The following is a 115343-nucleotide window of genomic DNA, read 5'->3' on the forward strand; positions in this document are numbered from 1 at the left end:
ACCCTAACCCAATTAATAATACGGAAAGGAATGCTAATGCTTTTGATGCCTTTGGCTCTGGTTTTGGCTTTTCCTCTGATTTCATCAAATCAATTAACTTGTTTGCTTTTACCATTTTAGAAGTAAACAACGAAATGACTAGAAACAGAATCAAAAATGCGCCACTTGTCGTAAAGACAGCTTTTATAGGAACGTAAAAAGGAAGACCCTTATCAATCGCTAATATATTTTCACTTGCCAATAAATTGAGCTTTGAAAATATCAAACCAATTAAGATACCAAATGTAATTGAAGCGACTCCAATTAACATATTTTCTAAAAAAATTAATTTATTTAACTGCGCCGGTGTCATACCATGCATGATTAAAATTCCAAATTCTTTTTTTCTTGTTTTTAAAAAAGAACTCACCGAATATAAAAGAAAGAAGAATGAAAATACAAAAATGAGATATTGAGAGATTTGCATCCCCATTGTTCCTAAAAGGCTCATTGTTTTACTTGTGGAGGCTAGTTCTCCTTGTAAATCAGGATGAAAAAGTAAGAGTGAATATGTGAAAAAAACCATAACTGAAAATGAGCTACTTAGAAAGTGTGCAGCATAAGTCCGCTTACTTCGAATGATATTATTAAAAGCGAATCTTTGAAAAGTCATGCTTACGACCTCCTAGTAATGCAAGTACATCTATAATTTTTTGATAAAACATTTGTTGGTTTTCTCCGTTATAAATTTCGTTATATAATTTTCCATCTTTAATAAATACAACGCGATCACAAAAACTTGCAGCCACTGGATCGTGCGTAACAAGCATCATTGTTGCATCTTGTTCTTTATTTAATCGTTTTAATAACTCCATTACATCATTAGCCGCTTTTGAATCTAAGTTTCCCGTCGGTTCATCTGCTAGTAATAATTTAGGTTTATGAATTAGAGCACGTGCAATTGCTGTTCTTTGTGCTTGTCCGCCTGATATTTCATATGTTCGTTTATTTAATATATCTTGAATGCCTAATTTTTCTGCAATACCTTCTACACGCTGATTCATATCCTCAACTTTAGTACCATCTAACGTCAGAGGAAGAACAATATTTTCTTTTACAGTTAATGTTGTAAGAAGATTGAATGCTTGAAACACAAAACCTAATTCACGTCTTCGAAATAATGCCAGTTCATTTTGAGATAATTGATATGGATTTTCTCCATTAATCAATATTTCTCCTGATGTGGGAGAATCAATAGTAGAAACCATGTTCAACAAAGTAGTTTTTCCACTTCCTGATGGTCCCATTATTCCTACAAACTCCCCTTTTTTCACACTCAAATTAATGTCGGCGAGCGCTTCATAAGATACCTTTCCTGTATAGATTTTACTCAGTTCACAGACCTTTAATATTTCCATATCGTTTTGCTCCTTTTTATCTTTTAATAACCTAAGTTTATCTAAGCGTCCCTTCTTCTCATATCGATTAACCTTTCATATATCTAACAGGTCTGTAATATTTCTGAAAAATCAAACTAAACACCGTTCTAACGATTTGCATAAGGGAAAATAATACAGATTGTTGTTCCTTTTCCTACTTCCGACTTTATTTCAATATCATGTTCCAATCTTTTTATAATATTTTTCACAAGATATAATCCCATCCCAGTAGATTCCTTAAATTTCCGACCGTTTATTCCCGTATAAAATGGGCGGAATACTCTCGGGAGGTCTTCTTTTGGAATTCCCACACCATGATCGTGTATTTCAAGGATTACTGAGCGCTCTTCTTCTAATGTAGTAATAGTAACGTTTTTTCTACTTCCTGCTGAATACTTAATGGCATTGGATATCACTTGATGAATAACAAACCGAAGCCACTTTCTATCGGTTTCTACCATAATAGTTTGCTTTACTTTTACTTCTGGATAAACATAGCTACGGATAAACAGACGTTTATTTTCACGGATTACTTCTTGAACGATTTCCTGTAACGAAACTCTTTCCACATAAAAATCTTGCTCAAACGTTTGTAATCGCGCCATATATAAGACCATTTCTAATCCATACTGCATTTGATCTACTTCTTCCACAATACTTTCAAAAACCTCCCCATTCTCTTCTTGTGTGATCAGTTCAATAACTGATAGGGGCGTTTTCATCTGATGCACCCATTGATTAATAAATGTAAGGTGCTCTTTTTGTTTATATTCCCAAGTCTTTAACTGTTGATGATATTGACTGTATTGTGTCTTTAACACACGCTGAAGTGCTACTGATAATGGAGTGGAATCGAGTTCTTCTAAGGAGTCCTCTAATGTTTCAGAAGGGTTGGATAATTTGTTATAAAATCTACGATGGCTAAAGTAGCGATAAAGTAAAAACGCAATTAAAAAGCATCCTCCTAAAAACACACTATATAACGCAGTAGATAAGTGGTTATATCCATCCAGCCAATAAACAGTTAGAACGACAAATAGCTGAATGATTGAGAAACAGATGAAAGGGATATGTTCACGTAAAAATAAATTCATTATTATACCTCATCATTCTTCCAAGTTATTTTCAAACGATATCCAGCACCACGAACTGTTTCTAATGCATTTTTTATTCCGATTTCCTCTAATTTTTTTCGGACACGTGTAACATTTACACTTAACGTATTATCATCTACATACGTATAGTCATCCCAAAGTTTTTCTAAAATTTTCTCTCGACTAACAATACTAGGAGATTGTCGTAAGAGAGTTTCTAGTAAAACAGTTTCTTTTTTTGACAGTATACACATGCTATCATTTAGCTTTAATTCCATTTTTTCTGGATAAAGTATTAAACCGGATTGCTGAACAACTCTTTCTTCCGCTTTCGGTGCGTATTCTCCGTAAATTCTTCGAAGATGACTTCGGATTTTTGCCATTACAACTTCATAATGAAACGGTTTAGTGATATAATCGTCTGCACCATGTTCAAGTGCCATAACTTGCTCCATCTCTCCACTACGTGCTGATATAAATATAATGGGACAAGTAGAGACCGTTCTAATTTGTCGGCACCAGTAGAAACCATCAAAACTCGGTAAATTTACATCTAATAAAACTAAATCAGGTTGAATTTTTTCAAAGTTAGCCAAAATATTTTCAAAATCCTCTGTAATATTCCCTGCATACCCGTACTTATTAATATGGGATTGAAGTAGTCTAGAAATTTTTTGGTCATCTTCTACAATCATGATTTTATACATATATTTAGCTCCTTTTATTTATGTATCTATTTATTATCTAGAAATATCTAATTAATACTTTTATCTTTTAGTATAAAGAAATTCCCCTCTTACTTATATTGAATAACCTTACTTCAAACTAACAGCTTTGTAATATTTCTGAAAATAAAGTTAAGTATAATAGCTCTTATTTTTTAAATTTCAATTATCTAATTTAACATTTTAAAATTTGTTGTTTTATAATTTTAAAATAAAAAATAATCGTATTTAATTGTGTAAAAAACACGTAATTAAATACGATTATTAAAATCATAAAATCTGCGTTTAGACATAAATTAACCGATTTCTAATATAATCTTGAATCGGTAAGGTTTGTATATTTACTAAAGGAGTAAATTTCACCTTCTAATTAAGTATTATTTCTGAAAAACATGTTTTATTTTTTCACCTGGAACGTTGCTCCCGCCTCTTCCTTTTACATCTTCAATCATCATGGTAACAATCATGTTTGGCGCGCTTGCATCGAAAGCTGCAAACCAACCAAGTTCTTTACCCTCTGCTTCTTTCGATTCTTTCAGTTCTGCTGTACCTGTCTTACCAGCGAGAGTTACACCATCAACTTTAGCAGTTCTCCCAGCACCATCAGGATCATTAATAACCTTTATTAACGCACTTTTTAATATCTCTTGATTCTTGGTAGAAATCACATTTTCTTTCCAATTTCCCGCTGCTTTTGTTTTTTTTATAAGATGCGGTGACGGAATGTTACCCTCATTGACAATCGGTGCATAAGTCAATGCTAAATGAAGAGGTGTCATTAATACTTGTCCTTGTCCGTACCCCGTGTCTGCTAGTTGAATATCATTTTTTATCCCATCTTTTGCAATTGTTGAAATAGGAAATTCGTATTCAATTGGTAATTTTTCATGAAATCCGTATTTCTTAAATTCATTTACATACTGATCTTTTCCTATTTTCAAAGCTTGTTGAGCAAAATAAATATTATCAGAGTACTTCATTGCCTTATCAAAATCAACTGGACTAGCATCCTTCACACGTGTTACATAATAACTTCCCCAAGATGAATCTTTTGTCCACTTTAATCCTTGAATTTTAAATTCTTCCTTAGGATTTATTGTGTTTGTTTCCAAACCAATTGCACCTGTTATCGTTTTAAATACGGAACCTGGTACAAATGCTTGTGTGAAGCGATTCATCATTGGCAGTTTCGAGTCATTATTCCATGCTTCCCGTTGAGCTTTTGATGCTCCTCTAACTATCGTATTTGGATTATAAGCAGGGCTACTTACAAGTGCAATTGTTTCACCCGTTTTAGGATTGATCGCTGCACTAGATCCTGCTTCATTTTTCATCTCATTAAAGATTTTTTCTTGAATTGCAGCATCAATTGTTAACGTAACATTTTTCCCTTCTTTTGCTTCTTTTTTTGCTACGTTTTTAATCTCTTTCCCGTTCTCATCTTCCATAAATACGCGTCCACCCTTTTCACCACGCAATTTATTCTCTAATACTTTCTCTAAACCTGTCTTACCCACTAAATCATCTGCTTGATAACCTTTTTTTTGAAGCGATTTTAACTCCTCTGCATTCACCTTTCCTATATATCCTGTTAAGTGTGCCGCTGCTTCTCCTAATGGATACGTACGAATATTTACTGGGCGAGATGAAACTCCTTCTAATTCAATATAATCATTCTGTCTGGTTCCCTCTTTTAAAATACCAATTGGTACAAAGGAATCTGGTTTTATCCATTTTGCTGCGAGCTTCTGATCGACCTCTTCTATAGACATATCAAGTAATTGTGCTACTATTTCTTTCGTTTGCGCTGCCGTTTCACCTAGTTTCTCTGGAATAATTCCAACTTCAGACGCTTTACCATTCGTTGCAAGCCCTTTTCCATTTCGATCATATATTTCCCCGCGTTTTCCTTGCTCTATTTGCATACGTACTTTGTAATCTTTTTTCATACCTGGGAAAATGAAGTCTGGTGTCCAATCTATTTTCCAAGATTCCTTATCTTTATCTTTCACGAGTTTTGCTTCATGGATGAATGAAACTGTTCCTCCATCCGTATCCATATTAACTTCAAAAAGAAAAAGTTCTTTATCTTTAGTATTCTCTCCTTTCGTTTTAATTTTTAAATTCTTAACTCCAATACCCTCATAAATTTTTTGATATTTCTCTGTGAACTCCTTTTTAGAAATCGTTTTTTTTGCATGTTCTGATAAATAATCATACATATTTGTAAATTTTTTATCATTCCATAAATTGATATATTCTTCAAATGCTTGTTTTGGCGGCTCATCTTTATTGCATCCTACCAACATAACTCCAAAACAAAAGAAAAGCAGCATCCATATTTTTTTCAATTCAATCTTCTCCCTTAATTAAAAATGATTATTCCTTTCTAAATATGTTAAATAAAAAATGTTTTAACGCTTAATAGACAGTGTAAGTAATGAAATAGTTCCACATTTACAAAAAAATTAAATTTATGGTTAAGCTGCATTCAAAAAGGGAAGATTTTAAGATTCTTACAAACGACGAATATATTTAGCGAACGTTATCATTATTAGTGTTGTTTTAACAATTCATTTAAAATACCTTTTAGTTCATTTTCGCCAATTTCATCTTTTTTCTTTATAGATTATTGATACAAAAAAAGAATCCTTATACTAAGGATTCTGCAACAGAAAATAACAAAAATATAAACAATAAAAAGAATTACTTAAAGTATAATTTATAGGCACTCTATATCCTTCTTTTTCGCACCAAAAACCCCTGTACAGCATGCGACAGGAGTTTAGGTCATTCTACAGCTTATTTAAAAGAGTCATGTACAGGCAAACTACTAAAAATCAATTCAGCAACTTTTACATATCCTTTTGAGTTTGGATGAATTAAATCCGTAGACCAAAGCGTATTGTCATTAACTAAATGATGATTCCAAAAGTCAACATGATGAAGCTTATACTCTCTACTCAGTGAAAGTATAACTTCATTTGCCTCTAATAATTGTTCTTTTAATACTTGTTTTTTTTCAGAAGGAAATGGAAGCCTAACAGTAAAATCTGGAAGGTTTGCTATAATAATATCAGCACTTGCTTTACTTAATGTATCTATCATAAATTCCATATCGTTCTTATATGCTTGATGATTCCAACGTCCTTTTAAAACATCGTTTGCACCTGCAATTAGACTAACCAAATCTGGATTAAAAGTTAATGCCTGTTCCAATTGCTGTGAGCGAATTTCTTTAGTTACTAACCCACGTTTTGCAAAATTAGCATATTTTAAATCATCTACACACAGTTGAACAAAATGATCTACCCAGCTTTTTAATGCTATTCCCTCAACTTCATCCCCTATCCCCTCTGTAAAACTATCACCAATCGCTACAAATCGCTTCCACATATATAGTCCCCCTTTTTTGTTATTCATATCTACACTATACAATAGCCCACAGCGTAATTGTTCTTCTTAAATGTTTTTCAATTTCAATTAAATTCCATAGGAGATTTTTCAAATGAGCAAGACAACTCGATTAAACTATTTCACATGAACAAAAATATGAAAATATACGTTATCTTCTCGCAGAAATAGGTTGAGACCAACTATCTTTCCCATTATCATTTAAGCGTACTTGAAAAACATATATAGGTTGAGAAAAGCCTTTTGTATCAGCGTAGTAATCTATATTATAATCTGTAATGACTAATGTATCACCTGCTTTGAAAGATATTATAGGATCAAAGTCTCCTTGTTTTAGTTTTTGAAATACTTCTTTTGGAGACAGAATTTCGACATCTCGAATATGTGATTTTTTTGTAACTGGCTCATTGTCATTAGGCATTTTTGTAATTTCCTCTTTGTAAACAGGCATTTTATTACCTTCGTCTTTTAACTCTATTGATGTTTTTATAGTGACATCAGTCATGTCTGTTTTTGTAATGGGATCTAAAGGCATATTCCCAAATTCCTTCATTTGATACGAAATCATTATTCCAAGTGCAACAAAACTTACTGTAATCGGAAGAAATAAATATTTGGTCATTTGTGTATCTGTTTCTTTTTTCTTCAACAATATAAGAACTATATTTAACATAGAATATCCTAGCATCATTCCTAAAGTATTATGAAGTAAATCAGCTAGTTCCATACTTCCACGTTGCATTATAAATTCAAGGATTTCAATCAATAAACTTGCTATAATTGAGCTGATTAACATCCATTTTGTTTTTTGAAAAACATTACTAAATAAAGGTAATAAAATTCCTAACGGAAAAAGCATACCTATATTCACAATGATATGGAAAAAAGAAGAAAATGAAAAGGTATTCCATGCTTTTTTATAAACACTAAGTACATCAAAGTCAATTGTTCTTGCAAAAGTTATATCATCTGGACGACCAAATGAAGTAGCTGATAATACAAGGGAATAATATCCTATTATCAATATAAACAATATAACTTGTTGTACGGTAAATTCCCCCCTCCTTTACATACCTTTTTGTATACTACAAAGTAGCTAAAAACAAAAATGAGTAGTAACAAGAATGTGAGTTGTATTGTAGGAATTGCAAAGGTAACAAGTAGTTCGGAAATAAAATTCATTTTACACCTCTGTTTTTACGAATAAAATATTCAATAGTTTTATATAACATTTTAGATATAGATAGCGATGTCTTGTTACCCCTAATAATTATTAATACAGAATTAAACCTGTATACATTGAGCATTTCTTCCTCCTGAAACCAGCTTTATTTGACCAAGCAGCTACAAGGAAACTAGCGTTTTACTAATTGTACTTTCGGCTATGTCTGGAAAAACGTTACGAAGATTCTCTTTAGTAAGAGGATTTTTGGAGTTAAGTATAAAATTAAAAATTTGTTCAATTTTAGTATATTTATATAGAATCCGTAATTGACCGATTCCTAATATACTTAAGAATCGGTAATATTCGTATATTTACTAAAGAAATAAAATCCCTTCAAGCATTACACTTTTTCCCGAAAATTTGTTGTTCTTTGTTTTGCCCAGTTGATACATTTCTTTTCAATTAAATGATACGAAACTATAGAAAGAAGTATTGTCATTGAAATACATAAAACAAGAAGGAAAAAGATAGGTATCTTTGTATACAAAAGTTTAAATAGTACCATCATGATTGGAAAATGACACAAATAGATACTGTATGAAATTTCTCCTAAGTATACAAATACACTCTTATTTAAAAATGCTTTCACTTTTAGGTTACTCATGGCCATTATTATAAATATACTAACACCGATTACGACACCCCAATCTTTTAATAAGAAAGTAGTATCATTACGGGAAAAACCATAAATTAAAATGGAATATAAATATAGAATAACCCCTAATGCAATAAGAAATCCTTTATTAAATTTTTTCATATTCCTATATAAGTAGATAAGCTTTTCCTGATGCTTAAAAATTAACATTCCAACCATAAACATCGATGTGAAATGCAGTGTATCGGCATAACCATTATAAAATCCCTCTGCTTTCCCTATATGCAACATATTAAGGAAAACACTAATTAAAGAAAAGCTCAAAGCAAATAGTATCGTTTTCTTCCAACTCAGTTTATAAAAAAGAAGGAATAACAAAGGAAACACAATAGATATACGCATTTCTTGAGCCAATGACCAGATAACTGGATTATAATTTTCCGTAAAAAAGTTATTAAGAAGCACAAAGTGGTTTATAATATCTATTTTTGTTATAGACCCTTGCCACCTATCATAGAACCAATCCCGTAGTCCAGCCACTTCATACGGCGAGAACAAAATAAATAAAGCAAAGGTAATGATTATCCAAAAATAATAAGGGATATAGATTCGTACAAATCGCTTAATTAAATATCCCCAATAATTTGTTTTTGAATGATAAAGTGCCATAGATAACACAAAACCACTTAGTACATAAAAAACGATTACAGCTTCCCCACCCGCCCATAAAAACCTAAGCGGGGAAAATTTAATAGAATTAGGCAACGATGGTAGCATTAAACAAAAATGTCCAAATACCACTGTAAGTGCTGCTAACCCTCGCATGGAATCTAATTCTTTTATTCTCTTACTCATAAAATGTTCTCCTTGTAAATTGTAGATTTTGCTGTTAATAAAGGCCACTATACTATTGTAGTGGGAGAATTATACATACTGTTTCTTTAAATTCCTAATATAAGCAGTACAAAGTCAATCTATGTGTCTGTATAAGGGAACTTTCTTATTTAGGCATAAGTTATATAATAATAGAAAGAAAAAAGAAATTTCATTCTATAAAATCGTATTGTCGTTTAGAAAACATTTTAAAACTGTTTTCTAACCCCTCGTTATAGTCTGTCTGTTTATCTGTCCATTGAACACCCTTATTTCCAGGCCACCCTGAGGTATTAGCAACATGTTTTAATAGTTCTTGTCCTTTTAAATTTTGCTGTAAACCACGGTTATATGCATTTTTCATATTAGATATTGCAATTCGGGTATTCGTTTCTATATTTTTCAAATCTTCGTTCGTTAAATCTTTAGGTGCTAGTCCACCTCGATGGAGCTGAAACAGTCCAAATGATGTGCCCTGATCTCCGACTGCATTTTGATCAAACTTACTTTCATGGAATGCAATAGATAAAGGAATCCATGGTGGTATACCATGCTCTATTGCTATTTGTTGAATCGTGTCTCTTACTTTAACTCGGTTAGTATGATGGTCATATGCGTATTTTGTAAGATATAGCCCTCCTGTTAAAACTAAAATAAATACTCCACTTTTTATTAATGTCCCTCCCATCGACGTCACCTCACTTGTCAGTATCAAAGATTATCATATCTTTTTGGTATATTAACTGATAATCTTGTATCATTTGATTATTCTTTGTTTCATTAATTACCGATTTTCAGGTGAAATTATTAGGGGGTTCCCTCCATATAACATTCGCTTTTATCACTTTCGGTACAATTTACTTTTGTATGGGAGAGCGTTTTCTCTGTATGGTACCGTACTTTTTTCTCGAATACCTTGCTTTTTTATTCGATTGAAATTAAAGAATAACTATATACATAGGGATACACGCTATAAAGAGATACTTAAATTTCTTTAAAAAATTCATTTTCTGGCCTCCATTTCTTTATATAAATAATTTAAAACAAAATATTTAATAGAAAGAAAAGATTTTATTAAATTTTTATAAAAGTTAATAACAGAAATAAGTACCAGGTATCGATTTTAATTGTCACTTGATGGAATAATGAATGTTTTTTTCATCATGTAACTTTATTAAACTAACCTTGCACCAGAACCCTTTGAATCGAACAATTCATAATAAACGCCATCCTTTCTGTATATTTCTACAAAAAGAATAGCGTTTTTTGATTATATGGATACAAATTTATCTTAGCTTGATTGCAATACCGAAAGTTCCGAAGAACCAGATTTGAGAATTAATGCAATCTTCCATTCCAAGCCATCCACATAAGAATCTATAATACTTTGAAACCTTTTATTTCAGGCTAATATTTAGTTTTATCCTACAAAGTTAGCCTTTTACTATATCAAGCGCACTATTCCACATACCGCTAAAGAAAGATCCTATTTCGCGCATTAAACGTGTAAACCAATTTGCTTGTTCTACTTCAGATTTTGTTACAAGGTCTACTTGTAATGATTTACCTGATAAAAATCCAGGATCTGTACTATCTTTAGGTGATATAGTCATTTTACTAATTGTTACATCTTTTTTAATAGGCGCTTCTTGTTCTTTATTCGATACTTTAAATTCTTTTTTATAAACGTCTTTGTTGCCCTTTGGCATTGGAAGTGAAACAGCTTGCTTCGCTTGAACAACCACATCTTTGTCCTTTGCATTTGCTACTCGCACTGTTTCATGACCTTTTACTACTGAATCTTTTTCATAGACCTTCTTCACTTCAAAATTCGCAAATCCATAATCATATAATTTCTTTGTTTCATCAAAACGTGCTGTATGAGAGCTTGCTTTTATAACTACAGAGATTAGACGCATACCGTTTCTTTCTACTGTACCAGTAAAACAATCTCCGGCTTCTGGAGTAGTTCCTGTTTTTAACCCATCTACACCTTCGTATTGCTTAATTAAGCCTTTTAACATCCAGTTAAAGTTCGTCATATCAATCGGATACTTGCCACCCTTTTGGAATGTTTTTTTAGGGATTTTTGCTGTATCTAATATTTTCGGGAAATCTTGAATAAGACGTTGTGCTAAAATCGCACAATCTCTTGCGGACATTTTATTTTTCTCGTCTGGAGTTGTCCCTTCTGGGTGATGTCCTTTTAAATCATGGTTTGTTAAACCTGTAGAGTTTACAAATTTATAATTTTTCATTCCAAACTCTTTTGATTTATCGTTCATCATTTTCACGAAATTGACTTCTTTTCCAGCAATCTCTTCAGCTAAAGCAATTGTTGCACCGTTTGCAGAGTAAATTACCATTGCCTCATATAACTCTTTGACCGTATAAGAGCCACCATTTTCTAATGGAACATTTGATAATGAGCGATCTTGCGAAATCTTATATGCATATTCAGAAATTTTAACTTTTTGATCCCATTTAAGTTTTCCTTTATCCACCGCTTCATGAACTAAGTATTCACTCATCATTTTTGTCATACTAGCAATTGCTAATAATTCATCTGCATTTTTTTGATATAAAATTTTTCCGGAATTTGCTTCTACTAAAATTGCTGATCCTGCTTCTACGTCTAAAGCAGGGACTGTTTCCGCTGATGCACTCCCAGATGTAACAACCATGCTACAAAATAGTGTAAGCACTGTTCCTATTGCAATAAATCTCTTGTAAAACATACCTTTCACTTCTGTTACCTCCAATATCTTTGTGCTCAAAAAAACGTTATTTTAACATAATCCTCCAAAAAATAGACAGTGTTATCAAATTCTATATACATATAAGACATTAGGACCACTTTCATATAGACCATCTCATCCCACACATATCCCTCTTTTTAATACCTTTGTATTTTTCAAATTGATTCGTACTTTCATATCTTTTAGGATTACACTTAATAGACAATCTAAGTAATACATTTGTTCCACATTTATATAAAATAAAACCAGTGTGTCCCGATGAAATATCGAAACACACTGGTTGCTAAATTTACTATCGTCTTTTCCATTGTTCATATCAATGAACTTCCCCTCTATTCTGTTAATTACTTTATAATAATAAATAAATTAATTTGTCAGTATCATGTCTACTATGAATGGCCTACTTGAATTATTAACTTAAGAAGTTTCTTAAGTTTTAAAAAAGCTTATGGAAGCTTTCATTCCATAAGCCATTCTATATGATCGGATGTTCAACAATAAAGGATATCCAACCTTCTTTATATTCTGCATGTATATTACCATTGTGAAGTTCAACAATTCTTTTTGAGATAGCAAGTCCCAGTCCATTTCCTTGATCATCTTTTCTGGCCTTATCACCCCTGAAAAATCTCTCAAACAATTTATTTGGATCGCTAACAGGTGGTTTCTCAGCTTTATTTGATACTTTCAAAATTGCTTTATTATCTATTACTTCAAGACATATTGATAATTCGGATGGCTTCATGCTGTACTTTATCGCATTTATAAACAGATTTTCATAAACACGTACCATTTTTTCTACATCCATAAGAATAGGTATTGTTTCTTCCGTTATTGATTTTTGAACAATTAAACTTTCCTTTTCAAATATAGGAGTGTATTCTCCAACTATTTGCTCCAACAAACCTGATAAATCAACTTCATTAAGGTTTAACTTGGCATCGATGTCTGATAAACGGGTGTACTCAAATAGTTCATCAATTAGATATTTCAATCTCTGTGATTTTAAATAAGTGGTTTCGAGATACTCCTGTAATTGTGCTTTACTGTCGTATTGCCCTCTTTTTAATAAATCTACATAGCCGATAATAGATGTCAATGGTGTGCGTAAGTCATGAGATACATTGGTTATGAGTTCATTTTTTGTACGTTCCAATCGTCTTTCCTGTTCAAATGTATTCTCCAATTCCTTGGACATATAATTAATATTTTGAGCAAGTTGGGTCAATTCGTCTTTTCCCTCAATCTCAATTGTCAAACCCAGTTTTCCATTGGCAATATCATTCACATTATCAGAAATGAGCTTCAAATATACTATTTTCTTTCGAACCAATATTAAAAAAATGATTATAAAAGTAAAGATCGCTAACGCAAATATAAGAAATGTAAGTATATTATTTTCAAATGTACTAAGATCATCAAGATAGTGATTTAGATTTAATGGTATTATAATATATATATAAGTGAGGATTGTTAAACCAAACGAAACAAAAAAACTAACTGCAACAGCACCAAGAAGTTTTATTATTATCTTATTTCTAAAACTAACACTCTTCATATTTTATATCCAATTCCCCAAACAGTTTTAATATAAATGGGATGTTTAGAATCCTCTTCAATTTTGTCTCTTATTTTTGTAATATGCACCATGACGGTATTATCCGATTTATAAAAAGCATCTTTCCAAACTGCTTCATATATTTTTGCAACACTCAGAACAATCCCTTTGTTACGAGCAAGTAGTTCGAGTATATCAAACTCTTTTGGAGTTAGCCTTACTTCCGTGCCTCTTATCCATACTTGACGTGTATCTGTATTTACGGTCAAATCACCAATTTCTAGGACACTTTTATCATTATCTGTATTTGTATTATATTTTTTAAACCTTCTTAATTGGGATTTTACTCTAGCGATTAACTCCAACGGATTAAACGGTTTTGATAAATAATCATCGGCACCAGAGGCTAAACCCTGAATTTTGTCTATATCCTCTGATTTTGCAGAAAGCATGATAATAGGCATATTTCGTTCTTCCCTAATCTTCATACACGCTTCAATGCCATCCATATTAGGCATCATAACATCCAAAATAATAAGATCGAATCGCTTTTCTTCTAACAGTTCTAACGCTTCAATAGCATCTTCTGCCTTTTGAGTTTTCAGACCTTCATTTTCCAAATATACAGAGATAAGATTTCTAATCTCTTTATCATCATCAACAATAAGAATTTTTGACTCCATATGATTCCTCCACATTTTTCTCATATTGAACAACTAAAAGCATAAGCAGACGGTACATTTCTATCCTCTTTTTTGTAAACCTGCAATTGAATGACCAAAAGTAACATAATCGATATAAAAGATAACGTCTTAAATATTGTTCAAAATTTTCTTTAGATCCATTTACAATTAATAATTTTTCTTCTTCATTAAATTTAGCTTTTAATAAAAAAAATTATTTTGAGATTCCTTCTTTTAATTAATTTTTTTTGATTACACCGGTAGTGTATATAACTTATAAAATGAAAAAAGAATCCTCTTCAATACGCTCTTTAAAGAAAATTCTTTTTCAAATCGTATTTTCTTTACTCGTTACTTATTTTCACCAGTTTTTCTCCTTGTTCTAAAAGTGTTGCATAGTCATTGTTCTCTTTAATTTCTTTGATTTTATTTTCAATTGTGGGCGTATTATTTATATTAAAGTACGTATTTAATACTTCATATGGTGTCTTTCCTTGTTTGATTGCACTATCTTCAATAGCTTCTTTCCATGGAATATTTACTTTGTCCATGCTTAATTCAAGGGCTGAACCAGTCTCATATCTCATATTCCGCTCTAAAAACCTTGGAGATTCTGCCTGTCCATTAGCAATGAAGTTGAACGCCTCCATAAAAGTAACATGATATGGCTTCTGTTTCTTTGCAAGTACCATAAGATTTCCACCAGTTAATTTACTATAACGATACTCTAAGTATCGTGCTGAACCTTCTATTGCTTCAGTTTTTGTTTCTCCAATTAATTGAGGCCATTTTTTATAGCGATAGTTACGTACAATTGTCCAATCATATAATGCCTGATTAATACTTTCTGGGTTCGTATCAATCATTGCTTTATCTAATAGCTTAAATTCTAATCCCATTAGCGTGTAATTTTCTTTATTAATCGGATATTCGTGAATAGACTCTCCACCATTTGCATCATATGTCCAATCTTTTTGTTTATAAGCATGAAAACCTTCATGTAATAAGAAAGATGAAAAATCAAAATATAAATCTGGATTACTAAACATTTTAGGATGATATTTTAAATAAAATACATCCATATCATTAATATTTATTGTCCCAAAGTTCCAAGGAATCCAGGTAGAAATAGTTCTAAAATCAAAACGAGTTAAGCGATAGACTTTAGGTAGATGCAGAGAATTTGAGACTTTTATTTCCTTTGCAAAAATACTATTTTCTAATCCCGTTACATTAACTGCATAAGCTTCTTGTCTAAAGAATCCCCCGTCTTTATTACTACGTATCAGAACCAATGGCATTTTTTCGAAGCGATAATCTTCATTCCAAAGTTTATCACTCGATTCTTCAAAGCTCTTATAAATAGTAGCTAATTCTTTTAACATCTTTTGATCCGTGTTATCTAAAGACTTAAACTCTGTATGATATGTTTTATTTAAAATTATGCTTCCCAACATAATTCCTATAAATATTACTAATAAGATTAAAATTACCTTTAAAAATTTTTTCAACACACACTCCTTTTCTAAAACGATAATCCTTATGATGAATAAGGTTTACAAGTTTTATGTTTATTTACACTCTTTTGGTGCAGACCCAATTTTAAATAATAGCTATAATAGACACAATTTATACAAGATATTATTTTGATAGTTGTTCCATCCTGTCAAAATTCCGGTTATAGTTAACAATTAATATTGGATGATTATTCAATTTTATTGTAATGGGATAGTGCAAGAGTTCCTACAAATGAGGTTAAAGTAGTACTCAATGTAGGAACGATGCTATCTTGCCTCTTCATTTCCCTTCATTATTAAGATATAGAAAGAATAGTATTTTTCTCTTTTAATTGCTCATACATAACTTCTTGTAAGTTATACATGAAATGCGACCCCTACTTGTATTTACTTTTCTTCTAACACTTTCTGCCGCTCATTGCTGCATATTTGTATCTCAAATTCACTTTCTATTTTGCTTACATAGTATTTTTTCACTTCATCATACGGGGGCCAATTATGTTGATACTTAGTATACATAACATTATTACATTAATTTTCTTTCGGAAGTACAATTCCTTTATACAATTGAACTGTAATCCAGTAGTAAATCGAGTAAATCACTACAAAAATAACAATTGGTAACCAAATACGAAAGTACGGATCAATTAAAAGAGGACCAAACATGTTCATACCAACTAATATGTGAGCAATACCCACAATTGCTGGGACTAAAAATACAAAGAATAACTCCTTATAAATCGATTGTATTAATAACTCCCGGCGAACACCGATTTTACGAAGCATTTGATAACGTGTATTATCTTTGGATGCACCAGATAGAATTTTAAACATTAAGCAACTCGCCATCATTGCTAAGAACGCAATTCCAACGAAGAAACCCATAAACATTAGTCCGCTGGCAAAACCATGATTCATATTATATGTTTGATACTTACTATCCAGTTCTTCCGCTTTCACATTTTTATATTTCGCTACCTGTAATTCATCAAGTTTTTTCCATTCTTTTATGTATGATCCAAAATCATCTGTCTTCCCAATAAACACCGTATTTTTTGTACCTTTCATACTATCGTATATGTTTTGATCGACAATTTTCACTTTGTGATCAGGATACATATACATTGGCTGGATTGTTTGGAAAGCGTCGCTCCATTGTTTTGGTTTCCCATCATCTTTACCCCATTGTCTTGACAATGCAAATGCATCCATGGGAATTTTCTCTGAAACTTTCAGCGTCTTCCCATTTTTTCTATCTTTTACTAAAGGACGATTTTTCTCTAAATCTTCTTTTATATAATAAACATACTTATCATCTACTTTGTAGCGATATTCAAGATTCTCTTGGAATAAGATACCACTCAAAATGTCCTTTTCTTCCGCTGTTGGATTATGAACTACCGAATCGTAAATTGTTCCTTTATCAGTCTGCTTTAGAACGTCGTTTTTAAATGCCAGACCACACGCAATTCCACCAGCGCCAAGAGCCACTAGAATTGCTACCGTTGCAAGCACATTTGTTAGGCCATTAATACGGAAGTTTAATTGAGCAAAAGTAAAAGCATTAAGCCCTTTTTCACTACGTTTTTTATTACTCTTTAACTTTCTAATCATAACTGGGAGAAGTGATCCAAATAACATGTAAGTACTAACTGTTGCTGTGATTAATCCAAGAGCCATTAATTTAGGAACGGTTCCTAGATCTTTTTCATGTGGTATATAGATCAGTGATGCATAACCAATACCTAGCAAAATCAGACCAAGGAATGCAACTACAGCTGCCATTTTTCCTTTTACCGCGACATGCTCTGTTTGTGCATCTGCATGTACAAGTTGTAATACAGAAATACGTGATAATTTAATACTATTCATACTTGCTGATAGTACAAATAATGCAAAGAAGAAGATGCAAGTAACAACCATAGATGGAATGTACAAAGCTTTGTAACCTTCTCCAGTTAACTCCAATTGTTTCATTAATAACCGACCGATACCCTCTGCAAGTCCTACACCAACTGCAATTCCGATTACAAGAGATGCGGCACCTAATACGATTGTTTCGATAAACATAAGTAAGGTAACTTTATGCTTTTTTGCTCCTAACATCATGTACATGCCAAACTCTTTTTGACGAAGAGATAATAAGAAAGAGTTTGCATATAAAATATAAAAAAATGTTACAATTGCTAATAAAAAGGAACCAATGTGGAATATATATACAATAGGACCCACATGTGCATTAGATTCAAGGAACCCTTTATTTAGTGCTAGCGTTTGAAACATATAGAAAATTGAAATAGATACAATAAGACCAACAAGTAAGACAATATAATCTTGTAACTTACTTTTTAACCCTGACATGGAAAGTTTAAATAACATGCCCAAACCCCTTTTCTTACGCTTTTTGTGTGCCTAAATCTGCAAGTACGTCTAAAATTTCTTTATAGAACTCTTCACGTATACCACCGCGATGAATTTCTTTATATAGCTCACCATCTTGAATGAATAAAATACGCTGACAGTAACTTGCACTGTATGGATCATGCGTAACCATCATAATCGATACGCCTTGTTCTTTATTTAAATTTGTCATTGCATTAAGTAAACTAGTTGCATTTTTAGAATCAAGAGCTCCTGTTGGCTCGTCCCCTAAAATAATTGCAGGCTCATGCACTAACGCACGTGCTGCTGCTGAACGCTGTTTCTGTCCACCAGATACTTCAGATGGGTACTTTTGAAGTATTGCTACAATCCCTAACATATCAGCTACCTTTTCTACTTTCGGCCCAATTTTTCGTGATGGGACACCTTGAAGAGATAATGGAAGTGCAATGTTTTCGTAAATAGATAAATTCTCTAATAAATTAAAGTCTTGGAAAATGAATCCTAACTTTTGCGAACGGAAATCAGAAAGCTCACCTTGCTTCATTTTCGTAATATCCGTTCCTGCAATTTCAATAACGCCACCTGTCGCTTTATCAAGAGTCGAAATTACATTTAATAATGTTGTTTTGCCAGAACCAGATGGCCCCATAATCCCAACAAACTCCCCATCTTGAATCGAGAATGAAACACCTTTTAATGCGTGTGATTGATTCTCACCTTTTTTACCGTACACTTTTTGAATGCTTTTTACGTCTACGACTGGTTTTATCATATATATCCTCCTACGTCTCTATGATTGATAAGCTACCGTTTGGGTTGTTTCTTTTTCGTTTCTACTTGCAATGCTTCATCTGTAAAAGTATTAAACTTGTCCACCACCAATACACATCCTTTTATTTTTCAAAATAATAAGTCCTTTCATACTTTTGTAATACATAAAAATAGGTATCAAACGGGATTTATTGTATTTAATTTGAATATCCATTTTTAGTAATACATGTAATAGACAATCTAAGTAATAAATATGTTCCCCTTTAAGATAAGAAAGCACTAGGTGTTTTGTTAAGAAAACACAATGAATTGCACATAAAAAATCCCTTTTCGCCATCTCACAAAAAAAGAATCATTGCTGCAGCCTTTATAAACTTTATAATGGCTGGCTCATGCACAAGTGCACATGTTGCTGTCCACCAAATACTTCAAGTGAATACTTTTGGAATATCGCTGAAACTTCTAATATATGAGCTACCTTTTTTCTACTTTCTGGCGAATACTTCGTGATGGAAAACCTTGCAGGGAAAATGAAGAAACAATTTTGTTCAATCATTTGAATTATAAATAAAACATATTAAGAACTACTGGTTATATTTCTTAATTTTTCTTAAGATAATTTATAAAAACTAAACCATAATGGGGAGATTATTTCATAATTGTTTCTATTACAAATAATAAAAAACTACACCCTATTTAGGATGTAGTTTCTCTAACTGATTTATTTCTTTTTTACTTCATTTTTATAAAAAGCAAATAATGGTTCAATGGCAGGACTAGATAAAAGAGGAATTGCCTTCTCAATCAATTCTCTATCCCAATCAAACCAACGCATCTCCATTAGCATATTCAATTCTGTATCAGTGAACCGCTTCTTTATTTCCTTAGCAGGATTTCCACCAACTATTGTATACGGCGGAACATCTTTACTTACAACAGATCCTGCTGCAACAATTGCACCTTCACCGATTGTAACGCCAGGCATTATAATAGCATTCATTCCAATCCAAGCATCACTTTTAATGACTGTATCACCCTTCGGTTCATATGATTGTTCAATTTGCTCAGCGAATGGATATACTGTAATCCATTCTGAGTGATGATTATGATTACCACCCATTAATATGACTACTCCACTGGCAATACAAACATAATTCCCAATTATGAGTTTATCAAGATGCCATCCCATCTGTTCAATTGGATTGAAAAGTACTCGGGACTTAGCATCCCCCCACAAATACCTTACACAGCCATCTTCAAAATTTTGATGACCATAATACCCTGAATAATAGGAGTACTCTCCTACCTCAATGAGTGGATTTGTTACTATATCTTTTAAATACTTCGTTTCTGACCAATGATTATATAATGGATGCTTCATAACTTTATTCCTCGCTTCTAAGTATTGTAGATCTTTGTAATTCACTTAGAAGCTTAATACGACTGCTACATTTTTTAGCTTTCTCAAACGACGAATCATTATATTCAAGCCCTTCTTTTATAATAAAAAAATCATAACGTGATAAATTACATAAGTCAAATTGTAAAATTATGTGTTCAAACTTAACGCGTGCATTGAAATTTCAGTTTTAAAATAATCATGTTTTCAAATAATAAATCGCAATTACATATAATAAAGATTTATTAGCTATATCTCTAACTTCTTTCTTATATTAGCCTTCACTCCCTCGATATAATTTTATTATTTATTAATTTGTCTGATAAATCAATAAATGTTAATATGATTATAGAAGATATTATCATCCATTAGATTTCACAGCTAGTTTTTCACAAAAACGATTTCTGAATCCTTAAGTAAATAGGAGGTTTAGAACATGAAACTTTTAAGGCAATCAACAATTATTGGCGCATTGACTGTTGGAGGATTTTTATTTTCGAATACAATTGGTACACTCCCACCCGTGTCTGCTGAATCGCAACTTACACAAAAAGAATCACGATTTTTAGATAATTGGCGGTGGCAAAACTATTTTTTATTACATCATAATGCAGATTTTTTAGAAGAGTTAGCAGTTGGTGACTTAAAGCATGGAGATACATTCGATGTTAATATATATACTGGTGGTAAGGATACTGGTATTGTAAAAATATATCAATTGAGTGGAAATGAAAATGATGAAATAAACTTGCATAGATATAAAACCATTTACGACTCAGGTATAACACATAATTATGGTAGATTTGCAACACCTATTACTAAGGTTTATAATCCAGGAACATATGTAGCTGTTATGAAACTTGGAGAAAATTATTATTATGGGGGCAGCTTTAAAATCTCAAAATAATTAACGTAAATTCGCCATTAATTAAATGTTAAATACTATTGTTATTAGACAAAGACCATTTTAAAAGCCCCCTTATATAAGGGGGGGATTTTTTGATTGTTTCCCCTTTTTAGGGCTAGAAGAAATCCTTACTTTCTTTATAAATTAGCATTTTTATTCACTAACCGTTTTCACTTCTTTATGTTTTACAATCCGATATGCAATATTGCATATTCTATATGTTCACTCTTTAAATATGCGATAATTTATTTATATAAAAGTTTAAAATTAATATTGAAAGGAGAATATTAAATGTCTTTCTTTTCTTGGTCTCCTCTTATTTTCTTAATAGGTGTTGCAATTATCATTTCTATTCAAAGGGCTAAGAAACAATAATTTATTATTTGGAGGTGTAATAATGTCATTTGCAGCATGGAGTGCAATTTTTATGACTTTAATTGGAGCAATCTTTGGTACAATTCCCTCTAGAAATAAGAGAAAAAATACTAACTAAAAAAACTAATAATAAAAATTAATATCTATTTTAGTGACAGCTAATACGACCCAAACATTTCAGCTGTCACTTTCTATTCAAATATCTTCCTCTTCAAAACTCCATCCACTATCAATATAATTTGCTGACCATTCTTTTCACTCTTGCTCGAAGAAAGCTCCCAACTCTTTCTGGATTTTTGGGTCGTATTCTAATTGTTATAAAGTAAATTCATCTTTATGATTAGACCGTGATATCCAATTCCTAATATAAAATGCCCTTTTATATTTTGATCCATCTTCATTCTCCTTTTCTTTCAAATAACGCTTTTATGAAAATTCCATTGTCTAATTCTTCACTTGTCCATTTCGCTTTTCTCTACTTCTGCAATTATTATTAGTAATACTAATTTTTCAGAGGTGAAATTATTATGGACGAGTTTTTATCTTTTTCTTCAGTAAATCCTAATTTAGTCGGACCTACTTTACCACCTATTCCACCATTCACACCTCCTACTGGGCCTACTGGTAACACTGGACCTACTGGGCCACCTGATGGACCTACCGGGAGCACTGGACCTACTGGGGACACTGGACCTACCGGACCCACTGGATCTACTGGGCCCACTGGACCTGGATGTATAGAGCCACTACCAATATTCACTCAAATAGTCTATGCAAACAAAGCTGGTAATGACGTTACCGCTGATGGTTCTGAATGTGCACCGTTTTTAACAGTTACTGCAGCAATGGCATCAATAACGGATGCAATAGCGCCATTTCCGGATCCTTTAAATATAACTAAACGTTATGCTATCAAAATTGGACCCGGTACCTATATTGAACCATTAATTCATTTAAAAGCTAACCTTCAATTAATAGGGACTAGTACTTTATTAACTAGATTACAAATTCCTTTTGATATAAATGATCCGACTTGGTTTGATTTGAATTTTTCACAAGATCCTAGATCTGGGTTTGTCAATCTGTCATTAATAAGTGGGCCACTTGATTTTAACTTTCAAACAGCGCAAAGTGTTTCAGGTAAATTATTCTTTGTTAGCATTAATATAACCCCTACTCCTATATTCACAGCTTTATCTACTTCTGTGAATCAAGTTAATATCCGTGACTCAATGTTATCCGCTGGTTATACTCAAAATGGCATTATCATGGTGATGTTTGCTTCATTCGTTTCTAATGGTAATATTACTATTAATTCACAAGCGACCACAGATACTCAAGTCAATTTAGTTGGTGGAGGAATAAATGGTAATGTCATTATTAATGTACAGTCTGGTCATATTCCAATTGACCCTTTAAATTTAACCAGTTTTGCTATTACAGAAAACATTTTTAATCCCAGTCCTAATTCAGGTAATTTAAATGTCAATGGCGTTAATAACGTTATTACAAGAGTCAGAGCGACAGTTGATTCATTACCTATTCGTTCCCGAATAACTCTTATAGGAACAAATACTTCTTTAATTAGAGTTGATGACGCTTTCGATTTAGCTTATGCACCTATCAATCCAATAAATTGGGCTGCTCCTCCTCCTACAACAGTACAGGAAGCTTTAGATAGAATTGCTTCATTGCTCGCAGGAACTATCGGTACTCCATAAATACCTTAGAAAGAACTTAAACCCTGTTTCTATACAAGCTAAGTTGTTATGGTATATGAGAGAAAAGTCTCTTCAAATCTTATTGGAGAGACTTTTTTCGTTTCTAAGTAAATCCAATATTCAAAAATGAATCTATATGATAAACAAAGTAATTATTTCTTAACAAAATTCAAATTCCATTGAACTTCCTTCCCATTATTCTTTATCTCCGTCAGTGGCTCCATTTCCTTTTTTACAAATACATCTATCATTTTTCTTTGTATATCTTCTTTTTGTTCTTCCTCGGATCTAAAACCAAAATAAAGTAATGCACTTGTAATAACCAGTCCTACAATGTATCCTAAAATACATCCTAACCAAAATATAATGTACCATCTCCCTATGCATTAATTCGGATATATATTAATACATTAAAATGTAACATATGACGATTTTGCTATAACACAAATAAAATATAAAATAAACAGAAGTATATATACAATAAAGTATATTTTCCCCTTCATAAGTACTAAAAAAACAGCAATTAATCATTATTAACTGTAAAACTTAATATTACATACTGATGAAAAATGAATTTCTAATAAAATTCTATACAAAAAAAGTAGCCTATAAAGTTTTATAGGCTACTTTTCATTTCATCATTATTACTTAACTAATTCTTTCGTTCCCTTCATTACATCAACGAAGAATCCCCAGTTATTCACAACAGAAGAAATACTAATATGCTCATCTGGAGTGTGAACGTTGAATATATCTGGACCGAATGAAATTGCATCTAATTCAGGCATCTTTTGAATGAATACACTACATTCGATCCCTGCATGCACAGCAAAGATTTCAACATCTTTATTGTATTTTTCTTGATGCACTTTTTCAAACAAATTACGAATCTGTGAATTCGGATTGTATGGCCATTCTGGATACTCTGACTCTATTTCAAATGTTGCACCAACTAATTCGGCAATACATTTAATTTCATCTGCAACATGTTGTTTTAAACTACTTACAGAACTTCTCACTTCGTTACGTAATTTAATTTCATCTTGCAATGTTTCAATAACGCCTAAATTTGTTGAGCTTTCTACTAGACCTTTAATATCCATGCTCATACTTTGAATGCCGTTCGGAATTAAGAATAATGATGAAATAAGTTGCTTTTGTGTCTCTTTAGCAAATACTTTTTCTACTGCTTTATCCAATTTTGTAAGTGTAACATGAACATCAGGATCAATAGCACGCATTTCTTCTTGTAATACTCTTGTCCATGATACTAGTTTTCCTTCTACTTTCTCTACATCTTCTGTACGTAATACGAGTGTAGCTACACTTTCACGCGGAATTGCATTCGTTTTTAATCCGCCGTGAACCTCACTTATATCAAATTGAATATTTGCTGATAAATCACGTAATACTCGCCCTAATACTTTGTTCGCATTACCGCGTTGTTTATCAATTTCCATACCAGAATGTCCACCTTTTAAACCACCAACATATAGACGGTATGCATCCATATTCGCTGGCGCTTCATCCCAAATTACTGGAATTGTTTCAACAGCTTTCGCACCACCTGCGCTACTTACAAGTAATTTATGATCTTCTTCAGAATCAATATTAATAAAAATCTTTCCTTCAAAATGATTTGAATCAACAGCGAAAGCTCCGCCCATTGTCGTTTCTTCTTCAGTAGTAATAACTACTTCAAGTGCTGGATGCGGGATGTCTGTGGAATCTAATAATGCTAATGCATATGCAACCGCGATGCCGTTATCAGCGCCTAAAGTCGTTTGATTTGCATATAACATGTCCCCAATAATTCGTAATTCAATTGGATCTTTTTCAAAATCATGTACGGTTGCTTGATTTTTTTCACATACCATATCCATATGACCTTGAATGATAATAGCTGGTACATTTTCATAACCAGTAGTTGCTTCTTTTTTAATAATGACATTTAGTGCTTCATCTTGAATGACTTCCAAGTTACGCTCTTTCGCAAAATTTACTAAGTAATCACTAATTTCTTTTTCATTACCAGATCCTCTAGGAATCTTTGAAATTTCTGCAAAATGATAAAATACAGGGTGCTTTGTTAATTGTTCTAAAGTAGAAAACATTTTTAAGCTCCTCTCAAAATGACAAAATAATATGTACGTCCTTTATTATTATACCATGATTCATTATTTTACTTTTATTTTAAGATTTCAAAAATTCATTATAACCTATTCATTCCATCCTCATATTTTTTAATTTAGTGTAAATAAGCTATACTCTTACAAGATTGTAAGAGTGCTGTAATCAAAATCGATTTTTCTATTTAAAAAATAACCGTATACTTTACATACATAATTTAAAGGAGATAATGAAAATGAAAAAATTTTATCTGTTATTACACTAAGTTTATTTTTTTGCAACTTAACTATCGGGTGTGAAAGAGCTTCTCTAAATAGAATCGGTAAGGATGTATATTACGTACAGATAAAAGGTGAAGGGTTTATTGAAAAGATAGAAGGTAGAAACTTACGGAACTACACATTGCCGGCATATGATGAAGATGGAGTAAGAAAACAAATTACATTTAGAAGTAAAAAACAATCAAACGATCAAAAATTAAATAAAAAGGCATTTTTGTGCATTTATGTAGACCAAGAAAATAAAGATAAAAATGAAATATCATCGATTGAAGTAAAATCCTATGAAGAAATTCAAAAAGCGGATTTACCTTTAAAAATAAAAGAAAAGTTTAATGCAAAATAAAAAATAAAGGAAAATGCTCTTATGCATTTTCCTTTATTTTTTTCACTCGAGCATATTTCGAACTATTACTATCCATAAGTTTTTCTAAACGATTTATATTTTCTGTTAATGCACCTTTCACAAGAGAGAAATCTGTATTTGATTCTTCTTTTTTAGTTTTAAAAAACGAAGATTTTTGAGCATTTACTTCTGCCATCTCTTCTCCCCCTTTTCAAAAAGATACAACCTTTTATTTATATTATATAGCAAATGCAGACAGAGTGTACACGTATCATTTTCTTTTTAATTCTTCTTCTAACTCTTCTACTTGCTGCAAAGTATCTCCTTTTATTAAAGAGAAATCTGTTGTATCTTCATTATCTTCTTTAAAAAAATCATTGTCATAATCTTTTATCACTACAATCACCTCTACGTGCTAGTGTAGGAATGATTGTCCAATTTTATACAAGCTTGTCTGAATTTGTTCTCCCTTTATGTATAGGTGAAAAGGACAGAAAAAGATTCTGTCCTTATTTACTAAAATAACTATGATGAATTGTTAAATTATATACATTTTCAAAATCTCGATCTTGAAGGTTATTTTTCTTCCCATCAATAACAATGAAAACATCACTAACTATTTTTGCTGGTATAATTCCGACATTTTCTACTTGCACCGCTTTCTGCTCATTCAATTGCTCGATGTGTTCTAATGGAACAATAATACTAAATTGAGAGCGGATACCACGAAAGTTTGTATTTAATTCCTTCACCGCTTCAAATACAACAATTTTCGCACCAATCTTTTCCCCATATGAATCTAAAAATGTGTTTAAGCTTTTTGTATATTCCTCTTCCGTATGCCATTCCATTGTCCCAAAGGCTGTTGGATTCACATTTTGAATAATTGTCGTATATATTTCTCCTCTTGCTTTTGAAGCAATTAATGACCTTTTAATTGATTGGACTGTCTTTCCAATATCGCTGAATTTTGCGCCCCATATTTCTGAAATATTTGGTGTCAAAATGAATGCAATATCAACGAAAATTACCATCGCAGTAAACATTAAAAGATTTTTCCAGAGGGTTAAATCTATTCCTTTTATCATGAAATAAACTGTGACTGATGTTATGAACAAACCGTACCACGTTTTTCGAATTCGTTGTTTCTTCTCCTCGTACAACTCTTCATTTCTCCAATAAAAGAAAACAAGAACAATAAAGACGATTGCTAAAATAAATAAGCCAATTCGAATGTTAGAGATCGTCAATCACATCACCCTCCATTCCAAAACTACTCACGATACCATTACATGCACAAACAGCTCTCTTTATGACAAAAGACGTGGACAACCTTCTAAAGTTAGCAACATCGCATATACATTAGAAGCAGGCCACGTCTTTTATCCCGCATTAACGGGCAGTAAGACCCCCCACCTCAAAATTCAGCGAAAGCAAAGACGTTAGGTGAGGGATCAACTGCCCATAAAAGCCCGATTGGTGAAGGCTAATAATCAGTGCGGGATGAACACCCTCCACTGATTAAAGTTTCACTTTATCATGAATCTACATTGTATATGTAGACAAGCATGCGTTTCAAATTTTCATGTTAAAAAGAAATATGTTTCGGAATTTCCCCTTCAGGTACTTCTCCATCCATACTTAAGTAATAATGACGAATCGGACGTAATTTTTCATCTAACTCATAAACAAGCGGAATGCTAGTTGGAATATTTAATGAAACCACACCATCACTTGAAAGATTGTCTAAGTATTTCACTAGCGAACGAATTGTATTACCGTGCGATGAAATAATTACTTTCTCACCACTTTTTAATGACGGTGCAATTTCTGAATGCCAATAATCAACTACTCTTTTCTCCGTATCCTCTAAACATTCAGTCAATGGGAATTCATCTTTTTTTAACGTTTTATATCTTGGATTGTTCGCCTCATATCGAGGATCATCTTCAGTAAGTGCAGGCGGTCTCACATCTATACTTCTTCTCCAAATATGAACTTGTTCATCTCCATATTTTTTTGCAGTTTCGTCTTTATTCAATCCTTGTAGTGCACCATAATGGCGTTCATTCAACTTCCATGAGTTATGTATAGGGACCCAAGTGAGATCCATTTCATGCAGTACAATCCATAATGTACGAATTGCTCGTTTTAGTACCGAGGTATACGCAACATCAAATGTATATCCATTCTTTTTTAATATTGTTCCTGCTTCTCTCGCTTCACTTAATCCATTCTTTGATAAATCCACATCTGTCCATCCTGTAAATCGATTTTCAAGATTCCACAAACTTTGTCCGTGACGAATGAGTACAAGTTTTATCATTATAATTCCCCTCTCGGAAATATGAATTTTAAAATTTCAATACGTACACATATAAAGTTTTTGGCAATGTGAATTTTTTATCCATAGTTGCCAAATATACAGATAAAAATTTATGATTTTTCAAACTACAAAACAAGATACTGTTTCTATCTTTTATTCTACTGGTATTTCACGCTTAGACGTCCATGCATCAAATCCTGAACGGCTATTTGCCATTTCATTCATAACTTGATGCCAATTTTCTTCACATGATTCGCCAAACTGTGAGAAAATAGCTCCCATTTGTTCTCTTTGAACATCGCTCAGTTTTTTCTCTAAGTCTGTTCCTTCTTCTGTTAAAGACAGCTGTTTCACACGACGATCATGTGCAGCTTCATTACTCTCAATAAGTCCTTTATCTAACAGTTGGCGCAACGGTCCGTGAAGAGCTTGTTTACTTATTTCTAAAAGTGATAGCAGCTCATTTACACTAAGCCCTGGAAAACGAGCGATAAAAAACAGAATTCTATGATGTACACGCTGTATACTATACTCTTTTATTATTTCATCTGGTTTTTCTGTAAAAGTTTTATATGCAAAGTAAAATAATGCTAATGCCTCATTCATTTGCTCTTCTTTATGTTGTGTCATCTACTTTCCCCCTGTATGTAAATTATACCACAACTCAATTATGAATAATTAAGTTGGTATATTGAGCCTAATTTCTTCATTCTAAAACCAACAAATTTCAACTATTATATTTTTTGAAGGTTGTTTAATTCGTAAACCATACCTTCAAATAAAGTATCCAAATTATTCTTTAAAGAATTCTTAAGGAAATAGGTTAAATTCAAATGATAAATATTGTAAAATTTATTTATTAATATTTTTTTGAAAAACTCAATTGTGATTGGAGTGTTATTGTATGCAAACAAAAAAAGTTTATCTTTATGTATTTAATACGATGTCAGACTGGGAATATGGACATTTAATTGCAGAACTAAACTCAGGAAGATATTTCAAAAAAGAGTTAGCCCCTTTAAAGGTAGTTACAGTAGGAGCTAATAATGAAATTATTACTACGATGGGAGGACTGAGCATAAAGCCAGATATTTCCCTGGATGAATGTACTCTTGAGAGTAACGATCTTTTAGTTTTACCTGGAGGGACTACTTGGGGGGAAAGCATTCATCACCCTATCTTAAAAAAAATTGGTGAAGCGTTAAAACTCGGCACTATTGTTGCTGCCATTTGTGGTGCAACTGAGGGGTTAGCGAATTTTGGATACCTAGATTCTAGAAAACATACAAGCAATGATTTAGAATATATTAAAATGGTTTGTCCTAATTATAAAGGAGAACAACTTTATAAGATGGAACCTGCAGTATGTGATGAAAATTTGATTACTGCATCAGGAGTAGCTCCTCTGGAATTTGCAATGGAAGTATTGAAAAAAATTGATGTATTTGCACCAGATACGTTACATTCATGGTATAACCTAAATAAGACTTATAAGCCTGAATACTTCTTCCAGTTAATGAATTCAATTACTAGATAAGCTGAAAAATTAAATTAGCAGTTTTATATTATATAAAAAACTTAAAAAGCACCCCTAAAGTCGTTATAAATACAACCGATGACGGTTGTAAAACAAAAAATAAAAGGGATGATACATATTTATCTTGTATCATCCCTTTTATTTTTTATAACATTAATATCACCATATTATTTTAATTATTCATCTCCAGCAAGAGTTAACTGCCAAGACACACCATACTTATCATTTAACCAGCCAAACTTTTTACTAAACGGATATGAACCTAAAGGCATAAGAACTTTTCCATCTTGTGCTAGTTTATTAAAAACGGTTTCGATTTCCTCTTCCGTATCACAAGTTACATAAAGAGACATAGCTGGAGTGAATGTAAAATCATGCTTTACATAACTATCAATACACATGAACTCTTGTCCATTTAGCGTAAAAGTTGCATGAATTACAGTTCCCTCTTTACCTGGTCCATTCTCATCATAACGAGAGATACTTACAATTTCTGATTGATTAAATAGCGATGTGTAAAAATTCATCGCTTCCTCAGCTTTGCCCTCAAACATTAAAAACGTAGTGATTTTTTGATTTGTGTTACCCATTTAGAGACATCCCCTTGTTATGTATTTATGCAAAACATACATCGGACAATAAAACCGAACATATATTCTTATAAGTGTATTGTCTATAAAAACGATGAGTTTGTCAATTATCTATGTTTTATTTCTTCTTAAATAATGCTGTCCAAAGAAATGATTCTCCAAACATATTATTTGGTTATTCAATTTGTTTCATCTTCCTAATTTCAATCACTTCAAACTCTTTAAATATTCCCCTTAATTTTTCTTCCGAATAGGCAAGACCACCTTGTAAACTCCAACCTCTATATACGTCCCAATCCGTTATTTCTGATCCATTCCTCTCATCTAAATCGCCAGCTGCAAAACATGTTAATCCGAAATAACCACCCGATTTTAATGAGTTTTTAACTAGATCAACATAATTCATTCTTCTATGTGGTGGAATGTGATGCAAGCAACCGGAATCATATACAAAATCATATTCATCTTGAAAATCCAAATTAAAAATCGATTCACAAACAAATTGTATTTCTATTCCGTTTTCTAACGCCCTCTCTTTGGCCCAATTAATTCCTTCTATAGACAAATCTACGGCTGTTACATCAAACCCTTGTTTCGCTAAATAAATTGCATTTCTTCCTGGACCACATCCAAGCTCTAACACTTTCTCTTTTGAAATCCATTCTGTTTGTATATATGAAACTAAATTCTCATCTGGAACATTTGCAAAAAAAGGAACATCCTTTTCTCTATTCGTGTAAAATTCATTCCAAAATGGTACTGCGGGTCTTAATAATGAATCAAGCATTTTTAATATATCTTCTTGAGTGTGTAACGTTTCACTTTTCATTTATACCCCTCCATAATCAATAGTCAGAAAATTATTATATCTCTTTTTAAACTTTCAAACAAAGAAAAAACTCCTATATTCAATAGGAGTCAAAAATATTATCTCTTTAAAATCCAAGTACAGTTAACCATTTTAACAACTGCTCTTCTCGCACCTTCAAATCATCGTTTCTATACTTACCCATCTGTATTTCGCTAACAATTTCTCCGTCCACCATAAAAAGAACTCTTTCTGTTTTAGCTGCTACCTTTACGTCATGAGTAACTAGCAAAATTGTAGTTCCCATACGGTTTATATTTGCTAAAATACCCATTACTTCTTCTGTCGCTTTTAAATTCAAAGCACCCGTTGGTTCGTCAGCAAAAATAATATTAGGTTTATTTATGAGTGCTCTACAAATAGATACCCTTTGTAATTCTCCTCCTGATGCTTCAGTTATATTATTAGTTGCAATTTGACTAATCCCCATTTTTTTCATCAATTCAAGTGCACGTTTATTTATTATTTTCCTGCTCTCAAATTTTGCTAAATACGCAGGTAAAACTATATTATCAAAAAGGTTCAAATTTCTAAGAAGATTGCTCTGTTGAAAAATAAATCCCATTTCGCTGAGTCGTAATTTTGCTAACACCTCTTCTTTCATACATGTTATTTCTTTACTATCAACTTTCACACTTCCTGATGACATTTGATCCATTCCGCTAATATTATATAGTAACGTCGATTTCCCTGAACCAGAAGGTCCCATGACCGATATAAACTCTCCCTCATAAATCTCTAAATTTATATTTTTTAACATATGGTAAGTTTTATTTCCATCCATTGCGTATTTTTTATTTAATTGTTTTACTTCTAAAATTTTTTTCAAATTACACACCTCCTACTCCCCATTTAGCTTTAAATCCTTTGTTTGTTTCACTGTAAAACTACTGAAAAGTGTTGCTACGGTCACAGATATAAATAAAATAGCTGGACATATTACATAAGAAATGATCGGATTAACAGCAAACTTTATGTGAGCTGCTCCCATAAATGAACCTAACCAGCTTATTAGTGTTTCTCCAAACGTAGCAGCTATAAATGTCCCTGTTAAAATACCTACTAATACTATAGAAATAGAACGAGTAACATATTGTATACGAATATCTTTGTAGGAAAAGCCGATACTTTTCATAATTACTATTTGCGAAGAATCTTTTACCAATAACATTTTAAAAAACATCGCAGTTATTAAAACCGATATCAATATAGCAATCAAAATTGCCACTTGTGTCACGAGTCTTAATTGTTTAATTGTCTCTCCTAAAGTTTGAGATAAATAATTATCCGTATCTGTTATTTTTGCAAAATTAAAATTTTGTTTATACTCCTTCACTTTTTCTTGTAGATTCACTTTGGGTTTCATATCTACATTTACTACGTACCATAATATATTTTCTTTATTATAAGAAAAACTCGCTTTAGCTGTTTTTCCTCCATTCGTTACATCTTGATATATACCACTAATAGTTAGCATTTTCTCTTTTCCTTCTACAAATAAAACGATTTCATCCCCTATATTCTTTTTTAATTCATTTGCGTTCATATAAGAGAGAGCGATCTCATTTTCATTTTTTGGTGCCATACCTTTAACATATTCTATTGGAAATTGGGCGAAATCTCCCACTTCTACATTTAAGTTTTCATGTGTACCATCAGCTTTCACCATTTTAAATGTACTCGTTACAAATGCTGCATATCTTTCTACCTCTTCATCGTTTCCGACATACGATATAACGTCATTAAACCGTTTTTCTATATTTTCAGATTGCTGTAAATCTATTCGTATATCACTCTTTCCTGTTCCCATATAATTAACAAATTGCGGTGACTGAATCGTGTACAAAAAGTTAACTGGTACAACAATCATGAACACTGCAATAATTAAAACGATACTTAATACTCGATATAACTTAAATCGTTTCACTACATCTTGTATACCAATAAATATATTTACATTTGTAATTTTAGTTTGATAGAGAGAAAAAATCTTCTAATCTTTCTTTTTCCTAGTTTATCTCTTGATCGTAAAGCGTCTATTGCTGTAATTCTCCTGAAATTCCGCAAAATGATGCGGCAAAAAAGGATAACGGCTAGAAATAACAATGTTGTGACTATCAATGGCACAACATAATATAAAATACTTTTATTAGCTGTCCCCATATAAAGTGCGATGTTAGAGGTAAATATTTTTGTAACAAATAACGAAAGGATATATCCACATATACATCCGATAGCGGAAATAACAACATATTTTGTTACATATAGTTTTTGAATATCTTTACTTTGAATGCCGATAGCTTTCATAACACCAATTTCCCGATAATCTTCTTCCATTGAAGTCATAATCGTAAATCTAATACATAAAATCGCGATTAGCATTAATAATGCACTTATTATGATAAGTACTGCAGCTATTATTCCATCTGTTAATGAATTGAGTGTTTTAAAGAGTGAATACGTAATAGAGGGACCTTTTTGAGGTAAGTTTGATGACTGGTATAAAGTTTCAAATTCATTTATTTTAGTTAAATCTGTTAGCTGGAATTCAATAAGATATTCACTTTCTCCAAAATTCCCCTTTATTCTTTCGAAGTCTGCATCGCTTATTACAAATCGTTTTGAACTAACAAGTGATGGGTTCATTTGAACATCACGAACAAATGCCGAAATAGTAAATTCTAGCTCATTATTATTTTTAACAACCCAAATTTTATCTCCAATACGCAAATTATATTTTTGCATATAATAAATTGGTACACCTATTTCCCCTTTCCTAACATCGATCAATTCATTATTTAAATCTAATAAAAAGTCAAAAATAGTATTTTGCTTAACGAAGCTAATGTCCATTACACTATTATGTTCCGCTTGATTTTTCTTCTTTATAAAAATGTTAGATCCGCCTATTTGAACCATCTCTGCTGTTTGTTGTTTTTTTACAAAAGGAGTTTGCGCTACAAATGAATCAATTGACTTTTGGTTTATTTCTCCGGCATGCATTTGTACGAAGTGCGGTGCGTTTGATACTTTAAACAATTGATCCGTTGAGTTCAATAGATTAATAACGTTACTTGAAGCACTTGCGATTAAAAGACTTGATAACATGATAAACATAAATAGAATGGTAATTATCATTTTATTTTGAGAGAAATCTCTTTTTAACATTCTCCTAATCATATGGAGCTAGTTCCCTTCATTCCATAATATTTTCTTCGTCACTATCGCTATTATTATCATTATGAAACTAATAACTAATATAGGTAAATAAATTTTCATACTGAATCCTTCAAACATAAAACCATAAATGACTTGCCCAATTGGTGCCATACATTGAGATACCGCTGTTATAATTGCCATTACTTTTCCTAGGTTTTCATTTGGTGTCTTCTTTTGGACTACAGTAATCACATAGATGGATACAATTGTCACGATCATTGCAATTAGAATAGAAGAAAGTATAAAGAGGATAAATGGTGGATAGTATCCTAAATTAAGAATAATTGGCGTAACTGATAGTGCCATTGGTAGTACTAATAAAGCTATTAAAAGCATCCAGTAATACAATGTTTTCATCTGTAGCTTTTTCGCAAAAAAACCTATCGATAATGCACCTAAAATAGTAGCAAAATCGATCAATCCCATTCCAATTCCGTATAACGTGTCGCTACTTTCCATTGTTACTCGTATAATAATTGGAGCGCCAACAACAAATAGCGGTGTAAGTATTAAATTTAGTAATGCAGCTAAAAGCATAGATTTCAAAATAAATGGTTGTTTTAAAACATATATAAATCCTTCTTTCATATCCTTTACAATTGTCGGTATTATATGGCTTTCTCGTGCTCTTTTTATAAAAGGTATTTTAATAAACATTTCTAAAATCGCAGATAAAAAGAAAGCAAGACAACTTATTATTACGAGCATTTTCAAACCAATTATGCCGTACAATATTCCTCCAAATACAGGAGCAACTATATTTGACAATGCTTGCACACCATTTACGATACCGTTCGCTTGCTCTAACTTATTCTCTGGAACTAATTGCGGAATACTCGCCATTACAACAGGTGAATACATTGCACTAACGACTGCTAGTAAAAACATAATTGTTCCAATTAATATAATAAATACAGGTCCAGTAAATAACAAAATTATAAAGCTTAATACAATCGCAGCGTTGATAAAATCAAAAATAACCATTAAATTACGGCGATTGAAACGATCTGCTATCGCTCCGCCAAGAGGGGCTAGCAAAAACGGAATACTCGTTACCGCATATAATCCTGCGAATATATCAGCACGCCCTGTTATATCTAGCACATATAATGACAGGGCAAAACGTAAAAGTGTTGAACCTAAAATAGTAATAATTTGTCCACTCACCATTAAGTGAAAATCTTTCATCGAAGACCTTATACTAGCTGACATCCTTATCACACCTTTCATTCGATTCAGACCGACTGTCGGTCGATAATATCCAAACAGAAAATTACTATTTCTGTTTGATTAAAACCTCCACCATGTAATCAAAGGCTCCCTCTTTCGCTCCAACAGATGCTTCCATCATTTTGATATAAGCTTTAGCCCTCCTCATCATTTCTTCCGGCTTCCACTGGAATAAACCCTCATCAAATATGACTTGTGCTGAAGAGAGTAATAATTCAATCGTTTCTTGTGGGTATGGAGTAGAAAATATGCCTTCAGCGATTCCTTGTTCTAAAATCTCTGCTAAAACAGGAGATAAATGAATAATTGATTGTACTATACTTTTTTGATGCATTTCCGCATTATTTGGCTGATGAAATTGTTCAATCATTTTATCTTTTACATCTCCTGATTTTGGTGATTGTTCCATTAAAACTCGAAATAACTTATCCAAAACTGGGATATTAGGGTTAGAGACAATTGCTTTCGCTTTAGCAACATCCGCTTTAATAATCCTCATAATAATTTCATCCATTACTTCTTCTTTCGACTTAAAATAATGATAAAACGTCCCCTTTGCTATACCAATCTCTTTTAAAATGTCATTTACTGTAGCTTTCGTATACCCTTTTGTAACAAACAAACGTTCAGCAGTTTCTAAAATTTCATTTCTACGTTCCCCATATTCTTTTACGATCCTCATTCATGTACTCCTTCCTATGGACCGACTGTCGGTTTATTTAAAGTATATGTTTAGTATGTGAAAAGTTTCCTGTTATCGTACATATACAACAACCTACTTTATATTTCCTTTATGAATTTTAAAATTTATTTTTAATACGGTGAATGAAATTTTAAAGGTTGTTTCTATGCAATCACCCTTGTACTTATATCGACTTCGTTGTATAAAAACAAAAAAGAGCCGCAACACTTTGCGACTCTTTTTGAATAATAACTATTTAACGGCCACGTCTTTGCTGACCTTGTTTTGTACTACTTTTCTTATTACTTGGCTTATTAAATGATCGATTGTTATCATTTCTAGAACTATTTCTTGAATCGTTTCTTGGACCACCTTTTGAACCACTTCTTGAACCTTCACGGCTATCTCTTTGACGATATTGACCTGATTTCTTTGGAGCCGGCTTTTGTACCGGTTTTCCATTTTCATCTACATTTTTTATCATCGGTTGTTCGATTATTTGTCTTTGTATTGGTGCACCAAGCGTTTTTTCAATTTCTTCTAAATGTTTTTCATCTTTCGCTGCAACGAACGTAATTGCAAGACCTGATCCACCTGCACGTCCTGTTCGGCCAATGCGGTGAATATAACTTTCTACATCTTCAGGGATATCAAAGTTAAATACGTGCGTTACACCATCTACATCAAGTCCACGAGCTGCTACATCCGTTGCGATTAAGTACTGAATTTTAGCTTCGCGGAAACTCTTCATAACTCTTTCACGTTTCGCTTGAGGTATATCACCATGAAGTTCAGCACAATTATAACCAAGTCCCTTTAAATCATCATAAAGCTTACTTGCTCTAACCTTTGTACGACAGAAAATAACTGCTAAAAATGGCTGATCACGATCCATAACAAAACGAAGTGCATCTGGCTTTGCACGATCTGTCGTCTCAATGACACGCTGCTCAATTGTATCTACCGTTACTTCTTCACTTTGTACTTGAATCATTTGCGGCTCTTCCATATAACGTTTCGCCAATTTTTTAATATCTTTTGGCATCGTTGCTGAGAATAACATCGTTTGTTTACTATCAGGTGTCTCATCTAAAATATCTTCAATATCATATAAGAATCCGAAATAAAGCATTTGATCTGCTTCATCTAGTACAATCGTTGAAAGATTACTTAAATCAATTGTTTCACGTCGTATATGATCTAATAATCGTCCTGGTGTCGCTACAACAATATGTGTATTACCTTTTAATTTTCTCAATTGTTGTGCTACATCTTGTCCGCCATATATCGCTAGTACATTAATATCTTCTCTTTGAACAAGCATTTTTTTAATTTCAGTTGTAATTTGCAGTGCTAGTTCCCTTGTTGGTGCAACAATTAAAGCCTGAACATCACTAGACTCTGGATCGATTTTTTCTAAAATCGGTAACACGAATGCTAACGTTTTACCCGTTCCTGTTTTCGCCTGCCCAATAATATCTTTACCTGACATAATAACAGGAATTGCCTTCTCCTGAATCGGTGTTGCTTCTGTAATTCCATTTTCACGTAATGTATGATTAAAAGTTTCACTAATTCCTAATTCTAAAAAGTTTTTCAAATAGACCACTTCTTTTCCTTATTTTTCACATTAGCTTTCATTGTACCATTTGTTTCGCCAAATATGAAAAATAAAAAAATTCTTATCTTCTTTTTTTATATTCATCCTGTACTAGATGAATAAATTCTTTTTGTTTTTTCTCGGATTTTATTAATGCTTCCATATTTGCAGAAGTCAAAATATACTTTTAAATTTTTCTATTACTCCAAATTAAACTTGTATATTTCGGATTTTCGTGTAACCTTCGAAACCACTCAAATTCGCTTAATTTGGCAATATGGTGTTTTAATTTCATGTCATTTCGAGGATAAAATAAAATTATATCTGCTATTACATCAAATAATGAGCCCAAGTTATTCCCTCCTATAACTTCTTTAATGAAGATATTAACGTAATTTTAAAAATCATTGTTTCACCAATTCAAAATAAATTACACCGATATGTACATCAAGGAACTAAGTTCTACAATTTAATATGTAATACGAAAGCATTATATAACCTTCATTTTGATTTAGCATATGAGCTTATCTTTCAGAAAGATGGTTTGCAATATAAAATGGAAAAATCCTAATAGTGCATTAGAGATATTTATTATTTTTCATTATAATTTTTATAGTCTTACCATATCAATTTGGGAATTTTGTGCGTTTAGAAAACCAATTAGATACATTTAGCCATATATTGTACGCCAATAATATAGTAGTAAGAAATTTACAAATGAAGGATATAGAAAGAGTAAGGGGGCATGGTTAATTACTCATGAAGGTATAGTGCGTTAGATGAATAAATAGGCTTCATTTGCAGTAACATAGTATGTTTTTCCTTTACTGCTGTGTGCTTTGTACTGTGGCGAACCATTGACACTCACTTTTGCATCAATCATAAATCCCTGCATCTACAGAATCAGCTCCATCTTTATATTTCCAAGATGGAGCATCCTAGAAACGTAGATTGTCCACTTTGAAAACAATACGTTTTCAAGGTGGACAAATAAACTGTGCTTTTCTTATCGAGTAGCAACAGATACTTCTGAAAGAAATAGACTACATCGTAATAGGGGTTATATTCACAGCTGTAATTTTACAAGTTGAAATTGCAAACCTAACGGTTGTAGTTGGATTTATAGGTAATGTCCCTAGTACTATCCCAAGTCCTGTTTGTTCCACGCTAAAATCTGCTGCAATAGAACCATTACTTGCTAAAAGACTTACTGTAGATCCGATAAACGCATCCAGTAATTGTCTAATTGGTCGTTCACGACATTCACACTCGCATCCTACATCGGTAGGTGGAAGTAATGTAATAGGTGGTCCTGGTGGTAAAAAACCTACCCCTGTTACATCAGATATATTGACCACAAAGGTTGTGGTGCCATCTGTAACTGTAACTAAAAAATCATTCACGGAAGTGATAGTAAATAGAAAGAAAAGCGGGGGCGTGTTGGGTGTGTCTGCAATAGTGCCAAGAATAACAGTTTCTCCAATAAGTTGTTGTAAAACGCTTTGCATAGGTAAAACACAGCAATCACAAAGACAACCTTCAGTTCCTCCTGTTGGGCCTGTCTCTCCTGTTGGACCCGTTACTCCCGTTGGACCCGTTACTCCTGTTGGACCCGTTACTCCTGTTGGACCCGTTACCCCCGTTGGACCCGTTACTCCTGTTGGACCCGTTACTCCTGTTGGACCCGTTACTCCCGTTACTCCTGTTGGACCCGTTACTCCTGTTGGACCCGTTACTCCCGTTACTCCTGTTGGACCCGTTACTCCCGTTGGGCCTGTCCCTCCTGTTGGACCTGTGGGTAAAGTAAATGGTGGGATTGGGGGAAGTGTAGGGCCAATTAAATTTGGATTTAATGCATTAGCTTGAAGTATCCCATTTATCTTTTGTATTTCATTTTTATCAAACACATAACTACCTCCTATGAGTGTACTATACTGTAGTAATACAGTTACAAATACATAAACTTCATTGATCGTAATATAATATGTTTTCCCTATACTATTGTGCACCTTAAATTGTACTGAACCTTCCATATTTAACTCCCTAAAAATTGTAAACACCTCACCTACATCTACAAAACCATCCACGTCTTTATCCTGCCAAGATCGAGCATCATAGAAACGTAGAATGTTAACTTTAGAAACAACACGCTTTCCTACAATAGAAGAATCTACTGTACTTTTCTTACTAAACTTCACATAGGATGGATTGTTCTTAATCCATTGCTCTCCACCAAGGTTTAACCAACCAGGCTTTTCGCCCCATTCAACATAAGCTTCTGATTTATTTAGTTGACGAATCTTAGAATAGCTTGTGTCTGGTCCTTTACGTAAATTAACGTTGTAGCCTTCAATATAAGCTATACCATCGGTTACAGCTGTTGGTACTTCTGTTGGTTTAGGTGGCTTTCAGGTACAGAAACATCCACACTAGAATTATTGTACGCGCGTTGTACATCAGCACGGGATTGAGCTCCTGATTCCCCATGAGATTTTAAATAATCAAGTTGATCTTCATGATCTGTACCGCCAAGATATTTAATCACATCGTAGTGAATCCACAATCCTTTTCCTACAGATAACTTGTTATCTTTTAAGATTTCCGCTAAAAGTTTTACGTATTTTTCATATGAACGCTCGAGCTTTGTATGGTCTGCTGTTTCACATAACTCTACATGTACAAATCGTTTATTAGCAGCAGGTCCACCGCCATATGCAATGTATTTTATATTAGCGATTTGGATTGTTTCATCTCAATCAACAGCATATTGAACAAATGCATTTCTTCATGTACAAGATTCATACTTTTGAATATTTCAGAAGTCGCTGTACTATGAGCTACTACGCCCTCATAAACACCTACGCCAAAACGATATGGTTGTTTTGGGAAATTAGGGATAAAAAACGTTCTATCAGCAAAAACACTTGTAGCAAATGAACCAGCAAGTACTAGAATCATAAGGAACGAGGTAATTAGCTATATTAAAACCAGCTAAAATTGGAATGAATGTAAGTGATTGATTATTTATATCCTTAATTCCTTTCAATATTATTGTTGTATTCGGATTCATATACGCTATAAACAATCTAATAATTATTGTCAAGATAGCTGTTAAGAAATCAAAAGTTTTTTCTGCCTTCGTTGCAGAACGCAAATAATTCATTGAAACCTCTATCGGAAACTTATTTGCTTTCCAAAACAGATTTTCTCTTCATCCATCTCCATATTCGTATCCGCTTAACAAGCATTGTTTTATTTTGAACAGGTATTCGCTTATAAATATCGAAATATACAATAAGAAAAAACAATAAAATTGATTATTCTTTCGCTTCTTTGTCCATCCTTTTAAAAAATCTATTTTTTGGAAAAGGAGTGTTTATATGGAGAAACAGACACTTTGGAAAAAATTCAAAAAAAGCTCAGTAAACCTCGGTAAATCCAGCGTATATGAAAGTATTATTTTATTTTACACAATGAAAAAGAAAGAGTTACCTACTAAAGCGAAACTCATTATATTAGCCGCTTTATCCTATTACGTATTAACTATTGATTTCATTCCAGATATAGCTGCTATTATTGGGATTGGCTTATTAGATGATGTTTTAGCAATCGCTGTAGCGCATAAATATGTTATGCGACATGCGGATGCTGAAATTCGAGAGAAGAGCAAAGTAAAAATGGAGTCATTATTCACTTCAGCACAAGCATAATTAAACTATCTAGTCATTTACCTAGCTTTTTACTTTCAAAAAAGCTAACTTTAATTATTGATAGTTCTATTTAACCTTCACCATGAGAGCATTACAGAATAAACTCTTAATTTCTCTTAGCTCTCAACCCGTAAACAAATAATAGGGTGTCAGTACTTGTTCCTAAGTTCTGACACCCTATTATTTGTTCTTATATTTATCTGTTATACAATTCATTCAGGAAAGATTCCAATAGAGAAATTCTTATATAAAGAAAGACCATAATAGTGCTGATAATTTATAAAGTTGCATGCGTACCCCTATACAAAACTGCTATTGCAACTACTATAAGAATCATCCCCATAAAAGCAGGTGCAGCATGACCAAGTGTTACATAGATTTGCCCTCCAATGATAGGACCAATCATTCTTGCTAAAGCTTGAATAGATTGGCTTCCACCTTGAATCCTTCCTTGTTCACTAGAATCGACAGACTTTGAGAGCATCCCATTGAATGAAGGTCCGAAAATTGAATCACCAAAGCCAAACATTAACATTCCAATGATAAGAAGAGGATATAGGGAAAACAAAGCAGATGCGGCAATAAAACTGTAGCCAATAATCTCCGAAACCATCCCAAGAATTGCTATTTGTTTATCACTAAGCTTGATCAAAAGCTTTGGCATTATAAAAGCTTGTGAAATGATGTCTTGAAAGCCCATAATTGAAAACATAAGTCCGATTAGTGCAGGCTTCCAGCTAAAAGTATCCATCGTAAATTGTGTGAAAATTGCTTGTAAAGATCCGTTAGGTATCCAAAGTAAAAACGCTGAGACAAGTAACCATTTTAAGTTTTTCATGGAAAGTATGTTTGCAAGCTGTGCAAAAGGATTTAACCTTACAAAAGTAATCTCTTTCAACCTATTATTTTTGTCAAGACTCTCAGGCATATATTTCATCCCATATAAAACATTTAATAAAGTTATGAGCGCTCCAAAATATAAAGGTACAGAATGACCAAACTTGGCAAGTAATCCCCCAAGAGTTGGACCAATGATGGTTCCTACACCTACCACCGCACTCACCCATCCAAAGTATTTCGTTCTCTGTTCTGGAGGAATGATATCTGCAAAATATGCGAAAATTGTACTTATACTCCCGCCTGTTATACCTTCTATTATGCGTCCAGCAAATAGTACCCATAAGGCCCCTCCTATACCAAAAACTAAGTACCCGATTGCAGAACCGAAAAGGCATATTAAAAGTAATGGACGACGGCCATATTTATCGCTCAAAGCTCCGAGTACAGGAGCAGCGAAAAACACGCAGACAGCATAAACAGAGGTCAGTAGCGTAACAACTAGAGCCTGTTCTTCCGGACTACTTATATAAGGCTGCACTAAGAATGGCACTACAGGCATAATGATACTGAAACCTATACCACAAAGAAATACAGAAATAAGGCCGAATATTAAAGCATGTTTATCTATGTTTTTTTCAGTTTCGCTTTCATTTTGTGATCTAAAAATAGACATTTAACTTCTCTCCTTAAAACATTTTGTTGCTTCGTCAACAAAATGATAACTCCACTTTGTTGATTAGTCAACAAAAATACAATAATAAAAAGGTAGCCTTACTATGAACAGGCTACCTTTTTATTATTTAAATGTATCCCGCATGAACGGGAAAATAAGTTAGTTTTCGGGATTAACTACCCGTAAAAGCCCGAATGCTTCAACTTTATTATGACTTAATATGTATACCTTGTTTCTTTATTTCTGCATCCAAATGCTTACTATACTTTTCCACGAAGTTAATTATACTGTCGAATTCTGCCTCGGTTACTTGCTCAAATACAGCTTTATCCCGCTCTTGAAACTCATTGTGCAACTCTTCGTGAATTTTATATATTTCTTTCCCTTGTTCAGTAAGCCTAAAATAGATCTCTTTTTTATTCTCTGATTTCTGGTAACTTTCGATAAGGCCTTTTTTTATGAGCTTCTTAGTCATTCTACTTATTGCACCGCGAGTCACATAAAAAGCCTCTGCAAGTTGTGTCACGTTAGAATCTGTATTGTTTTCAATATATTCAATACAATGTACTTCAGAAGACTTAAAACCCTTCAGACCTACTTCCATCTTATCCTTATTTAGCCAAACCATCTTATTATATAATTCCCTGAAACCGTTCATGACCTGTTCTTCCTTATTCATGGCCTATCCTCCTAACAGCTCATTCATACATTAAAACCATTATATTAAATTTCTGTTTCTGTTTCGACAATATTGATATAACTATTTGAGTTATCTTTGAATATAGACGATTACATATAATAATTTACTATACAGTAGACAAAAAGTAAGAGCTAAGATTAGTTTTCATAGCTCTGCTTTCATAAAATTTATGTTATTTAAATACTATTTCACTTCATTAGCTACAAAAAATTGCTCACAAACACTTGATATACGTTGCAAGTCTACGTTTCCACCAGATATAACGGCTACTACTTTTTTTCCTTTTATATATTGATCAACTTTCCCTGCAAGTAGAGCAGCAGTAGCTAATGCACCTGCACCTTCTACAACGGCTTTACCACGCTGTAATAAGTCTTTCATCGCTACTTCTAATTCACCTTCTGACACTGTTACAATATCATCTACTAATTCTTTTACAACTTCAAAAGTTAAATCGCCTGGTATTTTAACTGCGCAACCATCTGCTATAGTAGGTGCCTCATAATGTTCTACAATCGTGCCTTTGTCATAAGATGCCTTCATCCCATGAACATTTTCTGCTTGTACACCAATTATATTAATGGATGGATTAAAAGATTTTAATGCAACAGCAATTCCAGAAATAATTCCACCTCCGCCAATTGGTACAATGACAGTATCTACATCCCACATATCATCAAGAATGTCCAAACCAATTGTACCTTGACCAGCCATTACCTCCACATCGTCATATGGATGTAAGTATGTTTCACCTGTTTCTCTTATAATCTCCTCACATTTTGCCTTCGCATCATCAAAAGTTTCACCGTATAAAACAACTTCTGATCCGTATCCTCTTGTAGCCTCGACTTTCGCTAGAGGTGCAGGAATTGGCATTACAATTTTACTTTTAATACCGAGTAAATGAGCAGATAAAGCAATTCCTTGCGCATGATTACCTGCCGAACATGCAATTACACCTCTCTCTTTTTCTAGTTCTGTAAGCTGCGACATTTTATTAAACGCACCACGAAATTTAAAAGAACCCGTTAATTGCATATTTTCTAATTTCAAGTGAATTTCTCCGCCTGTTTTACTAGTCAAATAAAATGATTTTACTAAAGGAGTTTTACGAGCATTTCTGTCTAAAATGTTTTGAGCTTTTTTAATGTCTGCTATATGTAATGGTAGTTTTTTAGTTATCATGCTAACACCTCTTCTAATAATTTATAATCTACTGTTCATCTCATTTTTAAGTTTTCGTAAGTAATAATCCCTTTATACGCAACCAACTATGTTCAAAAATCATTGCTCATATATGTACGCCATTCTTTAATGTACATCTGTGTAAACAATTCAACATCCTTTTCATATCACGTTCTTTGTAATGATTCAGGCATGCAATTTGGATCCAGTTATTCTTTTGTAAATACGCTGATTCATAATGAACAATATATCCTTGTAACGCTAACGCATCACCTAGCGCCTTAGAAGACTGCTCTTCATTTAATTGAATGGTAACTATAATTGGCGCGGCATGTTCTTTAGGTGAAACAAGATTTAAACCCATATTAGTAATAGCTTGTTCAATATATGTATACGTCTCTTTTATTTTTTCAAATACCATTTCATCTTCAAATATTTTTAATGCTTCTTGCAATGCATAAATTAAATTCCATGAATGGGAGTATGGGATACTTTCATTTTCTTCGTACATACCAATGTCCATATAAGCAGGTACTGCCTCGTTTACTTTTACAATGTGGTTATGAAAAACGAAAGATAATCCTGTATATGATTTAATCGCTTTTCCGCTAACACTACTTGCAAAATATACATCCTTCAAATTTATTGGTATTGCTCCAATTGAGCTTATACAATCTACACATAGTTTCATTTGATATTTTTTACAAAGAATGTTTAGTTCTTCTAAATTATTTAACATTCCAGTTGATGTTTCATGGTGAACAAACCAAAGCCATTCATAATTTCCAGTTGCCATTATTTTTTCTAATTCTGTATAAAGAAACGGCTCTGCCATTTCTTTTTTATGTGTATCATAATGTAATTGCGCACGTGTTGCATGTCCCACTAACCTATTTCCAAATTCCCCATTTGTTAAAACTAGTCCTTTCCCTTTTAAAGAATTCAACTGTAAAGCAATGGCATCATTCGCTAACGTCCCTGTTCCTAACATTATTTGCACACGTTTTGCTTTTGTCATTTGCAGTAAACGTTTTTTTACATTTTCCATTGTCACTTGAAATGACTTAGAACGATGCGAAATAGACTTAGTAGAAAATGCCTTTCGAACATTTTCTTCAATATCCACTGGACCAGGTAAAAACGTATATTCTTTCGTCATAATACCCCCAACACTCGACTCTTCAAACATAGCTGGGGTAACATACATTGGCTGGAAGGCTGCTTCTTCAGTACCAACTAACGTATGGAAAGATTTGAATCCCATTTGCTCATATAAAGGTAGTTCACGTGTTGTAGCAGAAATGAGTGCCAATTCATATCCGTTTAGAAGCAAATAACGATGTAAAAAGCGAATTAAACCTAACAATGCTCTTCCATTTCGATATTCACGTTCTACTGAAAGTAAACGAATTTCATATACATTTTCTCCATGTTCTTGCAAATAAAAATCTAGATTTGGAATTTTATAATCTAACGAGAATGGTCGTTTTCCTCGCAATGCAACCATACCTACTAACTTATCGTCATCTAAACAAATTAAATATGTATTTTCTTCATGGAAACGATCTATACGAACACGATCTTTCGTTTCTTCATGTTGCGGAATTTCTTCTACAAATGTTTTATAATTCAATTTATGTATACTTTCAAATTCCCAAGCTTGATCAGCAACTTTATAAATTAACCCCATGTTGTATCTCCTTTATGTATTTAATAAAAATTATAAGTGGAGATTAACTCCACTTATTAAAAGTTCATTTCATTCTCGATTTACATATAAAATAAGTACAATGATAAGTGCACTTAAAATAGTCGTAACAATAGAGTAAGAATACAAAATCATGCAAACTGGTAAACAAGCGATTGTAATTAGTCCGGGCTTAGTAAATCCTTTAAAGATTAAATAAAATATAATGAAAACAGCAATAAGAGTAAGCGCTATCAAATAATCAAATGCAATTAACCCTCCAATAAATGTTGAAATGCCTTTTCCGCCCTTGCCTTTAAATAAAATTGGGTAAATATGTCCAAGTATAACAGCCAGTAAAGCTAACATTACAAATGTAGAATCTTCGAAAAGGTATTTTGCAATAGAAACCACGATTGCCCCTTTGATCGCATCACCTAAAAATGTAGCGACGAAATACCCTTTTCCATATACGCGCCCCATATTTCTTGCGCCAGGATTACCACTTCCTTCTTCACGAATATCAACATTATGTTTCCATTTCGTTACTATATAAGCGGTCAATATGTTTCCAAATAAATAAGAAGCCACCAAATACAAAAATTGCATACTATTAATCATGTAATCATTCACTTTCTACATGGGAGTACTTATACAATATTCAATGACTATGTATATTGTACTTTTTCTTGCTTTACATCCCTTTGTATATTTTAACATCATATTTTTACAAATCATACAAAAATTCTCATACTTCTATTTTATAAAATATACACCCTTCATTAAATGATATGTTCCTTTCACTGCCATTTCTGATGGTGATACGAATATAACTTCTCCCATACTTTTCTCACAGCATTTCTTAAATTCAGCATATATCTCAGGAACGAAACGCAATATACTGCCACTTACTGCAATTAAAGGTGATAAATCAAACTGCATCTTGTTGTAAATATTCACCGTAATTATCGTTAATTCCTTAGCCGCTTGCAGAATAATTTTATGTGCATCATCATTCCCATTCCTCGCTTCCTCTATAATTAATGGTGCAATTGCTGCAACTTTATCTTTTGAAGAACTATATACTAGTTTTTTTATATGAGATGATGTTAAAAGTCGAAACTCGTCTTGAATCCTTAAGCTTAATGGACAAAGTCTAACTCCTTGATCAAATTGATTTGCCATTCTCTTTAAACCTTGTAACGCAATCCAATAACCGCTTCCCTCATCCCCTAAAATATGTCCCCATCCACCGCTATACTCGTACACTTCGTCTTTCTTTCCTATACAAATTGCACCTGTACCACCTATAGTTAATATTCCATTCTTACCTTTTAAAGCAGCTGCATGTGCAATCATTGCGTCATTAAAAACTTCAATTTTCGTTTCATATTTCTTTATTAATCGTAATGTTAATTCATTTGTATTCGCTCCACTTATACCCGCTAACCCTAAACAAATACAAACGCAGTGCCCATCTATTAAAGCTTTCTTGCATTGATCGATCGCCTCCATAATATGCGAAACTGCTTTTTCATAATCTATTAATATATTTCCAAACCCACTCGTACCTCTTACAACTTCGTTTCCGTCTTGATCAAATGCAATTGCTTCTGTCTTCGTGCCCCCACCATCTACTCCAATCATATACTTCATATGTTCGCCTCATTTTCATCATCTTATTGGAGGGAATGTTATATTCCCTAAAACTACAGATTGCTTTGCACCTGTTGCGCTTGGCACATTACTCGGATTACGATGATGCGTTTCGTTTGCTAATATCGCAAAGGCAATTGCTTCTTTCGCCTCTGAAGAATAGCCTATATCTTCTTGAATGAATATCGCGCACTTTTCTTCCTTCAATCCATTTCGTATCATTTCAACAAGTGTACGATTATAACTGCCCCCACCACCTAAAATTACTTCATCGATTTCATAATACGGCAGAATAAACTCCTTATAATGATGAACAATTGAACTTGCTGTAAACATCGTGACAGTCGTCAAAAGATTTTCTTTACCATGCTTTTCAAACCGCTTCAATAATTCACTTACAAACTCTTCTCCAAACTGTTCTCTACCAGTTGATTTCGGTGGATTCATTTTCAAAAATGGATGGTTCATACAATATGTCAAAATTTCATCTACAACTACTCCTTGTTTTGCAATCCTACCATTTTGATCATATGGCAACTGAAATAATCTTTGACATACATCATCGATTACCATATTTCCTGGGCCAGTATCAAAAGCAATAACGCTCTTATCACTTAGATGACTTGGTACTACTGTAACATTACCGATTCCGCCAATATTTTGTAGTAATCTATTTTTAGTTTGATGACGATACAAAATGACCTCTGAATATGGCACAAGTGGTGCACCTTGTCCCCCTGCTGCCATATCCATCGTTCGAAAATTAGAGATAACCGTAGTGTTCGTTTCATATGCTATAACTGCTGGTTCTCCAATTTGCAATGTCGAAGAAATACTATTGCCTTCTTGCTTTGGCTGATGATAAATCGTTTGTCCGTGAGAACCTATTAAATCTAATTGTTCCAATGACAAATCAGCCTTTTTACAAACTTCCTCCACAGCATTGGCAAAACATAAACCAAGCTTAAAGTTCAAACTGCATATCAATTGAACATTAGATGTATCAATTGATAAAGCCTGCAGTATCTCATTTTTTATATCCTTACAAAATGGAACAGTAGTAAAATGAATGAGTTCGACTTTAGAATCTACACCGTTTCCTTCTACATGAACGAGCGCTACATCTATTCCGTCTAACGATGTACCGGACATTATCCCTGCAATATACATAATATGCATGCCCCCTATTCACTAAAAAACAATTATGTAAGTAAACAACGTACAACCTACAGAAAACAATATAAATCTAAAAAACAACTGTGCTTTCGATGCAAACGATCCATCAATGAAAGAAACAACTACCGTAAGCAAAATACTTGCCGCAAAGCTTGTAACGAGCCATATACTATGCATTTGTGATAGATTTAGCATTCTTAATAAAGGTACGAAAAGTAAATTTGCACATATCACTCCAAATAACAATAAAAATACACCTTTATAGCTAAATTTTATATTCATTCTATTTCACCCTCTCTGGACTTAATGTGAAAGAAGTGATAGACAAAATGCCTATCACTCAAAAATAAAATATAAAACTTACGGATTAACAGATTCCCCATCACCATTTTTCTCAATTTCAAGCATGTTTTTGTCGTACATTTTAAAGAATGGTAGGTAAATAAGGAATGATATCGCTATATTTATAAAAACTAATACTACTGCACGCCAATCTCCACCTGTGGCTAAATACGCGCCAATTGGAGCTGGTAATGTCCATGGAGGCATTATATGTGTTGGTGTAACAAACCCCATCGCAGTTGCTGAGTATGCAATAGTTGCTGTTACTAGTGGTGTAATGATAAATGGGATAATTAAAATTGGGTTTAGTACAATTGGCAATCCAAAAATAACAGGTTCATTAATATTAAAGATACCAGGCACAATACAAGTTCTTGATAATGCCTTCGAATATTTTGATCGACCAAATACAATCATAGCTAATACAAGTCCTAACGTCGCACCAGAACCACCAATCCATATAAACCATTGGTATAATGGTTCTGGTGAAATGAATGGCAACTGATTTGCTCCACTAGCAACTGCTTCACCATTTTTCCCTAAATACACTTCCCATAATGGCCGAGCAACAGTTCCAACAACCGACACACCATGGATTCCGAATGACCAAAAAAATGTAATTAAAAATACTGGAATGATTACACCGAAGTAACTATCACCAGCTTTTACTAACGGTGCCGCTAATTTATCAACTACATGATGTAAATCAATACTAAAAACAACAGTTACTAAACTCATTAAAATAATTACGAATGCAGCAGGTATAAGTGCTTCAAACGAACGTGAAACAGACGGCGGTACTTGTTCTGGCATTTTAATCATTACATTTTTCGTCTTACAAAATCTTAAAATCTCTACTGATAAAATAGATACGATCATCGTTACGAATAATCCATGCCCCCCGAGATTTGTCATCGGAAGCATAAATCCTTTTTTATCGATTAATTCGGGCGTCAATGTTAAAAGTAGTGAGCATACTGCTAACTGTGCCCCTGATAAAGCATCTAACTTATAACTTTTCGCTAAATTGTATCCTATACCAAATGCTATATATAAAGACATAATAAACATCGTTAAACGATATGGTATTAATATACTTGTTTGATTTTTCAATGCCCAAACTGATATGAAACTATCTTTCGGTAATGGTGGAAATGCTACTATTAAAAAGAAACTCCCTACGATAATAAATGGTAACGCCGAAATAACTCCATCACGGATTGCTTGTAAATGCCTCTGTTCAGAAAGCCTTGCCATCGGTCCAGATAAGTTTTTATCAAGAAACGTGACAAACTTATTCATAACGCTTCCCCCTAACTAATTAATTCATTTACAGTTTTTAATAAAGTCGGTCCACCAAGCGGCGTGTATGCTTGCGGCGGAATAATACCGCACGGAATAGATTCTTGTTCTGTAAGTTTTTTTACAGCGTCAAATCGATGTCTAACTTGAGGTGCAACCATTACAACATCCCAACCATTCTTTACTTCTTCCTCCACCTCACTTGTTCCAATAGCATGCACTTCCATGTTCATACCTTTTTTCTCTGCTTCTTTTTTTAAAGCGTTTACAACAATTGCGCTGGACATTCCTCCAGAACAAACGAATAAAACTTTCATTATTGAATCCTCCTATACTTATAAATTGTTTCTTTCAAATGAAAGAAAGTTTCACTTTACTAACAAGCATATGAAGAAATGAAACGATTTAGTTATACTGAAAGTAAATTTCACTAAAAATATTTTTCCTATTAAATTAATGTTTCAATATTTATTTTTCTCAATTGCAGAGCCAACCTAACATCATATATTATTTTAAATAATCGTATAATAGGGAGGCGTATAAATGATTATGAAACGTTTAGTAATGATGTGCTGTATCGTCATATTGTTTACTCCTTTCTCTTTCATTTCCCCTCACTCTACTTATGCTGAAGTAAATACTACTTACAAAAAACATGAATTACGCGCTGTATGGATAGCATCTGTTCTCAATATTGATTGGCCTTCAAAAACTGGCTTACCTATTGAAAAGCAGAAACAAGAATTTATAAGACTATTAGACGATGTAAAAAACACTGGTATGAATGCAGTCGTTGTACAAATTAAACCGACTGCTGATGCTTTCTATCCTTCAAATTACGGTCCTTGGTCTGAATACATTACGGGTACACAAGGAAAAGACCCTGGATACGACCCACTCGCATTTATGATTGAAGAAGCACATAAAAGAAATATAGAATTCCACGCATGGATTAATCCATACCGAATAACGATGAATCACACTGATATAAATCGATTATCAAATAATCACCCTGCAAGACAACATCCCGATTGGGTTGTACCTTACGGCGGGAAGCTATATTACAACCCTGGTATTCCAGATGTGAAAAACTTTATAACGGAAGGCGCTTTAGAAATCGTAAAAAATTATGATGTTGATGCAATTCATATGGACGATTATTTTTACCCTTATAAAGTAGTTGGCGAAGAATTTCCTGATCAAAAAACATTTGAATCATATAATAATGAGAATTTTTCAACTATCGAAGATTGGCGTCGCAATAATGTAAATGAACTCGTAAAAGGTTTAAATACTGCTATAAAACAAGAAAAATCATACGTAAAATTTGGCATTAGTCCATTTGGCGTATGGCGAAATATAGCTGACGATCCAACTGGCTCTAATACAACCGCAGGTCAAAGAAACTACGATGACCTTTATGCTGACACACGTGAGTGGATACAAAAAGGGTACATTGACTACATTACACCTCAAATATATTGGAATATAGGTTTCACACCTGCTGCATATGATATATTAGTAGATTGGTGGGTAAAAGAAACAAATAACAAACCTATTCACCTATACATCGGTCAAGCGGCCTATAAAATTAATAACAACTCTGTCCCTGCTTGGTCTGATCCTGAAGAATATCCAAAACAAATCGCATTAAATCGTCAATATCCTGAAATAAAAGGAAGTATGCATTTTAGCTTAAAAGATATTAATAACAATCCACTTGGAATTAAAGATAGACTCTCAAAAGACATATATAAACACCCTGCATTAATTCCACCTATGCCTTGGCTTGATCATGATCCACCAAAACAACCTACTTTAAAAGGTGCCATTCCAAGAGATGAAGGTATTGCCGTGGGAATAATTGACAATAGAGATAATGACTCTTCTTATTACGCCATTTACCGTGTGAATGGAAAAAATGAAGTGGATATACAAAACCCAAAACATTTACTTACTACTGTAAGAAAAACAAAACTTGGAGAAATTTACGTAGATAAAACGGCTATTTCTGGAGAAACGTATACGTATGTGGTAACTGCAGTTGATCGATTGCATAATGAAAGCATTCCTTCTAGTTTTACTACCGTTAAGGCAAAATAAAATCTCAAAAAAAAACGCCTTAAAGCTGAGAAATACTTAGCTTTTAAGGCGCCTTTTTTATTTATTCTTAAACTTCTCAGTCGCTGCTCTCATCTTCACATTCAAATCATGATCAATGGAGTCGCGAATATCACGCTCTACTACTTCCATTTCTTTTTGGAAATTTTGCAAGTAGACTTTTAACTCTTCTTCTTTTTCTGGTCGTTGTGATGGAGGTAATTGCACCACTAAAGATAACATCGCAGTTAAATCTTTCATTAAAAACGTTTCAAGTTTATGTTGTTGTTCAAACATACGCTGCTCTTGATAGTACGGCAATGCATTTAATACTGAAATTGTAATGTCATCAACCGTTCTTTGTAGTGAAGGATTAATCGAGCGTTTATATGCTTGAATTGTATTTAATGCATCTGGATATCGATCATAGAAATACAATTTATAAAACGATAAGTCTGTCGGTTTTACAGTTTGCTGCGTTTCTTGTCTTAAGAAACCTTTCACTTTCATCGCGGCCACATCGATATCTTCATTTGTAAGCTTTTTCGTTGTTTTTGCCATTACATGCACTTTTTTTTGTTTTTCTTTCGGTAACATTGAAAATACTTGTTCTCTCGTACGTTGACCTGATGTACAGAAAAGAGTATTCAATGTATGTTGTTCTTTCTTTCCTTCCGTACGAATCCAGCGATAAAAGAGTGGATGTTGCGTAAACTCTTGTAAAAACGGTGTCGATTTGTTTGATAATTTCTCAATGGAATCTTGTGCTCTCTTATATGGTTTCGTCCATGAAAAATAAAGTTTACGTCCGAAGTATACAACTAAAACAACGACAGTAAATGCGATTAAAAGTAATGATCCTAATAGTAATAATACTCCTTGAATGAAACTCATTTTTTCACCTCCTCTAAAAGTCTGTTATTTCCTTGGACGCTGAATGAGTTTCTGCTTCATCTCATCATTAAATGTATCTAGTTCAATTACAAATTTCTTACTAGACTCAATAATACGTTCTGACGATTTCTCAGATGCTTCAATAGCGGCAAATACATTTTGGAATGATTCACGTAATTTATCCATGCTAATTGCAGGATTTTCAAGGAGTTTTGTTGTTTCTTCCGTATTTTGTTTTAATGCTTGTGAATTGCTTAATACCATTGATTCAATCGCTTCATTTGTTGCATTAACAGCATCAATTGTTTTACGTTGATTTGTTAATGCAAGCTGTATTGCAGCGGAAACCGTTACAACGTTTTGCGTCATCGTAATTGCATTACGAATTGCCTCTGATAGCTTTTCATTATTTTTCTTAATGATGTCTACAGATGCGATAGATTGTAATAATACACTTTTTGCTTGTTGCATATTACGAGTACGCACAAGTATCTTTTCTAATGCATCATTTATTAACGGAATATCCCTTTGACGTTCTGGATTTTGTTTCTCAGCTTCAAGCATACCAGCAAGTTTTCTTCCTAAGTATACTTGTTTATCAAGAGCGTGAATTTTATCGTGTGATTGCTCTTTTAACATTTCAAGTCCAACCGTATCCTCTTGCAAGTTATCACGGCCAATGAGAAGTGATCTTATAATCTCCTCGATTTGCTTATCTATAGATTGATATTTATGCACGTAATTTTCAAGCGGATTTTTCTTAAACACTTTAAACATAAGTTTCTTCATACCAGTTGCTTTTAATGAGTTTGGATCAAGTTCTGATACCACTTTTCGTAATTCTAACAATGTATTTGGAATTTCTTCATTCTTTCCATTCATCATCGCTGTCACAGGACGTTTTAAAGCTGATAGCGTTTGTCCTGCCGCTTGCTGCTCTTTATCCCCTAAGTCTCCAAGCTGCGACAATACTTTTGATAAATCTGTATTTTGCTCGCTATTTAACTTTTGTACATAAAGATCTGCTTCTTTATTCAGTTCTTCAAGTTCTGCATCTTTTATTACTGTATCCACTACTACTTCTACATTATTATCTTTCACAATCGATACAGGTTCTTTTTTCTCGAGTTCAGTCAACAAAATCGCTCCTTTATTTATATGTGCGAATTTATGTGCACTATATTTCATCTAATATATCGTATTTCATATACATTTTTGCTTGCTTGAAATCGATTTTTCAAGAAATACCTGCTTATGCAGTCATTCCCTGTTTCATAGTATAAGTATACCTGTTCTCGTCATTATTTTCCTCAGACTTAAGACCTAGAGAACAACATGCTGAAGACGGATTCTTCACAGCTTACCTTACTTATCATCACTAAATATTAATTTGAAATTCCATTTAGTTACCTTCTTAAATTCATACAATGCTCTATCTTTTGACATATACTATCTTTCAATGTGATAATTATATTAGGTCCACTTCTAATTATTCTTCCGCGCAACAAATGCTCCCTTTTGAAAAGCTAATAACACGGTTTCAAACGTGACGTCTTCTTCAATCATCTTTATAAATCCAGCTAATTCCCCCGCATGAGAAGTTGCATTATCAATTACAAGAAAACCTTTTGGCTCTAAAATACGTTTTATATGTTCCCACCACCACATGTATTGCGTGCGCTCTGAATCTAGGAAAATAAAATCAAATGAACGATCTACTTGCGAATCTAAAAATGCCCCAGCCTCTTGATTATGAATATCGATTCTCTGTGTAAGATTTGCCCTTTCAAAATTTCCAAGTGCCTCTCCAACCCGTTCTGAAGAAAGTTCTACAGTTATAACATTTCCATTTGTTTCTTCTACCGCATTTGCTAGCCACAATGTAGAATAGCCATTTGAAGTTCCAATTTCTAAAATTTTTTTTGCATTGCACCCCTTTACTAATACTGATAAAAACTGCCCCATTTCACGAGAAATATTTCTTAATTTTTCTTCTCTTTTTTCTTTATGTCGATCATGCTCTTCTCCATATTGTTCAAGTTGCAATAATAATGAATCTAGAGTATTCATTTTCTCCATCGCCTTTCCAAGCAATATGATGAAAAAGTACATGATGCCCGTCTACTTTTCATTATATGCGAAATGCACACCTTTTTCCTGTTATACGACAAAGAATTAAATTTTTTTATAGCATATTGTTTCGTTTTTTGGTAAAGTTAATTTCTACGTGCAATTATTTAATTCACATTATTTTACAATCAGTTTTCAATTATAAGATAATCTAAACCCCATTTAAATGAATCGGTATTTCTAATTCAACTAAGCGCCCTTTTCGGACGCATTTTCTTTTGTTTATATATTTCTGTAAGAAAGGATGCTTACACATGAACGTGATTAACTTAGATGCTGCTAGAAGACGTAAACAGCATAAAAAACTAATGATAACTATACCGATTATTAAACGCATTTATGAAGAAGACGGGGAAATTAAATTCGAGGTAGCCGGCGAAAAAGATGTACCTCTTGAAATGTTAGAAAAATAAAAAAAGACGCACTTCTAAAGAAATGCGTCTTTTTTTATACTGTTACATTTAAGTGCATAAGTTTTTCAGGATTAACCATCATATAAATGTTTGAAATTTTCTCATCCTCAAATATGAATGAAAGTACATACGTCACTTTATTATTTATTGTAACTATAACGCCTGGTGCACCATTTACTATTTTGAAATCAACACTATACTTTTCTGGCAATCGTTTTGCAATTCCAAAGAACAAACGTATAATTTTATCTGCAGAATAAATCGGATTAATTGCAGTTGTAACTTTACCACCACCATCTGCTTTAAATATCGCATCTGTTTTTAAAACTTCTAACATGCCTTCTGCATCCCCACACTGTAATGATGATACAAACTTTTCCACATAGGCAGCCATTTTCTTCGTACTTAATGTTGATTGCTTCGGCTTATCTAAAATACTTTTTCGTGCGCGTTGAAAGATCTTCCGGCAATTCACACTACCCTTATCAACAATTGATGCTATTTCCTCGTAGTCATAACTGAAAACCTCTCTTAATATGAAAACAACCCTTTCTACCTCAGACAATTGTTGTAAAAGTAATAAATATGCCGTAGAAATTGATTCTTTCATTACAAATGACTCTGATGGATCATCAATCTCTTCCACAAATGGCTCTGGCAACCACATTCCGACATATACGTTACGTTTATGTGCTGCCGAACGTAATTTGTCAATTGAGCGATTTGTCGCCATTTTACACAAATATGCTTTCATATTTTCTATAGATTGAACATCCTCTATATTATTTACCGCGATAAATACGTCATGAACGATATCTTCAGCGTCCATAACACTCCCAAGGATTCTATATGCTAATGAAAATAATAATGGTTGATACGCTTCATATAATTGCTCCGTTTCCATGATGAACTGCCTCACTTTCTAATTGCTTTAAAATGTGTAACGCTGCACGTTTCCCGCTTGCTACCGCAGCATCAGCTAATATTTCATCATGCCCAGCCCAATCTCCTGCAACGTAAACACCTGGCATTTCAGGTATATTAGGGCCCGGTTTTTCACCACGGTCAATATGAGGAAAATCATGTACTACCGTTATTTTCGGTAAATATTGCTTTGCAACAACTTCTCTTTTCCAATTAGGATGTAGCAATTCCATCGTATTTTCTAACTGTTCTTGATCATCATGAAAATGATTTATCTCAAGCATAGGATTATGGTACTTAATTAAACTCACTACAAGTGCTCCATCTTCACTTAATTTGGCTGCTCTTGATTGATTCGTGAAAAATATAGGTTGATCTAACCCTAATGCAAATTGATGTGTAGGATTGGTTAAGCGTCTTAAACCAATATCTAATGCAGCGACGGTAACCCGTACCGATTGTTCACTCCATCTATACAAACTTGTTCCTTCTGCACCTTTTATTATTTTACAAGCTTCTTTCGGTGGAATCGTCACGATAACTGCATTAACTTTAAATACTTCATCATCCGAACAACGAATTTTTTGTATACCTTCACAATTTTCTACTTCCAATACATGCTTACTAGCCTGAAATTGCACCCCAACATTATTCGCTATATCTCTTAATTTTGTTATTATCGTCTCCCAACCACCATCTACATAAAATACTCCTTCTTTCATAGACAGCTGTATTTGCTTTAGTACAGATGATGCTAATTGTATTGTAGGAGCAAACGTATATGTTGTTGTTCGGCATAGCGCATAAAACATATTTCGTACCATAGGATCTTTTATTTCATTTTCTGCCCATGTAGATAAACTCATTTTTTGAACTTCTCCTACATCTAATTTCCCTAAATGAATCATAAGACGAGAGAATTGTACTTTTGCAGACCATGAAAGTAACGGTGTTGATAAAATGGAGCGAAAATCTGTTGGAATGGTAAATACATCGCCTTTCCATATTCCATGTGCTTTTGTAGATGGCATTCCACCTGGAAGATTCAAACCTAACTCATTAAAAGTTAAAAATGCTGCTCCTCCTCTGCATAAAGCATGTGCACCAAGATTCATGCAAATGCCATTTTTATTTATAGTCATCCCCCGACCACCAAAGCGACTGGATTTTTCCAATACAATAACTTTCCTTCCAGCTTTCGCTAAATATATAGATGCTGTTAACCCAGCAAGCCCACCACCAACAATTGCTACATCAAAATTTTTCATAATAAAATCCCTCCTTATCGTTCTACATACAAGACGAACGAATTAGGAGGGATGTGACATTCAGTTACACATAATTTATTTCTCCTAACCACTCCATTGCAGAATCAACTGTCAAACAGTGGCTTAAAACTAATTTATATTCCAGAAAGTGTTGGTGAACATTTTCAAAATAGTAACAGTTACAACTTCTACAAACAATCTTGTTTACATAATAATATTATTTTCTAATCACTTAAATGCTGGTACCAAACTTCACTTTCTTCTTCACTCATTTCTCCTATTATTTTTGAAAAATCTATTTTTCTATCAAATGAGTCTTTTAACATATGAAATTGTTCAAACGAGCCTGTAAATGTTTCTGATGACTTAGAACAACAAACCATTTCAATATTTTCAATTGTTGCACCATCTAATTCTAATTCCTTTAGTCCTCTCATTCTACCTAATGCCGATCCATCCTTTACCTTTGTATCTTTCAACTTTATATTTTGAATTGACGTATTATGTTGAAAGCAATTTAAATTATCAATGGTACTATTTTCAAATTCAATTGTTATTAAGTCATTTAAATTTTGTAAAACAAGTAAATCCAATCCACTAACATTCTCTAAACCTAAAATATACAAATGCTTTAAAGTATCTACTTTTGAAATTGCATAGAGCTGCTCGCGATTTGAAATATGTACAGTAAGCGATTCTAACTTTTGAAACTGCGATAGTAACGAAAAATCTTGAATATTAGTCTGTGAAAAATCTAATTTTTTTAATGATGATATTTCTACAAGTGCCGATAGATTATTTATCCTCGTATTCTTTATATTCATTTCTTGTAAGTGCTGTAAATGTATGATTGGCGTTAAATCTTGCACCGGATTATTAACTAAATATAACTTCTTTAAAGAATTCATTCGTTCTAATCCTGTTAAATCTTTAATTTCATTTCCAGATAAAATTAGTTCCCTTACTTCCGTACATATATGTAATGGACTAATATCTACTAATCCCTTTCCACCTAAATATAGTCTCTTCTCTCTAATAAATTTATCCGCACGTTCAGAAGAACCCACAATGTTTTTCCATTCTCCATCTAAACTATCGTACCAATCTTTAACATTATTTTCAGACTGAAATATAAATTGAGGATGTAAAACAGGTAATTCAATATTAAATAATGCGTCTAAAAAATGTATATTGTTGTTAGCACCATAACTCCAATATAAATAGTCTTCCTCTTGGTGAATGGTGAAATTTTTATCTTTTAGCGTTTGTAAAATAAATAGTAAAAAATCTGAAATTCTATTTGCCATTACATATTTTACTTCTTCATCTCGTCCAAAATTAATAACTTGTCCCATTTCCCCCTTTTCATCCGGATCAACATCTATTCCTATATTGTTACCGCCATAATCCTTACTAATAGGTATCCATTTGTAATTCACATATGTTTCCTTAATACATTTTGCTTGTATTGAAAATGAATCAAAATTTAAAAACTCCTCTTCTTCAATTCTTTTCCATACTCTCCACTCATTCAAAACTTCATCTAAAGAGAGAAATGGCAAACCAAAAAACAATCCTGGTCCCGATTTAACTTCACCGTTATGCGTGAGATAAAGCATACGTAATTCATCTGGAAACGAAATTCCCATTTCGCTTTCGACATATTGAATTTCTTCTATTGTTGCAGGTGCATTCAAAAATGGTTTAAAGTGATTTTTCAATTCAACTTCTAACTCTTTTATAATTAGATTATTCATTTCCCACACTCCCTTTTTATTAACTAATAAAAAAGCTCCTTTAATTACATTAATTGTAATTAAAGGAGCTTTTTCTCGCAACCAAACTTATTTTATACTATTTCATCGAAATTCAATCATACTGCATATGTACTTGCAACTTTATTATTTAACGAACTAAAACCATCCTCACTTTCACATTTCAATAACTAGACTCATACCCTAATTTCAGATTGCATTAAAACATAGGAAAGGCGGGTAATACAATTGACTTCTAATATCGACTACACTTCCCCCTCAACTAATTTCACTCATGATTTAAGTAAAAGTAATTTTTTTAAGAAAGATGCCCAAAATTATATAAATGTACTTGGCATAAAACAATTAAACACTTTAGAAAGTACTTCTTTATTAGATATTTATTTAAGTACAGGCAACGTTGTAGAACCACATATTCATCAAAATGCAGCTGAACTTGTTTACTGTATTTCAGGATCTGCTGTCGTTTCTTTACTTAATCCATTTACGAATCAAATATTAAACTTACCGATAAAACCAGGGCAAGTTGCCAACATTCCACAAGCGTGGTGGCATTATGAAATTGCTTCAGCAGATAATACTCATTTATTAGCTATATTCGACGCCCCAACCCCAGAAGTTATTTTTGGTTCTGATATTTTAAGATTAACTCCCGCTAATATGATGGCTCATACTTATTGCCTCAATGAACAACAATGGAAACAAGCAGTATCCCCAATTCAATCCACTACGGTAATTGGTCCTCCCGGAAACTGTAATCAAAACCGCGACATGATAAATCAGTCAACTCAGCCCCCTACTCAACAACAAAATCTATATTACCAAGATTCTTATTACTTCCCTCTATACTGGGGGTATTAATTAGTATCATTTTAATAGAACCACCATTTATCTCCTCGGAAAATATCGAGGAGATTTTTTATCGTAACAATTAATAGAGTACATACATATAATATTTATATATTTAATTGGAGGTGATAGTACTATGAGTAATTATAACTATCGAAAAAACTACTCTAATAATAAAAATAGTAGCTCTTCAGCATCCTCTCAATCTTCGAACTCTCAATCTTCCGATTCCCAGTCACAAAGAGATTTAGCAGAGCAAGGCTATGTAAAGAAAAAAGGATGTAACTGTAATAAAAATAAATAGTTTATTACTAATTTGAGCAATGACATTTCACCGCTCATGATTAACAATTTAACCCACTAGTATATAGTTTATTTAATGGATGAATTCTGTTTTTAATAGAATCGGAACTCTGCAAAGAGTAGTATTAAATGCCTTAGAACCCTTGTTAATTCAGGGTTTTGGGCTTTTTTATTTATCATTTACATTGCAAGATAGAGCATAAATAAGAATACTACTGGGGCTAAGTGGGGCTAGTTTGGGACCCAAAATATAAAAGGCTGGCGTGTGTATAGAAATGGATAAGTGTAAAAAAACAATAAAAAACTCTGTAGATCTATAGTACATTTATCTTATTTGTAGTTAATATTTATTAGCTCTTCTTTCCTTCAAAATTTTTCATTGTTCCTTTATCTACCTAAGGGGAAAACTTTTTTTAATAATCCTGAGCAAATGCTAATTTCTCCACGCAATCCTTGCGTTTTTCAGATATAATGATATTTATTCTTATAAAAGTAAAAGGAGTTACTTGTTTTGAAAGAAAAATTCAACAAGATCCCTCTTCATGTACAAGACTTTCAAAAATTAAAAATGTTATTAGACGAATTAGTACAAGATGAAATAATGTTCATAAAAGGGGTTTCTAAGTATGCTTTAAATATTTCTTCTAAAGAACATAAGGTCACCATTAACCTTAGAAGTGAGTTTTCCACCAATTCATACTTGGCGATCACCGCTATAAGTATTACCCCAAGCAATCAAGGTAAGGGGAGTATTGTTATTGAATGGTTTAAGACATTCGCTAAAGAAAAAGGCTTCGAACGATTAGTATTACAGCAAGTCGTAACTAAAGAAGGCTACCACTTTGCATTAAAAAATGGATTTTCAAAACATGTTAGTCTATACGAAGAAATGTTTGGAAAACCAAACCGTATCGAAGGAGATTATGAACTACATTTATAAAGAGTAAAATAAAAGTGAACGAATATTTTTCATACTCGTTCACTTTTTTTATTTGGTGAATTATCCAAAACAGTTCATTCTTTTCTTTCCATAAGAACAAGCCCACCTTTTCATTCATGATTTTTTACCTCTTTTCTTTTTATTCCCTTTGTAAGTGAGTATCGTACACAACTTACCATCTTCCAGAACAACCTTTCTGTCATAATCCGCTAGGATTTCATCACGATTTATTTTTTCTACTTTCTCACCAACTCCCCAATATCCAGCACGAAGTAGAAACTCAGAATACCCTTCTGGAATTGGTAACTCGTACCCATCTAAAGTTATTTTAGTTACTTCGATACCTTCTCTGATTATCATTGAATCACCCTTTCAGTTGGAATATGAACAAGTTCCATTTTGACTATACCAATACCTTTTTAAATTAAATAAAAAAAAGAACCTACTCATAGCTAAGTAAATTCTCCATCCATTTCTTAAAATAACATCCTAACTTAAGATATTATCTTCAATTATTAAATATTTTACGGCATAATATGTAAAATATTGTATTTTATATAAGGCATCTTGTTCTTTAAATATGGTAAAATATTCTTAAAACAAATATTAAGGAGGTATTATCCATTGACCAATACTTTAATTGATACATTAAAAAACTTTATTGATTTAATAAATCCAGAAGGTGCAAAATCAAAAGAAATTAAAGAAAATATCACTCGTTCTCACATCGATGCTGCTAATATTTATTGTCGAAACATAAATGAGTTATCAGCACAATTCAATATAGACCAAGCGTATAAAGTTGAAATTCACGCTTCTAATATCGATAAAAAAGAAGAAAATTATCATCTCCGCTTACAAAAATATACTAATTTAGATCATCTAAGAAAAGGTTTTCTGGATGGAATGGGTGAATTACACTTGTTAGATTTAGAGGAAAAAATAAAAATACTACCTTCAACCTACATTTTTGATGAGCACAACATTAAATACAAAGCCATTGACACCAGAAGATTAGTTCCTGATTTTCTTTACACTTTAGATGATGAGGAATACTGCATTACATTAAAGCCAATCCACACTGAAACTTCAAAAAAAGAACTACAATATGAATTACAAAACTTATATAAAACGCTCTACTTATCATTAAATAAAGAAATTGATATCGATTCAAATTTCCAAACGTCAACATGCTATGAATCAAAGCATTTTTTACGTTATTTTAGATTAAATCAAAACAGTTTATTTTTAGTAGTAGAAGATTTAAAAGGTAACGTGCATCATCATACATTTAAAAACATCAAGGAAATCAAACATGGATTATCTGGTGGCGGTACACAATTAAAATTCTGGCTTTATATGTATGGAGACACTTATCGTTTCTATCTTCCTTATGATGAAAAAACTTTTAAAACAACTCAAGTTCCATTGGATCAAGAAATATTTAAACTGACAATTTGATCATCCAAACGCCTAACGTAGATAATGTTTTTGATCAAAATATATGATGATGGTAAATCTTCTTTATTAGGAGGAGAGAAAATGGCAGTAAAAATGAAAAAAGCATACTCAACAATCAAACACGAAAATGTAACAGCCAGATATGTAGAAGATCATCAAGAATTAAAAGTTGGATTAGAATGTCATATTTGCAGGATAGGGGTGGCTCATAAAAATAGTTATAAAAGAGTTGAAAGTCCGGTTCCAACTCACTTCACAAGAAAACCAAGGGTAGAACATAAAGAGGCGTGTAAATATAATACGGTAGGACAAGTTACTGAAATAGCTAAGGACTCCGATGATAAAATTTTAGAAAGTATAAGGAAAAATAAATTCACTTTCCGATTAACAATGATTCACGAACCATTAAGAGATTTAGGTAAGCAAAATAATAGTTCTGCCAATAACGATGGAACTGCAGCTCCAAAAAAAGATAGGAAGTATGTTTCCAAAGGAAAATTAAGTTCCTATTTAGCAACAATGAAAAAGATTCTTGAACTACGCAAAGTCGTAGAAGATGACGATTCGAATGAATTAGAATCTATTATAGAAATTCAAATGTGTGGAAAGAAAATCAAATGGTCAAATTTTTATTATGATCAAGAAAAATATCTAGATGCTTATAACCATTTGAAATCTCTCGGACCAAAAAGACACCCTATTTGTATCGAAGGGATTGTAAACAATGTCAGCCCGTTTGAGCAAGGAGATCGTTACGCTGTAAATCTGCGGTTTGGCAAAAAAGATAAAAACATTGAACAAATTCCTGCAGCTGCTATCTTTATTAGTGAAAACGATATCCCTTCTGACACATTTGAACCTGGTCAACATATTGTGGTATGTGCATTATGTACAACGAGTGTCGGTGAGCAAAAAGTTAAAAATGGAAAAGCTATAAATAAATACTTCAACATTCGTGCATCATTGTATCATAAAAACCAGCTGGTTATATTCAATGACGAAGAAGAACTCTGAAAAAACAGAAAATCCACCAACATGTAAGTACCATATTTTTCTGATACTCTTTCCCAATAAAAAAGTTTACTGAATCGCATACTCAGTAAGCTTTTTTGAATTTGGATAAGTTCGCTTTGATTTACATCAATACCTTTAAAAACAAAAATCATTTTTATTTAATCTATACCACCTATGTAATTTGTACATAATAAAAAGCACTCCATCAGGAATGCTTCAAGTTACTTATTAACCTATAATTCCCTCAAAAGCTTCATTTAAATATTCTACTAATATATCTTTAGTGAATATTTCTTCACGTTTTGAACTAAACAAGCTTTCTTCTCTTAAAATGATTTTATCAATTTTATTAATGTTGTTATCAACTCTAATATAAACTTCAATATGATTTTTAATCGAATCAACTCTAATCACAAATTCCTTGTCATGTATTCTTAAAGTTGAAATGTTTTCACCTACAGATATATCATAATCATAACCTTCTACTTGCTTTAAACCATCTTTAATTTTTTGCATAGATGGAAGTATGACCTTTTTATATCCTTCGAGTAATAATTTTTCCTCTAAATCCGTGACTACATATGACTTGGCCTTCTCAATAAATTGATCTAATTTATCCACTCTTTTCACAATCCTTCCTATAATTAGTATTGGAATTATAATCCAAGATAATTATAGCACGAATAGAACGTATATTCCTATAATAAACTATTAAAAAGAGCAACCATGCATCAGTTGCCCTTGTTACAACTTGTTGAACTGCTGAACATATGATATCTTAAATGCATTTTCAAGTTATGCCTTTAACTGTAACTTTGAATTATAGAGTTTTATATGCCAAAAACTACTACTACTTTCCATATGTAGAGAAAATAAAAAGAGAGACATTCGTCCCTCTCAGTTTAAAATTTATACTTTGAAAAAAGAGTTACTATTAGGCATTTTCAGGATAAAGATCAGGATACCCCTTCTTCCAATCACTCCTATATAAATCATTGATCGTCAGTTCTGTTGAGTAATACCGATTATATAATTCGACAACTTTATACTTTACTATTTCTTCATCTTCAATATTCCAGAAATGATGACATAGCTCTTCTAAAAACACAGTCCTAAGCTTTATGTCTGTACATTTTAATTCTCTCCATACTGAGACGCCATAAATAATGAAATTTATTCTAGTCCCTACTTCATCACCATCCGGAAGGATTGTGAACTTTCCATCTCTAGTAAATAGAGCAAAAACCATTGGTAATTTACTATAATCAGCTCCTTCTGCTGTTAATTGCAAATCAACACTTCTCAGTGCTTCATGAAATAAGAATGCTTCTTTTTCTGTTAATTTATAAGTTGCCCTAACTGCTATTTTATTTTTTAAATTATCTGGTATAGCTGGCAACGGACTTGGGATAGCACCTTCTAATTTCCCCATATATACACTTCCTTTTTTAGTTAATTATTACCATTATCTATTCTATTAAATATTCATATTTTTCTCCATCATTATTTCGGTGATTTATCTACTAATATAGAGGGTTCCATTTTGTTCCATCAAATCCAAGATGTTTTTTTTGGACCGCATCATATCGAATAGCACCTTCACGTTCAACTCCTGCCCATCGGCCAGCATCCTCAAATATAACTGCTGACACTTCCATTCCTCCTGGTTTTACTGGGTTACCTACTAATTTAGGCCTAAAGAAATCAGCTTCTCCAACTCCAACCATACTTGCTTTTCCAGGTTCATATAATTTAAATTCATTTGAATTATAATAGGCTGATTTGCCAATGAATTTTAATCCATTGTTTGTTCGAATCGCTTCAACAGCTAAATTAATTAGTACATTTGCAGAAAAATCATTAACGAGTTTAACTTCATCAGCGGTACTGAATTTCAAACAAGCTTTCCACAAGGATCCATTTGATTGTGGCGCAGAAATTTGGAGCCCGTAATTTCGTAAGAATGCTTCGTAAACCATATTTACTGCTTTTACGTTTGATTGAATATATAAATCGTGTCTATCTAGCCCTTTTAGATGCTCCACATGTTCACCGAAAGTAAGTCCAGTTCCGCGCTCCCATTTCTTATTAACTCCTGAATAATAGATATAATAAATTCCATCTATTTTTGTGATACTAGATCGATATATGCCACGGTTGTCCCACGTAAATTCTTGATTTGATGGACTCAAAATTTCTTTAGCAGTAGAGTAATTCACATTGTCATTTGATTTCGAATGGAACAAACTCATAGTATTTCTATCTTGTCCATCTTTAAAAGCAACAACAGCCATTTCATACCCTTGATCTGTATGAATAACATCTAAATGCCATGGATTCATTGGACTTTCAAATGGTATGTTGATTTCTCTAAATGTTCCCCAATTTGTTCCTAAAGCACTTTCTGCGTAAATCACTTTATATCCGTTACCTACAGCCCACATTTTGTACTTATTATCTTCAAAAATAATAGCTGGACTTAAATAGTCTTGTCTATTCCTGTCATCTTGCAACGCTATTTCTTTTTGCGACCAGTTTACGCCATTAGTAGAGGTTTTTCTATAAATAGTAACGGTTCCAAGTGAATCGTCTACATATCTCCAATACACTTCTATTCTATTTAAGTTAGGGTTGTAGACGATATGAGTATCACTCTGATACTGTTTATCTGGCGTTCCTGGTTGTTGTGGTTCTAATGGATTTTTATACCCTGCCGGCTCCACCCAAGTAATCATATCATTTGATGCGAGCACATGAGGATTCTCTTTCGCTTGGTTTCCTCCAGGATATGGCGTAAATGCCATCCAATAATAATAACCATTCCACCTTGAACCGAAATTAATGACTTTCGGATGGTAAGCATCAATGTCATCGTAAGCACTTAATAAAGTTAATCGGAACTGTGCGTTTGTAGCACTTATTTTATTTAGTTCACGGTCTTTATAATCTAAACGATCTTTCAATGTATCGAATTTTCTTCTGTCTTCATCTACCCTTGCTTGAGCTGCTTCAACAGAAGAATCACCTTTAATTACGACTTCATTAAATTGCTTTTGTATACTAATAGATAATTCATTAGCTTGATTTGCGAAATCTTTCGCTGCTGATGCTTCTGCAGCAGCTTTGCTATTTATTTCTTCTAATGCCATTTCATTTAATTCTTGAATTAATTTTTCTAAATCAGAAAAATAAGATTCAGATGGAATGCGATTTGTCGTCGCGTCCGGTAATGTGATTAATACAAAATCTTGTGTTGTTGCTCTTATTGTTGTATCTTTTTCAATCGACATAAACGCTTGTTTTGCCTTACCGATTGCTCCAAACGTTTCAGTGGGGAATGTATATTCAAAGTGTCCTTTTGCGGCATCAATCATTTTTACGCCACTATCATCACGAACAACTGTATTATCTGGCTTTACACATTCAAAAAATACTTTTGATCCTGTTAAATTATATGGACTTCCACCGTCTATTACATAAACATCTACAACATTACTTATTTTATCACCAACGCGACCAGTGACAATGGAATTGAGTTGAGCGTGTTGTGTTTTATTAACGTCTAGAATTAATTTAGTTTTCATCTTCTGTTACCTCTCTTATTATTTCTCCTGCAATTGCTTCCTTAGTAACTTTCTTCCTAACGCGCTTATCTCTCTTTATTTCATGTTATTCGTCGTTTAGGTATAAATACATTAGACAGTTACACAAAATAGCATATATAACAAACTGGAAAGCCGTTTTTCATATTTTCGTTATTTCCGGATTTAAACGGAAAAGAACTCCGGATAACAAGGTTCATGTGTTATCCTTCAATAACTAACGTTTCGTTTACTTCTTTTCCCTCAACTTCAATAGCTGGATTTTTACGCGATTTTTGGTTGCTGCTCTTTTTCGGAGCATCCAGTACATCAACTCTCTTTTCAATTTCCACTGAATAGTCGACTCCAAGTACCGGCGTTTTTAAATTACCCCATTTTGTACTTGTTTCCCATTTTCTATAAATCTTGTTTTCTACATAACGTAACACTTCATTCACTCGCTGATCTTCTGATTCGTTCGGATCATCATAGTAAAAAGTATATTTGTCATTAGGTTTGAAGTTGCTTTTGTTACGTGATAAAGCATTCTTTAACCAGTTTTCAACTTGTCCGTCCTTTTCTCCCTTTAATAAGTCCATACGACCGAATAATACTTTCCCTGCATCTGTTAGCGGCGTTAGTTCAATATCATAAGTATGATAAGCATGTTTTCTTTCTTGTGCCGATAGAATCTTTTCATATAGTGTAATCATTATCGTAATACCTCCGATTTTGTAGATGTAACCATTTCATATAGTTCGCGGTAGTAACTTCCGTAAAGCACGTTACAATGCATTAACTTTCCGTGAGCTTCATGCATTTCATTTAGTTCTAAATTAATAGCGGCAACTTCATCAGCAATAGACGTTTCTAAGTCATCTTTTCGTTTGCATAACTCGATATACTGCTTGTCCATTGCTGCGATATCTTTCTTGATAACTTTCGCGGCCTGGTCTTTGTCTTCTTTGCTAAAAATAACAGTTGGAGTGTAACCGAATTTCCTTTCGGCTTCATACTCTTTTTCTAGTCCTTCAACGATCTTTGTAATATGGTTATATTCATCGCGTGATGCAACGTTTCTTTGGCATTCGCGAGCTAATTTAAGTTTTTCCAGGGTTGGAAGGCTTCTTTCTTCTGTTTTGATTCGTTGATAAAATAATTCTTTCAATTTTAAACTATTTTCTAAATGTGCCATGTTTTCATGACCTCCTGTTATATTATTTTTTATATATAAAGTTCTTCATCTTCCTCGGTCTCTTCAATGTCTATACCTAAAAACTCCAGTAACTTTGACATTGACGTAATAACTTTTATTAATTCCGTAATAGAATCATTCTTTTTAACTGATCCCGTTACACTCATTACAGATACGCCGCGTTCTTCAATATCAGCAATCAATTTGTTTTTGATATCGAAAAATTTCATGTACGTATTCACCATGTCTACGAATTGCATTTCATTTTCTAGACCTTTATCTTTCAATTTAGACATCAGTAGATCATAAAGCTTTTGACGTTCTACATTTGCCGATAGTTCTACCCACTTGTAACGGTGACGCCAATTGTTTAGCGTACTCTCTTTGACTTCTAATTCTGCTGCGATTTCTTTAAATGAGTATTTTCCGCTTTTATACATTTCATAAGCTGTTTGTTTTTTGTCTTCATTTGAAATCATACTTTCATCCCCATTTCATCACTTGTTTTATTATTTCTTTAAAATGAAAATTACTATTTGACGTTTATATTCGAGTTTCGACAATCTAAATCAAACGACACAAACGTTGATTTCATGCGGTTTATAGGTTCATAAGCAACAATTTAATTTACCGATCAAAAACATAAATATTTTCCTCAAAAAATAGGAAAGCATCTTTTTTTGGCATTTTTTCTGTTTCACGCGCGAAAAGCAAAAAATAAAAAGACAAATCTCCCCCCGCGTTGCCTGGTCCCCCAGCAAAATTGTTTCTATATTTAGATGGGGGGTGTTATATAAAAATTTATTTTTAATTTTTGTTTACAAATGAACAATTCAATTCTTGTTTAATTAATTAAATAGCTTTTAAAATATTTTATTTTCCTTCCACAGTTCTCTATCCTCTTACCTTTAATCTCTCAGCAAACTTGATTCTTCTCATAATCTCAGCATGTTTCACTTTAATGTAATGCGTACTGTAATTTAATTTGGCTCCTATGCCTTCTAACGTCATTCCATCAATATATTTCAGCTTAAGTATCTGTTGTTCTAAGTTTTTGAAATTACTCACTAAGTCAACGAGCTGTTGCAATTGTTCTTTCTTAAATGTGAGCTTCTTCTTAAGTTGATCCAGTATCTTTTCTGTTTCTTCATTGCCTGTATTAATTGATAATATATCTTTCCCCCATTTGCTCTGACGTTTTAATTCAGCATGTATTCTATTAAACTTGTATTCCAAATAAGCGATTTCTTCTTCTAACATTTGATAATCTTTAAGGCAAACTAATTACGTATCACCTACTTAGGCTCACTCTTTGTAACAACCTCTTTACCCGATAGTTTCATCTTCTTAAGGACATAGCCTGTACGAATATAAGGACTATCTTCCTCAAAACAATGTGCATCCCTGTGTCCTTCACCTGTTCCGTGATGATGAAACTTTCTACAGTATTGACACCATGTACTAAGATTTCCTTTTTCATCACGTTCAATTGCTAATACGATTGGAGCTTTTTTAGTTGCCATTGACTTACCTCCATTTTTTTGGTAATACGTGCTTATTACTCTTTGTTAAAACCTTGAAATGCTTACGGCTCTAAGCTTTATTACCTTTTCTATAAAAAGCTCAGTAGTAAGAGTAATAATAAATTTTTAGACGTATTACCTTATTTACCCTTACTCCCACAAGGGATTTGACTTATCAGTAATAAAAGTAATACATTTTTAAAATCAAAATACTTACATATATAAAACTGAGTTTTTTTATTGCTGAAATACATGTGTATATCAAAATCCTTATTACTTTTATTACTCTTATTACTTTTATTGATTTTCCCCTTGATTTATAAGGGTATTGGACAGTAATAAGAAATTTAAAATCTAGTAATTCCCTATTACTCTTATTACCACTAATCCGAAAAATCTCTATTAGTTTCATGAAAGTCAAACCCTAATTCTTCTACAAGTTCCATATTTAATGGAATACTATTAAACTTCTTACCTTTATGACTAACAAGTTTGTAATCAACTATTTTACTTCCTTTTTCAAATGGAATTGTCATTCCCCTTTTTAACCATTCACGTCTTACTTGCTTTTCTTCAACACCTAAGAAATCAGTAGTATAAGCTGGTGTCAAAAACAACTGTTTTTGTTTATCCTTATAAATCGCTTTAATAATTTTTGGCATATAATCATAAAATATTTCCTGTCTACTACTATCCAAATCCGTAAGTATCTCTTCTAAGAACTGCATAGGCTTGTCTATTGCCTTATTTTCTTCTGCTATATCGTCAAATAATGACGATATAGATTTCAGATCAATATCAAATTCCAATTTGTTCTTTAATATACTTCCTGTAAAATGGACTGCAGCATAATATCCAGCTAATCGGCTTAATACTTCATTACCTTTGGCTTTATCTACATAGTGTTTTCTAAACTTGTGATACTCTGGAGTAAGCTCCTTCTTATGTTTCAACCAAACTTTTAAGAACTCTATTCCTATCGCTCCGTAGTTGCTTTCCATTGCTTCATGAAGTTCCATGATATTGCTATGATCTTTCTTTAACGGCTGGTCAATTAATGGAATAATCCTTGCAGCCGCTCCACCTTGATTTTTTGCATATTCGTTGAGAGATACTTCACCTGTACTTAATAAAATATTGTGCCAAGTAAACTCCCGCTGACTACCTTTTAAACTTCCCCTTCCTTTTGAACGTCCTCCACTGAAAGAATAAATAACATCTTTTAAAATACGTTCATCGGCTTTTCGTGTATCATCCAGTAATAAAGGAAAACTGTTTAAATATGCTGATTTTCTCTCGATAGATACTTTTGTGGCATTCCATTCACTCATTAAGCTCTCATTGCCCCAAACACTTGCAGCTACTTTTAATGTAGTAGTCTTCCCTTGCGAGGTCGTTCCGCTTAAATCAACAATGAAAGGTTGCAAGCGTAAATCTTTAATAATGACACTCGCAAAACTAGAAAGTACAAAAAATACTGCCTTAGGTTGCTGCTTAATTCGTTCAAACACTTCTTTTTTCCAAGTATCACCTGTTCCTTTTACTTCAAAGGCTTCAAGGAGTTGTTTCTCACCATGATCTATCGCCATAATCTCAACATCTTTAGTAACTAAAGGATGGATAAAAGTATCCTTTATATGTCCTAAACGTTCTACCGCATAATTTTGTTCTATATTATTAATCAATAGATATTGGTCAAAATAAGTAATGATTTTTTTAACGTTATTATCATTAACAGAAAAACCTTTATCACTTAGTTCTAATAATTCTTTTCTAATAGCAATAGTAGAAGCTGGTACAACTTCTCTTATCGTTCTATTGTTTTCCTTCCACTCAATTTCATAGAGTACTTGTGGACGCTCTATGTTATGGAATTCCTTTGTAATATATGGTGTTTTGCGAGATACGAGTTTTGTTATCTCATTTCCATCCTTATCCTCTCTCGTCTCAAAAAGTGTACCTTTATTTCCTACTTTAAAAGGCTTAGGAATGATTTTATTTTCGTCTTTACCTTCGGCATGCGTTTCAAAATTACTATCAGATATATGCTGTCTTTTTGACAGGTCTGGTTTCCATTGAATAGCTGACTGCGTAAGGGTCTTTAATTCGTTATAAGGAAAATCAGTTTTATCTAAAAGAAAATACTCATATATAAGCTCCATTGCCTGCATTATTTCCTCGTTAGGAACATTCCACGCTTTTAAATGTGTAGCAAACTTATACAGTGTGTCATTTCTGCTCCCTGAGTTTTCTATAGGTACTGGAAACATGTAATCTTTAGATTTATCTGTATTTCTAACAGGTATTAAATAGTGTGGTAATTCGTCCAGCTGATCTATGCTATTAGTTGCTATGTAGCGTCCTTCTGTGTTGTTTGTAGGAAAAACAATATATCCTGCTCCAGCTGTACGGGTATCAATAACCACACCTATTTGAGAGAAAAATTTCGTAATCTGTTTAATGTCTTGTGTCCTTTTCTCTTTAGCAGCAAAAACAAATTGCCATCCGTTTGGTGTTTTTATCGAATGGTGATGCCTGTTCTCTCCTTCAAGCAAATCTTTCACAAGCTCTCCTTGAACCTGGTCATCCACATCTATGATAATCCGCTCCTGGGGAATAACTGCTCCAATCCATCCGCCTTGGTTTATCCATTTATTTATTTCTAAATTATCTAATCCCTGGCTATCTTTCCACTTACATACTGGCGTTTTCGCTTTTTGATACCCTTGATTTCCATTTGCATATCCAGTAAGCTTAATAATTTTTGCTCCAGGTAACATTTCATCAATTCTTGTTATATAGTGCGGCATGGTAACTTTCAAAAATGAGCACCTCCTTTTCTCTTAATAATGTTTTTAAAAGGGACTATCATACTTGCTTTAACATTCGGTTAATTTCTTCTAAAACTTTGATTGCTTGTGGATCACCGTTCTCCGCTTTTTCTAAAATCATATGTAACTTGTCTTCACGTATTTCAGCAGTTGTCATTAACCTATTCACCTCAATTGTTTCCAAATCGACGTTGCTATAAAATATCAAGCAATTTGAATTAATAAGTATTATCCACCTAATCTTTTATGGACTTTGTTTCCTATGCACACGCCAGCCAAAGCGTTGTTGCTTACCATTCATCTACAATTTCCGTTATTACTTCCAGAGCTTGCTTATAGAACCACCAACGTTTTCTGTTGCGACGTCGCTCTATTAATCTCATACGTGGATCAGATAAAATCTCATCTTCTAGGAATCTCTTACTCATTGATGTAATTACTGCTAATTTTTCAAGATCAACCATCAATAAGGTTTCGTGAAGTTGTTGATCTATTTGCTGCAGTATGTATTCCTTAATGGCTTTTTCATCAATATTTACTTGCACATTTGCAGGAATCATATAATTACCTCATCTCAATAATTTCTTTATATAAACAATTCTTATTTACCTTTCCGTAAATCGTTAAACAGGTTTAACAAGAATTATAAAAAATTTTTCCCACATCCTCTTCAAGTGAACGGGCTATTGAGAGAGCAATGGAAACACGTGTATCACCACCCTTTTCAATATTATAAAGAGTAGTTCTGCTCACACCAGAGCGTTTCGCCAATTCAATCTGCGATATTTTCTTTTTTTCTCTAACTTCTCTAAGTTTGTTAATCACGTTTAACACCTCTTGCTAATAATATATCATGGTGTTAAACTTATGTAAAGCACGATTAACAAAAAAATAAGGAGGTAATCTAATGGATGATTTCGGACAACTTTTAAGAGAACTTAGAGGTAATCATTCTTTAAGGGAAATGGCAAATTTGATAGGAATTAGTCATGTACAATTAAGCAATCTAGAAAAGGGTGTTGATCCTCGGACGGGGAAAATCAATCGCCCATCCCTTGAAACAATAAAAAAGCTAGCCAAAGCTTACAACTATGATTACGAAACACTAATAAAGAAGGCTGGATACTTTTTTATTTTCGATGAAAATAATGCAATGAGTGCAGAGGAATGGGAAAAAGCAGAGGAAGAATGGAAGAAAACAGAGGAATATAAAGAAATAGAGGAAGAAACTCAACGAAAATGGGAACAACACTGGGAAGAGTTAGAAAAAAAAATGAAGTTTGAAAAACAAATGGTAGATACATTAAATAAATTGAACGACTCCAATCTACACCTCCTAAATGAAATGGCAAATATCATGCTTAAAGCACAAAACTAAATTTACACATGTTTTTGAATAAATCCAATACCTATCCATTCCTATGCATACGCCAGCCAAAGCAATGAAAGGAATGGTAATGGTGAAGTTACACAAGTCAGCAAAAGAACCCGAAATATACTATTATTTCAATACAAAGAATGAAAAACTGTGGATGTATCGTCACAAGTATTATGACAACACAGGAAAAAGAAAAGAGAAGAAAAAAAGTGGATTTAAATCAGAAAAAGAAGCCATCAAATCTCTTTTAGAAGTGAAAGTTACAACACTACGTGGTGAATCTAAACAAGTTGAATATGATCAACTAACCATTGGAGAGTGGTTGGATATTTGGTATACCACCTATAAAAATAGTTGGAAACCAGCATCTAGGGTACAACGTGAAATGGCCATCCGCTTACAAATGAAACCATTGCTTGGCCATTTCAAGTTACAAACTTTGGATAGAACAACATATAAGAGAGAATTTTTAAATGTACTTGAAAAGAAGTATAAACCAAGTACAGTTCATTTATTCCACACCCTATTTAAGATTGCTATTAATGCAGCTGTAGAAGATGAAATATTGTCTCGCAATCGCTTCACAAAAATCAAACTTTCAAATCGCGAAACTATTAAAGAAGAAAACAATAATTATTTCACACCTGAGCAATTAGTTGAATTTTTAACAATAGCTAAACGCGAAGAAAATGCCACGAACTATACATTTTTATTAACCGTTGCATACACAGGGATTCGTAGAGGTGAAGCCTGTGGTTTACAGTGGAAAAACATTGATTTTGATAATAAAACAATAACTATTGAACGCACTAGGGATAATAAAGGTATACGATCACCCAAAACGAAAAATAGCTATAGAACAATTTTAATAGATGGTGTATTAGTAAATCAATTAAAGATATACCGAAAATGGTGTATGAAGGTAATGTTGTCTTTTGGATACAAGCTAAAAGATGATTCTTTTATATTTACATCATACCAAACTGGAAAACCTATAACAGATGGCTGTGTTTTTTATGCATTTAGAAGAGTATTAAATAAAACAAAGCTTCCTCCTATAACAATACATGGCTTACGTCATACACATTGCACTATATTATTAAATCAAGGTTTAAATGTAAAAGTGATTGCCGAACGTTTAGGGAATTCTCCACAAATGATTTATGAAATTTATGGTCATGTATTAAAGGAAATAGAATCCGTGTCAGTAGAGTTATTTAGTCAGAGTTTAACAAAAAATGGGGCTAATTTTGGGGCTAGTTAATAATAAACATGCTACAAATACTGATATAATAAGGGCTTTTGATACTATCGAATTCTATTTTTAATAGAATTCATCTTTTTTGTTTATATGTAATTTTTCAAACTATATAACTTATTCCATAAACAATAAAGTGCAAATCATAAATTTTAATTTTTCTTATATACCAACTTAACAAAGAGTAACTTTTCAATTGATTTATTTCTAATTTCCCACAAAAAATATAGCCCCACCTAATAAAATTAGGTGGGGCTATATACAAATGCCTGTTTAAATTTCAAACAAACATTGTAACAAGTTAGACGATATTAATACCTGCACTTACAAATCCAGCAACTGCAGCTATTGGACTAGCAGCTGTTAATGAAACATATAATAATACTTTATCCCCAGCGGCTACCGGAATTGCTTCAGGTATGATACCTGATGCTGTAGCACCAATCGCTATTACAGCAAATGCTGGTGCTAATAATAAAGGTGCGCCCTGTACTGTAAACGTATTACTTGCTGCTGGTGCAGTTAATATTTGTATCTGCACTTGAACAGGTGATAATGGAGCTAATGCAGCTGTTGCACTAAAGAAACCTGCTAATGACGTAATAGTCCCTGCACGTGGTGCTACAAATGCATAAGAACCTATCCCTAACGCTAATGTGATACTTGTTCCACCCGTTAAAGCAACTCCAGGCTGACTAAATCCAAATCCAAGAAGAGTTCCTGTATTAGCTATTAACGCGTTAACTAACGCAGATGGTGTTGTACCTGAAGCAAACGGAATAATAGCTCCGCCACCAGTTGCTCCTGTTGCTCCTGTCGCTCCTGTTGCTCCTGTTGCTCCTGTTGCTCCTGTTGCTCCTGTTGCTCCTGTTGCTCCTGTTGCTCCTGTTGCTCCTGTCGCTCCTGTTGCTCCTGTCGCTCCTGTTGCTCCTGTCGCTCCTGTTGCTCCTGTCGCTCCTGTTGCTCCGCCTCCTGTTGCTCCTGTTGCTCCTGTTGCTCCTGTTGCTCCTGTTGCTCCTGTTGCTCCTGTTGCTCCTGTTGCTCCTGTTGCTCCGCCTCCTGTTGCTCCTGTTGGACCTGTTGGACCTGTTGGACCTGTTGCCCCTGTTGCCCCTGTTGGACCTGTTGGACCTGTTGGACCTGTTGCCCCTGGAGTAGCATTGATTAATTGAATTAATAAACCAAAAAGAACTTGTAAAGTTGCAGGATCGATATTTGAGTTGCAGGATATAGGGATAAGATCTAGAGCGAAGAAGAATTGTGCAAGAGCGCTATAAAATTGTTGCAATAATGTTGACAATTGTCCTAAATTAGGTGCTGGAGATTGTAATAAAACTATAATACTTTGAGTTAATTGTTTCAAAAAATTAACTTCTGGAGAAGGTAATAAGGAATTTAAGAAAATTAAAAATTGATTAAATAAATCGAGTAACGCTAATCTGTTTGCATTACTTGGATTTGCAAAAAATGCTGAAATAGCTGATATTAATGAATTTAGTAAAGTAATTAATTGACTTAATTGTTGGCTAGTAATAGGAACTGACTGTGGATTTTTACAACAATCTGCTGAAAAAACAATCGGATTGCAGTTATTATGACCAAAACAATTATTATTTGACATTTATTTCCTCCTTGCTTTTCTTATAGTTGAGTGTTTTCCTATTCTAAGAACTATAAAAGATGCGATTGAAAAAAGTAGTTGAGTTATATGTTTCTCTTAAAATAGGAAACATGAATTATAATCAAACTTGAAAACGTAATTTAATTATGTTCATGACTCACATATTAATTATATGTTTTTAATAATTGACTGCTTAGATTAAATACCTAAACTTAAGAGTTTATTTTATTTTTCCACGTTTATCTCCCAAATTCAATTGCCTATCAATTTAATTATCCATAGTAATCACTAAAACAATCGATAACATATGTTCCACTTATAATGGCATCACTTTTTCCATACTAGAATAATTAGTATTTTACCTATACAAAAATTGTGTTGAAACTATAATCAGGATGCCGTTTCTAATATAGGAAATTCTCATATTATATAGTGGACAAGTTATTCTAAACTTCGTTCCAATAAATTTAGAATAGGAGTGAGAATTAAATGCCTATCATTCAACCATTTATGGCATCTAGAAGATTCACCTCTACACTAGGAGCTGGAACAGGCACAGGTGCTGCTTTTGCGATTGCTGCCACAGCTTGTTTAAACGATGCGGGTACTACTGCAACTGCCTTCCCAACTTTTACGTATTACAATCTCTATATAAACGGTATTCTTCAGCCTAGTGTAAACTCCAGTGTTACTACTGGTCCTACTGGTGCTATTACAATTCCTGGCGGAGATGTATTAGACGGTGGAATTCCAATTACAATTGAATTTATCGTCACTTAATTTTAACTAATGTAATTTAGAACAAAAAGGGCAGATTTCTCTTTATAGGAAATCTGTCCTTTTTAATTGATAATAATAAATTGTAGGATAATTGAAGATCCTTGTGAGGGTGGTTCAGCATCTAATAAAATCAACTGACCAGCTGTAACTTCATAAAAAGGTTGTGGTTGAAGAATTCCATTTATAAATAGATTAATATAAGAAACTTCACTTGGTGATAAGATTTGTGTTGTACCGTATTGTGCTATACCATCTGCATTAGTATATATAAGTTTTTCCCCATCTGAAAAAGTAAAATATAATAGGTTTGTTGTTGTTATGGGACCAATAACCCCAGGTTCTCCGGTTGGTCCTGTTAGTCCCGTTACACCTGTTGATCCCGTTGTACCGGTCGCCCCTGTTACACCTGTTGGGCCTGTTAGACCTGTTGATCCCGTTGTACCGGTCGGTCCTGTTACACCTGTTGGTCCCGTTACACCTGTTGGTCCTGTTACACCTGTTGGTCCTGTTACACCTGTTGATCCCGTTGTACCGGTCGGTCCTGTTACACCTGTTGATCCTGTTGTGCCGATCGATCCTGTTACACCTGTTGATCCCGTTGTACCAGTCGGTCCTGTTACACCTGTTGGTCCCGTTAGACCTGTTGGTCCCGTTAGACCTGTTGGTCCTGTTACACCTGTTAGTCCTGTTACACCTGTTGATCCCGTTGTACCGGTCGGTCCTGTTACACCTGTTGATCCTGTTGTGCCGATTGATCCTGTTAGACCTGTTGATCCCGTTGTACCAGTCGGTCCCGTTAGACCGGTCGGTCCTGTTACACCTGTTGGTCCCGTTAGACCTGCCGGCCCCGTTGTACCTGTTGGTCCCGTTGCACCTGTTGGTCCCGTTGCACCTGTTGGTCCCGTCGGAATATAAATTGGGGGAAGAACTGGAAATGTAGGTCCAATATTCCCAGGTTCTATCATAGCTTTATTTATTGATAATTTATCATCTCGCTTCAATTTAATACCTCATTCCACATTTTTGTCTACTAATTTATATAATAATAGCTCTATCATTTTAGAAAAATTCCATAATTAATCTTTTTTTCATTCTCAAATGATTTTTACATATATTAAACTTTTACCTTTGCTATAACTACTATTGAACTCTTCCACTCCACTTCCTAGATCTATTTTTACTCCCGCAATATCAACTTCAAATTATAATAATAATTTAATTACCAATTTATTTGCTGGTAATACAATTTCACTTCAATTATTCGGCATATTATCCATCTTTAATTTAGTTGAAGGTGGTTCAACAGGTACCTTTCTAACAATTATACGGATCGATTAAAAAATGATTCATTCTTTTTTTAATAAACATTTTTATATACTAAACTAGTAACTATCACGACAGTGATTAAGCAACAAAAACACATTGCACTATATTCATAGTAGTAACTATCTTTACTAAATTTTCCGTATATATATTATCAATTTACACTGCGCCCATGCTGATGTTACATTAAATAAGAAGACAGTTTCTCCTTTACGAACCATCTCAATACGTATTTGAGAAATATTCTCCAATCCTATACGCGAGAGCAATACTGTGTTGACACTCAAATGAGTGTCTTTTTTTGTAAATTGTAATAAATAAAACCATCTCTTATAGATGGTTTTATCAAAACATATCTCTTTATATTCTAAATAAAATAGCAAGTTTATGAAGCTGGATAATAAATGGTCATACTTAACCGAGTTAGCGTTCGTCCGGAATTATGATAAGAGTGCGGTCTATCCGCCTTAAAGCGAATTGAATCTCCGCTATTTAATGTATATTGACAATCATTTATTTCAATTGTCAATTCTCCCTCAAACACCGTTATAAATTCTTCGGTCCCTTCTTTATGGCCTTCCGAACTTAATTTTCCTTCCGTTTCAATTTCAACCGTATAGATTTCAAAGTTCCTATCATCTTGAAAAGGAAAAGAAGGATACACTTTATATCTCCCATTGTCTTCTGATAATACTTGAACATCGTTTCGTAAAACCACTTTCGTATCAGGCTGTGGATTATTAATTAAAGACGTAAAAGACACTTTTAAACCATTCGCTATCTTCCATATTGTTGTTAGTGTCGGGCTTGAATCTCCTCTTTCAATTTGTCCAATCATCGTTTTACTCACACCTGTTAATTGGGAAACCTTTTCTAAACTTAATTTTTCTTTCTCACGTATTGCCTTTATATTTTTCGCCAAAATAAGTTGAATTTCTTCCATAAAAAAACACCCCTACACTATATACAATATAACGACCGTTATGTATAATAAAAAGCACACGTTATATTGTTCTTTTCGGTCATTATAACACACAAAAAATACTTAGGGGGTTTTGAAATGCCTTTATTTTCTTTTTTATTATTTGTTTTTATAAGTAGCTTCACACCCGGTCCTAACAATTTTTTAGCTATGACATACGCAAATCAACTTGGTTTGAAAAGGAGCATGCAATTTTGCTTTGGAGTAGCTTTCGGTTTTTTCCTCCTCACTTCTTTATGTAGTTTCTTTAATATAGTACTAATTAATATTTTACCTAAAATCGAATTACCTTTAAAAATTTTAGGAGTAGCATACATGTTATATTTAGCTTTTAAAATACTCACTAGTAAAGGCAGTACGGATCCCGATGAAAAAGATAATAAAAACTTATTTACAGTGGGGATTTTTCTTCAGTTTGTTAACCCTAAAGGGATATTATTCGGACTGACTGTAGTTTCTACTTTTATTCTCCCTTACTACAATTCATATTCAAGTTTTCTACTTTTTTCATTATTTCTAGGTGTAGTCGGTTTAATGAGTACATTTAGTTGGAGCCTGTTTGGTTCAATGTTCCAAAAACTATTATTAAAACATACTCAATTATTTAACATCATTATGGCTGTTTTATTGGTTTTCAGTGCTATATCAATCGTTATAAACTAGCTCTATACTCATTCTAATTCTTATATTTTGTTTAACTGAACCAAACGCTACAGTACGTATATCTTAAGCTTTTTCTCTTATTCTCCTAAATAAAACTTTTTCTACCTTGTACAAACAGTTTTTATCCTCATTAAATACAATATATAGACAAATAAAAGATAGGAGATTAAAGAATGGCTGATTTTTTTTATAAACATGGTAAAAAGTACTATAAAAACTATTCATATTCTCACAATAAAAAAGAGAACTGTTTCACTAAAACGCATACGATTGCTGGCTCAAATATACCGTTAGATATTATTGTACCAGCTAACACTTCAAGAATAGTTTTTGAAGATGCTACTAATAATCACAATAAAACATTACTGCAGTTTCATGTTCCTGGTACTTCTGCACCAATTGTTGTAACTATTCGTACAAGAAATTCTCGTAGACCGATTACCGCTACAATAGCTTCAGGTGAAACAAGAATTCTTCAAGTAGAAAATTTTGAAAGCCTCACTCTCACAAATAATAATAATACAAGTAGCGACATTGGTGTTTATATCCAAAAAACGTTTTGCATCTGCTGCAATGAACAAAATGATTATTATAAAGAGCATTCATATTCTATTAACGAAGATAGTAACTGTTTTGTCGAAACTCACACGATTGCTGGTTCGGGAACTACCTTAGCTGGAAATGTACCTCTCGATATTATCGTACCCCCTAATATCGAGAGAACAGTATTTGAAGATCTTACTATTAATCACAACAAAACATTACTTCAACTATCTGTTCCTAACGATTCCGGTCCCATTGAAGTAACAGTTCAAACAAGAAGTTCTAACATACCCATTAATGCAACTTTAGTTCCTAATGAAACAAGGATCTTTCAAGTAGAAGATTTACAAAGCCTTACTCTCACAAATAATTCCGATACATTTGATTTTATTGATATATTTATCAATAAAACATTTTGTATTTGCTGTGATGACCAGAACAACCCTTGCGATGAATGTAACCATGAATACGACAATGATTATGATTGTTAATTTTAATGAAAAAGAAACCTTTTTATAAAGGTTTCTTTTTCATTAAAATAACTAACATCCGATAATATACGTACTTACTTATCTACCGTTTCTCGTTTCTTAATAAAATAGCATTTTTGTTTATAAATTTTACACATTTAAAGTAGACAAGCATATGTTATTATATGGAGATTTCCTCCACTCATAAGATTCTTATCTTTCTAAGAGTACGTTTATAGGCGTGCTCTTTTGATTTTTTATCCAATAACGATTTTTATATCCACACGCTTCTTACTAAGCTTCATTGCTAAATAAGGTTGGATATATTTTTTCTATTTTTGAATGTATAATCCAAAACTTATTACTAGAAACTGTACAAATACTAATAGCTCTTCAAAAAAAGAAGCACATGCTTCTGTGGCAAAAGACAATTCGAGTTGACGAATTTGATTTTTCGCATCATCAAAATCAGAAGCTACAACTTTTTATTAAATACAACTTCAGCCTTATGACCTTGCAGTATATATTGACAATACTTTAGCTAGTCATAGAAAACCTTATGGATCAATCGCAGTATATAAAAATCCAAATACTTCTCAACGGATAGGATTATGGACAGTATATGATCCATCAAGATATTTAATATATTCCTAATTTGGTTGGGTAAGTAATAGACCAATTAATCCATAATAAGAAAAAGAGGCTGCGAAATAATTACAGCCTCTTTTCTTTAATCGCATTTTTCTATTTGGTCGCCTTCTTCACCTGCATTTTCTGCCGAACTATCCGTTCCGCCTCCTACTGCATGTTGCTGTTTAGTATTAGAACTTTCGATGGCAGCGTTGGTTCCCGCTGCACTGTCTTCTCCACCACCACTTGCCACTTGAGTAGCACCAGCCTGTTCCTTACGGGTTTTATTAATTTGATTATTGATGATAAGTACAAATTCTGCCTCTTCATCCGAAGTTTCTTTTTTCATTTTATGCGGCTCAATCTGGTCCCCACTAATTCCTTTATTTATGGCTTCGCCTCCAGCGCCCACCGTTTCTTGCTGTCGGGTATTCGATGAATCGATTGCTGCATTACTTCCTGCTGCACTATTTTGTCCGGCTCCACTGGAAATTTGTGTTGTATTCGGTGCAAATGTAATCTGATTATTAATGACAATGACAATTTTTCGTTTATCAGCAAGATTTCCCAAATTAATTTCTTCTCCATCTTTTTTTACAAATCGAAACGTGATTTTTTCATTGTTTTCCATATTCTCCCCCCTTTGTAGTATTAAATGACTGGAGAATGATAATGGATTGGACAAGCGTATTTTTTTTATCAATATGTGACCCCGCCCACAATGAAGGATGTATTACCAGGTTCCGGTATTTACCTCGTATTAGGTACGTTGGCTTGGCGACAGTCCCGCATCCGCCGAATTTCGGAATGCATGGAGAAAAACCTTATAGGAGATATAGAAAGAGAGATTAGTAGAAACATTGGTATATAAAGGTTTCTAGGTTTCATTATATTTTCCTTTTCTTATTTATATTTATCAGCCAAATATCTAGCATAGTGAACTAAATTTCTAGCTACATCTAATTCAAGATTAAATATATTAGGTACCCCTGGTCTCCAATTCACCTCAAATAACCACAATTTTTGATCCTTATCAATCCCTACATCAATTCCTAACTCATCAAATAGTATATCCTTATATAAAGAATTAAAATGGTTAGAAAAAGTTACTGCAAATCGTTCTAAATACCTTTTAATATTATACCAATCGTTATCAAACTCCGCTTTTAAAAAAACATCTAAATACGTACTATAACCACCCTTAGCCATATTTGATACAATACTTCCTAATGGACCTATTCTCGGGAATATAGAAGTAACAACCCACCTGCCTTCCCCATTTCTTTGAACATGCAATCGAAAATCATAAACATGACCAGATTTCATTTGACATGAAATAAACTGTTGAATTATGTAACCTTGCTCTTGAATCTTATCAGATATAAAGCTCCGTAATTGTTTTTTATTAATAGATGAAATTTGTTCTGACTCATTCATACTGTAATTCATCCCATTTTTTTCAATGAAAATTATACCACTACCTTGATGTCCAGAAATTGGTTTAATAATAAGTTTTTCATAACGATTAATCATGTCAAAAAACTTATTAACATCATTTAATTCATAAAAAGGAATAAGATATTGCTTAAATTTTTTCGCTCTATTTATTCTGTTATATACACTTAATTTATTTCCAATTGAATGACTTGTAAAAGGAACTTTTTCATGTAGATAATCATAGATTTGCTGATTTTTATCACTAACATGAACACTTGCATTGTAAATAACATCTGGAAAAGAAAATTCTTGTTCAATCCACTTACCATTTTCATAAGTTTTACCTAAAATCTTCTTCGTTTCTATATTTACTTTTCCTAAAGTAAAATAAAAAAATTCCACACCTTCAGCTTTAGCTACAGCAGCATAAGTATATGCTTTCTTTACGTCATTCGGATCTTTCCGATGATGAAGCATACCAATTATAGTCATGTTAGTTCTTCTTCCCTTCTTTCTAAAGATTTTTTTCAAAACAAATATCAAATTCATTATATATATATTCATGTTCTTCCTCATTCAACCATTTTTCGAAAAATCCAGAACAAGCTTAACCTCATTTTAATATTCTACCTATAGAAATAATAAACCTGAGATTTTATAAAATGATAAAGGTTAAGGTGACATAAAATGGATACTATCGTTTTCATTGAAACAAATAAATCTGGATCAAGTAGGGAAGCAATCAAAGCAGCTGAAAAACTTAATTTCTTTACTGTTTTATTAACTAAAAAAACAAAATTTATTAATGAACGCACTATATTCCCTGATGTACATCAGATGATTTTCACTGATATAAATGATTATGATAATTTAATTACAACAATTGAAAAATTAAATACATCAGGAAAAAACATAAAGGGGATCTTTAGTTTTATTGACCCTTTTGTTTATGTGGCTGCACGTTTATCAGAAAGATTTTGCTCAAATATTGTATCTACTAAAGCTATCCATCATATGGAAAACAAAATATTAACTCGTAATGTACTTAAAGAATTACCAATCTCACTCAACTATTTAATTTACAAACCAACAGAATCATTATCATCTTTTCTTGAAAAAACTAAAGAGATAAATTTCCCTCTTATTGTAAAATCCCCTAAATCAACAGGATCCAAAGATGTATTATTAGTAAAAAATAAAGATCAATTAATCTTATCTATACAAAGTCTTTTAAAAAAACTACCTAATGAAGAAATTCTACTTGAAGAATATATAGATGGACCTCAGTACTTAGTTGAAATTTTAGTTCAAGATGGAAAAGTCCATATTATAGCAGTAATTGAACAAGAAATTACACTTTTTGAACGTTTTATTGTTACTGGTTATTCTTTACTAGGACAGGTAGACAAAAGACTATATAATAGTCTTTTCAATGCAGTTAATTCTGTTATTCAGGCCTTTAATATGAAAAATGGAGCGTGTCATCTAGAACTCCGGAGAATAAAAGATGTTTGGAAATTAATTGAGATAAATCCCAGAATATCAGGTGGAGCAATGAATGACATAATTGAAATTGGACATGGAATCAACTTAGTGCAAGAGACTATTCAGTTAATGTTAGGAAATAAACCTTCACTAAATAAAAAACATTATAAATATGTGTACGCTCATTACCTAACAGTTAAATCTAAAGGAAAACTAATTCGAGTTACAGGGAAAAACCGTAGTTCTAAATATCCTGGTGTAGAGAAAGTTTATATAAAACCTAAAAAAGGAACTATCTTAAAACCACCTACATCAATGGGACATCGATGTGGATACGTTTTAGCTGCAGCCTATTTTAAAACAGAAGCTAAAAAAATAGCTTTAGAAGCAGCTAAAGAAATTTCATTTGAAATCCAAAAATAATAAATACGACATATATACACCAACTGATGAAAATATACTAAAAATCATATTTCTTATAATTTTAATTTCTTTACTAAATAGACGACTCCAAAATGTTTTAATTTATATATGATAAAATATATCCATCGCCGATATGTCCAAACATGTAATTTTCATAGCAGCAAAATTACAAATATACTTTTACAACATGATTCAAAAATCAATGAAGGAATGTTTTAAGTGAAAGGACATATTCGAAAAAGAGGAACAAAGTGGTGTATTATTGTCGATATTGGAGCTGATTCAGAGACAGGAAAAAGAAGACAAAAGTGGTTTTCGTGATACATTTAAAGCCTATTTGAAAAAATCCGAATTAAAAAACATTAGATTTCATGATTTACGCCATACTCATGCAACGCTTCTTTTAAAACAAGGAGTACATCCAAAGATTGTAAGCGAACGATTGGATCATAAGGACGTTTTCATAACCTTAAATCGCTATTCACATTTTTCACCTAGTCTGCAAAAGGACGCTGTTAAAACATTTAGTGAAAGACTATTCGGATGGTAATGTTTGCAAATATAAAAAATGAGGTTTCTCTTTTCTAGAGAAACCTCACCACATCAATGTTTTTGTTAAATTTTAAACTGACTCGTATACAAATCAAAGTAAAACCCACCATCTTCCATGAGAGTTTCATGATTTCCTCTCTCTAAAATACTTCCATCTTTTATTACAAGTATTTGATCTGCTTTTTCAATCGTTTTCAGCCGATGAGCGATTACAAAACTTGTTCGCCCTCTCATTAAATTATTTAATCCAGATTGAATTTGTAATTCTGTTCTCGTATCAATATTAGATGTTGCTTCGTCGAGAATTAATATATCTGCATCTGCTAAAATCGCTCGTGCAATCGCAAGGAGTTGTTTTTGTCCTTGACTTAAATTCGAACCTTCTGAAGCAATTTCCGTTTCATATTGATTCGGTAGATGTTTTATAAAAGAATGTGCTGATGCTGCTTTTGCTGCTGCAACTACTTCTTCATCACTTGCATCTAAACGTCCATATCGAATATTTTCCATAATCGTTCCTGCAAATAAATACGTATCCTGTAAAACAACCCCTATTTTACTCCGCAAAGAATTAATATCATAATCCTTTATATCTTTTTCATCAATGCTAATTTGCCCTTTTTGAATGTCATAAAAGCGAGTTAACAAATTAATAATTGTTGTTTTTCCTGATCCAGTTGGACCGACTAAAGCGATTGTCTCCCCAGGATTCGCCTCGAGACTCACATCTTTTAAAATCATGTTGTCCTGTGCGTATCCAAATGAAACTTTCTCAAGCCTAACATGTCCTTGTAAATTTTGTACAAGTACTGCATCTTTTTTATTTTGAATTTCTGGTACTTCATCCATAATTTCAAAGACACGTTCTCCTCCAGCAACTGCCGCTTGAATCGTATTCATTAAAGTTGCAAATTGACTAAGTGGTCTTGAAAATTGTCGAGAATAATTAATAAAAGCTGCAATGACACCTACTGTTGTCATTCCGTTTAATACCATTACCGATCCAGTTCCAATTACAAGCCCCATTCCTAAGTTATTAATAAAGTTCATACTTGGAAAAATAAATGCTGAAAACGTTTCAGCCTTCGTTGCTGAAATTCTTAGCTGTTCGTTAATTTCATTAAAGTTATGTACGGTTTCTTTTTCTTTTCCGTATAACGTAGTTACGTCTGCGCCTGTAATAGCTTCCTCAATAAATCCATTTAATTCTCCTAAATCCTTTTGACGCTTCGCAAAGTTTTTCCCACTATAAGCAACTAGTTTTTTCGTAACGAAAAACATAATAGGTACTGTAATTAAAGTTACAATCGCTAAAATCCAATCTAATGAAAACATCGCAATTGTTACACCTATAAACGTTAACGCTGATGAAATGATTTGCACAACACTTTGTGTCAAAGCTTGATTTAAGTTATCAATATCATTTGTCACACGGCTCATTAAATCACCTTGAGAACGTACATCAAAGAATCGTAGAGAAAGTGTTTGGATTTTTTCAAAAATATCTTGTCGTATTTTTTGTATAGTCTTTAATGCAACATTAATCATTACAAATGTTTGTAACCATGTTAATAATACGGTTATCCCATATATTGCAATGAGTAGCATGCACATTCTGGCTGTCCCGCTTAAATCCTTCGGTACAATGTATTCATCAATGATGACCCCCATATAATATGGCCCAAGTAAACCTAGTAATGTCGTGATAAATACAAGAATAATAACGAACATCAGAGATGCTTTTTGATACCCCATATAGTTCCATACTCGCATTATAGTTCCTTTAGTATTCTTAGTTTTTCCCGTTTTCGGATTGTTACGTCCACCTTTATTTCCAAATTGTCCTTGAAAATTACGCACGCTCTTCCCCTCCTTCTTGCTGCAGGCTACCACCTTGGGAAAGATAAATTTCCTGATACACTTCACAAGTTGCCAATAAATCCTCATGCGTACCATTTCCAACTAATTCACCGTTATTCAAAACGAGGATTTTATCAGCATCTATAATAGAAGATATTTTTGATGCAATTAAAAATGTCGTTGTGCCACTATATCTTGTCCTTAACGCTTCCTGTATTACAGCTTCTGACTTCGCATCAACTGCCGATGTAGAATCGTCTAATACAAGAATAGATGGCTTTCTCACTAGGGCTCTTGCAATAGATATACGTTGTTTTTGACCACCAGATAGATTGGTTGCACCTTGTGTTAAGTTATATTGATAAGAGTCTTCCAGCTTATTGATAAACTCAGTCGCACAAGCAGATGAAGATGCTAATTCCAATTCATCATAAGTTGCATCTTCTTTGCCATAACGTAAATTCTCTTCTATACTGCCTGAAAAAAGAAGTGCCTTTTGTGGAACGAAGCCAATGGAAGCACGAAGTTTTTGCAAATCGTATGCTTTCACATTAACATCATCTATACATATTTCACCTTGATCAACATCGTAAAGTCGTGGCAATAGTTTCGCCAATGTAGATTTACCACTTCCGGTCGATCCAATAATCCCTATTTTTTCACCTTTACGTACAGTAAATGAAATATCTTTTAAAACATATTCATTATTTTTCGTATAACTATAGCTAACATTTTTAAACTCTACATTACCACCCACTTGTTTTGGTTCATATACGTCGCCTTCAGTTGTAATATCAACTTCAGTATGTAAGACCTGTTGTACACGATCAGCTGATGGAAAAGCACGGGCAATTTGAATAAATACCATACTAATAGACATAAGTGACATTAAAATGATATTTAAATAGTTAATAAAAGCTAAAATGGCCCCTACTTGGAGTGTACCGTTAAAAACTTTCTCGCCACCAATCCATAAAGTTGCTACAATTCCGCTATTTACAACTAGCATAATAATTGGCATCATCAATGAAATAATTTGTATTGCACGAATATTTATTTCAGTTAAACTTGTATTAACTTTCTCAAACTGTGCGATTTCATATTTTTGTCTTACATATGCTTTTATAACACGTACACCGGATAAATTTTCTTGTAGCTTTGTGTTTACTTTATCTAATGCTTCTTGTACTCGCTTAAATGAACCGCTCGATTGACCTGCAATCAATACAATTGCAACTAATAATACGGGTACCACAACAAGTAAAATTGAAAATAGGTCTCTCGCTGTTACAAAGACTATAATGATACTTCCAATAAATAATAACGGTCCACGGACAAGTACACGTAACGTCATCGTCATTGCCGATTGAATAGATGTAATATCATTTGTCACGATTGTTAATAATTTACCTGTTCCAAATGAATCACGATTTTTGCTAGAAAATGTTTCTATTTTCGCAAACACATCTTTTCGTATGTCTGTAGCGAAATTAACAGCAGCTTTTGTAGAATACATCATACAACCAAGTCCTCCAATTAAACCGATTGCTGCTGCTCCTATCATAAGAAGCCCCATTTTTATTACATAATTCAAATCCCGGTTTGCAATTCCAACATCAATAATATGTTGCATTATTGTCGGTTGAATTAAGTCCATCGCAACCTCAAGTACCATAAATAGCGGTCCAATAATAGCGAAGAACATGTATGGTTTTAAATACTGTAACAACTTGCGAAATGATTTCATGCACAATCTCCTTTTTTCATGAAATTACCATCGAATAATTTATATTCCTCCTTATTTGAGCGATATAGTCTGTAATTTCTCCATTAGTCCTATTATATTAGACAAATTAATATTTAACATTATTAAATGATAAGCATTTATGACTTCTCGGTCAATAAATGTGCTTTATCTTACGTAAATAAAAAACCACATTCTTAATAGAAAGAATGCGGTTTTTTATTTATATTTGTTCAATTGTATAATTCAATCGCGAATCATTATTTTAGATGAATTTCGGTTTGGCATAGCCAAAAACTTTTGCTAAACTAGCTTTATGGAGTTCTTTGATAACTTGATATAGAAGGTCGCAGGAAGAAAATAGCGTGCGAAAACCAAGCCATTCGGTTCCTGCGTAAAATATCAACCGTATAAAGAGAGCATCCAAACGTTGGACATCTAGGGGTGGATCGCCCCGAAGTAACGCTCATGGAGACGAAAGGTTACTTTCGTCGTGGAACTGAGAAGCTCCCACTTCTAGCTTTGCTAAGTGGTGAGTAGTTCACTAGGATTATTACCTTTATCCTCCATCAAAAGCATCTATATAAACATTTAAAACTCCGTTAAAACTGGGAATTTATGTCCTTTAAAATCTAATTCTTTATTACTTCGAACCATTAAATACTTACTAGTCTGTAATTCTGTATATTGTACATCATCAATTCCTAATTGATCTGGGTAGAAATAAAATTCAATCTCCGTAAATTCCCCAGAGATTTCCTCACATAATTCATCTAAAATCGGAATTACCGGCGCAAATACTCCAAATAATTTTAGTTTTTGATTTTCTACTGTAAAAACAATCAGCGCATCTAATTTCTCTGAATAATAAAGGTTTTCATTCCATGTTGAATCATACATATTTAAATAAAACGAAGAACGGTAATTTAACGTTGAAAATTTATTAGAAAGCCTTTGGCCATTTTCAATAATCTCATGTATTAATTGTCTATCCTCTTCATTATAAAAATCTAACTTTTTAAGTTGAGAATCTTTGTAACCTTTATTTTCGTATGATACTGTCATCAAATATTCTTGCACAATTTGAAAACCAAATGGTTTATATAGTTCCGGATTTTCAGTAAACAAGACCGCACACTCGCATTGCTCATCAATTTCCTCTATCATCTTACTAAACAATTGTTTCATTAATCCTCGTCTACGATAATTCGGATGTGTCATTACTGATTGAATACCCGTTGCATTTATTTTTTCACCATTAATTAAAAGCGGAAGTGAAAATGCCGCAACATTTGCAATCGCATTATCATCTTGTGAAAATGATAATGCTTTATATGTATAATCCCAATACCCTTTCTCTGAAAAATCCTGCAATGTTTGGCTCGTAATCCCAAACACTTCTTCAAATAAAGGAAATAACTGTTCTCTTCTCGGTTCTTCTAATAGAAAGTTTGCCATTTTTTCAACATTCCCCATATTGTCCCTCCATACGTCGATTCCATTAATTTAGATATACTTATATGACCTACTCTCAAAAAATAGGCCTTTCAAATCAATATAGTATCATAAAACTTTTAAAAATGGTTTAATTTATTTTATGTTTTGATTATTAAAAAACAAGTCGAATAAACTAGTATTAAGATTTTTGAATAATATCATGTTTATTATATAACAAATGGTGCTTCCTACTTATCTTTCCGATAATAGAAATACACCATTTTATGCAAATATAATTCACCTATTCTTTGGTTCCCTCAAGTCGCTCCTTCGTATTAATTTCTTCTCCCTTCACTCGCTTTTCAAACGTCTTTCTCCAACTAGTAGACAGTGCATTTACTTCTAAAATCCTTTTTAATCCTTCAGAGTTTTGTTTTTCTTTATGCATTATGCGATTCGCAAACAAAATTGACACACCTTTTGGATCAGGCTTCAACAATTTCAAAGTATCTACCGGTAATATCCATCCTTCTTTTAATACTCGAAAATAAAAACCTGTGTATCCTGTATCTTGAAAATATAATGGTAGCTTTGGAATATTATATTTCTTTGCTAATTTAAAACAAGGTTGTCTTGGCTGCGTTACTTGTAAAATCGCTTCTCCGAGTTGAAACGTGTCACCAATACAAACATCTTCTTCACGCATTCCGCTTACTGTTATATTTTCACCGAAAGCCCCATATACAAGTTCCTGATTCAATTCTTTTCCCCAGTACGGATAGTGATCACCAGTATAAACACAAACCGCTTTATCTACCCCTCCATGATGAACTAAATCCGCCTGTCCATCTCCATTAAGCTTTAAAAATGATAAAAAAACAGGTTCCTTTACTTGCTTTTTATTTATCCCTGTTTGAATTAACTTCCCACCATACATAACCTCTTTTGGCAGTCCTATATTTAGAGATAGGACTTCATATGCTTTAGTCATTCAAATCCCTCCTCTTACTTGCGGCACAACTTTTCAAAAGACTCATTTATTATTTCAAATCCTCTATCTATTTCTTCGTCGGAGATAACTAGAGGTGGTAAAAAGCGTAGTACATTATCAAATATCCCCGCTCCAATACTTATAAGCCCATTCTTCCAAAAATCTTCAATTAGCTTTACTGTTAGTTCTTTTGCAGGTTCTTTCGTTATGCGATTCGTTACAAGTTCCATTGCAACCATCGCACCGATTCCACGAACATCACCAATCACTTCGTACTTTAATTGCATTTGATGTAGATGTGACATTATTCTATTTCCAATTTGCTGAGCCCTTTCAACTAGATTTTCTTCTTCCATTATTTCAAATACAGCAAGACCGGCTGCACATGATAACTGACTCCCAGCAAAAGTTCCACCAATTTGTCCTCTCCCAGGAATGTCCATCAACTCCGCACGACCGACAATAGCACTTAATGGTAAACCGCCAGCAATTGATTTTGACAAAGTCATTATGTCAGGTTCTATATGAAAATGTTCCGTTGCAAACCATTTCCCTGTTCGGCCAAATCCAGTTTGCACTTCATCCATTATCATTAAAATACCGTATTGATTACAAATTTCTCGTAATCGTTTTACAAATGAAATAGAAGGAACAATAAACCCACCTTCTCCTTGTACTGGTTCCATTACGATTGCTGCTACTTTTTCAGGTGATACTTCTTCTAAAAACTTTTCAAACTGATAGATAACTTGAGAATCCACTTCTTCAGGAGAAACTCCTTCTTCAGCTCTGTAATAGTACGGATACGGCAATATATGCATGTCTGAAACGAACGGACCAAATCCTGCTTTATATGGAGTTTCTTTGGTCGATAGAGACATTGTCATTAATGTTCTCCCATGAAATCCTCGTTCAAACGAAATTACTTTACTCCTCCCTGTTACTTTACGTGCGATCTTTACAGCATTTTCAATCGCTTCCGCACCACTATTGGCAAACATCGTTTTTTCTTGCTTGTACCTGGCACTTTCTCATTAATTTTCTCCGCTAAAGTAATATAATTTTCATATGGAGTTACATGAAAACAAGGATGTATAAATGATTCTGCTTGTTTTTGTACCGCTCTTACAACTTTCGGATGACAATGTCCAACATTTTGCATACCAATTCCACCAGCAAAATCAATAAACTGATTTCCATCTACATCTGTTATTATCGCTCCCCTTGCTTCTTTTACATATAAAGGCGTTAAATGATATATTCCTTTCGGTACAGCCTCCTCATACCTTTTTTGAAGTACTTGTGAATAACTGCCCGGTAATACACTAGATTTCAACAATTCTTCTTCACCTCATCTAATTTTTTAATCAATCCATTTCTGATAAAGTGATTATATATCCCACAAAACCATTGTTCAATTCAATTATTTATATAATAATGATAGGTATATCCTATGATTAAACTTGAGGTGATTTCAATCGAATTACGACAATTAGAATACTTTTTAGCTGTTTCGAAAGAATTACATTTTACAAAAGCAGCCGAGAAATTAAATATTTCACAACCTTCACTAAGCCAACAAATACGTGCATTAGAACATGAAGTAGGCATGCCACTTTTCGATCGAATTGGTAAAAAAATATCTTTAACTGAAGCAGGAAGAGTTTTATTATCGCACAGTAAAACAATCTTTCACGAAGTCGAACAAGCTCGTTCTGCCATTCAAGATTTAAATGGATTACATCATGGTTCCTTAACAATAGGATCTTTGTTAACCGTAGTAAATTATTTACTACCACTAGCTATATTAGATTTCAATAAGCAATATCCAAATATCGAACTCTCTGTGTTGGGGCTTCGTACAGGAGAAATTCGTGAAAAATTATTACAAAATGAATTAGATATTGGTATTACATTTCTCCCGGTGCAAGATAAAGAGATTGTTTCTATCCCACTATATAAAAGTGAACTTACATTAGTTGTGCCAACCAGCCATTCTTTAACTGAACGTAAGTATGTATCTATTGAAGAATTACAGGACTATCCTTTAATTCTTCTACCTAAAAATTTCTATTTAACAGAACTAATTACATCTCATTGCCAAAACTTTAACTTTAAACCAAAGCCAATTTTAGAAATTAGTACAATGGAATCTTTAATTCAAATGGTCGCACAAGGTATGGGGATTACCGTGTTACCAAAACCGTATATAGACTTTTTGCAAAGTGAGCACATACAAGCTATTAAAATTGAAAACCCCACTCCAACAATAGAGATAGGACTTATTTATAGAAGAGATAAATATATGTGCGCTGCTACCCGGAAATTTATTGAGCAACTCAAAATAACAGTACATTCTTTACAAAAATAAGTATAAAAAGAGATTATCCTATGCAGCCGTTATACAACGATCTATTAGAATAATCTCTTTTTATAATGATATAAAACATTACATTTTATGGTTTCTTTTCTAATAACCTATTATTCATTATAAGTGCTAAATTATTATCGTATTATTAAGCTACACATCAGCGATATTTTATGTCTATTTCGTATAGGTGTTAGCAAGTCCGTTTGCAAACTTGTTAGCACATTTTTATAAAAATTATATAATGCTTCACAAAAAGGGATCCGTTTCGATCAATCTTTTTTCAAAATGGATTCCTTTTTGTCTCTTATCAATATTCAAATGTTACAGTAGTACCATTAAAACCATCAAAACAATTAGAGCAATTAGAGCAACCACCACAACCAAAACAACTAAAGCAACCGAAGCAACCAAAACAACGGAATCCACCACAACGACCACCGCCACAACCGCCACAACGACCACAACCACCACAACGACCACCGCCACAACCGCCACAGCGACGAGCATCATCTGTAATATAGTAATATGGATATTGGTTTTGCTGGTCCCAATACACAATATTTCCAGACTGATAATCATTAAGGCTTAACGCTTGTAGTTCTTGTTGAAAATTATTCATCTTCATGACCTCCTTTTATAAACTAAAACCCCATCGATACTTTCCTATATTTCTGTTCGTTAAATCTAAGTAGAAATAGCGCTATAAAGTGAAACTTTAATCAGTAGGGGTTTTGTTCATCCCCCACTGATTATTAGCCCGCACCAATCGGGCGTTTACGGGCAGCAGGGCTCCCACCTAACTTCTTTGCTCCAGTTGAATTTTGAGGTGGGAGTTTTACTGCCCACAAATAGCGGGATAAACTAAGTTCAATACGTACACCAACAAAATATGACCTATCACTAGATGATGCACCTTGTTCATATGCCTATTTTTAGGTTATTTTTACTATGGGCTCATTTTTATAAAGTGAAACTTTAATCAGAGGGGGTTTACGGGCAGTTAATACGGGCTAAATGGACATTATAAAATATGAATTTAAACAATAATATTTAGATTTATGTCATCATTTTCTAGTTCTATAGTCGTATATTCCATAATTTTGTTTGGTCATCTTCGTATTTCCAATATGCACTCCCATCTTTATTTTTCTTCGCTTCAATATCTGCTATATCAGAGCTAATTTTATAAGTATTTATAATTAGTGATTTCTGCTAAGAAAAGTCTATTTTTATGAATGGCAAATCAGCGATGTTTTATGTCTATTCCGCATACGTGTTAGCACTTTCTTATATTTCTTCTATTGCATACACCTTCATAATTTCAATATATTTTCCCTTACCACATGGACATGGTTGCTCTCTTCTATATGATTCTTCCCAGCTCATTTAAACACACCTCTTTAACTACTTAATTTATATTATTATATAAAAAAGCCCTGCCACAAGGCAGAGCGAGTAAGATGGATTACACGTATCATATAACAATTTATATCAGTAACACAAAAGATCATAATTTCATCTTCACTAAAATAAAACCACGTTCATATAATCCCTAAAGCAGTAGCTATCAAACGGATAGCTATTTTTTTATTCTCATAAAAACTATCACGCCTCATCATCAATTCATTATAAACATAGGAATCTTTGACTTTCTCACTCCCAAAATACTTCAATTCAATTATCTGACGTTGATCATTATCAAGAGCATATTTCAATGTCCGTTCAATTTGTTTAAAACGTATCTCATGATTCTTATCGTCACCTTTCATTTTAGGAAAAAGAACGATGCCCCCGCTTGAGCCTGTTCTTCTTGATTTTTCATCCGAACGCACAATGCTTTGTAGTTTTTCAGCTCCTTCACCACAAGTCTTCGCATCTCTTTTTCATCGATGTCTTCAGAAAATGACAATTGATTCATACGATACGGTTTCCCAAATATCCTTCTATTTTCAATATTTATATAAATCCATACTAAATAATCCCATTTTCCACCAATGTCTCTGCGATTTGAACTGAGTTCCAAGCAGCACCTTTTAATAAATTATCAGAAACGATCCAAAGATGGAATCCTTTTGATGTATCAGGATCTTTACGTATTCTACCTACAAATGTATCTCTTTTACCCTCTGCATATAATGGCGTTGGATAAATTTGTTCACTAGGATTATCTTGTAAAATAACACCTGGTGCATTCAGTAGTACTTCTTTAATTTCTGCAACGGTCGCTTCTTTTTCAAGTTCAATATAAACTGATTCAGAATGCCCCGATACAACTGGAACTCTGACGCAAGTAGCTGCCATTTTCAGATTTGGATCTTCTAAAATTTTCTTCGTCTCTTGAATCATCTTTACTTCTTCGAATGTGAAATCATTGTCTGTAAATATATCCACTTGCGGCAATACATTAAATGCAATTGGATAATGTTTTTTATCTTTTTTCGCTGGTAATATAGTGCTCTTCACTTCTTCACCTGTAAGCATTGACTTAGCTTGTTCTTTTAATTCATGAATCGCATGAATTCCTGAGCCTGATACGGCTTGATACGTTGAAACAATAATTCGTTCTAAACCAAATGATTTTCGAATTGGCTGAAGAGCTGTTACCATCTGTAGTGCTGAGCAATTCGGAACTGCAATGATACCTTTATGCTCCCTTAAAGTATGTGCATTTACTTCTGGAACGACGAGTGGTACATCGTGTGCCATTCGGTATTCACTTGTGTTGTCAATTACGATTGCACCACTAGAAACTGCATGATTTACATATTGTCTAGAAACTTCTCCCCCAGCGCTAAAAAAGGCAATGTCTACACCTTCAAAACTAGTTGATTTTGCCTCTTGTATTTTAATCTCTCGTCCTTTAAATTGTACTATCTTACCAGCAGATCGTTTTGACGAGAGTAATGTAATTTCTTCTATATTAAATTTCGTTACTCTCTCTAACAATGCAATGATTTTTTGCCCTACTGCGCCTGTAGCTCCAACTACAGCTACATGATAGCTCTTTTCACTCATTTTTTCTCCTCCAATTTCAATTGAATGAATTTCTCCACAACTTAATTTTAAAAGAAATTTAATGATTTTAAAAATTGAAATACATGATATAATCATTCACAAATCATGATAATAAAAGAGGTATCATTTATGGAAATGAGACATGTTAAAACATTTTGTGCCATTGTTAAATATGGTAGCTTTTCTAAAGCTGCTCATGCATTAGGTTATGCGCAATCTACTGTGACAGCCCATATTAAAGCATTAGAGAACGATTTAAACATTCCCCTATTCGATCGATTAGGAAAAAAAATACTTCTTACAAAAGCAGGTCATCAATTTCATCCGTATGCATTAGAATTACTTACTATTTATGATAAAGCGCAAGAAATCCCTCAAAACAGTGACCATTTAGAAGGAACATTGGCTATTACATCTAATGAATCATTGGCAGTGTATCGGTTACCACAATTATTACGTACTTACAAACAGGAAAATCCGAAAGTAAATATCGTACTTGAGACAAATACCAATGAGCAAGCATTGAAAAAACTACATGAAGGGGAAACCGATGTTATCTTCATAATTGGAGAAAGTATAGAGCATAATGATTTTATTACGTGCAATTTATGTAATGAAACATTTGGATGGATTTTCCCTGCTCATTTCCCTTCAAACACTGATCCACTCCTTTTATTACAAGATACTCAATTTATATTTACAGAACAAAGCTGCGGCTATAGACCAATGGTAGATCGTTTTTTACGTCAAAGCGGAAGAAATCCTAATAAAACATTTGAGACTTCCAATGTTGAAGTCATTAAACAATCCGTTATGTGTGAGTTAGGAATTTCTATTCTCCCTTACATCGTTGTACAAGAAAGTAATCAAAAAGAACAACTCTGTTTTCAGCCCATCGAAACTCCAGCCGTCATTCAAAGCCACGTAATCTATCATAAATCTAGATGGATATCCCCAGTTTTGCAATCGTTTCTTACATTATTAGAGAGAATAGAAAAGTAAGCGAGTAATAACAAAAATGAGTAACTGCTCTAAAAAGCAATTACTCATTTTTATTAAAACATTTGTGTTCATAACAATACAGGTGTTTCAAAATCAATATGTACCTTATTTATTAGTTTGTCCCCCACCTGCAATTAATTTACTACCTGAATATGTACCTTTTTGTATAAAAACTTGATTAATTAATTCTTTTTGCTCCTTTTCTGACATTACTCCTTTCCCTTCTCCTAAATTCCCACTTTGTAATTTCCAAATCTTGTTGTGGTCCACATCAACCTTTTCATATTTTCCTTGTTTCCATCGTTCTAAAATATCCACATATGTACTTTTTTGTGCAACATCATTACTATTTATAATTTCAAGTAAACTTTCAATACGTTCTTGTGTAATAAAGATATATCCCCATTTTTGATCTGCTTTCGCTTTTTGATGTGCCATTTCATGTAATGCTGTCTGTATGTTCTCATCTGTCCATTTGAAGTTTTTATTAAAACCACTATTCGGCAATGAATAATTTCCATTTTCTAACATCTTTGCATCTTCGGCTTTTACATTACTATCAGCTAGCACTTCTACTGCTGGAGCGGCTGGTGATGCCTTTTTCGCAGCTGGTTTACTATTATTCAGATAATACAGCATACCATACGTTACACCTACCCCGATTACCGCCATACCAGCTATAATTCCTATGATTTTAAATAATGTTTTCATCTTGCTTGTTTCCTCCCAAATATCTCTGTTCTTACTACCTCATTATTTCTTATATAAAACAGTTCCTTCATTCAAAATAGTTCATCCCATCCCCTATCATATTATTTATATATATTTCCTTATATTGTATTTCTTTTTTTGCGAAATTGAAAGATTATTCTGTTAAAAAATAAAGATATTCTAAAAAATTTCCCTTTATATTTATATGGAAACAAAAAAACAACGAGCGCCTTCTAAAACACTCGTTGTTTTTACTTTATGCACGATTTTCTTTTATCCACTCCGTAATAGCATCTAACCTCGAAACATCAAAACGTCTTTCTTCACACACGTTTAAGCTGTTTAAACTTTTCACAATTTCTAATTCATTCGACTTTATACTTTTTGCTTCAATCAATTTACAGTACCCGTCTGTGACGGTATTTAAATTTTCATAATAACGCTGCAACGGTTTTGATATATGTAAATGTTTTTCAAAATCCCTTCTGCTTCTCGTCTCATCAAATTCTTTTCGTTTTCTAAGTTCTTCATCATTCGTGTACAAATAAAAATATTGATCTGGAAAACCAATTTCTCTATTTATCATCTTATCTTTATAAAAGTTTTCTATTAAAGATAACGGCTGATTAAATATATCAAAATGGAAACACCAATTATAACTAAGTGGCTGATAAATATCACCATCGAGTATTACTAACTCATATTGCTGCGACTTCTGCATTGCTATATTCCAGCGCTCTACTTGTTTTTCAAAATACCATGTTCTATGTTCATTTTTTGGTCTTTCAAATAATAGATTACCTTCAGGTATAATAAATGCGCCGTAATTTTTTTCTAATTCACGACATGTTGTACTTTTCCCAACAGCGCTCGCTCCCTCAAATGCTACAATCCCCATAGTTTCTCCCACTTTCATTAACTAAAATCTCGTTGTTTCGCTCTTCTCCCCCATAACTGTCTCCATAAAACGATTGAAGCGATAGAAAGCATTATTGTTGTAATGATACTACCTTCAATACCAAATGAGCCTCCATGAAGCACTTCTGACCCATTTGTTACAGGTTTAAATAGCGGCGTTGAATATATCGTCATGCCACTAACTGCAAAACCATAGACGTTATATTGCGCCCAATTCCAAATGGAATGCCACGCGCATATCCCCCAAAGACTACTGTCTTTTAAAACGTAAAATGCTGCAAATACACCAACTAATATTATATTCAATATTGAAAGAATTGTAATACCAGGATTAAGTAAATGAAGAAAACCAAATAAAAAGGACGTCACTATAATCCCAACCCATATACGACTTCTAACAGAAATAACTGGAAACAACCAGCCTCGTACAATAATTTCTTCCGTTGCACCTTGTATTAAAAAAGCAATTAAAGATCCTACAATACCAAATATGGCGGTTGCCGTAATTTGTTGCATTTGTAGTTTTACAATCCCTGTTAATATAAGCACAATTACTGGTATTGAAATGAAGACAAATCCTATTAACGCACCTCTCAAATACTTTCTCATCCATTGCACTTTCCAAAAACCAATGGATGAAAATGACCTTTTCTCTACAAACCTAATCCATAAAAAAATAAAAAATATAGCCCCACCAAACGTTAATATCATCTCAATATTATTATAAATTGCCTTTACAAATGATGTATCTGCTTTCGGTAAAAACAGCATAAACAACATGAAAAATTCACCTAAAGTTAAAAATACAATTGCAAGTATAACAGCGAAAATAGGATGAACTTTTCTTCTTCCTTCTTTTGCTGCTTCAATTATTTTAAATTGTTTATTTTGCAATATTCTATCCCCTCCTAATTATTGTACTCATCAGTATTATTAAAATATATATAGCCTTTCCTTTAAACTTATTTTTTAATATAAATGATCTTGGTTTAGAATAAATCCAGATTTGGAATAATATATAAATAAAAGAGATGTCTTTGGGCCTTTTGCTATAAAACCCCCTATTTTTTCTTGATTTTCCCAACACTTGCTATTTCCCACCATTTGTTGTAAGATAGTAATTAAGGTCAATTTAGCACTATATTTTCTTTGCATATTATCAAGTATCAATCAGGAATGTTTTGTACTCCTTATGGATTTTTGATAATATGTGAACTTTTATTTTCAATCGAATAAGGCCGATCATATTGTAATCTTTTTAAATTTTAGGAGGCATTACCATGACATTAACAGGTAAAGTAAAATGGTTTAACAGCGAAAAAGGTTTCGGTTTCATCGAAGTTGCAGACGGTAGCGACGTATTCGTTCACTTCTCAGCTATCACTGGCGACGGCTTCAAATCTCTTGACGAAGGTCAAGAAGTTAGCTTCGAAGTTGAAGACGGTAACCGTGGACCTCAAGCTAAAAACGTTGTAAAGCTATAATTCAATCAATAAAAAGGTTGTTACCAGCTCGGTTAACAACCTTTTTAATATATAACTAAAAATTTTTACATAAAAGGAGTGGTTACATGTATCGCAATCGAAAGAACGATGTAGCAGAAGTACCACCAGAACAAACCCCTGTTTGGGAATGTGAATCAGAGGATTGTTTAGGATGGATGAGAAAGAACTTTTCATTTGAAGAAGAGCCTAAATGCCCTTTATGTAAAAGTAGTATGAAAAGCGGAGAACGTTTATTACCTAAAATAGGTTGATTTTTACAAGCCCCTCTTATTTTAAATAAGAGGGGCTTTTTTATTAATAATGAATATCCTCTACATCTGTTCGTACAATAGAATACATTAATGCATCGTGTTGTTTATTTCCTTGATGAATGTATCCACGTAACAGCCCTTCTTGTTGAAAACCTAATTTAGATAACATATTACACGAAGTTATATTTTCAGGATATGTAATAGCTCCAATTCTAAATAAGCCTAAATCTCGAAATCCATAAGTAATAATTTCTCGAGCAGCTTCAGAAGCATAACCATTCCCCCAATAACGAGGATGCAAATCATATCCAATCTCTGAGCGTTTACTCCAAAGTTGTAAATTATTTAATCCAATTGTTCCTACTAAATTATTTGTGTCTTTTAATACAATCCCCCAACGCATTGCCTTTTTCTCAAAGTAATTTTTCGAAAAAGATTCAATCATACGTGAAGCTTGTCCAAACTCAGTAAAAGAATTCATACCGTAATAACACGTTACCTCATCTAATGAGAATATTTCATATATTTTTTGACAATAAGATTGTTCTATTTCAACTAAGCGCAAGCGTTCTGTTTCTAACATAGGAAATACCATAGGATCACTCCTTTCTCTCTACTCATTTATTATAGCAGAAAAAGTATTTATAATTAGGAAAGTCCTTAATGTCCCACAAATCAAATATTTCTAGCGATGTTTATCCTCTTAATAATATATAACTTCGTTGTATTTATTAATTCCCCTCTAAAAACCACCCCTAATTTATACCCTCTCATGTTAAAATATAGAAAAACAGTAAATACTTCTTACGGAGGTGCTTAAACTTTATGTATATTTTCATTGGCTTATCCCTCTTGCTCATTTTACTCATTTTTTTATTCGCAAAAAAATTCACACCAAACTCATTTATGATGACAAGTTTTAAAGGAAATAGCTTTAAGTCATTTTCAGTTGGTATATTAATCGCTGCTACACTCTCTCTTTCATACGGAATGTATCACGCAGCAACATATCAACCTAGATATTTAGATATTAAATTACAAAATCAAAATTTCACTGTTTTTGGTAATGTTGGTGAGTTTGGTTATTTCTCAGAAGAATTACTAAAAAAAGATGCAGAAGTTGAACTGTATTTTGTCTCTTGGGAAACAATACAATTAAATAATCCAGAAATAATAGTAGACTACCCTTCAGGCAAACAGGAAACATGGAAGCCTAATATAACATTAATTCCTACAAATAAATTAAAAGAAAAACATAGTATTAAAGAACTTTATCGGCTCTCACCGTATTCCTTTGAAGAATCTGGAAAAATAACATTAACTATTAAAGAGAATAAAGCCAATCATAAAAAGCTTTCAATTAATGTGAAATAATTACAAATAAAATGTCCCTCCATTATGTTGGAGGGACATTTTATTTACATATGTATTCAATATTATTATTTTGACTGTTCATTCAATGTCGTAATTATTTCATTGGCAGTATTCTTTCCATTTCCAATACAAGCACCAATTCCTACACCATAATATGAAGCACCAGCTAAGTATACATTAGGATAAAGCACGGCCAATTTTTCTTGTAATGATTGAACAGCTTGATTATGTTCTAAATGATATTTCGGCATTAAATCTTTCCAATTTGTAACTTCAATTACTTCCGGTTCACCTTTAATTCCGAGGCTCTTTTCAATATCATATAAAGCAACTCGTACTAATTCTTCTTCACTATAACTTTTGATTGTTTCATATACTGGATTAGTGCTCTTATAAAACATTCTTACTAATAGCTTTTGTTTACCAGATGTATGTTTCCACTTCCTGCTTGTCCATGTGCAAGCATCGCAATGTAAATCACTGTTTTCCGTTACGATAAAACCTGTGCCGTCAGCCGGTAGTTGTTCATCTAGTATGTCAAAACCTAAGTAAATACTTATAAGCGATGAATTTTTAAATTTATTAAAATGCTCATTTAACTCATTAGACTGTAATAACGTTTGTGCGACATCATGTGGAGCTGCTAAAACGACATAATCAGCTTGTATTGTCTCATGATTTGCAAAAGAAACCTCATACCGATCCCCTTTTTTACTTATCACTGTTGTTACAGCACCTTTATTAATGACAGTCTCCGTCAGCACTTCTTCTAAGCGATTAATAATCGTAGATAGTCCACTTTTAAATGATACAAACTTTTTATTTCCTGCTGACTGAAATTGTTTTTTATTCTCTTCAAAACCTTTAATAATACTTCCATATTTATTTTTATACTCAAGTAAATATGGTAACGTAGATGCCATTGTAAGCTCATTCAATTTACCAGAATATACACCTGAAAGCACAGGTGCAATTTGTCTTTCCACTAATTCTTTCCCTAAAAAGCTTTCTAAAAATACAGCAAGTGATGTATCCTTTGTAAACTCCTTATTTTTCGTAATAAAATCTTTTAAAGCAACGATTTTCCCTTTTTTTGAGACTAGCGTACTGCTAAATAATGATTCAACACTCATAGGAATCCCAAATATAGTGTCAGCAGGAATTGGATGTAATATGTTATCAGAGTATATGTAAGAAATACCTGTTTCGTTATATACCATTTCATTTTCTAAATTTAAATCTTTTACAAGCGGCAAAACATGTTCATTACGAGCTACAATAGAATCTGCTCCAGATTCCATAATAAAATCATTTTCTTCCACACTGTGGATTTTACCACCTAAATACTCTTCTTTCTCAATAAGGATTAAATTTAAATCTATATTATAATCCTTCTTTAATTTTTCTAAATAAAACATAGTAGAAAGTCCAGTAATACCTCCACCGATGACAACGACTGTTTTCATATTTGCTGCGCCCCTAACCGATACAATTAATAATTCCTTTATTATTATAACCAAAAATTATCATAGTCGACTAGCAGCTTGCGCATTCTGTAAGAAATTAGACAAGATATATGAATAAAAAAGAACTATAACATATTCAACTCACGTCATAGTTCTTTCTATTTTAAAAACATAAACCAGTTTATTAATTTGTCAATTTCTTGGCTGAGTGCTATTACTTTTTCATGTTGAAGTCCATAATTTGAGACTAGATTCAATAATTCTTCTTTTTTCAATTCAATTATTTTTTCTAACTTCACTAATTCCATGTCGTCTTTATTCGCTCCAATTTCAAAATATATGTATTTTAGTATAGCCTACTTACATAATAAGTAAAAGTCTCATGCTAATGTAAAATCTTACATATTTGAAAAAACAATATACTACTAACAAAAAAAGAGACTTAAACTAAGCCTATTATTACAGGTCATTATAATTTTCTACCATTTTTTATAAATATGTTAGTTTATGAATGTGTACCATTTACTATTAATTTAAAGTTAGACACTTTTACTCATTAATAATACAACAGAATTTCTCAAATGTTTTATCTTTATATTCTGGAACCCTTGTTAAGTGATCAAAATAACTATATGAAAATTTAAATATGTGCCCAAAATCCCAATTAAATTCGCTGTAGTCTTTAAGCCAGAATGCATTATCTAGCGGAAGTGTATCAACTTGTTTTGCTTTTGTAAGAGGTAAACGATCTACAGGAGAATTCAATATTATTTGGGCATTTGGCATTAAATTGCGACTTTTTCTAAGTACATAAACTAGCTTTAATAGTGGTTTTATTCCTCGTTGAAATAATTCTATATGCCCTAAGTCATATAATATATTAATCGCATGTGAGAAGGTAAGCATATGACCAATTAAATCGTGATGTGATTCTGCCTTATATATAACATTAAATTCAGATAATTCATTTAAAATAAATTCAGATAATTGCTTTGGGTTTTTAATTTCGCTTTGAATCTCCTCATTATTTATAATTAGTTGCTTTACTTCTTTAGTTGTAAAACCAATCCAAGATCTACCGGGAATTGTTTTTTGAAACGATAATATAAGGTTTGCTATATTATTAATATCTTGCTCACTCCCCCAATGACTTAACTCCTTAATGGCTAGTAAACTTAAAGAAGCGTAAATTACATTATGACCAACCCAATGGAGTTCATCAATCGTTTGTTCCAAAGATTTAATTATCGTTTCTTCAGCACTTTGATAATCGACACCTTGTTTATTATCAATTGTTTCGCCTAACCTTTGCTTATGGAGCATCATTTTCGCTTGAGAATAAATGTTACAGGCAGTTTTTTCATCAATGTTATTGTTTTTCGTAAAAAAATAACTAGCAATGGCAGCTGCTCCGAAATGTGCATGCCAAATATCATTTGTTTCTTTTTTACATTGAGATATAATTGAAAGCCCATCTTTTAATACACTTATATTTTCCATCTCTCTTATCCCCTCTAAACCCTAATAAAATGGTTTTTTAGCATCTACAAAGTCGGCAAAAAGCCTGGTGAAAACTCTTGAAAAGTTTCCTCCTTTACAGTTATAAATTAAAATTGCCCCTGTCGCTCAACAAGAATTAAATTTGCTTCTAATAATATTTTGAGATGATACTTATTCATCCCTAATGCAGTCTCAATCTTCCACAATTGTGTTTGTTTTGATTATGAAATAAATAACGAACAATCTCTCGTTTTACTCCTGCCAAAGCCTTAAAAATTTTCACTCTTTGTTTATCTGAATTATTTGGTTTGATAGTCATGGAACTATCTTATTTTTTTGTCAAATCTCTCATCTTCTTAAACATACAAAGTGAAAATCAAATGTGTATGTATTTATAGATAGTTGTTTTATTATACACGCGAATCTTTATGTAATTGATACTTTCTATTATGTTACCACTTAGTATGTACCCTTAAGCTACTTCCTTAGCTTAACGAAGGTGTTAATACAAATAAGATGTGATTCATTTCATCACTCTTATTCAAAAATCTATGTTTCACGTTCGGTGGAATACGCACAACATCTCCTTCTTCTAAAAAATATTCATTCCCTTCCAATTCCACATACACTTCCCCTTTCATTACAACTGCAATTTCTTCCTTATCTTCGTGGGAATAGTGACTTTCTGTTGTATTTGCATATCCGTTTAAATCCATCATTAACATTTCAATGCGAGCTTTCATAAAATCTGGTGTTAACACATCATAAACGATATGATCATTATTTTCTCGATATACTTTTTTCCGATCTTTCTTCTTAGAAATAAGTGAGTCAGTATCAATATCATTAATAAAAAGAGTAAACAGCGGTACATTTAATGCTTTCGCTATTAATTCCAATACATTTAAAGAAGGATTGGCATGTCCTCTTTCAATTTGACTAATAAGTGAAGTACTGATTCCTGCATAATCAGCAAATTCACGAATTGTCATATTATTTTTCTTACGATAACTTAAAACAGTTTGACCTAGCCGATAATGAATCATTGTTACAACTTCCTTTCGTCCATCATAATACATCTTTTGTCCCTTTTGTGCTGACATACTAAACAGTGGCAATTAATCCTTCCTTATTTCATCTAAGGCTTATATACTAACTTTTGTACATTATATTATATACAGTTCATTATAATAAACAAGCAATCGGAGGGACAAACTTTGAAATCACCTATTCTTTCATATTTCATCTTATTTTTCGGCGTGTTCGCCTTATCTACTTCAGCTATCTTCGTAAAAATAGCCGATGCCCCTGCAGCAATCACTGCTTTTTATCGATTATTGTTTGCTACGGTAATTCTTTTACCGTTTCTAATATTTAATACAAACAATCGAAGCGAACTTCGCTCATTATCAAAAAAGCAATGGGGATTTGGACTCTTATCTGGATTATTTCTAGCAGCTCATTATGTACTATGGTTTGAATCATTACAGTATACTTCTGTAGCAAGTTCTACAGTTATCGTAACGTTGCAACCTTTATTTTCAATGGTCGGTGGTTATTTTTTATTTAAGGAACGGTTTACGAAAGGTGCGATTATAGGCTGCCTTATTGCAATTTCAGGAAGTATCGTGATTGGGTGGCAAGATTTTCAAATTAGTGGCGAGGCTTTATACGGCGATATTTTAGCTTTTATTGCTGCTGGCGTCATAACAGCTTACTTTTTCATTAGTCAATATGTTCGTAAAGACCTATCCCTAATACCGTACTCGGTAATTAGTTATGGCAGTAGTTCACTCTTTCTCGGTATATTTGCTTACACACAGCAGTCATCTTTCTTCAATTACACTGCACAAACATGGTGGTCCTTTATAGGTCTTGCATTCATTGCAACGATTTTAGGACAAACAATTTTTAATTGGTTATTAAAATGGATGAGCGCTACTGTTATCTCGATGAGTATTTTAGGAGAGACAATTGGAACTTGTATTTTAGCCTATTTCATTTTAGATGAAACAATTTCTTTACAGCAAGGACTAGGAATTCTACTTATTTTCATTGGATTAGCATTATTTTTATTACAACCGAAACAATTGAATCACAATTTATAAAGTGAAACTTTAATCAGTAGGGATTTTATTCATCCCCCACTGATTATTAGCCTTCACCAATCGGGCGTTTACGGGCAGCCCGACTCCCACATAACTTATTTGCTCCAGCCAAATTTTGAGGTGGGAGTTTTACTGCCCACAAATAGCGGGATAAACAAGAAAAGCATGACATTAGTTTGCCATGCTTTTCTTGTTTATTTATTATTGCGGAGATTGTTCCACTTGCTTTTGCTTTAGCCTTTGCTCCAATACATGAATCATAAAGAGGAAATGCTCTGCCTCTCTTGTAACATGATCAGCAAGCAATGGATTTATGACATTTCGAATTTGGCATGTTTGAATTAACTCTAATCCTGCTTTTTTGAAATTCCTTAACTCAACAGTAGCATTTTCACTATCTTTATTCATTTTTCCTATAATCGGATATGTCGGTTCTTTTTGATATAACATCGATTCAACATCTCTAGCTTGATTAAGAAGAATTTCAAAATCATCTCCAAATTTCAACGCTGTATGAACAAGATTTCTCTCCGATTGATCCAGTAATGAAGCAATAAAACGTGAGTGTTCCATCATAATTCGTAACCAGAAAACATTCTCGCTAATAATCGCATCTTGAATAGGATCCATCTTGCCTTCATTAAACTTTTGAAGTGTCCGCATAAAATATTCCGCTTCTCGTGCAACATGATCCACTAAAAGTGGAAAATTAAACCCTTTCACTTTACAATTGATGATTAAAATTAGTAAGTTTCTTTTATAATTACGAAAAGCATACACTAACTGAATGCTCTCTTCATTTAATTGCCTTACCGCTTGAACAGTTTGTGGAATAGTAAATGCTTTTTGCAGCTGCCTATCAAACTGATTATAAAACTGTTCTACTTGCTGAATTAAATTTTTATCGTTACGATTAAACCCCTCACCAAGAAACAAAGCATGCTCTTTCATAATACGTAACCAAAATCTATTTTCAGTTATAGATCGTTCAATAAATAATTGTTCTGTTAATGATTCAGATGGAGCTGCTTTCAATTCCGGTGGCAACAGCATAGCTCGCTGTGGGTCCATAATAAAATGTCCAGGAATAGGTTGGTCTGTCGACATTACAATCACTCCTTGTTCCTTGAATGCTCAATTATACTATGTATGAAAATAAATAAAATTTAAATATACTTATACAATCGTTTTTTCAAGGTTTTTGAAATTTCCACATATGCATTCCCCTTGCACATAGAAATAGATTCTATTAAGTCATATGCTTCCGGATTGAGATGATTCCTAATGCTTCATCCGTTAAAACATCCTTTAAATAAAAATTGTTCTTTATTTTTAATAAACTGAAAAAAGCATGGCGTCCTTTTGCCATACTTTTTTCAAAACAAATCGATATTTCTGTTCAATTTACACCCCTATTTATTATGTACAATCAAACCATTTGGTCTAAAACGACTCATCATGATTTCGTTAACAAAATGCCCATGAGCCTTCAAATTCCCAACCTTTACACCCTCTTCGATAAATCCAAATTTTTCATATAATACTTTGGCTCTAGGATTCGTTTCTAATACACCCAGTTCCACTCGTTCTAACATTAGCCAATTATCAGCTAAATCAAGCATTTTTGTAAGAAGTGATTTTCCAATTCCTTTATTGTGATATTCACTATCTACTCCGATGAATAAATCACCCGAGTGAGATCTTCGCCCTGGACTTTGGGTTAAACCGACAAATCCAACAACTTCTCCATCATATTCTGCTACAAATTCAAATTGATTCTGTGCTAAATTTCGAATTCTATTCTCCATTGCATCTACACGCATACTAGGTAAGAAAACCATATAAGGTAAAACATCATCTTGTATGCATATACGATGAATTGCTCTAGCATCTTGTATTTCTACTGCTCTAACGTTAATCTCCATCTTTCTCCCCTCCATTCAAATATTCATATTCTAATATCCCATATTAAAATCCTGCCAACCCTTATTTCTTTGTGTTATTTTTATATAATTATTTCGATATAACATTCACTTTTTGAACATCATCTCTTATATTCCCCTCTCGTTCAAAATGAAAAAATCACTTAGAATATGCTAAGTGATTTTTTATTTAATTTTTCACCCTATTATACAACTCAAGCAGTTCTTCTACTGAAATACCATTTATTTTCATACCGGTAATATCACAATTTTCTATTTCAATATTTTTCAGATTACTACTACGTATTGTAGTACTTTCCAAATCACATCTATCAAATGAAATAGGATATTTATCCTCTCCAAGGCTTGTATCTCTAAATTGAACTCCACCTAAAGTCACAAAATTAAATTTACTGCCAGAAATATTTAAATCTGCATATGAGGAATTTCTAAAATTTATATTTCTAAACTTTGATTGACTTACATTACAATTACTCATATTCATATGCATTATATTACTACCAACAAATGCACTATTTTTTAAATTTACTTGATAATATTCTGTATTAACCAAATTACAGTTTTCGTATTGACCATTTTTCATATCTTTATTTTTAATTAGGTTCTCTCCAACTGCATCTACATTTTTTCTTTTTACATAGCAATACTCATCTTCAGATTTAAAAATTATTTCATAGCCCATTTTTTTATAAAAATGATGATTATTAATTTGTCTACTAGATGTTTCAAGATCCCAAATCCTTATGTTCGGAAATTTTTCTTCTATTAACTTAATAACCCGCGATCCAATTCCTTTTCCTTGAAGAAAAGGCTCTACAAAAATACGATCGATTCTTCCGTACGATTTACCAGAGATCGTAACTATAATTCCCCCGATTACTTTTTCATCCATTATCACTTTGTAAGTATCCAATTCTTCAATTGAATATTTCATCATTTCAACTGAAGAATATCCTGGCGGTTGAATGTTATAATCAATTACATCACCTTGGCCGTATAACCATCGCTTTGCTTCTTCATCAAATGTTCTTTTCATTATTTCTGTTAACTTTTCAGCATCTAAAATTGTAGCTTTTTCTATAGATATTATTGTCATTTTTGTTTTCCCCTTCATTGTTATAAACCGATAACTTTTGTGAACGATATAGTTATTAATTTACTTTTGTCTTTAATATTTTTCCCATTATTACATATGGGGCATCACTTTTACTTGGGTGAAATGGCTCTAATACATCCACCCAATCCAATCTTTTATATAAAGAACGCGCTTTTTCATTGTTTATTTGTGTTGTTAAAATACTCGTTCTATTTGAAATCCCTTCTAATAATTCATTATGTAATTTCATTCCAAGACCTTCATTTCGATATTGTGGGTGAACTGCTAACTCTACAAATTCAAAACAATCTTGTAACCATTCGTCTGCTTGTTCTAGATTTAACGCTTCTCTCATTAATTGATTATAGTACTGCCCTTCTAATGAGAGATAACCATAAGTAAAACCAACTACCTCATTTTCATCATTTATTGCTACTATACCTTTAAAATCTGTATATTCTATATGTCTTTTCATTCTCTCAATCATTTCAGTAAAATTTGTTTTCTCAAATGCTTTACAATACAATTTTGCCATATTATTAATTAGGATTTCATCTTTTTCAATACGTATGAATTTCACTTTACCTTCCCCCTATTAAAACATTTGAACCCTTAAATAATTATAAAATAAAGAAATTTAAAATTAATCACTCTTTTTACTATTAAACTACAAATCAACCTATATTTTCCACTGTTACTTAGTATGAATGAATAAAAAAGAAGAGAACATGTAATATACATATGTTCTCTTCTTTTTATTTTAACGCTTATTCATTTTCAATTTTATATAATTAATAATTAGATATTACTTAAGCCACTCGTTACAAGTATTAGCTAGCTCCTGTAAATCCTCTATAAATCGACTCGCATGATATCCATCACAAACCGCATGATGTACTTGCAATGAAACAGGTAGCATAACCCTGCTTCCATCATTGAAATATTTCCCACAAGTAATAATTGGTAATAAAAAATCACCATCATTATTAATATTTAAATTAAATCCTGTAAAACTAGTCCAAGGTATACCAGAAATCGGAAAAATATTTGGCGGAATATTTTCTTTCGTGAAGAAACCATGAACATTAGCATAACATCTCATATCCTCTTCATAGTTTTTATAGAAAATGTGGAAATCGCTAGAATAATCCGTCCATATACTTGAAAAAGATTTATCATCTTTATGAAAGATTGTATAACTAGGTATCATTTCCTCCCAATACCCTAAAACTCCTTCATCATTAAAACATGTTCGAAATTCTGTATGTTTATTTATCACTCTAGAAATTACATAAATAAAAGTCGGATAAAATTTAATTTCCTTTTGATGTATTTCCTCTAGCATCATCGTAATATCAACATTCGCTGTCATACTAAACGAACACTTTAATTTTAAATAATGTTCAAAATACTGCTCTCTATTCCAATTTTCTCTGTCAATTACATGAAACTTCATTTTAATAGCCTCCTAAAATTTTATTTTTATTTTAGAAGGCTAACTTTCTTGTTTTCACCACACTTGTTCACTCCTTACAGTTTAAATTTAATACTAAGCTTTTTATTTAACTATATAACACCTGCAGAAATTCGTTCACATATTTCTGGAAATCCATCCACATACTATTAATAAATCAAATGACGTTTGGAGGATTCAAACATGAATGACAAAAATGTAAATAAAAAAGAAAATGTTATCGAAAACACTACATCTATTCAAAATAATAATACTGCAAATCTTAATATCGAAGAACAAGCAATGAACGGCTTATATGGAATGCCAGAAACAACCATTGAAGATGCTGATCACGT

106 protein-coding genes and 10 pseudogenes (2 of these 116 cut by a window edge) are annotated in these 115343 nt (G+C 32.8%); 27 read left to right on the forward strand and 89 right to left on the reverse strand.

All coding sequences use genetic code 11. The features are described from left to right. The 17 genes and pseudogenes from JFU20_RS02910 to JFU20_RS02985 all read right to left on the reverse strand — a co-directional run. Positions 1-652 carry the start of an FtsX-like permease family protein gene (locus JFU20_RS02910; protein ID WP_002165775.1) on the reverse strand. It extends 1286 nt beyond the left edge of the window, so 652 of the gene's 1938 nt are visible here — the first part of the coding sequence; the start codon lies at positions 650-652; the stop codon falls past the left edge of the window. Next, positions 627-1397: an ABC transporter ATP-binding protein gene (locus JFU20_RS02915; RefSeq protein ID WP_002017024.1), complete on the reverse strand. Its 771-nt coding sequence runs from the start codon at positions 1395-1397 to the stop codon at positions 627-629. Before JFU20_RS02915 ends, JFU20_RS02910 begins: the two co-directional genes overlap by 26 nt. Positions 1398-1525: 128 nt before the next feature. Continuing rightward, positions 1526-2512 (reverse strand): sensor histidine kinase, encoded by a 987-nt coding sequence (locus tag JFU20_RS02920; protein WP_002017026.1) that lies wholly within the window; start codon positions 2510-2512, stop codon positions 1526-1528. A gap of 2 nt (positions 2513-2514) precedes the next feature. After that, complete coding sequence (locus tag JFU20_RS02925; RefSeq protein WP_002165776.1) at positions 2515-3219, reverse strand: response regulator transcription factor; 705 nt, start codon at positions 3217-3219, stop codon at positions 2515-2517. A gap of 395 nt (positions 3220-3614) precedes the next feature. Beyond that, positions 3615-5588, reverse strand: coding sequence for a penicillin-binding transpeptidase domain-containing protein (locus tag JFU20_RS02930; protein WP_002165777.1), 1974 nt, complete (start codon positions 5586-5588; stop codon positions 3615-3617). A 451-nt stretch (positions 5589-6039) separates the two neighbouring features. Then, positions 6040-6633 (reverse strand): SGNH/GDSL hydrolase family protein, encoded by a 594-nt coding sequence (locus JFU20_RS02935; protein WP_002165778.1) that lies wholly within the window; start codon positions 6631-6633, stop codon positions 6040-6042. A 169-nt stretch (positions 6634-6802) separates the two neighbouring features. Then, a pseudogene (locus JFU20_RS02940) lies at positions 6803-7833 on the reverse strand (VanZ family protein). A gap of 162 nt (positions 7834-7995) precedes the next feature. Further along, positions 7996-8127: pseudogene (locus tag JFU20_RS30085) on the reverse strand (Fic family protein); the annotation flags it as partial. A gap of 89 nt (positions 8128-8216) precedes the next feature. Then, positions 8217-9374 carry an acyltransferase family protein gene (locus JFU20_RS02945; RefSeq protein ID WP_002017033.1) on the reverse strand — a complete coding sequence of 386 codons (1158 nt, stop codon included), beginning with the start codon at positions 9372-9374 and terminating at the stop codon, positions 8217-8219. A 142-nt stretch (positions 9375-9516) separates the two neighbouring features. Beyond that, positions 9517-10032 (reverse strand): transglycosylase SLT domain-containing protein, encoded by a 516-nt coding sequence (locus JFU20_RS02950; protein WP_201038318.1) that lies wholly within the window; start codon positions 10030-10032, stop codon positions 9517-9519. A gap of 745 nt (positions 10033-10777) precedes the next feature. Then, the gene (locus JFU20_RS02955) at positions 10778-12091 is read right to left on the reverse strand and encodes a D-alanyl-D-alanine carboxypeptidase family protein (protein WP_002165781.1); all 1314 of its coding nucleotides are present in this window, start codon (positions 12089-12091) and stop codon (positions 10778-10780) included. 487 nt (positions 12092-12578) lie between these two features. Then, complete coding sequence (locus JFU20_RS02960) at positions 12579-13661, reverse strand: HAMP domain-containing sensor histidine kinase (RefSeq protein WP_201038319.1); 1083 nt, start codon at positions 13659-13661, stop codon at positions 12579-12581. Continuing rightward, entirely contained in the window at positions 13658-14344 is a 687-nt protein-coding gene (locus JFU20_RS02965; RefSeq protein WP_002017038.1) for a response regulator transcription factor, read from the reverse strand. Before JFU20_RS02965 ends, JFU20_RS02960 begins: the two co-directional genes overlap by 4 nt. A gap of 344 nt (positions 14345-14688) precedes the next feature. Continuing rightward, on the reverse strand, positions 14689-15855 hold the full coding sequence (locus JFU20_RS02970; RefSeq protein ID WP_201038320.1) for a hypothetical protein: 1167 nt from the start codon (positions 15853-15855) through the stop codon (positions 14689-14691). A gap of 537 nt (positions 15856-16392) precedes the next feature. Further along, positions 16393-18240 carry an ABC transporter permease gene (locus tag JFU20_RS02975; protein ID WP_201038321.1) on the reverse strand — a complete coding sequence of 616 codons (1848 nt, stop codon included), beginning with the start codon at positions 18238-18240 and terminating at the stop codon, positions 16393-16395. A gap of 16 nt (positions 18241-18256) precedes the next feature. Next, the gene (locus tag JFU20_RS02980) at positions 18257-19018 is read right to left on the reverse strand and encodes an ABC transporter ATP-binding protein (RefSeq protein WP_002017042.1); all 762 of its coding nucleotides are present in this window, start codon (positions 19016-19018) and stop codon (positions 18257-18259) included. 720 nt (positions 19019-19738) lie between these two features. Next, a complete protein-coding gene (locus JFU20_RS02985; protein WP_201038322.1) occupies positions 19739-20398 on the reverse strand; it encodes a CatB-related O-acetyltransferase in 660 nt (219 codons plus the stop codon). A gap of 454 nt (positions 20399-20852) precedes the next feature. On the opposite strand from JFU20_RS02985, the gene JFU20_RS02990 reads away from it, so the two are divergent. Beyond that, positions 20853-21323 carry a DUF5065 family protein gene (locus JFU20_RS02990; RefSeq protein ID WP_201038323.1) on the forward strand — a complete coding sequence of 157 codons (471 nt, stop codon included), beginning with the start codon at positions 20853-20855 and terminating at the stop codon, positions 21321-21323. Between the two features lie 902 nt (positions 21324-22225). Next, positions 22226-23419: a collagen-like triple helix repeat-containing protein gene (locus tag JFU20_RS02995; RefSeq protein WP_002017056.1), complete on the forward strand. Its 1194-nt coding sequence runs from the start codon at positions 22226-22228 to the stop codon at positions 23417-23419. 644 nt (positions 23420-24063) lie between these two features. On the opposite strand, the gene pepD is transcribed toward JFU20_RS02995, so the two are convergent. Continuing rightward, the gene (pepD, locus tag JFU20_RS03000; RefSeq protein WP_002017054.1) at positions 24064-25533 is read right to left on the reverse strand and encodes a beta-Ala-His dipeptidase; all 1470 of its coding nucleotides are present in this window, start codon (positions 25531-25533) and stop codon (positions 24064-24066) included. 259 nt (positions 25534-25792) lie between these two features. Between pepD and JFU20_RS03005 the strand changes: the two genes are divergently transcribed. Further along, on the forward strand, positions 25793-26173 hold the full coding sequence (locus JFU20_RS03005) for a YxeA family protein (RefSeq protein ID WP_033716141.1): 381 nt from the start codon (positions 25793-25795) through the stop codon (positions 26171-26173). Between the two features lie 19 nt (positions 26174-26192). Here the strand turns inward: JFU20_RS03005 and spoIISB are convergent, their stop codons facing one another. The 5 genes from spoIISB to JFU20_RS03030 form a co-directional block, all read right to left on the reverse strand. Beyond that, positions 26193-26369 carry a stage II sporulation protein SB gene (spoIISB, locus tag JFU20_RS03010; protein WP_002017052.1) on the reverse strand — a complete coding sequence of 59 codons (177 nt, stop codon included), beginning with the start codon at positions 26367-26369 and terminating at the stop codon, positions 26193-26195. Between the two features lie 75 nt (positions 26370-26444). After that, complete coding sequence (locus tag JFU20_RS03015) at positions 26445-26570, reverse strand: hypothetical protein (RefSeq protein ID WP_000588712.1); 126 nt, start codon at positions 26568-26570, stop codon at positions 26445-26447. A gap of 112 nt (positions 26571-26682) precedes the next feature. Next, the gene (locus JFU20_RS03020) at positions 26683-27423 is read right to left on the reverse strand and encodes a type II toxin-antitoxin system SpoIISA family toxin (RefSeq protein ID WP_002017051.1); all 741 of its coding nucleotides are present in this window, start codon (positions 27421-27423) and stop codon (positions 26683-26685) included. A 338-nt stretch (positions 27424-27761) separates the two neighbouring features. Next, entirely contained in the window at positions 27762-28499 is a 738-nt protein-coding gene (gpmA, locus tag JFU20_RS03025; RefSeq protein WP_002032137.1) for a 2,3-diphosphoglycerate-dependent phosphoglycerate mutase, read from the reverse strand. A gap of 153 nt (positions 28500-28652) precedes the next feature. Next, positions 28653-29129, reverse strand: a complete 477-nt coding sequence (locus JFU20_RS03030; RefSeq protein WP_002017049.1) for a MarR family winged helix-turn-helix transcriptional regulator — start codon at positions 29127-29129, stop codon at positions 28653-28655. Between the two features lie 274 nt (positions 29130-29403). Between JFU20_RS03030 and JFU20_RS03035 the strand changes: the two genes are divergently transcribed. Further along, on the forward strand, positions 29404-30036 hold the full coding sequence (locus JFU20_RS03035) for a type 1 glutamine amidotransferase family protein (protein ID WP_002017047.1): 633 nt from the start codon (positions 29404-29406) through the stop codon (positions 30034-30036). A 176-nt stretch (positions 30037-30212) separates the two neighbouring features. Here JFU20_RS03035 and JFU20_RS03040 read toward each other — a convergent pair whose 3' ends face one another. The 8 genes and pseudogenes from JFU20_RS03040 to JFU20_RS03075 all read right to left on the reverse strand — a co-directional run bounded on the left by JFU20_RS03040 (position 30213) and on the right by JFU20_RS03075 (position 38577). Further along, positions 30213-30626 carry a VOC family protein gene (locus JFU20_RS03040; protein ID WP_002012925.1) on the reverse strand — a complete coding sequence of 138 codons (414 nt, stop codon included), beginning with the start codon at positions 30624-30626 and terminating at the stop codon, positions 30213-30215. Between the two features lie 175 nt (positions 30627-30801). Continuing rightward, on the reverse strand, positions 30802-31455 hold the full coding sequence (locus tag JFU20_RS03045; protein WP_201038324.1) for a class I SAM-dependent methyltransferase: 654 nt from the start codon (positions 31453-31455) through the stop codon (positions 30802-30804). Between the two features lie 106 nt (positions 31456-31561). Then, positions 31562-32323: an ABC transporter ATP-binding protein gene (locus JFU20_RS03050; RefSeq protein ID WP_002165794.1), complete on the reverse strand. Its 762-nt coding sequence runs from the start codon at positions 32321-32323 to the stop codon at positions 31562-31564. A gap of 12 nt (positions 32324-32335) precedes the next feature. Further along, positions 32336-34674 (reverse strand): annotated as a pseudogene (locus JFU20_RS03055) (ABC transporter permease). A 6-nt stretch (positions 34675-34680) separates the two neighbouring features. Beyond that, entirely contained in the window at positions 34681-35943 is a 1263-nt protein-coding gene (locus JFU20_RS03060) for an MFS transporter (RefSeq protein ID WP_274606593.1), read from the reverse strand. Positions 35944-35989: 46 nt separating this feature from the next. Continuing rightward, positions 35990-36625 carry a TetR/AcrR family transcriptional regulator gene (locus JFU20_RS03065; protein ID WP_201038326.1) on the reverse strand — a complete coding sequence of 212 codons (636 nt, stop codon included), beginning with the start codon at positions 36623-36625 and terminating at the stop codon, positions 35990-35992. Positions 36626-36881: 256 nt separating this feature from the next. Then, the gene (locus JFU20_RS03070; RefSeq protein ID WP_002141774.1) at positions 36882-38234 is read right to left on the reverse strand and encodes a DEAD/DEAH box helicase; all 1353 of its coding nucleotides are present in this window, start codon (positions 38232-38234) and stop codon (positions 36882-36884) included. Between the two features lie 73 nt (positions 38235-38307). After that, positions 38308-38577, reverse strand: a pseudogene (locus JFU20_RS03075) (hypothetical protein). Between the two features lie 18 nt (positions 38578-38595). On the opposite strand from JFU20_RS03075, the pseudogene JFU20_RS30090 reads away from it, so the two are divergent. Continuing rightward, positions 38596-38778 (forward strand): annotated as a pseudogene (locus JFU20_RS30090) (hypothetical protein); the annotation flags it as partial. A gap of 222 nt (positions 38779-39000) precedes the next feature. Here JFU20_RS30090 and JFU20_RS30095 read toward each other — a convergent pair. The 4 genes and pseudogenes from JFU20_RS30095 to JFU20_RS30680 all read right to left on the reverse strand — a co-directional run. After that, positions 39001-39202, reverse strand: a pseudogene (locus JFU20_RS30095) (N-acetylmuramoyl-L-alanine amidase); the annotation flags it as partial. Between the two features lie 66 nt (positions 39203-39268). Next, positions 39269-40132, reverse strand: coding sequence for an exosporium leader peptide-containing protein (locus JFU20_RS30675; RefSeq protein WP_374222323.1), 864 nt, complete (start codon positions 40130-40132; stop codon positions 39269-39271). Between the two features lie 42 nt (positions 40133-40174). Next, positions 40175-41183: pseudogene (locus JFU20_RS30525) on the reverse strand (N-acetylmuramoyl-L-alanine amidase); the annotation flags it as partial. Further along, positions 41137-41388 (reverse strand): hypothetical protein, encoded by a 252-nt coding sequence (locus JFU20_RS30680; RefSeq protein WP_002165803.1) that lies wholly within the window; start codon positions 41386-41388, stop codon positions 41137-41139. The gene JFU20_RS30680 and the pseudogene JFU20_RS30525, both read right to left, overlap by 47 nt. A 217-nt stretch (positions 41389-41605) precedes the next feature. Between JFU20_RS30680 and JFU20_RS03090 the strand changes: the two genes are divergently transcribed. Beyond that, a complete protein-coding gene (locus JFU20_RS03090; RefSeq protein WP_002165804.1) occupies positions 41606-41935 on the forward strand; it encodes a YkvA family protein in 330 nt (109 codons plus the stop codon). Positions 41936-42212: 277 nt separating this feature from the next. Here the strand turns inward: JFU20_RS03090 and JFU20_RS03095 are convergent, their stop codons facing one another. The 10 genes from JFU20_RS03095 to JFU20_RS03140 form a co-directional block, all read right to left on the reverse strand. Continuing rightward, complete coding sequence (locus JFU20_RS03095) at positions 42213-43448, reverse strand: MFS transporter (protein WP_002165805.1); 1236 nt, start codon at positions 43446-43448, stop codon at positions 42213-42215. Between the two features lie 208 nt (positions 43449-43656). Further along, positions 43657-44127, reverse strand: a complete 471-nt coding sequence (locus JFU20_RS03100) for a MarR family transcriptional regulator (RefSeq protein ID WP_002012888.1) — start codon at positions 44125-44127, stop codon at positions 43657-43659. Positions 44128-44331: 204 nt separating this feature from the next. Continuing rightward, positions 44332-45333: a bifunctional threonine ammonia-lyase/L-serine ammonia-lyase TdcB gene (gene tdcB / locus JFU20_RS03105; RefSeq protein WP_201038328.1), complete on the reverse strand. Its 1002-nt coding sequence runs from the start codon at positions 45331-45333 to the stop codon at positions 44332-44334. Between the two features lie 106 nt (positions 45334-45439). Then, positions 45440-47023 carry an aminotransferase class V-fold PLP-dependent enzyme gene (locus JFU20_RS03110; protein ID WP_002012890.1) on the reverse strand — a complete coding sequence of 528 codons (1584 nt, stop codon included), beginning with the start codon at positions 47021-47023 and terminating at the stop codon, positions 45440-45442. Between the two features lie 69 nt (positions 47024-47092). After that, entirely contained in the window at positions 47093-47641 is a 549-nt protein-coding gene (gene plsY, locus JFU20_RS03115; protein ID WP_002085555.1) for a glycerol-3-phosphate 1-O-acyltransferase PlsY, read from the reverse strand. Positions 47642-47776: 135 nt separating this feature from the next. Further along, positions 47777-48676: a BadF/BadG/BcrA/BcrD ATPase family protein gene (locus JFU20_RS03120; RefSeq protein ID WP_002141766.1), complete on the reverse strand. Its 900-nt coding sequence runs from the start codon at positions 48674-48676 to the stop codon at positions 47777-47779. A gap of 18 nt (positions 48677-48694) precedes the next feature. Continuing rightward, on the reverse strand, positions 48695-49846 hold the full coding sequence (gene anmK / locus JFU20_RS03125; RefSeq protein WP_002141765.1) for an anhydro-N-acetylmuramic acid kinase AnmK: 1152 nt from the start codon (positions 49844-49846) through the stop codon (positions 48695-48697). Between the two features lie 21 nt (positions 49847-49867). Next, positions 49868-50134: a hypothetical protein gene (locus JFU20_RS03130; protein ID WP_002136308.1), complete on the reverse strand. Its 267-nt coding sequence runs from the start codon at positions 50132-50134 to the stop codon at positions 49868-49870. Positions 50135-50212: 78 nt separating this feature from the next. Next, on the reverse strand, positions 50213-51496 hold the full coding sequence (locus tag JFU20_RS03135; RefSeq protein WP_002012897.1) for a PTS sugar transporter subunit IIC: 1284 nt from the start codon (positions 51494-51496) through the stop codon (positions 50213-50215). 11 nt (positions 51497-51507) lie between these two features. Further along, the gene (locus tag JFU20_RS03140) at positions 51508-51813 is read right to left on the reverse strand and encodes a PTS sugar transporter subunit IIB (protein WP_000865888.1); all 306 of its coding nucleotides are present in this window, start codon (positions 51811-51813) and stop codon (positions 51508-51510) included. Positions 51814-52039: 226 nt separating this feature from the next. Here JFU20_RS03140 and JFU20_RS03145 point away from each other — a divergent pair, with 226 nt between their 5' ends. Beyond that, positions 52040-53599, forward strand: a complete 1560-nt coding sequence (locus JFU20_RS03145; RefSeq protein ID WP_002165808.1) for a glycoside hydrolase family 10-like protein — start codon at positions 52040-52042, stop codon at positions 53597-53599. Between the two features lie 57 nt (positions 53600-53656). Here the strand turns inward: JFU20_RS03145 and JFU20_RS03150 are convergent, their stop codons facing one another. The 3 genes from JFU20_RS03150 to JFU20_RS03160 all read right to left on the reverse strand — a co-directional run bounded on the left by JFU20_RS03150 (position 53657) and on the right by JFU20_RS03160 (position 56569). Beyond that, positions 53657-54490 carry a DUF3974 domain-containing protein gene (locus JFU20_RS03150; protein ID WP_002012901.1) on the reverse strand — a complete coding sequence of 278 codons (834 nt, stop codon included), beginning with the start codon at positions 54488-54490 and terminating at the stop codon, positions 53657-53659. 24 nt (positions 54491-54514) lie between these two features. Continuing rightward, positions 54515-55627 carry a toxic anion resistance protein gene (locus JFU20_RS03155; RefSeq protein ID WP_002119468.1) on the reverse strand — a complete coding sequence of 371 codons (1113 nt, stop codon included), beginning with the start codon at positions 55625-55627 and terminating at the stop codon, positions 54515-54517. A 348-nt stretch (positions 55628-55975) separates the two neighbouring features. After that, a complete protein-coding gene (locus JFU20_RS03160) occupies positions 55976-56569 on the reverse strand; it encodes an O-methyltransferase (RefSeq protein ID WP_002085565.1) in 594 nt (197 codons plus the stop codon). Between the two features lie 305 nt (positions 56570-56874). Here JFU20_RS03160 and JFU20_RS03165 point away from each other — a divergent pair, with 305 nt between their 5' ends. Next, positions 56875-57033, forward strand: coding sequence for a hypothetical protein (locus JFU20_RS03165; protein ID WP_002085567.1), 159 nt, complete (start codon positions 56875-56877; stop codon positions 57031-57033). Between the two features lie 34 nt (positions 57034-57067). Here the strand turns inward: JFU20_RS03165 and JFU20_RS03170 are convergent, their stop codons facing one another. The 3 genes from JFU20_RS03170 to JFU20_RS03180 form a co-directional block, all read right to left on the reverse strand. Beyond that, positions 57068-57937: a sigma-70 family RNA polymerase sigma factor gene (locus tag JFU20_RS03170; RefSeq protein WP_002165809.1), complete on the reverse strand. Its 870-nt coding sequence runs from the start codon at positions 57935-57937 to the stop codon at positions 57068-57070. Continuing rightward, the gene (locus JFU20_RS03175; RefSeq protein ID WP_002012908.1) at positions 57915-59225 is read right to left on the reverse strand and encodes a phytoene desaturase family protein; all 1311 of its coding nucleotides are present in this window, start codon (positions 59223-59225) and stop codon (positions 57915-57917) included. Before JFU20_RS03175 ends, JFU20_RS03170 begins: the two co-directional genes overlap by 23 nt. A 224-nt stretch (positions 59226-59449) precedes the next feature. Next, entirely contained in the window at positions 59450-60982 is a 1533-nt protein-coding gene (locus tag JFU20_RS03180; protein WP_201038329.1) for an SMI1/KNR4 family protein, read from the reverse strand. 246 nt (positions 60983-61228) lie between these two features. On the opposite strand from JFU20_RS03180, the gene JFU20_RS03185 reads away from it, so the two are divergent. Further along, positions 61229-61861, forward strand: coding sequence for a cupin domain-containing protein (locus JFU20_RS03185; RefSeq protein ID WP_002012911.1), 633 nt, complete (start codon positions 61229-61231; stop codon positions 61859-61861). An 802-nt stretch (positions 61862-62663) separates the two neighbouring features. Then, positions 62664-63092 (forward strand): GNAT family N-acetyltransferase, encoded by a 429-nt coding sequence (locus tag JFU20_RS03190; protein WP_201038330.1) that lies wholly within the window; start codon positions 62664-62666, stop codon positions 63090-63092. Between the two features lie 114 nt (positions 63093-63206). On the opposite strand, the gene JFU20_RS03195 is transcribed toward JFU20_RS03190, so the two are convergent. Then, the gene (locus JFU20_RS03195; protein ID WP_078213541.1) at positions 63207-63452 is read right to left on the reverse strand and encodes a hypothetical protein; all 246 of its coding nucleotides are present in this window, start codon (positions 63450-63452) and stop codon (positions 63207-63209) included. A gap of 264 nt (positions 63453-63716) precedes the next feature. On the opposite strand from JFU20_RS03195, the gene JFU20_RS03200 reads away from it, so the two are divergent. Both JFU20_RS03200 and JFU20_RS03205 read left to right on the forward strand, forming a co-directional pair. Continuing rightward, positions 63717-64553 (forward strand): hypothetical protein, encoded by an 837-nt coding sequence (locus tag JFU20_RS03200; RefSeq protein ID WP_201038331.1) that lies wholly within the window; start codon positions 63717-63719, stop codon positions 64551-64553. A gap of 81 nt (positions 64554-64634) precedes the next feature. Then, a complete protein-coding gene (locus tag JFU20_RS03205; RefSeq protein ID WP_201038332.1) occupies positions 64635-65567 on the forward strand; it encodes a hypothetical protein in 933 nt (310 codons plus the stop codon). A 228-nt stretch (positions 65568-65795) separates the two neighbouring features. On the opposite strand, the gene JFU20_RS03210 is transcribed toward JFU20_RS03205, so the two are convergent. From JFU20_RS03210 to JFU20_RS03260, 11 genes are all read right to left on the reverse strand, one after another. Then, complete coding sequence (locus JFU20_RS03210; protein ID WP_201038333.1) at positions 65796-66188, reverse strand: DUF3942 family protein; 393 nt, start codon at positions 66186-66188, stop codon at positions 65796-65798. Between the two features lie 313 nt (positions 66189-66501). Beyond that, complete coding sequence (locus tag JFU20_RS03215; RefSeq protein WP_201038334.1) at positions 66502-66999, reverse strand: hypothetical protein; 498 nt, start codon at positions 66997-66999, stop codon at positions 66502-66504. A 91-nt stretch (positions 67000-67090) separates the two neighbouring features. Then, on the reverse strand, positions 67091-69151 hold the full coding sequence (locus tag JFU20_RS03220; RefSeq protein WP_201038335.1) for a BppU family phage baseplate upper protein: 2061 nt from the start codon (positions 69149-69151) through the stop codon (positions 67091-67093). 221 nt (positions 69152-69372) lie between these two features. Next, the gene (locus JFU20_RS03225) at positions 69373-69861 is read right to left on the reverse strand and encodes a hypothetical protein (RefSeq protein ID WP_201038336.1); all 489 of its coding nucleotides are present in this window, start codon (positions 69859-69861) and stop codon (positions 69373-69375) included. Beyond that, positions 69861-70343: a DNA repair protein Rad50 gene (locus tag JFU20_RS03230; RefSeq protein ID WP_201038337.1), complete on the reverse strand. Its 483-nt coding sequence runs from the start codon at positions 70341-70343 to the stop codon at positions 69861-69863. The genes JFU20_RS03225 and JFU20_RS03230 overlap by 1 nt, the downstream gene beginning before the upstream one ends. 29 nt (positions 70344-70372) lie before the next feature. After that, positions 70373-70822, reverse strand: a complete 450-nt coding sequence (locus tag JFU20_RS03235; RefSeq protein ID WP_201038338.1) for a terminase gpP N-terminus-related DNA-binding protein — start codon at positions 70820-70822, stop codon at positions 70373-70375. 415 nt (positions 70823-71237) lie between these two features. Beyond that, on the reverse strand, positions 71238-71603 hold the full coding sequence (locus tag JFU20_RS03240; protein WP_201038339.1) for a sigma-70 family RNA polymerase sigma factor: 366 nt from the start codon (positions 71601-71603) through the stop codon (positions 71238-71240). 35 nt (positions 71604-71638) lie between these two features. Further along, positions 71639-71866: a hypothetical protein gene (locus JFU20_RS03245; RefSeq protein WP_048375994.1), complete on the reverse strand. Its 228-nt coding sequence runs from the start codon at positions 71864-71866 to the stop codon at positions 71639-71641. Between the two features lie 383 nt (positions 71867-72249). After that, positions 72250-74688: a DUF927 domain-containing protein gene (locus tag JFU20_RS03250; RefSeq protein WP_201038340.1), complete on the reverse strand. Its 2439-nt coding sequence runs from the start codon at positions 74686-74688 to the stop codon at positions 72250-72252. Positions 74689-74987: 299 nt separating this feature from the next. Next, positions 74988-75257 carry a hypothetical protein gene (locus tag JFU20_RS03255; RefSeq protein ID WP_070168798.1) on the reverse strand — a complete coding sequence of 90 codons (270 nt, stop codon included), beginning with the start codon at positions 75255-75257 and terminating at the stop codon, positions 74988-74990. Between the two features lie 73 nt (positions 75258-75330). Next, positions 75331-75522 carry a helix-turn-helix transcriptional regulator gene (locus JFU20_RS03260; RefSeq protein WP_098829552.1) on the reverse strand — a complete coding sequence of 64 codons (192 nt, stop codon included), beginning with the start codon at positions 75520-75522 and terminating at the stop codon, positions 75331-75333. Between the two features lie 82 nt (positions 75523-75604). On the opposite strand from JFU20_RS03260, the gene JFU20_RS03265 reads away from it, so the two are divergent. Continuing rightward, positions 75605-76075, forward strand: coding sequence for a helix-turn-helix domain-containing protein (locus JFU20_RS03265; protein WP_201038341.1), 471 nt, complete (start codon positions 75605-75607; stop codon positions 76073-76075). Positions 76076-76154: 79 nt separating this feature from the next. Beyond that, positions 76155-77339: a site-specific integrase gene (locus JFU20_RS03270; RefSeq protein ID WP_483862165.1), complete on the forward strand. Its 1185-nt coding sequence runs from the start codon at positions 76155-76157 to the stop codon at positions 77337-77339. Positions 77340-77634: 295 nt separating this feature from the next. On the opposite strand, the gene JFU20_RS03275 is transcribed toward JFU20_RS03270, so the two are convergent. Continuing rightward, a complete protein-coding gene (locus JFU20_RS03275) occupies positions 77635-78954 on the reverse strand; it encodes an exosporium glycoprotein BclB-related protein (RefSeq protein ID WP_201038343.1) in 1320 nt (439 codons plus the stop codon). 489 nt (positions 78955-79443) lie between these two features. Between JFU20_RS03275 and JFU20_RS03280 the strand changes: the two genes are divergently transcribed. Then, complete coding sequence (locus JFU20_RS03280) at positions 79444-79734, forward strand: DUF4183 domain-containing protein (protein WP_002012883.1); 291 nt, start codon at positions 79444-79446, stop codon at positions 79732-79734. Positions 79735-79796: 62 nt separating this feature from the next. Here JFU20_RS03280 and JFU20_RS03285 read toward each other — a convergent pair whose 3' ends face one another. Continuing rightward, the gene (locus JFU20_RS03285) at positions 79797-80699 is read right to left on the reverse strand and encodes a DUF4183 domain-containing protein (protein WP_274606594.1); all 903 of its coding nucleotides are present in this window, start codon (positions 80697-80699) and stop codon (positions 79797-79799) included. 172 nt (positions 80700-80871) lie between these two features. Between JFU20_RS03285 and JFU20_RS03290 the strand changes: the two are divergent. Further along, positions 80872-81072, forward strand: a pseudogene (locus JFU20_RS03290) (BclA C-terminal domain-containing protein); the annotation flags it as partial. Positions 81073-81442: 370 nt separating this feature from the next. Here the strand turns inward: JFU20_RS03290 and JFU20_RS03295 are convergent. After that, positions 81443-82058 (reverse strand): annotated as a pseudogene (locus JFU20_RS03295) (helix-turn-helix domain-containing protein). A gap of 59 nt (positions 82059-82117) precedes the next feature. On the opposite strand from JFU20_RS03295, the gene JFU20_RS03300 reads away from it, so the two are divergent. Both JFU20_RS03300 and JFU20_RS03305 read left to right on the forward strand, forming a co-directional pair. Next, positions 82118-82702: a LysE family translocator gene (locus JFU20_RS03300; RefSeq protein ID WP_001128091.1), complete on the forward strand. Its 585-nt coding sequence runs from the start codon at positions 82118-82120 to the stop codon at positions 82700-82702. Positions 82703-82875: 173 nt separating this feature from the next. Beyond that, on the forward strand, positions 82876-83736 hold the full coding sequence (locus JFU20_RS03305) for a hypothetical protein (protein WP_002165833.1): 861 nt from the start codon (positions 82876-82878) through the stop codon (positions 83734-83736). Between the two features lie 709 nt (positions 83737-84445). On the opposite strand, the gene JFU20_RS03310 is transcribed toward JFU20_RS03305, so the two are convergent. Both JFU20_RS03310 and JFU20_RS03315 read right to left on the reverse strand, forming a co-directional pair. Next, a complete protein-coding gene (locus JFU20_RS03310) occupies positions 84446-84976 on the reverse strand; it encodes a hypothetical protein (protein ID WP_002012877.1) in 531 nt (176 codons plus the stop codon). A gap of 272 nt (positions 84977-85248) precedes the next feature. Beyond that, positions 85249-86346 carry a YheC/YheD family endospore coat-associated protein gene (locus tag JFU20_RS03315; protein WP_002165834.1) on the reverse strand — a complete coding sequence of 366 codons (1098 nt, stop codon included), beginning with the start codon at positions 86344-86346 and terminating at the stop codon, positions 85249-85251. Between the two features lie 123 nt (positions 86347-86469). Here JFU20_RS03315 and JFU20_RS03320 point away from each other — a divergent pair, with 123 nt between their 5' ends. Next, positions 86470-87690 carry an ATP-grasp domain-containing protein gene (locus JFU20_RS03320; RefSeq protein WP_002012875.1) on the forward strand — a complete coding sequence of 407 codons (1221 nt, stop codon included), beginning with the start codon at positions 86470-86472 and terminating at the stop codon, positions 87688-87690. Positions 87691-87961: 271 nt separating this feature from the next. Beyond that, positions 87962-88240, forward strand: a complete 279-nt coding sequence (locus JFU20_RS03325) for a tyrosine-type recombinase/integrase (protein ID WP_002012874.1) — start codon at positions 87962-87964, stop codon at positions 88238-88240. 65 nt (positions 88241-88305) lie between these two features. Here the strand turns inward: JFU20_RS03325 and JFU20_RS03330 are convergent, their stop codons facing one another. The 5 genes and pseudogenes from JFU20_RS03330 to gabT all read right to left on the reverse strand — a co-directional run bounded on the left by JFU20_RS03330 (position 88306) and on the right by gabT (position 95613). Further along, positions 88306-90102, reverse strand: coding sequence for an ABC transporter ATP-binding protein (locus JFU20_RS03330; RefSeq protein ID WP_002165835.1), 1797 nt, complete (start codon positions 90100-90102; stop codon positions 88306-88308). After that, on the reverse strand, positions 90095-91849 hold the full coding sequence (locus JFU20_RS03335; RefSeq protein WP_002165836.1) for an ABC transporter ATP-binding protein: 1755 nt from the start codon (positions 91847-91849) through the stop codon (positions 90095-90097). The genes JFU20_RS03330 and JFU20_RS03335 overlap by 8 nt, the downstream gene beginning before the upstream one ends. A gap of 588 nt (positions 91850-92437) precedes the next feature. Continuing rightward, entirely contained in the window at positions 92438-93322 is an 885-nt protein-coding gene (locus JFU20_RS03340; RefSeq protein WP_002012868.1) for a GNAT family N-acetyltransferase, read from the reverse strand. A gap of 262 nt (positions 93323-93584) precedes the next feature. After that, positions 93585-94274: an MOSC domain-containing protein gene (locus tag JFU20_RS03345; RefSeq protein WP_002012866.1), complete on the reverse strand. Its 690-nt coding sequence runs from the start codon at positions 94272-94274 to the stop codon at positions 93585-93587. 14 nt (positions 94275-94288) lie between these two features. Beyond that, positions 94289-95613, reverse strand: a pseudogene (gabT, locus tag JFU20_RS03350) (4-aminobutyrate--2-oxoglutarate transaminase). A gap of 129 nt (positions 95614-95742) precedes the next feature. Between gabT and JFU20_RS03355 the strand changes: the two are divergent. Next, entirely contained in the window at positions 95743-96645 is a 903-nt protein-coding gene (locus JFU20_RS03355) for a LysR family transcriptional regulator (protein WP_087943080.1), read from the forward strand. A 307-nt stretch (positions 96646-96952) separates the two neighbouring features. Here JFU20_RS03355 and JFU20_RS03360 read toward each other — a convergent pair whose 3' ends face one another. The 3 genes from JFU20_RS03360 to JFU20_RS03370 form a co-directional block, all read right to left on the reverse strand. Beyond that, complete coding sequence (locus tag JFU20_RS03360) at positions 96953-97264, reverse strand: heterocycloanthracin/sonorensin family bacteriocin (RefSeq protein ID WP_002165838.1); 312 nt, start codon at positions 97262-97264, stop codon at positions 96953-96955. 922 nt (positions 97265-98186) lie between these two features. Then, positions 98187-98477 (reverse strand): ArpU family phage packaging/lysis transcriptional regulator, encoded by a 291-nt coding sequence (locus JFU20_RS03365; RefSeq protein ID WP_242488145.1) that lies wholly within the window; start codon positions 98475-98477, stop codon positions 98187-98189. A 139-nt stretch (positions 98478-98616) separates the two neighbouring features. Continuing rightward, positions 98617-99660, reverse strand: coding sequence for an aspartate-semialdehyde dehydrogenase (locus JFU20_RS03370; RefSeq protein WP_002157851.1), 1044 nt, complete (start codon positions 99658-99660; stop codon positions 98617-98619). Between the two features lie 129 nt (positions 99661-99789). On the opposite strand from JFU20_RS03370, the gene JFU20_RS03375 reads away from it, so the two are divergent. Further along, positions 99790-100662: a LysR family transcriptional regulator gene (locus JFU20_RS03375; protein ID WP_002127351.1), complete on the forward strand. Its 873-nt coding sequence runs from the start codon at positions 99790-99792 to the stop codon at positions 100660-100662. 105 nt (positions 100663-100767) lie between these two features. Here JFU20_RS03375 and JFU20_RS03380 read toward each other — a convergent pair whose 3' ends face one another. From JFU20_RS03380 to JFU20_RS03390, 3 genes are all read right to left on the reverse strand, one after another. Continuing rightward, complete coding sequence (locus JFU20_RS03380) at positions 100768-101373, reverse strand: PRK06770 family protein (protein ID WP_201038345.1); 606 nt, start codon at positions 101371-101373, stop codon at positions 100768-100770. A 256-nt stretch (positions 101374-101629) separates the two neighbouring features. Further along, the gene (locus JFU20_RS03385) at positions 101630-102289 is read right to left on the reverse strand and encodes a nucleoside/nucleotide kinase family protein (protein WP_002012852.1); all 660 of its coding nucleotides are present in this window, start codon (positions 102287-102289) and stop codon (positions 101630-101632) included. Continuing rightward, positions 102289-103185, reverse strand: coding sequence for a CPBP family intramembrane glutamic endopeptidase (locus JFU20_RS03390; protein WP_002012851.1), 897 nt, complete (start codon positions 103183-103185; stop codon positions 102289-102291). The genes JFU20_RS03385 and JFU20_RS03390 overlap by 1 nt, the downstream gene beginning before the upstream one ends. A gap of 386 nt (positions 103186-103571) precedes the next feature. Between JFU20_RS03390 and cspD the strand changes: the two genes are divergently transcribed. After that, the gene (cspD, locus tag JFU20_RS03395) at positions 103572-103775 is read left to right on the forward strand and encodes a cold-shock protein CspD (protein WP_002012849.1); all 204 of its coding nucleotides are present in this window, start codon (positions 103572-103574) and stop codon (positions 103773-103775) included. Between the two features lie 86 nt (positions 103776-103861). Continuing rightward, complete coding sequence (locus JFU20_RS03400; protein WP_000286202.1) at positions 103862-104047, forward strand: cold-shock protein; 186 nt, start codon at positions 103862-103864, stop codon at positions 104045-104047. A gap of 43 nt (positions 104048-104090) precedes the next feature. Here JFU20_RS03400 and JFU20_RS03405 read toward each other — a convergent pair whose 3' ends face one another. Further along, positions 104091-104642 (reverse strand): GNAT family N-acetyltransferase, encoded by a 552-nt coding sequence (locus tag JFU20_RS03405; protein ID WP_002031946.1) that lies wholly within the window; start codon positions 104640-104642, stop codon positions 104091-104093. A 230-nt stretch (positions 104643-104872) separates the two neighbouring features. On the opposite strand from JFU20_RS03405, the gene JFU20_RS03410 reads away from it, so the two are divergent. Further along, entirely contained in the window at positions 104873-105421 is a 549-nt protein-coding gene (locus JFU20_RS03410; RefSeq protein WP_002165840.1) for a hypothetical protein, read from the forward strand. 65 nt (positions 105422-105486) lie between these two features. On the opposite strand, the gene JFU20_RS03415 is transcribed toward JFU20_RS03410, so the two are convergent. The 4 genes from JFU20_RS03415 to JFU20_RS03430 form a co-directional block, all read right to left on the reverse strand. After that, entirely contained in the window at positions 105487-106887 is a 1401-nt protein-coding gene (locus JFU20_RS03415; RefSeq protein WP_002012844.1) for a protoporphyrinogen oxidase, read from the reverse strand. Between the two features lie 158 nt (positions 106888-107045). After that, positions 107046-107195: an aspartyl-phosphate phosphatase Spo0E family protein gene (locus tag JFU20_RS03420; protein WP_002012842.1), complete on the reverse strand. Its 150-nt coding sequence runs from the start codon at positions 107193-107195 to the stop codon at positions 107046-107048. 241 nt (positions 107196-107436) lie between these two features. Beyond that, positions 107437-108387 (reverse strand): hypothetical protein, encoded by a 951-nt coding sequence (locus JFU20_RS03425; RefSeq protein WP_113734470.1) that lies wholly within the window; start codon positions 108385-108387, stop codon positions 107437-107439. Positions 108388-108872: 485 nt separating this feature from the next. Further along, on the reverse strand, positions 108873-109490 hold the full coding sequence (locus JFU20_RS03430; RefSeq protein ID WP_002031957.1) for a helix-turn-helix domain-containing protein: 618 nt from the start codon (positions 109488-109490) through the stop codon (positions 108873-108875). Positions 109491-109604: 114 nt separating this feature from the next. On the opposite strand from JFU20_RS03430, the gene JFU20_RS03435 reads away from it, so the two are divergent. After that, a complete protein-coding gene (locus JFU20_RS03435; protein ID WP_002012839.1) occupies positions 109605-110495 on the forward strand; it encodes a DMT family transporter in 891 nt (296 codons plus the stop codon). A gap of 201 nt (positions 110496-110696) precedes the next feature. Here JFU20_RS03435 and JFU20_RS03440 read toward each other — a convergent pair whose 3' ends face one another. From JFU20_RS03440 to catA, 5 genes are all read right to left on the reverse strand, one after another. Next, on the reverse strand, positions 110697-111602 hold the full coding sequence (locus JFU20_RS03440; protein WP_002165842.1) for a DUF2935 domain-containing protein: 906 nt from the start codon (positions 111600-111602) through the stop codon (positions 110697-110699). Positions 111603-111907: 305 nt separating this feature from the next. Beyond that, positions 111908-112420: a GNAT family N-acetyltransferase gene (locus JFU20_RS03450; RefSeq protein ID WP_033715755.1), complete on the reverse strand. Its 513-nt coding sequence runs from the start codon at positions 112418-112420 to the stop codon at positions 111908-111910. A 187-nt stretch (positions 112421-112607) separates the two neighbouring features. Further along, positions 112608-113534, reverse strand: coding sequence for a GNAT family N-acetyltransferase (locus JFU20_RS03455; protein ID WP_002165844.1), 927 nt, complete (start codon positions 113532-113534; stop codon positions 112608-112610). 55 nt (positions 113535-113589) lie between these two features. Next, positions 113590-114114, reverse strand: a complete 525-nt coding sequence (locus JFU20_RS03460) for a GNAT family N-acetyltransferase (RefSeq protein ID WP_002012832.1) — start codon at positions 114112-114114, stop codon at positions 113590-113592. Positions 114115-114339: 225 nt separating this feature from the next. Further along, on the reverse strand, positions 114340-114990 hold the full coding sequence (catA, locus tag JFU20_RS03465; RefSeq protein ID WP_002085665.1) for a type A chloramphenicol O-acetyltransferase: 651 nt from the start codon (positions 114988-114990) through the stop codon (positions 114340-114342). Positions 114991-115191: 201 nt separating this feature from the next. Between catA and JFU20_RS03470 the strand changes: the two genes are divergently transcribed. Further along, positions 115192-115343 carry the 5' portion of a DUF4021 domain-containing protein gene (locus JFU20_RS03470; RefSeq protein WP_002012828.1) on the forward strand. It continues 31 nt past the right edge of the window, so only the first 152 of its 183 coding nucleotides appear in the window; it begins with the start codon at positions 115192-115194; the stop codon falls past the right edge of the window.

Source organism: Bacillus sp. TH30 (assembly GCF_016650875.1).
GTDB lineage: Bacteria > Bacillota > Bacilli > Bacillales > Bacillaceae_G > Bacillus_A > Bacillus_A mycoides.

Coding starts and splice junctions, on each gene's coding strand:
- JFU20_RS02915 (WP_002017024.1), bottom strand. CDS start 1,397: ATGGAAATATTAAAGGTCTGTGAACTGAGTAAAATCTATACAGGAAAG.
- JFU20_RS02920 (WP_002017026.1), bottom strand. CDS start 2,512: ATGAATTTATTTTTACGTGAACATATCCCTTTCATCTGTTTCTCAATC.
- JFU20_RS02925 (WP_002165776.1), bottom strand. CDS start 3,219: ATGTATAAAATCATGATTGTAGAAGATGACCAAAAAATTTCTAGACTA.
- JFU20_RS02935 (WP_002165778.1), bottom strand. CDS start 6,633: ATGTGGAAGCGATTTGTAGCGATTGGTGATAGTTTTACAGAGGGGATA.
- JFU20_RS02950 (WP_201038318.1), bottom strand. CDS start 10,032: ATGGGAGGGACATTAATAAAAAGTGGAGTATTTATTTTAGTTTTAACA.
- JFU20_RS02960 (WP_201038319.1), bottom strand. CDS start 13,661: ATGAAGAGTGTTAGTTTTAGAAATAAGATAATAATAAAACTTCTTGGT.
- JFU20_RS02965 (WP_002017038.1), bottom strand. CDS start 14,344: ATGGAGTCAAAAATTCTTATTGTTGATGATGATAAAGAGATTAGAAAT.
- JFU20_RS02975 (WP_201038321.1), bottom strand. CDS start 18,240: ATGTTATTTAAACTTTCCATGTCAGGGTTAAAAAGTAAGTTACAAGAT.
- JFU20_RS02980 (WP_002017042.1), bottom strand. CDS start 19,018: ATGATAAAACCAGTCGTAGACGTAAAAAGCATTCAAAAAGTGTACGGT.
- JFU20_RS02985 (WP_201038322.1), bottom strand. CDS start 20,398: ATGAAGCATCCATTATATAATCATTGGTCAGAAACGAAGTATTTAAAA.
- JFU20_RS02990 (WP_201038323.1), top strand. CDS start 20,853: ATGAAACTTTTAAGGCAATCAACAATTATTGGCGCATTGACTGTTGGA.
- JFU20_RS02995 (WP_002017056.1), top strand. CDS start 22,226: ATGGACGAGTTTTTATCTTTTTCTTCAGTAAATCCTAATTTAGTCGGA.
- pepD (WP_002017054.1), bottom strand. CDS start 25,533: ATGTTTTCTACTTTAGAACAATTAACAAAGCACCCTGTATTTTATCAT.
- spoIISB (WP_002017052.1), bottom strand. CDS start 26,369: ATGGCAGAAGTAAATGCTCAAAAATCTTCGTTTTTTAAAACTAAAAAA.
- gpmA (WP_002032137.1), bottom strand. CDS start 28,499: ATGATAAAACTTGTACTCATTCGTCACGGACAAAGTTTGTGGAATCTT.
- JFU20_RS03030 (WP_002017049.1), bottom strand. CDS start 29,129: ATGACACAACATAAAGAAGAGCAAATGAATGAGGCATTAGCATTATTT.
- JFU20_RS03035 (WP_002017047.1), top strand. CDS start 29,404: ATGCAAACAAAAAAAGTTTATCTTTATGTATTTAATACGATGTCAGAC.
- JFU20_RS03040 (WP_002012925.1), bottom strand. CDS start 30,626: ATGGGTAACACAAATCAAAAAATCACTACGTTTTTAATGTTTGAGGGC.
- JFU20_RS03045 (WP_201038324.1), bottom strand. CDS start 31,455: ATGAAAAGTGAAACGTTACACACTCAAGAAGATATATTAAAAATGCTT.
- JFU20_RS03060 (WP_274606593.1), bottom strand. CDS start 35,943: ATGAAAGGTGTGATAAGGATGTCAGCTAGTATAAGGTCTTCGATGAAA.
- JFU20_RS03065 (WP_201038326.1), bottom strand. CDS start 36,625: ATGAGGATCGTAAAAGAATATGGGGAACGTAGAAATGAAATTTTAGAA.
- JFU20_RS30680 (WP_002165803.1), bottom strand. CDS start 41,388: ATGAATTATTTGCGTTCTGCAACGAAGGCAGAAAAAACTTTTGATTTC.
- JFU20_RS03090 (WP_002165804.1), top strand. CDS start 41,606: ATGGAGAAACAGACACTTTGGAAAAAATTCAAAAAAAGCTCAGTAAAC.
- JFU20_RS03095 (WP_002165805.1), bottom strand. CDS start 43,448: ATGTCTATTTTTAGATCACAAAATGAAAGCGAAACTGAAAAAAACATA.
- JFU20_RS03100 (WP_002012888.1), bottom strand. CDS start 44,127: ATGAATAAGGAAGAACAGGTCATGAACGGTTTCAGGGAATTATATAAT.
- tdcB (WP_201038328.1), bottom strand. CDS start 45,333: ATGATAACTAAAAAACTACCATTACATATAGCAGACATTAAAAAAGCT.
- JFU20_RS03110 (WP_002012890.1), bottom strand. CDS start 47,023: ATGGGGTTAATTTATAAAGTTGCTGATCAAGCTTGGGAATTTGAAAGT.
- plsY (WP_002085555.1), bottom strand. CDS start 47,641: ATGATTAATAGTATGCAATTTTTGTATTTGGTGGCTTCTTATTTATTT.
- JFU20_RS03120 (WP_002141766.1), bottom strand. CDS start 48,676: ATGAAGTATATGATTGGAGTAGATGGTGGGGGCACGAAGACAGAAGCA.
- anmK (WP_002141765.1), bottom strand. CDS start 49,846: ATGTATATTGCAGGGATAATGTCCGGTACATCGTTAGACGGAATAGAT.
- JFU20_RS03130 (WP_002136308.1), bottom strand. CDS start 50,134: ATGAATATAAAATTTAGCTATAAAGGTGTATTTTTATTGTTATTTGGA.
- JFU20_RS03135 (WP_002012897.1), bottom strand. CDS start 51,496: ATGAATAAGTTTGTCACGTTTCTTGATAAAAACTTATCTGGACCGATG.
- JFU20_RS03140 (WP_000865888.1), bottom strand. CDS start 51,813: ATGAAAGTTTTATTCGTTTGTTCTGGAGGAATGTCCAGCGCAATTGTT.
- JFU20_RS03145 (WP_002165808.1), top strand. CDS start 52,040: ATGATTATGAAACGTTTAGTAATGATGTGCTGTATCGTCATATTGTTT.
- JFU20_RS03150 (WP_002012901.1), bottom strand. CDS start 54,490: ATGAGTTTCATTCAAGGAGTATTATTACTATTAGGATCATTACTTTTA.
- JFU20_RS03160 (WP_002085565.1), bottom strand. CDS start 56,569: ATGGAGAAAATGAATACTCTAGATTCATTATTATTGCAACTTGAACAA.
- JFU20_RS03165 (WP_002085567.1), top strand. CDS start 56,875: ATGAACGTGATTAACTTAGATGCTGCTAGAAGACGTAAACAGCATAAA.
- JFU20_RS03170 (WP_002165809.1), bottom strand. CDS start 57,937: ATGGAAACGGAGCAATTATATGAAGCGTATCAACCATTATTATTTTCA.
- JFU20_RS03175 (WP_002012908.1), bottom strand. CDS start 59,225: ATGAAAAATTTTGATGTAGCAATTGTTGGTGGTGGGCTTGCTGGGTTA.
- JFU20_RS03180 (WP_201038329.1), bottom strand. CDS start 60,982: ATGAATAATCTAATTATAAAAGAGTTAGAAGTTGAATTGAAAAATCAC.
- JFU20_RS03195 (WP_078213541.1), bottom strand. CDS start 63,452: ATGATAATCAGAGAAGGTATCGAAGTAACTAAAATAACTTTAGATGGG.
- JFU20_RS03205 (WP_201038332.1), top strand. CDS start 64,635: ATGGCAGTAAAAATGAAAAAAGCATACTCAACAATCAAACACGAAAAT.
- JFU20_RS03215 (WP_201038334.1), bottom strand. CDS start 66,999: ATGGGGAAATTAGAAGGTGCTATCCCAAGTCCGTTGCCAGCTATACCA.
- JFU20_RS03220 (WP_201038335.1), bottom strand. CDS start 69,151: ATGAAAACTAAATTAATTCTAGACGTTAATAAAACACAACACGCTCAA.
- JFU20_RS03225 (WP_201038336.1), bottom strand. CDS start 69,861: ATGATTACACTATATGAAAAGATTCTATCGGCACAAGAAAGAAAACAT.
- JFU20_RS03230 (WP_201038337.1), bottom strand. CDS start 70,343: ATGGCACATTTAGAAAATAGTTTAAAATTGAAAGAATTATTTTATCAA.
- JFU20_RS03235 (WP_201038338.1), bottom strand. CDS start 70,822: ATGATTTCAAATGAAGACAAAAAACAAACAGCTTATGAAATGTATAAA.
- JFU20_RS03240 (WP_201038339.1), bottom strand. CDS start 71,603: ATGTTAGAAGAAGAAATCGCTTATTTGGAATACAAGTTTAATAGAATA.
- JFU20_RS03245 (WP_048375994.1), bottom strand. CDS start 71,866: ATGGCAACTAAAAAAGCTCCAATCGTATTAGCAATTGAACGTGATGAA.
- JFU20_RS03255 (WP_070168798.1), bottom strand. CDS start 75,257: ATGATTCCTGCAAATGTGCAAGTAAATATTGATGAAAAAGCCATTAAG.
- JFU20_RS03265 (WP_201038341.1), top strand. CDS start 75,605: ATGGATGATTTCGGACAACTTTTAAGAGAACTTAGAGGTAATCATTCT.
- JFU20_RS03270 (WP_483862165.1), top strand. CDS start 76,155: ATGGTGAAGTTACACAAGTCAGCAAAAGAACCCGAAATATACTATTAT.
- JFU20_RS03275 (WP_201038343.1), bottom strand. CDS start 78,954: ATGTCAAATAATAATTGTTTTGGTCATAATAACTGCAATCCGATTGTT.
- JFU20_RS03280 (WP_002012883.1), top strand. CDS start 79,444: ATGCCTATCATTCAACCATTTATGGCATCTAGAAGATTCACCTCTACA.
- JFU20_RS03285 (WP_274606594.1), bottom strand. CDS start 80,699: ATGATAGAACCTGGGAATATTGGACCTACATTTCCAGTTCTTCCCCCA.
- JFU20_RS03300 (WP_001128091.1), top strand. CDS start 82,118: ATGCCTTTATTTTCTTTTTTATTATTTGTTTTTATAAGTAGCTTCACA.
- JFU20_RS03305 (WP_002165833.1), top strand. CDS start 82,876: ATGGCTGATTTTTTTTATAAACATGGTAAAAAGTACTATAAAAACTAT.
- JFU20_RS03310 (WP_002012877.1), bottom strand. CDS start 84,976: ATGGAAAACAATGAAAAAATCACGTTTCGATTTGTAAAAAAAGATGGA.
- JFU20_RS03315 (WP_002165834.1), bottom strand. CDS start 86,346: ATGAATATATATATAATGAATTTGATATTTGTTTTGAAAAAAATCTTT.
- JFU20_RS03320 (WP_002012875.1), top strand. CDS start 86,470: ATGGATACTATCGTTTTCATTGAAACAAATAAATCTGGATCAAGTAGG.
- JFU20_RS03335 (WP_002165836.1), bottom strand. CDS start 91,849: ATGAAATCATTTCGCAAGTTGTTACAGTATTTAAAACCATACATGTTC.
- JFU20_RS03340 (WP_002012868.1), bottom strand. CDS start 93,322: ATGGGGAATGTTGAAAAAATGGCAAACTTTCTATTAGAAGAACCGAGA.
- JFU20_RS03345 (WP_002012866.1), bottom strand. CDS start 94,274: ATGACTAAAGCATATGAAGTCCTATCTCTAAATATAGGACTGCCAAAA.
- JFU20_RS03360 (WP_002165838.1), bottom strand. CDS start 97,264: ATGAATAATTTTCAACAAGAACTACAAGCGTTAAGCCTTAATGATTAT.
- JFU20_RS03370 (WP_002157851.1), bottom strand. CDS start 99,660: ATGAGTGAAAAGAGCTATCATGTAGCTGTAGTTGGAGCTACAGGCGCA.
- JFU20_RS03375 (WP_002127351.1), top strand. CDS start 99,790: ATGGAAATGAGACATGTTAAAACATTTTGTGCCATTGTTAAATATGGT.
- JFU20_RS03380 (WP_201038345.1), bottom strand. CDS start 101,373: ATGAAAACATTATTTAAAATCATAGGAATTATAGCTGGTATGGCGGTA.
- JFU20_RS03385 (WP_002012852.1), bottom strand. CDS start 102,289: ATGAAAGTGGGAGAAACTATGGGGATTGTAGCATTTGAGGGAGCGAGC.
- cspD (WP_002012849.1), top strand. CDS start 103,572: ATGACATTAACAGGTAAAGTAAAATGGTTTAACAGCGAAAAAGGTTTC.
- JFU20_RS03400 (WP_000286202.1), top strand. CDS start 103,862: ATGTATCGCAATCGAAAGAACGATGTAGCAGAAGTACCACCAGAACAA.
- JFU20_RS03405 (WP_002031946.1), bottom strand. CDS start 104,642: ATGGTATTTCCTATGTTAGAAACAGAACGCTTGCGCTTAGTTGAAATA.
- JFU20_RS03410 (WP_002165840.1), top strand. CDS start 104,873: ATGTATATTTTCATTGGCTTATCCCTCTTGCTCATTTTACTCATTTTT.
- JFU20_RS03415 (WP_002012844.1), bottom strand. CDS start 106,887: ATGAAAACAGTCGTTGTCATCGGTGGAGGTATTACTGGACTTTCTACT.
- JFU20_RS03420 (WP_002012842.1), bottom strand. CDS start 107,195: ATGGAATTAGTGAAGTTAGAAAAAATAATTGAATTGAAAAAAGAAGAA.
- JFU20_RS03425 (WP_113734470.1), bottom strand. CDS start 108,387: ATGGAAAATATAAGTGTATTAAAAGATGGGCTTTCAATTATATCTCAA.
- JFU20_RS03430 (WP_002031957.1), bottom strand. CDS start 109,490: ATGTCAGCACAAAAGGGACAAAAGATGTATTATGATGGACGAAAGGAA.
- JFU20_RS03440 (WP_002165842.1), bottom strand. CDS start 111,602: ATGTCGACAGACCAACCTATTCCTGGACATTTTATTATGGACCCACAG.
- JFU20_RS03450 (WP_033715755.1), bottom strand. CDS start 112,420: ATGGAGATTAACGTTAGAGCAGTAGAAATACAAGATGCTAGAGCAATT.
- JFU20_RS03455 (WP_002165844.1), bottom strand. CDS start 113,534: ATGACAATAATATCTATAGAAAAAGCTACAATTTTAGATGCTGAAAAG.
- catA (WP_002085665.1), bottom strand. CDS start 114,990: ATGAAGTTTCATGTAATTGACAGAGAAAATTGGAATAGAGAGCAGTAT.